Origin of the sequence: Streptomyces umbrinus, assembly GCF_030817415.1 — a bacterium.
GTDB lineage: Bacteria > Actinomycetota > Actinomycetes > Streptomycetales > Streptomycetaceae > Streptomyces > Streptomyces umbrinus_A.
The window spans coordinates 9,217,170-9,332,512 of record NZ_JAUSZI010000002.1 but is presented as its reverse complement, the minus strand read 5'-3'; the positions used below and the strand labels follow the sequence as shown (position 1 = coordinate 9,332,512).

The 115,343-nt window shown below is 70.7% G+C and carries 91 protein-coding genes and 1 tRNA gene (2 of these 92 cut by a window edge); 42 read left to right on the top strand and 50 right to left on the bottom strand.

Translation table 11 applies throughout. The features are described from left to right. Both QF035_RS41190 and QF035_RS41185 read right to left on the bottom strand, forming a co-directional pair. On the bottom strand, positions 1 to 22 hold the 5' portion of the coding sequence (locus QF035_RS41190; protein ID WP_307526433.1) for an ATP-binding cassette domain-containing protein. 1,010 nt of this gene lie to the left of the window's left edge; the window shows 22 of its 1,032 coding nt (coding positions 1-22); it begins with the start codon at positions 20 to 22; the stop codon falls past the left edge of the window. Positions 23 to 221: 199 nt separating this feature from the next. Further along, positions 222 to 872: a PadR family transcriptional regulator gene (locus tag QF035_RS41185; protein ID WP_307526431.1), complete on the bottom strand. Its 651-nt coding sequence runs from the start codon at positions 870 to 872 to the stop codon at positions 222 to 224. A 266-nt stretch (positions 873 to 1,138) separates the two neighbouring features. Here QF035_RS41185 and QF035_RS41180 point away from each other — a divergent pair, with 266 nt between their 5' ends. Next, positions 1,139 to 2,701, top strand: a complete 1,563-nt coding sequence (locus QF035_RS41180) for an amino acid permease (RefSeq protein WP_307526429.1) — start codon at positions 1,139 to 1,141, stop codon at positions 2,699 to 2,701. Between the two features lie 79 nt (positions 2,702 to 2,780). Here QF035_RS41180 and QF035_RS41175 read toward each other — a convergent pair whose 3' ends face one another. Beyond that, complete coding sequence (locus QF035_RS41175) at positions 2,781 to 4,124, bottom strand: cytochrome P450 (protein WP_307526427.1); 1,344 nt, start codon at positions 4,122 to 4,124, stop codon at positions 2,781 to 2,783. 129 nt (positions 4,125 to 4,253) lie between these two features. Then, positions 4,254 to 5,303 (bottom strand): terpene synthase family protein, encoded by a 1,050-nt coding sequence (locus tag QF035_RS41170; RefSeq protein WP_307526425.1) that lies wholly within the window; start codon positions 5,301 to 5,303, stop codon positions 4,254 to 4,256. A gap of 748 nt (positions 5,304 to 6,051) precedes the next feature. Here QF035_RS41170 and QF035_RS41160 point away from each other — a divergent pair. Continuing rightward, positions 6,052 to 6,996 (top strand): RluA family pseudouridine synthase, encoded by a 945-nt coding sequence (locus QF035_RS41160; RefSeq protein WP_307526423.1) that lies wholly within the window; start codon positions 6,052 to 6,054, stop codon positions 6,994 to 6,996. 18 nt (positions 6,997 to 7,014) lie between these two features. Here QF035_RS41160 and QF035_RS41155 read toward each other — a convergent pair whose 3' ends face one another. From QF035_RS41155 to QF035_RS41130, 6 genes are all read right to left on the bottom strand, one after another. Next, a complete protein-coding gene (locus tag QF035_RS41155) occupies positions 7,015 to 8,490 on the bottom strand; it encodes a cytochrome P450 (RefSeq protein WP_307526421.1) in 1,476 nt (491 codons plus the stop codon). Between the two features lie 144 nt (positions 8,491 to 8,634). Next, on the bottom strand, positions 8,635 to 9,255 hold the full coding sequence (locus tag QF035_RS41150; protein WP_307526419.1) for a GTP-binding protein: 621 nt from the start codon (positions 9,253 to 9,255) through the stop codon (positions 8,635 to 8,637). Continuing rightward, on the bottom strand, positions 9,236 to 9,646 hold the full coding sequence (locus QF035_RS41145; RefSeq protein ID WP_307526417.1) for a DUF742 domain-containing protein: 411 nt from the start codon (positions 9,644 to 9,646) through the stop codon (positions 9,236 to 9,238). The genes QF035_RS41150 and QF035_RS41145 overlap by 20 nt, the downstream gene beginning before the upstream one ends. Then, a complete protein-coding gene (locus QF035_RS41140) occupies positions 9,643 to 10,050 on the bottom strand; it encodes a roadblock/LC7 domain-containing protein (protein ID WP_269653247.1) in 408 nt (135 codons plus the stop codon). Before QF035_RS41140 ends, QF035_RS41145 begins: the two co-directional genes overlap by 4 nt. Continuing rightward, complete coding sequence (locus QF035_RS41135) at positions 10,047 to 11,684, bottom strand: sensor histidine kinase (RefSeq protein ID WP_307526415.1); 1,638 nt, start codon at positions 11,682 to 11,684, stop codon at positions 10,047 to 10,049. The genes QF035_RS41140 and QF035_RS41135 overlap by 4 nt, the downstream gene beginning before the upstream one ends. Before the next feature lie 317 nt (positions 11,685 to 12,001). Further along, positions 12,002 to 12,625, bottom strand: a complete 624-nt coding sequence (locus QF035_RS41130) for a TetR/AcrR family transcriptional regulator (protein ID WP_307526413.1) — start codon at positions 12,623 to 12,625, stop codon at positions 12,002 to 12,004. Between the two features lie 179 nt (positions 12,626 to 12,804). On the opposite strand from QF035_RS41130, the gene QF035_RS41125 reads away from it, so the two are divergent. The 6 genes from QF035_RS41125 (at position 12,805) to QF035_RS41100 (ending at position 22,982) form a co-directional block, all read left to right on the top strand. Further along, positions 12,805 to 13,629: an urea amidolyase associated protein UAAP1 gene (locus QF035_RS41125; RefSeq protein ID WP_307526411.1), complete on the top strand. Its 825-nt coding sequence runs from the start codon at positions 12,805 to 12,807 to the stop codon at positions 13,627 to 13,629. Next, positions 13,626 to 14,240, top strand: a complete 615-nt coding sequence (locus QF035_RS41120; protein WP_269646760.1) for an urea amidolyase associated protein UAAP2 — start codon at positions 13,626 to 13,628, stop codon at positions 14,238 to 14,240. The genes QF035_RS41125 and QF035_RS41120 overlap by 4 nt, the downstream gene beginning before the upstream one ends. Before the next feature lie 29 nt (positions 14,241 to 14,269). After that, complete coding sequence (uca, locus tag QF035_RS41115) at positions 14,270 to 17,902, top strand: urea carboxylase (RefSeq protein WP_307526408.1); 3,633 nt, start codon at positions 14,270 to 14,272, stop codon at positions 17,900 to 17,902. Positions 17,903 to 18,087: 185 nt separating this feature from the next. Beyond that, entirely contained in the window at positions 18,088 to 19,749 is a 1,662-nt protein-coding gene (atzF, locus tag QF035_RS41110; protein WP_307526406.1) for an allophanate hydrolase, read from the top strand. 219 nt (positions 19,750 to 19,968) lie between these two features. Then, positions 19,969 to 22,251, top strand: coding sequence for an MMPL family transporter (locus QF035_RS41105; RefSeq protein WP_307526404.1), 2,283 nt, complete (start codon positions 19,969 to 19,971; stop codon positions 22,249 to 22,251). A 122-nt stretch (positions 22,252 to 22,373) separates the two neighbouring features. Then, positions 22,374 to 22,982, top strand: coding sequence for a response regulator transcription factor (locus tag QF035_RS41100; RefSeq protein ID WP_307526402.1), 609 nt, complete (start codon positions 22,374 to 22,376; stop codon positions 22,980 to 22,982). A gap of 356 nt (positions 22,983 to 23,338) precedes the next feature. Here the strand turns inward: QF035_RS41100 and QF035_RS41095 are convergent, their stop codons facing one another. Continuing rightward, entirely contained in the window at positions 23,339 to 24,499 is a 1,161-nt protein-coding gene (locus QF035_RS41095; protein WP_307526399.1) for a sensor histidine kinase, read from the bottom strand. Positions 24,500 to 24,736: 237 nt separating this feature from the next. Between QF035_RS41095 and QF035_RS41090 the strand changes: the two genes are divergently transcribed. Both QF035_RS41090 and QF035_RS41085 read left to right on the top strand, forming a co-directional pair. Further along, complete coding sequence (locus QF035_RS41090) at positions 24,737 to 25,618, top strand: AfsR/SARP family transcriptional regulator (protein ID WP_373467017.1); 882 nt, start codon at positions 24,737 to 24,739, stop codon at positions 25,616 to 25,618. Beyond that, a complete protein-coding gene (locus QF035_RS41085) occupies positions 25,615 to 26,418 on the top strand; it encodes a thioesterase II family protein (RefSeq protein ID WP_307526396.1) in 804 nt (267 codons plus the stop codon). The genes QF035_RS41090 and QF035_RS41085 overlap by 4 nt, the downstream gene beginning before the upstream one ends. On the opposite strand, the gene QF035_RS41080 is transcribed toward QF035_RS41085, so the two are convergent. Both QF035_RS41080 and QF035_RS41075 read right to left on the bottom strand, forming a co-directional pair. Beyond that, on the bottom strand, positions 26,400 to 27,110 hold the full coding sequence (locus QF035_RS41080) for an MFS transporter (protein ID WP_307526395.1): 711 nt from the start codon (positions 27,108 to 27,110) through the stop codon (positions 26,400 to 26,402). The two genes, QF035_RS41085 and QF035_RS41080, sit on opposite strands and share 19 nt — an antisense overlap. Continuing rightward, a complete protein-coding gene (locus QF035_RS41075) occupies positions 27,097 to 28,332 on the bottom strand; it encodes an FAD-dependent oxidoreductase (protein WP_307526393.1) in 1,236 nt (411 codons plus the stop codon). The genes QF035_RS41080 and QF035_RS41075 overlap by 14 nt, the downstream gene beginning before the upstream one ends. 171 nt (positions 28,333 to 28,503) lie before the next feature. On the opposite strand from QF035_RS41075, the gene QF035_RS41070 reads away from it, so the two are divergent. From QF035_RS41070 to QF035_RS41040, 7 genes are all read left to right on the top strand, one after another. After that, positions 28,504 to 30,357: a fatty acyl-AMP ligase gene (locus QF035_RS41070; RefSeq protein ID WP_307526392.1), complete on the top strand. Its 1,854-nt coding sequence runs from the start codon at positions 28,504 to 28,506 to the stop codon at positions 30,355 to 30,357. Continuing rightward, positions 30,354 to 32,099: an acyl-CoA dehydrogenase family protein gene (locus tag QF035_RS41065; protein ID WP_307526390.1), complete on the top strand. Its 1,746-nt coding sequence runs from the start codon at positions 30,354 to 30,356 to the stop codon at positions 32,097 to 32,099. The genes QF035_RS41070 and QF035_RS41065 overlap by 4 nt, the downstream gene beginning before the upstream one ends. Continuing rightward, complete coding sequence (locus QF035_RS41060) at positions 32,100 to 33,779, top strand: acyl-CoA dehydrogenase family protein (RefSeq protein ID WP_307526388.1); 1,680 nt, start codon at positions 32,100 to 32,102, stop codon at positions 33,777 to 33,779. Between the two features lie 111 nt (positions 33,780 to 33,890). Next, a complete protein-coding gene (locus QF035_RS41055) occupies positions 33,891 to 34,157 on the top strand; it encodes an acyl carrier protein (protein ID WP_266741536.1) in 267 nt (88 codons plus the stop codon). Then, positions 34,154 to 37,339 carry a type I polyketide synthase gene (locus QF035_RS41050; RefSeq protein WP_307526385.1) on the top strand — a complete coding sequence of 1,062 codons (3,186 nt, stop codon included), beginning with the start codon at positions 34,154 to 34,156 and terminating at the stop codon, positions 37,337 to 37,339. Before QF035_RS41055 ends, QF035_RS41050 begins: the two co-directional genes overlap by 4 nt. Continuing rightward, complete coding sequence (locus tag QF035_RS41045) at positions 37,336 to 38,370, top strand: 3-oxoacyl-ACP synthase III family protein (protein ID WP_307526383.1); 1,035 nt, start codon at positions 37,336 to 37,338, stop codon at positions 38,368 to 38,370. The genes QF035_RS41050 and QF035_RS41045 overlap by 4 nt, the downstream gene beginning before the upstream one ends. Before the next feature lie 22 nt (positions 38,371 to 38,392). Beyond that, positions 38,393 to 39,547: an alpha/beta fold hydrolase gene (locus QF035_RS41040; RefSeq protein WP_307526381.1), complete on the top strand. Its 1,155-nt coding sequence runs from the start codon at positions 38,393 to 38,395 to the stop codon at positions 39,545 to 39,547. On the opposite strand, the gene QF035_RS41035 is transcribed toward QF035_RS41040, so the two are convergent. From QF035_RS41035 to QF035_RS40975, 13 genes are all read right to left on the bottom strand, one after another. Continuing rightward, positions 39,429 to 40,289 (bottom strand): AfsR/SARP family transcriptional regulator, encoded by an 861-nt coding sequence (locus QF035_RS41035; protein WP_307526379.1) that lies wholly within the window; start codon positions 40,287 to 40,289, stop codon positions 39,429 to 39,431. The genes QF035_RS41040 and QF035_RS41035 overlap by 119 nt on opposite strands. A gap of 672 nt (positions 40,290 to 40,961) precedes the next feature. Continuing rightward, complete coding sequence (locus tag QF035_RS41030) at positions 40,962 to 43,823, bottom strand: DEAD/DEAH box helicase (protein WP_307526377.1); 2,862 nt, start codon at positions 43,821 to 43,823, stop codon at positions 40,962 to 40,964. A 71-nt stretch (positions 43,824 to 43,894) separates the two neighbouring features. Continuing rightward, positions 43,895 to 44,785 (bottom strand): diacylglycerol kinase, encoded by an 891-nt coding sequence (locus QF035_RS41025; RefSeq protein ID WP_307526375.1) that lies wholly within the window; start codon positions 44,783 to 44,785, stop codon positions 43,895 to 43,897. Between the two features lie 45 nt (positions 44,786 to 44,830). Continuing rightward, positions 44,831 to 45,787: a twin-arginine translocase subunit TatC gene (gene tatC, locus QF035_RS41020; protein ID WP_143635622.1), complete on the bottom strand. Its 957-nt coding sequence runs from the start codon at positions 45,785 to 45,787 to the stop codon at positions 44,831 to 44,833. Positions 45,788 to 45,834: 47 nt separating this feature from the next. Then, a complete protein-coding gene (tatA, locus tag QF035_RS41015) occupies positions 45,835 to 46,122 on the bottom strand; it encodes a Sec-independent protein translocase subunit TatA (RefSeq protein ID WP_143635623.1) in 288 nt (95 codons plus the stop codon). A 237-nt stretch (positions 46,123 to 46,359) separates the two neighbouring features. Next, positions 46,360 to 46,554, bottom strand: coding sequence for a hypothetical protein (locus QF035_RS41010; RefSeq protein ID WP_269646754.1), 195 nt, complete (start codon positions 46,552 to 46,554; stop codon positions 46,360 to 46,362). Between the two features lie 9 nt (positions 46,555 to 46,563). Beyond that, positions 46,564 to 46,851: a hypothetical protein gene (locus QF035_RS41005; protein ID WP_307526372.1), complete on the bottom strand. Its 288-nt coding sequence runs from the start codon at positions 46,849 to 46,851 to the stop codon at positions 46,564 to 46,566. A gap of 11 nt (positions 46,852 to 46,862) precedes the next feature. Beyond that, a complete protein-coding gene (locus QF035_RS41000; RefSeq protein WP_307526370.1) occupies positions 46,863 to 47,996 on the bottom strand; it encodes a helix-turn-helix transcriptional regulator in 1,134 nt (377 codons plus the stop codon). A gap of 16 nt (positions 47,997 to 48,012) precedes the next feature. After that, positions 48,013 to 48,966, bottom strand: coding sequence for a helix-turn-helix transcriptional regulator (locus QF035_RS40995; RefSeq protein ID WP_307526368.1), 954 nt, complete (start codon positions 48,964 to 48,966; stop codon positions 48,013 to 48,015). A 265-nt stretch (positions 48,967 to 49,231) separates the two neighbouring features. Then, positions 49,232 to 49,606 carry an FKBP-type peptidyl-prolyl cis-trans isomerase gene (locus QF035_RS40990; protein WP_307526366.1) on the bottom strand — a complete coding sequence of 125 codons (375 nt, stop codon included), beginning with the start codon at positions 49,604 to 49,606 and terminating at the stop codon, positions 49,232 to 49,234. An 85-nt stretch (positions 49,607 to 49,691) separates the two neighbouring features. Next, positions 49,692 to 50,699: an FKBP-type peptidyl-prolyl cis-trans isomerase gene (locus QF035_RS40985; RefSeq protein WP_307526364.1), complete on the bottom strand. Its 1,008-nt coding sequence runs from the start codon at positions 50,697 to 50,699 to the stop codon at positions 49,692 to 49,694. 130 nt (positions 50,700 to 50,829) lie between these two features. Further along, positions 50,830 to 52,191, bottom strand: a complete 1,362-nt coding sequence (gene pafA / locus QF035_RS40980) for a Pup--protein ligase (RefSeq protein WP_143635636.1) — start codon at positions 52,189 to 52,191, stop codon at positions 50,830 to 50,832. 9 nt (positions 52,192 to 52,200) lie between these two features. Next, positions 52,201 to 53,460, bottom strand: coding sequence for an MFS transporter (locus tag QF035_RS40975; RefSeq protein WP_307526361.1), 1,260 nt, complete (start codon positions 53,458 to 53,460; stop codon positions 52,201 to 52,203). Positions 53,461 to 53,598: 138 nt separating this feature from the next. Here QF035_RS40975 and QF035_RS40970 point away from each other — a divergent pair, with 138 nt between their 5' ends. Continuing rightward, positions 53,599 to 54,615, top strand: a complete 1,017-nt coding sequence (locus QF035_RS40970) for a LacI family DNA-binding transcriptional regulator (protein ID WP_307526359.1) — start codon at positions 53,599 to 53,601, stop codon at positions 54,613 to 54,615. Positions 54,616 to 54,980: 365 nt separating this feature from the next. Beyond that, positions 54,981 to 56,108, top strand: a complete 1,128-nt coding sequence (locus QF035_RS40965; RefSeq protein WP_373466926.1) for an IS30 family transposase — start codon at positions 54,981 to 54,983, stop codon at positions 56,106 to 56,108. Positions 56,109 to 56,188: 80 nt separating this feature from the next. Here the strand turns inward: QF035_RS40965 and prcA are convergent, their stop codons facing one another. The 5 genes from prcA to arc all read right to left on the bottom strand — a co-directional run bounded on the left by prcA (position 56,189) and on the right by arc (position 61,883). After that, positions 56,189 to 56,935 carry a proteasome subunit alpha gene (gene prcA / locus QF035_RS40960; protein ID WP_269654244.1) on the bottom strand — a complete coding sequence of 249 codons (747 nt, stop codon included), beginning with the start codon at positions 56,933 to 56,935 and terminating at the stop codon, positions 56,189 to 56,191. Positions 56,936 to 56,992: 57 nt separating this feature from the next. Next, positions 56,993 to 57,838, bottom strand: a complete 846-nt coding sequence (prcB, locus tag QF035_RS40955; RefSeq protein ID WP_055618379.1) for a proteasome subunit beta — start codon at positions 57,836 to 57,838, stop codon at positions 56,993 to 56,995. Positions 57,839 to 57,986: 148 nt separating this feature from the next. Beyond that, positions 57,987 to 58,205 (bottom strand): ubiquitin-like protein Pup, encoded by a 219-nt coding sequence (locus QF035_RS40950; RefSeq protein WP_269654245.1) that lies wholly within the window; start codon positions 58,203 to 58,205, stop codon positions 57,987 to 57,989. A gap of 165 nt (positions 58,206 to 58,370) precedes the next feature. Further along, positions 58,371 to 59,882, bottom strand: coding sequence for a depupylase/deamidase Dop (dop, locus tag QF035_RS40945; RefSeq protein WP_373466810.1), 1,512 nt, complete (start codon positions 59,880 to 59,882; stop codon positions 58,371 to 58,373). A gap of 234 nt (positions 59,883 to 60,116) precedes the next feature. Continuing rightward, a complete protein-coding gene (arc, locus tag QF035_RS40940; RefSeq protein WP_307526354.1) occupies positions 60,117 to 61,883 on the bottom strand; it encodes a proteasome ATPase in 1,767 nt (588 codons plus the stop codon). Between the two features lie 259 nt (positions 61,884 to 62,142). Between arc and QF035_RS40935 the strand changes: the two genes are divergently transcribed. Continuing rightward, the gene (locus QF035_RS40935) at positions 62,143 to 62,442 is read left to right on the top strand and encodes a ferredoxin (protein WP_055618382.1); all 300 of its coding nucleotides are present in this window, start codon (positions 62,143 to 62,145) and stop codon (positions 62,440 to 62,442) included. Positions 62,443 to 62,496: 54 nt separating this feature from the next. Here QF035_RS40935 and QF035_RS40930 read toward each other — a convergent pair whose 3' ends face one another. From QF035_RS40930 to QF035_RS40920, 3 genes are all read right to left on the bottom strand, one after another. Next, positions 62,497 to 63,072 (bottom strand): hypothetical protein, encoded by a 576-nt coding sequence (locus QF035_RS40930; protein WP_307526352.1) that lies wholly within the window; start codon positions 63,070 to 63,072, stop codon positions 62,497 to 62,499. A gap of 214 nt (positions 63,073 to 63,286) precedes the next feature. Beyond that, positions 63,287 to 64,189: a tRNA (adenine-N1)-methyltransferase gene (locus QF035_RS40925; RefSeq protein ID WP_307526351.1), complete on the bottom strand. Its 903-nt coding sequence runs from the start codon at positions 64,187 to 64,189 to the stop codon at positions 63,287 to 63,289. A 61-nt stretch (positions 64,190 to 64,250) separates the two neighbouring features. Further along, complete coding sequence (locus QF035_RS40920) at positions 64,251 to 65,885, bottom strand: site-2 protease family protein (protein WP_307531797.1); 1,635 nt, start codon at positions 65,883 to 65,885, stop codon at positions 64,251 to 64,253. Between the two features lie 184 nt (positions 65,886 to 66,069). Here QF035_RS40920 and QF035_RS40915 point away from each other — a divergent pair, with 184 nt between their 5' ends. Both QF035_RS40915 and QF035_RS40910 read left to right on the top strand, forming a co-directional pair. Then, complete coding sequence (locus tag QF035_RS40915; protein WP_307526349.1) at positions 66,070 to 67,080, top strand: RecB family exonuclease; 1,011 nt, start codon at positions 66,070 to 66,072, stop codon at positions 67,078 to 67,080. Positions 67,081 to 67,094: 14 nt separating this feature from the next. Beyond that, positions 67,095 to 67,766, top strand: coding sequence for a response regulator (locus QF035_RS40910; RefSeq protein ID WP_055613352.1), 672 nt, complete (start codon positions 67,095 to 67,097; stop codon positions 67,764 to 67,766). A gap of 101 nt (positions 67,767 to 67,867) precedes the next feature. Here the strand turns inward: QF035_RS40910 and QF035_RS40905 are convergent, their stop codons facing one another. From QF035_RS40905 to metH, 4 genes are all read right to left on the bottom strand, one after another. After that, positions 67,868 to 69,451 (bottom strand): ABC transporter substrate-binding protein, encoded by a 1,584-nt coding sequence (locus QF035_RS40905; protein ID WP_307526347.1) that lies wholly within the window; start codon positions 69,449 to 69,451, stop codon positions 67,868 to 67,870. 96 nt (positions 69,452 to 69,547) lie between these two features. Beyond that, positions 69,548 to 71,152 (bottom strand): ABC transporter substrate-binding protein, encoded by a 1,605-nt coding sequence (locus tag QF035_RS40900; RefSeq protein ID WP_307526346.1) that lies wholly within the window; start codon positions 71,150 to 71,152, stop codon positions 69,548 to 69,550. A 430-nt stretch (positions 71,153 to 71,582) separates the two neighbouring features. Continuing rightward, a complete protein-coding gene (locus QF035_RS40895; protein ID WP_307526344.1) occupies positions 71,583 to 72,284 on the bottom strand; it encodes an HAD family hydrolase in 702 nt (233 codons plus the stop codon). A 235-nt stretch (positions 72,285 to 72,519) separates the two neighbouring features. After that, on the bottom strand, positions 72,520 to 76,047 hold the full coding sequence (gene metH / locus QF035_RS40890) for a methionine synthase (RefSeq protein ID WP_307526342.1): 3,528 nt from the start codon (positions 76,045 to 76,047) through the stop codon (positions 72,520 to 72,522). Positions 76,048 to 76,377: 330 nt separating this feature from the next. Here metH and QF035_RS40885 point away from each other — a divergent pair, with 330 nt between their 5' ends. From QF035_RS40885 to QF035_RS40850, 8 genes are all read left to right on the top strand, one after another. After that, positions 76,378 to 77,142, top strand: coding sequence for an IclR family transcriptional regulator (locus QF035_RS40885; RefSeq protein WP_269655046.1), 765 nt, complete (start codon positions 76,378 to 76,380; stop codon positions 77,140 to 77,142). Positions 77,143 to 77,493: 351 nt separating this feature from the next. Further along, positions 77,494 to 78,282: an MIP/aquaporin family protein gene (locus QF035_RS40880; RefSeq protein ID WP_055613346.1), complete on the top strand. Its 789-nt coding sequence runs from the start codon at positions 77,494 to 77,496 to the stop codon at positions 78,280 to 78,282. Between the two features lie 115 nt (positions 78,283 to 78,397). Continuing rightward, entirely contained in the window at positions 78,398 to 79,966 is a 1,569-nt protein-coding gene (gene glpK / locus QF035_RS40875; RefSeq protein WP_307526340.1) for a glycerol kinase GlpK, read from the top strand. A gap of 6 nt (positions 79,967 to 79,972) precedes the next feature. Next, the gene (locus QF035_RS40870; RefSeq protein ID WP_307526338.1) at positions 79,973 to 81,598 is read left to right on the top strand and encodes a glycerol-3-phosphate dehydrogenase/oxidase; all 1,626 of its coding nucleotides are present in this window, start codon (positions 79,973 to 79,975) and stop codon (positions 81,596 to 81,598) included. Positions 81,599 to 81,730: 132 nt separating this feature from the next. Then, on the top strand, positions 81,731 to 82,483 hold the full coding sequence (locus QF035_RS40865) for a nucleoside phosphorylase (protein WP_307526336.1): 753 nt from the start codon (positions 81,731 to 81,733) through the stop codon (positions 82,481 to 82,483). Then, the gene (locus QF035_RS40860) at positions 82,480 to 83,814 is read left to right on the top strand and encodes an amidohydrolase (protein WP_307526334.1); all 1,335 of its coding nucleotides are present in this window, start codon (positions 82,480 to 82,482) and stop codon (positions 83,812 to 83,814) included. Before QF035_RS40865 ends, QF035_RS40860 begins: the two co-directional genes overlap by 4 nt. Positions 83,815 to 83,911: 97 nt before the next feature. Continuing rightward, positions 83,912 to 84,583 carry a FadR/GntR family transcriptional regulator gene (locus QF035_RS40855; protein WP_269650917.1) on the top strand — a complete coding sequence of 224 codons (672 nt, stop codon included), beginning with the start codon at positions 83,912 to 83,914 and terminating at the stop codon, positions 84,581 to 84,583. Positions 84,584 to 84,871: 288 nt separating this feature from the next. Continuing rightward, complete coding sequence (locus QF035_RS40850) at positions 84,872 to 86,044, top strand: PAC2 family protein (RefSeq protein ID WP_307526331.1); 1,173 nt, start codon at positions 84,872 to 84,874, stop codon at positions 86,042 to 86,044. Positions 86,045 to 86,131: 87 nt separating this feature from the next. On the opposite strand, the gene QF035_RS40845 is transcribed toward QF035_RS40850, so the two are convergent. Continuing rightward, positions 86,132 to 87,109: an SMP-30/gluconolactonase/LRE family protein gene (locus QF035_RS40845; RefSeq protein ID WP_307526329.1), complete on the bottom strand. Its 978-nt coding sequence runs from the start codon at positions 87,107 to 87,109 to the stop codon at positions 86,132 to 86,134. 304 nt (positions 87,110 to 87,413) lie between these two features. Here QF035_RS40845 and QF035_RS40840 point away from each other — a divergent pair, with 304 nt between their 5' ends. Then, positions 87,414 to 89,162, top strand: a complete 1,749-nt coding sequence (locus tag QF035_RS40840; protein WP_307526327.1) for a S8 family peptidase — start codon at positions 87,414 to 87,416, stop codon at positions 89,160 to 89,162. On the opposite strand, the gene QF035_RS40835 is transcribed toward QF035_RS40840, so the two are convergent. Next, positions 89,152 to 89,607: a hypothetical protein gene (locus QF035_RS40835; protein ID WP_307526325.1), complete on the bottom strand. Its 456-nt coding sequence runs from the start codon at positions 89,605 to 89,607 to the stop codon at positions 89,152 to 89,154. The two genes, QF035_RS40840 and QF035_RS40835, sit on opposite strands and share 11 nt — an antisense overlap. A gap of 21 nt (positions 89,608 to 89,628) precedes the next feature. On the opposite strand from QF035_RS40835, the gene QF035_RS40830 reads away from it, so the two are divergent. After that, positions 89,629 to 89,883, top strand: a complete 255-nt coding sequence (locus tag QF035_RS40830; protein WP_307526323.1) for a hypothetical protein — start codon at positions 89,629 to 89,631, stop codon at positions 89,881 to 89,883. Between the two features lie 97 nt (positions 89,884 to 89,980). Here QF035_RS40830 and mshC read toward each other — a convergent pair whose 3' ends face one another. The 4 genes from mshC to QF035_RS40810 all read right to left on the bottom strand — a co-directional run bounded on the left by mshC (position 89,981) and on the right by QF035_RS40810 (position 93,470). Further along, positions 89,981 to 91,210 carry a cysteine--1-D-myo-inosityl 2-amino-2-deoxy-alpha-D-glucopyranoside ligase gene (mshC, locus tag QF035_RS40825; protein WP_307526321.1) on the bottom strand — a complete coding sequence of 410 codons (1,230 nt, stop codon included), beginning with the start codon at positions 91,208 to 91,210 and terminating at the stop codon, positions 89,981 to 89,983. A gap of 100 nt (positions 91,211 to 91,310) precedes the next feature. Continuing rightward, positions 91,311 to 92,126, bottom strand: a complete 816-nt coding sequence (locus QF035_RS40820; protein ID WP_307526320.1) for an SCO1664 family protein — start codon at positions 92,124 to 92,126, stop codon at positions 91,311 to 91,313. Beyond that, entirely contained in the window at positions 92,090 to 92,680 is a 591-nt protein-coding gene (locus QF035_RS40815) for a DUF3090 domain-containing protein (RefSeq protein ID WP_307526319.1), read from the bottom strand. Before QF035_RS40815 ends, QF035_RS40820 begins: the two co-directional genes overlap by 37 nt. A gap of 103 nt (positions 92,681 to 92,783) precedes the next feature. Further along, the gene (locus tag QF035_RS40810; RefSeq protein WP_307526318.1) at positions 92,784 to 93,470 is read right to left on the bottom strand and encodes a histidine phosphatase family protein; all 687 of its coding nucleotides are present in this window, start codon (positions 93,468 to 93,470) and stop codon (positions 92,784 to 92,786) included. A 62-nt stretch (positions 93,471 to 93,532) separates the two neighbouring features. Here QF035_RS40810 and corA point away from each other — a divergent pair, with 62 nt between their 5' ends. Continuing rightward, positions 93,533 to 94,531, top strand: coding sequence for a magnesium/cobalt transporter CorA (gene corA, locus QF035_RS40805; protein ID WP_307526317.1), 999 nt, complete (start codon positions 93,533 to 93,535; stop codon positions 94,529 to 94,531). A gap of 64 nt (positions 94,532 to 94,595) precedes the next feature. Here corA and QF035_RS40800 read toward each other — a convergent pair whose 3' ends face one another. Together QF035_RS40800 and QF035_RS40795 are read right to left on the bottom strand one after the other, a co-directional pair. Further along, a complete protein-coding gene (locus QF035_RS40800; protein ID WP_307526315.1) occupies positions 94,596 to 95,384 on the bottom strand; it encodes a ferritin-like domain-containing protein in 789 nt (262 codons plus the stop codon). A gap of 246 nt (positions 95,385 to 95,630) precedes the next feature. Then, positions 95,631 to 96,686 (bottom strand): LLM class F420-dependent oxidoreductase, encoded by a 1,056-nt coding sequence (locus QF035_RS40795; RefSeq protein ID WP_307526314.1) that lies wholly within the window; start codon positions 96,684 to 96,686, stop codon positions 95,631 to 95,633. A gap of 337 nt (positions 96,687 to 97,023) precedes the next feature. Between QF035_RS40795 and QF035_RS40790 the strand changes: the two genes are divergently transcribed. After that, positions 97,024 to 98,007 (top strand): aldo/keto reductase, encoded by a 984-nt coding sequence (locus QF035_RS40790; protein ID WP_269650906.1) that lies wholly within the window; start codon positions 97,024 to 97,026, stop codon positions 98,005 to 98,007. Next, entirely contained in the window at positions 98,004 to 100,334 is a 2,331-nt protein-coding gene (locus QF035_RS40785) for a helix-hairpin-helix domain-containing protein (RefSeq protein ID WP_307526311.1), read from the top strand. Before QF035_RS40790 ends, QF035_RS40785 begins: the two co-directional genes overlap by 4 nt. Before the next feature lie 129 nt (positions 100,335 to 100,463). On the opposite strand, the gene QF035_RS40780 is transcribed toward QF035_RS40785, so the two are convergent. Further along, entirely contained in the window at positions 100,464 to 101,168 is a 705-nt protein-coding gene (locus QF035_RS40780) for a hypothetical protein (RefSeq protein ID WP_307526310.1), read from the bottom strand. A 47-nt stretch (positions 101,169 to 101,215) separates the two neighbouring features. On the opposite strand from QF035_RS40780, the gene QF035_RS40775 reads away from it, so the two are divergent. Continuing rightward, on the top strand, positions 101,216 to 101,404 hold the full coding sequence (locus QF035_RS40775) for a DUF5703 family protein (RefSeq protein WP_033323315.1): 189 nt from the start codon (positions 101,216 to 101,218) through the stop codon (positions 101,402 to 101,404). A gap of 154 nt (positions 101,405 to 101,558) precedes the next feature. On the opposite strand, the gene QF035_RS40770 is transcribed toward QF035_RS40775, so the two are convergent. The 3 genes from QF035_RS40770 to QF035_RS40760 all read right to left on the bottom strand — a co-directional run bounded on the left by QF035_RS40770 (position 101,559) and on the right by QF035_RS40760 (position 104,359). Then, positions 101,559 to 102,368 carry a chaplin gene (locus QF035_RS40770; RefSeq protein WP_307526309.1) on the bottom strand — a complete coding sequence of 270 codons (810 nt, stop codon included), beginning with the start codon at positions 102,366 to 102,368 and terminating at the stop codon, positions 101,559 to 101,561. Positions 102,369 to 102,575: 207 nt separating this feature from the next. Next, positions 102,576 to 102,809 (bottom strand): chaplin ChpH, encoded by a 234-nt coding sequence (gene chpH, locus QF035_RS40765; RefSeq protein ID WP_307526307.1) that lies wholly within the window; start codon positions 102,807 to 102,809, stop codon positions 102,576 to 102,578. 170 nt (positions 102,810 to 102,979) lie between these two features. Continuing rightward, on the bottom strand, positions 102,980 to 104,359 hold the full coding sequence (locus QF035_RS40760) for a M20/M25/M40 family metallo-hydrolase (RefSeq protein WP_307526305.1): 1,380 nt from the start codon (positions 104,357 to 104,359) through the stop codon (positions 102,980 to 102,982). Between the two features lie 145 nt (positions 104,360 to 104,504). Between QF035_RS40760 and QF035_RS40755 the strand changes: the two genes are divergently transcribed. The 6 genes from QF035_RS40755 to QF035_RS40730 all read left to right on the top strand — a co-directional run. Further along, positions 104,505 to 104,589, top strand: a tRNA-Leu gene (locus QF035_RS40755). Between the two features lie 307 nt (positions 104,590 to 104,896). Then, positions 104,897 to 108,772 (top strand): Pls/PosA family non-ribosomal peptide synthetase, encoded by a 3,876-nt coding sequence (locus QF035_RS40750; RefSeq protein WP_307526303.1) that lies wholly within the window; start codon positions 104,897 to 104,899, stop codon positions 108,770 to 108,772. Continuing rightward, entirely contained in the window at positions 108,760 to 110,223 is a 1,464-nt protein-coding gene (locus QF035_RS40745) for a M1 family metallopeptidase (RefSeq protein ID WP_307526301.1), read from the top strand. Before QF035_RS40750 ends, QF035_RS40745 begins: the two co-directional genes overlap by 13 nt. Positions 110,224 to 110,363: 140 nt before the next feature. Further along, a complete protein-coding gene (locus QF035_RS40740; RefSeq protein ID WP_307526300.1) occupies positions 110,364 to 110,687 on the top strand; it encodes a trypco2 family protein in 324 nt (107 codons plus the stop codon). Between the two features lie 13 nt (positions 110,688 to 110,700). Continuing rightward, on the top strand, positions 110,701 to 114,354 hold the full coding sequence (locus tag QF035_RS40735; protein ID WP_307526298.1) for an NACHT domain-containing protein: 3,654 nt from the start codon (positions 110,701 to 110,703) through the stop codon (positions 114,352 to 114,354). Between the two features lie 192 nt (positions 114,355 to 114,546). Next, on the top strand, positions 114,547 to 115,343 hold the 5' portion of the coding sequence (locus QF035_RS40730; protein ID WP_307526296.1) for a hypothetical protein. Its footprint extends 610 nt past the window's final position; only the first 797 of its 1,407 coding nucleotides appear in the window; its start codon is at positions 114,547 to 114,549; the stop codon falls past the right edge of the window.

Below are 115,343 nucleotides of genomic sequence, written 5' to 3'. Positions count from 1 at the left end.
CTGCGGGCGCACGGGTGCTCATGACGACTGCTCTCCTGGGTGAGCGGATGACGGCTGATCCGCGTGAAGAGCGCCGGGCTATCCTGGGTGTGCCGCACCTCGATCGCCTGGCCTGCCTCACCGCGGAGTCGGCTCGGGGTTCGAGACCCTGGCGGAGCTGGTGCAACAGCTCTGCCGGGGTCTGTTCTTCTTGTTCCTGCCTCACTCCTTGTCGAAGTGATTCACTCCTTGTCGAAGTGGCGGGCCTCCAACTCCTCGAACTCCGGCGGCACTTCCCCGGTCTCGTGGAAGCTCCGCCACTCCTTGATCCCGTCGAGCGCGCCGGACCGGAGCTCCCGCAGAAATCCGCGGACCCACTCGGCCTGCGCCTCGACCATGTGCAGCTGGTACTCGCTCTCGACGAGGAAGATCCGCGGCAGCGTCTCGTACAGCTTCGTGAGGCCGCCGCGAGCACTGGCCGCCTGCACTTCCAGCACCTTGAGCCGCTCGGTCAGCAGACGCGCCACCTCGTCGGGGTGGATCACCGCCATCAGCGAGAGGGCGGCCTCGAAGATCGGGAACTCACGTGCCGGGACGGAGAGCAGGTCCGACAGCCACTCCGTCGCCTCCTCGCGCCCGGCGTCCGTGATGCCGTAGAGGGTGCGCTCGGGGCGGTTGCCCTGCCGCTGCACCTCGGCGACCTCGACGAATCCGTACTTCTCCAGGTTCTGCACGACCGTGTAGAGCGAGCCGTAGTTGATCTTCAGGCTCGTGTCCTTGCCGCGGCTGCGCAGGGTCTGGGCGATCTCGTACGGATGCATCGGCCGCTCGGTGAGAAGCACCATGACGGCCAGCGCCAGGGGGTTGCCGAGCTTGCGGCGTCTGGTCGCCACCGGGATCACCCACCAATATCCTCGTACCCGAATATCCGTGGCCGAACATATCGCGTCTCTACGGCGAACGTCAATACACACGATGTATCGCGATTCAGGGTGCGATGCAAGGGCGTGAGGACTTAGGCCCGGCCTCGACATGGCCGCGTCACGCGGGCGAAACAGGCTCTCCCTAATTTCTGTCACCCGACAGGAATTCCGCCGCGGAGTTCCGCAAGTCGCCGCCAGGATCCCGCTCCCCTGCGCCGAAGGCAGGTGCCGCCGCCGTGACCACCACCGCCCCCTCCGACGTACGCCCCGATCCGCCGGAGTCGTCCGGCGACCGCTCCCTCGCGGAGTTCGGCTACCGCCAGGAGCTGCACCGCAGCCTGGGCCGGTACGCCTCGTTCGCCGCCGGTTTCTCCTTCATCTCCGTCCTGACGACCGTCTTCCAGTTCTTCGCCTTCGGGTACGCGTTCGGCGGTCCCGTCTTCTTCTGGGCCTGGCCCGCCGTGCTGATCGGCCAGTTGCTGGTCGCCGCGTGTTTCGCCGAACTGGCCGCGCGTTACCCGATCTCCGGCGCCATCTACCAGTGGTCGTCCCGGCTCTCCAACCTCACCTTCGGCTGGTTCGCCGGCTGGATCATGGTGATCGGACAGATCGTGGTGGTCGCCGCCGCGGCGCTCGCGCTGCAGGTGGTCATGCCCGCGATCTGGTCCGGCTTCCAGCTGATCGGCGACGACCCGGCGCCCACATCGGCGAGCGGCGCGGCCAACGCGGCGGTCCTGGGCGTGCTCCTGCTGGTCCTGACGACGTTCGTGAACGTCATCGACAACCGGGTGATGTCCCTGATCAACCGCATCGGTGTGACCGCCGAGATCATCGGCGCCGCCCTGATCATCGTGCTCCTGTTCACCCACTCCGAGCGCACCCCGGGCATCACCTTCCACACCGGCACGGCCGCCGGGTCGGGCCTGGTCGGGGCACTCCTCGTGGGGTCGTTCACGGCGGCGTACGTGATGATCGGCTTCGACAGCGCGGGCGAGATGAGCGAGGAGACGCACCACCCCCGGCGCACCGCGCCCCGCACGATCCTCACCGCGCTCGGTGCCGCGGGCCTGCTCGGCGGCCTGATCATCCTCGGCGGTCTGCTCGCCGCGCCCAGCCTCACCGACGGCCGGCTCGGCGTCGAGGGCCTGAGTTACGTCCTCACCAGCAGCCTGGGCGACGGCGTGGGCCGGGCCCTGCTCGTGGACGTGGTCGTCGCCATCGCGGTCGCGACCCTCGCCATCCAGACGTCGGCCTGCCGGATGCTGTTCTCCATGGCCCGCGACGGCCAGATGCCCTTCTCCGGGCGCCTCGCGAAGGTCAACCCGCGCACCGGTATGCCGAGCGCCCCCGCCCTGGTCGTCGGTGTCCTCGCCGCGGCCCTGCTGCTCCTCAACTTCGCCTCGCCGGAGGCCTTCCTGGCCATCGGCACCACCTGCATCGTGATGCTCTACCTCGCGTACGCGATGGTCACCGGCCCCCTGTTGTGGCGACGGTTGCGCGGCGACTTCACGGTCGAGGGCACCGACGAGACGGGCCGCCCGCTCTTCTCCCTCGGCCGCTGGGGCATCCCCGTCAACGCGCTGGCCCTCCTCTACGGCCTGTTCATGACGGTCAACCTGGCCTGGCCCCGGGCCGAGGTGTACGACCCGGCGGGCGGGCACTGGTACTTCCAGTGGTTCACGGTCTTGTTCTTGCTGGTCACGGTGGGACTGGGCTGCCTGTACCGGTGGCTGGGGGCACATCGAGGGCACACTGCGAAGCAGGAAGTACCGCCGGCAGTGCCCGCAGAGTCCAACTGATCGCCGTCGTTTCCGGCCCGGAGCCCGCTTCTCCGGGCCGGCCGATCGAGCCAACCTGGCAGAGGCCGGTAATCCGCCGTCAGTCAGGCACTGTCTGCATGCACTCCGCCCGGACCTGGACCCCGTGAGGCGTCAGGGTCATACGCGGTTCGATGTGCGGCGGCTGATGGTCGACACTCGAGAGGCGCCACTGGGCCACGATCGTGGACAGGGCGAGCGTCGCCAAGGTCATCGCGTAGTTGTCACCGATGCACTTGCGCGCACCTCCGCCGAACGGAATGAATGCACCGCGCACGTGTTTCTGCTCAGGAAGCCACCGGTCGGGATCGAAATCGCTCGGGCGCGGATTGAATCGTGCATCGTGGTGGATGAGATACGGGCTGTAGATGAGGGTGGTCTCGGCGGGGATCAGGGCGTCCGCCAGCCGGGTCTCGGTGGCGGCCGTTCGAGTCAGAATCCAGCCGGGAGGGTAGATGCGCAGCGTCTCCGTGATGACCCGGCGTGCCAGATCGAGCTGGGGAAGATCGTCCCAGGTGGCGGTTCGGGTGCCGAGGACCTTGGCTGTCTCGGCGCGCAACCGCTCCTGCACATCGGGGTATTGGCACAGGAGATGCACAGCCCAGGTGAGAGCCACCGCGGTGGATTCGATGCCGGCGACGAGCAGGGTCATGATCTGAGCGTGGATCTCGGTGTCGCCGAGCCCGTTTCCTGCGTCGTCCTGCGTCTTGAGGAGCATCGACAGCACATCGCCGTGGTTCTCGTCGTCCTGCCGGTACGAGCTGATGGTCTTGCTGACCGCGGCCCATGCCCGGTTGCGAGCCCGCTCGTAGCGCACGTTCGAGGGGAGCGGCAGACGGTTCAGCAGAGGCGGGAAGACGGCCTGCTGGTAAATACCGCGGAAGATACCCGGCAGACATTCCTTGACGGTGTCTATGGCCGGTGCCGCGGATTCAGCCGTGAACAGTGTCCGAGCGATGGTGTCACTCGCGAACGTGTACATCTGCTCGGCCACATCGATGGGCTGGCCGTCGCCCCAGTCGATGGCCAGCGTGTCGATCTGCTGGGTCATGATGGCGGCGTATTCGCGCAGGCAGGAGCGGGAGAAGGCCGGCTGCAAGGTGCGTCGCTGCCGCCGATGGGCGCTGTGCGGGCACGCGGCAAGGCCGTCCCCGAGCGCGTTCCCGATCCGCTCGATGAGGGGTCCGCCCTTGTCGTACGTGCGGTCGTGCAGGAGAACTTCCTGGACGAGCTCGGGCCGGCAGACCACGACGGCCGTCTGCGGACCCAGCCGTATCTGTACCAGATCACCATACGAGGGAAGGGTTTTCAGGAAACGCAGTGGGTCACGGATCAGGGGAAACAGATGCCCGACGACCGGCAGTGCCCCCGGAGCCCGCGTGATTCCCTCAAGGTCCTTTGCCATGGCGTGTTGGCCCTTCTTGTCGATCCAGGATGTTGGCGAGCCGGTGCCCCGAGCCGCTGTTGGTCGCCTCGCCGGGGCGGGAGCATCATGCAGGCCGGCATCAGGAAGCCGGGGCGTATTCCTTGCCGATCACCCGTAACTGTGCCGGTACGCAAGATCCTGGCTCGGGAGCATCGCCTCCAGGTGGGCATGCTGTTGGTCCGACTCGTCCGAGGCGGTGGGGAGTGCATAGCGGGTGGTGTTCCCGTACCAATGCAGGCATCCATTCGTCCACTGCCGCATTCCGGCTGTGACCTTCAGGATCTCGTCACGGATGGCGGGCGGCACACCGCGGCTCTTCAGAAAGGGCCGGAGCTGCTCTTCGGCGGCCAGGAAGTCGGCGATTCGCCCCTGGACCTTGGCAACGGCCAAGCGGATGGCTTCCTGCAGCGAGATCCCGCTGGAATGCCGCATGACGATGACAACGTTGTGGAAGTCTCCACGTATGTCATCCAGACGAACCGAATGCAGGTCATTCTGCCAGGCGACCACATCGCTCGCAGCGTCGATGATCTCCCTGAACAAGGATGAATCGTAGACGCTTTCAGGCACCTCCGTGCCCTGGCTGAGTTCGACCAGATCGAATCCGAACTCCATTCCCACCGACAATCGCCTGGTCTGGGTGAAGCTTTCAATCCCGGGCGGAGTGCCGCGGAACCGGTTCCGGGATTCTTCGGTGAATCCCTGGAAGAATAGATCCAGATGCCGGTTCAGTCGTCCGCGAAGCGCCGGTGAGAGCCTTTGGCCGGTACGGATGGACAGATCCGTGAGCGCCTCGGTGAAAGGAGTTTGCTCCCGCACGGGGGCAGGGTCCTTCCCGGTGTCGATGATTCCCATCAGGCGTCGGTGGACCGGAGCCCAGGCCTCGGGATTGTCGTAGACCTTCAACGTGTGCAAGTCGTCCAGGATGAAGGTGACGAAAAGCCATTCCGCACAGAGGCAGAGATCCTCGAACGAGGCTTCCGGATAGGTCCAGGCAACAAATTTCCCGTAGCCTGCTTCCAGTCGCTCCCGACCGGCCCGTGTCTCTGCCAGTCCGAGGCGCTTTCCGAGTGAGCGGACATACTCCTCGATCCGCTCAGCGTATGGGCTTTCAGCCGGGGGGGTGGGCTCCGCGTACGTCGGGATCATGGCGAGCATTGAGTCCTCCATGTCTGTGGCGCCGGAGTTCGCCAAGGCGGGTGAGGCGTGGGACAGGCTGCCCGCTCGCGCAGCGAGAAGCCGAGGAGTCGGTGGCCGATCGGTGCTCACGAGGTCCTGGGAGGACATCTCCGTCTGCGCTGTTGGCGTGCCCACTCAGGGGCGTGCTCCAAGAGGGCCGAGGCAGTGGCGGCCGCGGCGGGAGGGGCCAGGACGGGTGGCGGCACGGGCTCCCCTTCCACGATGGCGCGAGCAGGACGTGCCGCCTTCGGCGGTACAGCATCTATCACATCGCAGTTGCGTCCAGACCGGAAGTGGCCGTCTTTGATCCAGACGTGAACATGTTGCACTCACATCTGGACGGTCGCCCGATCAGGATGCGCACGCCCCCTTCTGTTGACTCCGACTGTCATAACGCCGCTCGGGACGTCGGTGGAGGGCGAGTTGAGCGCATTTGGTGTCCTGTGCGGAACGAAGCCGGTCTTCGTGGCCACCCGGTAGGACGCCTCGCCGGGGACGGCGTGGAGTAGTCCGAGGCGGTGGAAGCCGATCTCGTCGAGGCACCGGCGAGTCAGGATCGCCGTCGCGCGCGGAGTGACGCCCCAGGCCACGGCGCGGGCCGGTAGGCGAGTTCGGCGCTGCCACCCGTCGGTCCACCGCGCGCCTCGCCCTCCGACTCGATCCGCGAGAACAGGGTCGGGACCGGCTCAGGCCCCGTTGTCGGCGCTCCCTCGTACGCTTGATCGTGATGAGACGCAGAAGCCCGGTCCCTCCCTCCCCCCTGCCACAGCGTGGCGGGGTCGATCCAGTGCGGGTGAAGCTGCCGCCGGGGGAGGCGTGGGCGACCGTGCGTGATCACCTGGTGGAGCGGCTCGCGGCCGAGGCGGGCGTGATCGACGCGATGCTGGACGCAGGGCTGATCGTGGACGCCGCCGGGCGTGCCGTGCCGCGCGACATGGCGTACGTGCCGGGCATGTTCGTGTGGTTCCACCGGGAGTTGCCGTACGAGGTGCCGGTGCCGTTCGCGCTGGACGTCCTGTACCGCGACGAGCACGTGGTCGTCGCCGACAAGCCGCATTTCCTGGCCACGACGCCGCGCGGCAGTCATGTCGCGGAGACCGCGCTCGCGCGGCTGCGCCGGGAGCTGGGCCTGCCCACGCTGGGCGCCGCCCACCGTCTGGACCGGCTGACCGCGGGTCTGGTGCTGTTCACCGTGCGCCCCGCGGAGCGCGGCGCGTACCAGTCGCTGTTCCGCGACCGGCTCGTCACCAAGGAGTACGAGGCCGTCGCCCCGTACGATCCGGCGCTCGCTCTGCCGCGCACCGTGCGCAGCCGGATCGTGAAGGAGCGTGGGGTCATGGCGGCGCGCGAGGTCGAGGGCGAGCCCAATGCCGTCAGCGCCGTGGAGTTGCTGGAACAGCGGGACGACGGTCTGGCCCGCTACCGGCTGAGACCCCGCACCGGGCAGACGCACCAACTCCGGGTGCACATGAGCGCGTTGGGGGTGCCGATCCTCGGCGATCCCCTCTATCCGGTGGTGACCGCCCCCGTGGCGGACGGTGACTTCCGGCGTCCGCTCCAACTGCTGGCGCGGGTACTGGAGTTCACCGATCCGGTCACGGGGCGCGAGCACCGGTTCGTCAGCCCGCGCGTGCTGCGGGCCTGGTCGTCGTACGACGAATGGGCCGGGTAGCCCCGGCGCCCGGTCGGCTCACATGCCGCGCCACCAGCGCTGGAGGCGCCGGAACACGCCCGGCCGGGGGGCCGGTTCGGGCGTTGGCGTCGGCGTCTGGGCAGTGGCCGGAGCCGCGGGCTCCGGAGCCGCCGTCTGCGGCCCTGGCCTGCCGACCTGCCAGTTGCTGGGATTCTGTGACGGCACGGCGTACGCGGGCCGCGCCATGACGTCCTGCTGGGGCTTGGGCGCGAACCTCACCGGCAGTTCCACCAGGTGCCGGTTCATGATGGACGCCCGCCAGCGCAACTCGTGCTCTTCGCAGTCGAGTTGGACGTCCGGAAGGCGGGTCAGCAACGCGTCGACGCCGACGTCGGCGATGGCCCGGCCGATGTCCTGGCCCGGGCACTCGTGGGGACCACCGCTGAAGGCGAGGTGGGAGCGGTTGCCCTGCATGTTGGCCTTGAGGTCGGGACGGACGCGCGGGTCGACGTTGCCCGGCTCCATACCGAGGATGAGGCCGTCGCCCTTGCGGATGCGCCGGCCACCCAGCTCCGTCTCCTGCTTGGCGACGTAGGGGAGGACGGCGCTGAACGGCGGCTCGTCCCACAGGGACTGCTCGACCGCCTGGGGCACCGTCATCTGGCCGCCGTTGAGCTGGGCGCGGAACCCCGGGTCGGTGAGCACGACCCGCAGTACGTTGGCGAGGAGGTTGGCGGTCGCCTCGTACGCGACGATCAGGACGACGCGCAGGTGCTGGGCGACCTCCTCGTCGTTGAGCTCCGCCGGGTCGTTGATCAGCCGGCTGGTGAAGTCCCCCTTGGGTTCGGCCCGGCGGCGGACGGTGAGCCGCGTCAGTACGTCCATGATGTACGCGTTGCTGGCGATGGCGGTCTCGGTGCCTTTGAGCATGTCGCGGGCGGCGTGCACGATCCGGTCGTTGTACTCGTCGGGCATGCCGAAGATCTCGCACATCACCGCCATCGGCAGGTGCTCGGCGAACTGGGCGACCAGGTCGGCCCTGCCCTCCTCGCAGAACTTGTTGACGAGGTGCTGGGTCGCGCGGTTGATGTGACGGCGGATGCCCCGGTGGTCGATGGTCGACATGGCGCTGGTGACCGCTCCGCGCAGCCGCAGGTGCTCGTCGCCCTCGGCGTGGCAGCAGATGGGCTGCCAGGCGATGATCGGCATGAGCGGGTGATCCGGCTTGACCGTGCCGTCCTGCAGGGCGGTCCACAACCGGGTGTCACGGCTGTACTGCGAAGGGGTGCGCACCATGTGCATGTTCTCGCCGTGGCCGAGCACCACCCAGATCGGCACGTCCTCGTGGAGCAACGCGGGGGCCACCGCGCCGTGTTCGGCGCGGAGTTTCTCGTACACGGCTCCCAGGTCCTCCGCCTCGGGGCCGTACAGCCGACGCAGGCCGCCGGGGCCCTTGCCGTGGGCGGGACAACCGGGGGGCGGACCGAGCGAGGGGTCGTCCGTACCGGTCAGGGAGTGGGATTCAGGCGTCACGATGGTCGCTCCGAGCTGAAGTGGATCCGGTGTCTGGGGAGTTGGTGAAAACCGGGAGGGGACTCCGTGCGGGACGACACGGCTCCCGGCCCTGGGGACTCGTACAGCGTGAGGTTCAGGGAACCGGTGGAACCGGTACCGGGCTCATGTCGACGCCCCCGTCATCGTCAGGGAGTGCAGGAAGCGCATGAGGGTCATCAGGACGTCCCGGCTGGAGGCCCGGCGCCGCACGTCACAGCGGATGATCGGGATCTCCTCGGCCAGGTCGAGCGCCTGGCGCAGCTCCTCGACGGCGTACCGGGGCGCGTCCGGGAAGTCGTTGACCGCGACGACGAACGGCACGCCGCGCTCCTCCAGGCGTCCCATGACGTCGAAGCTGACCTCCAGCCGGCGGGTGTCGATCAGGACGACCGCGCCGAGCGCGCCCTCGAACAGGCCGTTCCACAGGAACCAGAAGCGCTCCTGGCCGGGGGTGCCGAACAGGTAGAGCACCAGCTCGTCCGTGACGCTGATGCGGCCGAAGTCCATGGCCACGGTGGTGGCCGTCTTGGACTTGGAGCCGAAGTTGTCGTCGACTCCGATGCCGGCCTGCGTCATGGTCTCCTCGGTCGTCAGCGGCTTGATCTCGCTGACGGAGCCCACCATGGTCGTCTTGCCGACGCCGAAACCGCCCACGATCACGATCTTCACGGCGGCCTGCGCGGTGCGCGGCAGGTGGTCCTCGGCCCGTGGACCCGTGATGGTGTCAGAGTTTTTGAAGTCCATGCATCACCGCTTCGAGGAGGGAACGGTCGGCCCGCGCCTGCCTGACGACCGGTGCGCGCGCCTGTACGAGTTCGGCCGTCAGCAGCTCGGTGAGCAGGACGGTCACCACGCTGATCGGCAGGTTGAGATAAGCCGAGATCTCGGCCACGGACAGCGGGGCCTGGCAGATCCGGAGCAGCGCCGACTGCTCCGGTGCGGCGGAGTGCGGCGGATCGGCGCGCGCCACGATTAACGTGACGAGGTCGATGGGGGCCCGCTCGCAGTCCTCGCCGGTGAGGATGTAGAGCCGCTCGGGTGGGCGGTCCCCCGCACTCTCCTGGGGCCCTTCCACGGCCGGCGGGGGAGGTGGCTCCTGCTTGGGTTTGCGCCGCCGGCGTTGCGGAGGCGTCATACGGTCTGCCCGTTCCGCCGCGGCGGACTGGTGAGATGGGAGCCGATCCGGTCGACGAGGTCGCGCATGCGGTTGCTCATCAGCCCGGGCTCCGCGCTCTCGTTGGCGAGCACCGCGAGATAGGCGTTGGACCCCGCGGCCATCAGGTAGAAGTAGCCGCCGTTGATCTCGATGATGACCATCCGCATCTGGCCGTCGCTCTGCGGGATCTCGCCGGCGACGGCCCCGGCCAGGCTCTGCAGTCCCGCGCAGGCCGCGGCGACGCGGTCGGCGGTGTCCGGGTCGCCGCCGTAGCGGGCGATCCGCAGGCCGTCGGCGGAGAGCACGACGATCTGCTGGATGCCGGGTACGCCGTCGGCCAGATCCTTGAGCATCCAGTCGAAATTGGCTCGCTGCTGGATCACTTGAGATCTCCCTCGTCGTCGGCGTCGGTGCGGGCCGGCTCGTTGTTCACGGTGGAAGCGGTGGACGCCGTCGGGTCGTTCGGGTTCCGGGTGAAGGCGTTCGGGTCCGGGTCGCGCTTGAGGCCGGCCATGAACGCCTCGACCCACATGCCGGGCGGGGGCAGTTCCTTCGCCGGTTCGGGCTCGGGCTGCCACACGGGCGCGGCGGCCATGGCGGCCTCGGCCGCGGCCTCCGCGGCGGCGGCCTCGGCCATGCGCTGGCTGAGCGGGGTCTTCATCCGGCTGCGGCGCTGCGGCAGGCCGTTCGGCGTCCACTCGGTGACGACGGGGACGTCGTCCTCCATGCCCGGGTCCATCTCCTCCGCGGAGCTCGGGACCCGCGGTCCGGTGGTCGGGCGACGGCGTTTGGGCTTGCGGTTGGGACCCTCGACACCACCGGTGTCCATGGTGGGTACGGCGGCTGCGCCGATGCCGTGGGCCAGCCCGGGAGCGGGCTCGATGCTGAGCATGTCGCGCGGTACGACGATCACGGCGCGGACCCCGCCGTACGCGGACTGCCGGAGCGCGATGTGCATCTTGTACATCGTCGACAGACGGCCGACGACGGCGAGGCCGAGACGCGGACTGTCGCCGAGTTCCTGAAGGTCGACGCTTGCCTGGGCCTTGGCGAGCATGTCCTCGACCTTGGCGCGGGACTCCTCGCTGAGGCTGACGCCGCCGTCCTCGATCTCGATGGCGATGCCGGTCTGCACCTCGACGGCGGTGACGTGCACCTTGGTGTGCGGCGGCGAGTAGCGCGTCGCGTTGTCGAGGAGCTCGGCGCAGGCGTGGATGACCGGTTCGACGGAGACGCCGTTGACGTTGGCCTTGGCGATCGAGTGCAGCTCGATGCGTCGGTAGTCCAGGATGCGGGACATCGCGCCACGCAGCACGCTGTACAGCGGCACGGGCTTGGGCCACACACGTCCGGGGCGGCTGCCGCCGAGGACGGCGATGGAGTCGGCGAGGCGGCCGATCAGCGCGGTGCCGTGGTCGATGCGCAGGAGGTCGTCGAAGACCTCGGGGTTGCGCCCGTGGTCCTCCTCCATCTCCCGGAGTTCCTTGTTCTGCTGGTGGACGATCGCCTGGACACGCCGGGCGATGTTGACGAAGGACCGCTGCGAGGAGTCGCGCAGTGCCTCCTCGCGGTCGACGATGTCGAGCACCATGTGCACCAAGGCGCGCTGCGACTTGGGGAGTTCGCGCCGCTCGGGGTCACCGTCGATTTCGTTGCGAATCACCTCGTCGGGGGATTCTCCGCCGCGCAGGCGGTACAGCGCGGCGGGCAGGATCTCCGTGCCCAGCCGGGTGAACTCCTGGTCGTGGGCAGCGATCCGCTGCTCCAGGCAGGCGGTCCTCCGAGCGTGCTCGGCACGCAGGTCACGGACCATACGGCCGCGGCGCACCGCGACGGCCGCGACCGCGATCACCAGGAGCGTCGCGCCTGCTCCGCACAAGCCGACGGCGATCCGGGCCGACCCCGTCACCAGGGCGACACCGGTCCCGGTCACCGCGGCCATCAGTATCGCCGGCAGCAGCAGCACGCGCGCGTAGGGAAGTTCACGGCCACCGGGAGGCGATTGAACACTCACCATGTATGCCCTCTGAGACAAATCGGCTGAAGGTCGGGGAAGTTGCTGGGGGTTTATCTGCGAATCAAACTGGATCTTCGGTATCTTTTGGAACAAGCGCACGAATACACCCCAACTCGGTGCGCTGCGGGCGAGCTTAGTCCGACCGGATCATCGCCGTGTCATATTCAGCAAGCACCTGAAATCGCCCTCGCGACAGGAGTACGCTCTGCCCCATTTACACGCAGCGACGTCATTCGCACACGGTGCGTAACGACGTACGGGCATACGAAAACCCCTCATCAGAAGGGGTGAGACAGTGCCCGGAGCCGGCTTCCGGCTCAGATTCCGGCGATGCGCAGGGCCGCGTCCGCGGTGGCTTCCGCGAAGGCCGAGACGGGCCGCTCGGGATCGGAGCGGTGCACGAGGATCACCCCTTCGATGAGACCGAAGAGCAGATCGGTGCGAAGGTCGAGCTCGCTCTTGGCGAGCGCGCCGCCCGCCTCGGTCGCGGCGAGCAACTGCCGGTAGGCGTCCTTGAGTTCGGCCCGTACGGCATGGAAGCCGGCGAAGCGCTGCGAGTGGACCTCGGGCAGCAGATAGAGCCCGCCGAGGTTGTGCGAGCCGCCGCAGAGCAGCTCGACGTCGGTGCGGCACAGATCCCAGAGGCGGTCCGCGGCAGGGGCGTCGTGCTCGGCGAGGAGCTGCCGGGCGAAGGCCAGCGAGGGCGTGACGGTGGACTCCAGGAGCGCGGCGAGGAGCTCCTCCTTGCCGGACACGTAGTGGTACATGGACGCCTGGCGCATGCCCGCCCGCTCGGCGACGGCCCGGGTGGTCGTGGCCGCGTACCCCCGCGTCGTGAACAGCTCCGCGGCGGCGGCGAGCAGCTCGTCGCGCGGCGAGAGGCCGCTGTCCGGCCGCTGCTCGGCGCGCGGCCTGCCCACTGGTCGTCGACTGGAACCCATGCGTTCGATCCTCGCACACCGCCCCACCAGGCGATCTCGGTGAGGGATCGGTAACGGGGCCGCAACCCGCGGGCAATGGCGGCGACCCGCTCGGCTCCTAATTTCTGTCGGGCGACAGAAATACGAGCACCCGCTCGACCGCACCCATGACCGACCACTGCCGAGCCGGAGGTCCCGCGATGGCGACAGCGACCACTTACGGAGCCCGCGCGCACGCCCGCGCCCAGGAGGGCACCCGAGCCGAGGCCATGCCCGTCGTCCCGGCGAGTGCCTGGCCCGCGCCGCCGTGCGAGGCGGGCCACCTCGTGTGGGCGGAGACGGTGGCGGGCGGCAACTACACGCACAAGGTGCTGGCGCGCGGCACGGAGCTGCGGCTGACCGACCTGAAGGGCGACGCCTGCGCCCATCTGCTCCTCTTCGCCGCCGACCGGCCGTGGGAGCGCCTGAACGTGGCCGACACGGTGAAGGTGCAGTGGAACGCCTACCTCGGCGAGGGCCAGTTGCTCCTCTCCGAGCAGGGCCGCGTCCTCGCCTCGGTGATCACCGACACCTCCGGGCGGCACGACGCGCTGTGCGGCAGCTCCGGTCTCGTACGGAACACGGAGCGGTACGGGGACGGGACACCGCAGTCCGAATCGCCCGCCGGACGTGAGCTGTTCAAGCTGGCGGCGGCCAAGAACGGGCTGGCGCCGCGCGATCTGCCGCCGTCGCTGTCCTTCTTCCAGGGCGTGGAGGTACGCGAGGACGGCTCCCTGGACTTCACCGGTTCGGCCGGTCCCGGGGTGAGCGTGACGCTGCGCACCGAGCAGGACGTCACGGTGCTGCTGGCCAATGTGCCCCACCCGGCCGACCCCCGCGAGGCCTACACGAGCACGCCGCTGGAGGTACTGGCCTGGCGCGCCGAGGCCACCCGGTCCGGCGATCCGCTGTGGGACGCCACGCCCGAGGGCCACCGCGCCTTCCTCAACACCGCCGAGTTCCTTGCCGCGAGGGGGATCGCATGAGCGAGCAGTCCGTCCAGAGGACCACCGTCGCGGCCCGGGCCGCCTGGTCGGCCGTCGTCCGCGCGGGCGCCACGCTCACCATCACCGACCTGCACGGCAACCAGGCCGTCGACTTCCTCGTGTACGACGCCGGGGACACGAGCGTGCGGTACAGCGCGCCCGACACGATCCAGGCGCAGGGGAACATCTTCCTGACCACGGGCAGTGTGCTCATGTCGAACGAACACACGCCGCTGATGACGGTCGTCGCGGACGACGTCGGCCGGCACGACACGGTCGGCGGCGCCTGCTCCAAGGAGTCGAACACGCTGCGATACGGGCACCACACCTGGTCCCAGCACGCCTGCGTGGACAACTTCCTTGCGGAGGGCGCCCGTTACGGCCTCGGCAAGCGCGACCTGGTCTCCAACATCAACTGGTACATGAACGTGCCGGTCGAGAAGGACGGCACCCTCGGCATCGTCGACGGCATCTCGGCGCCGGGACTCTCCCTGACCCTGCGTGCCGAGCGCGACGTGCTCGTGCTGGTCTCCAACTGCCCCCAGATCAACAACCCTTGCAACGGCTTCGAGCCGACCGCGGTGGAGATGACGATCGGGGCTCCCGAATGAGCGGCGGAGGAGCGAGTGTCGGCGGAGGGATGAGCGGCGGCGGAGGGACCGACTTCGACACACTCCTCGTCGCCAACCGGGGCGAGATCGCGGTCCGGATCATCCGTACGGCAAGGGAGTTGGGCCTGCGCACGGTCGCGGTGTACTCCGACGCCGACCGCTCGGCACCCCATGTGCGGCTCGCCGACGAGGCCGTACGGCTCGGGCCCGCGCCCGCCAAGGAGTCGTATCTCGACGCGGATCTCGTCCTGCGGGCGGCGAAGGACACCGGGGCCGGGGCGATCCACCCGGGCTACGGCTTCCTCTCCGAGGACGCGGCGTTCGCTCGCCGCTGTCAGGACGCGGGCATCGTGTTCGTGGGGCCCACGCCGGAGCAGTTGGAGCTGTTCGGGGCGAAGCACACGGCACGGGCGGCCGCGGAGGCGGCCGGAGTACCGCTGGCGCCGGGGACGGGCCTGCTCGCGGACGTCGACGAGGCGCTGCGCCGGGCCGAGTCCATCGGCTACCCGGTGATGCTCAAGGCGACCGGCGGCGGAGGCGGCATCGGCATGTCCGCCTGCCGCTCGGCGGAGGAACTCCATGACGCGTGGGAGCGCGTGCAGCGCGTCGCCGCGGCCTCCTTCTCCTCTGCCGGGGTCTTCCTGGAGCGCCTCGTCGAGCACGCCCGCCACGTCGAGGTGCAGGTGTTCGGCGACGGCGAGGGCCGTGTCGTCACCTTCGGCGACCGCGACTGCTCGCTCCAGCGCCGCAACCAGAAGGTCGTGGAGGAGGCTCCGGCTCCCGGCCTGCCTTCCCACGTGCGCGAACAACTGGCCACCTCAGCACGGGACTTGTGCGCGAGTGTCGGCTACCGTTCCGCCGGCACGGTCGAGTTCGTCTACGACGCGGCCCGCGAGGAGGCGTACTTCCTGGAGGTCAACACCCGGCTCCAGGTGGAACATCCGGTCACCGAGGAGATCTACGGCGTCGACCTCGTCGCGTGGATGCTGCGGCTGGCCCGCGGCGACTCCGATGTCATACGCGATCCCGGGGCACCGCGCGGTCACGCCGTCGAGGCGCGGGTGTACGCCGAGGACCCGACGCGCGAACACCGGCCCAGCGCGGGCCTGTTGACCCGGGTCGAGTTCCCGCGGGGCGTCCGGGTGGACGGCTGGATCGAGACGGGGACGGAAGTCACGACAGCGTACGACCCGATGCTCGCGAAGGTCGTCGCGTACGGCTCCGACCGGGCGCACGCGCTGGAGCGGCTGGACGAGGCGCTGGCCAGGACCCGGGTGGACGGTATCGAGACGAACCTCGGCCTGGTACGGGCCGCGCTGTCGGACCCGGCCTTCCGGGCGGCCACGCACTCCACGGCCACCCTCGCCGCGGTGAGTGACCCGACGCCGCGGATCGAGGTCGTCTCCGGCGGGACGCTGACCACTGTCCAGGACTGGCCGGGCCGGACCGGTTACTGGCAGGTGGGCGTGCCTCCGTGCGGGCCGATGGACGACCTGTCGTTCCGGCTCGGCAACCGGGCGCTGGGCAACGACGAGGGCGCTCCCGGGCTCGAATGCACCTTGCAGGGACCGGCGTTGAGGTTCACGCATCCGACGACCGTGTGCGTCACGGGTGCTCCGGCGCCGGTGACGGTCGACGGGACTGCGGTCCCCCAGTGGGAACCGGTGACGGTACCCGCGGGCGGCCTGCTGGAGGTGGGCGCACCCTCGGAGCACGGGCTGCGGACGTACGTACTCCTCTCCGGCGGCGGCCTGGACGTGCCTGCCTTCCTGGGCAGCGCGTCGACGTTCACGCTGGGCCGCTTCGGCGGGCACGGAGGGCGGGCGTTGCGGACGGGGGATGTGCTGCACGGGGGCGCCGCGGTGACCGGCGGCGCCGAGGTGTCTTCGTCCGGCGAGCAGGCCCCGGTTGCTCTTCCTGATCCGATTCCCGTTCCCGTTCCGGTCGGCGAGCGGCCGGTGTTCGCTTCCGAGTGGCGGGTCGGTGCGCTCGAAGGGCCGCACGCCGCACCGGAGTTCTTCACCGAGGAGGACATCCGCGACTTCTACGCGGCCGAGTGGAAGGTGCACTTCAACTCGGCGCGTACGGGCGTACGGCTGGTCGGGCCCAAGCCCCGCTGGGCGCGTACCGACGGCGGAGAGGCGGGACTGCACCCCTCCAACATCCATGACACGCCCTACTCGGTCGGCGCGGTCGACTACACCGGCGACATGCCGGTGCTGCTCGGCCCGGACGGGCCCTCGCTCGGCGGGTTCGTGTGCCCGGCGACCATCGCGAAGGGGCAGCGCTGGAAACTGGGGCAGCTGCGGCCCGGGGACACGGTGCGGTTCGTGCCGGTGACCGTGCCGGAGGCCGCGCGGCTGCGGCGTACCCCGGCTGCCGCACCGGTCGCGGACCGTGCGGAGATCGCCGACGGCGGCGTACTGGCCCGGGACGCCGACGTGACGTACCGGCGCAGCGGTGACGACAACCTGCTCGTCGAGTTCGGGCCCATGCAGCTCGACCTGGCGCTGCGGATGCGGGTGCACGCGCTGATGGAGGCGGTGTCGGCGGCCGGGCTGCCCGGGATCACGGACATCACACCCGGCATCCGTTCGCTCCAGATCCAGACGGACCCGGACGAGCTTCCGCAGCCCGAACTCCTGTCCCTGGTAAGGGAGATCGTCACCTCGCTCCCACCCGCCGACCAGCTCGTCGTGCCGTCGCGCACCGTGCACCTCCCGCTCTCCTGGGACGATCCGGCGACCCGCGAGGCCATCGCCCGCTACATGGCGGGCGTGCGCGACGACGCGCCCTGGTGCCCGTGGAACATCGAGTTCATCCGCCGCGTCAACGGTCTCGACTCGGTCGAGGACGTGTACCGGACGGTCTTCGACGCCGAGTACCTGGTCCTGGGCCTCGGAGACGTCTATCTGGGGGCGCCGGTGGCCACGCCGCTCGACCCCCGGCACCGGCTCGTCACCACGAAGTACAACCCGGCGCGCACCTGGACGGCCGAGAACTCGGTGGGCATCGGCGGGGCGTACCTGTGCATCTACGGGATGGAGGGGCCGGGCGGCTACCAGTTCGTCGGCCGTACGACGCAGGTGTGGTCCGGGTGGCAGCAGCGGGGTGCGTTCGAGCCGGGCTCGCCGTGGCTGCTGCGCTTCTTCGACCGCATCAAGTGGTACCCGGTGGACGCGGACGAACTGCTGGACCTGCGCTCCGACATCACCTCGGGCCGTTTCGTCCCGAGGATCGAGGAGGACACGTTCTCCCTCGCCTCGTACGAGGCCTTCCTCGCCGAGAACGCCGACGCGATCGAGGAGTTCCGCACCCGACAGGGCACGGCCTTCTCCGCGGAGCGCGACGCCTGGGAGGCGGCGGGCGAGTTCACCCGCGCGGAGGCGGTGTCGGCTCCGGTGGCCGCCGCCGTGCAGGTGACAGTGCCCCCGGGCGCCCGCCTGGTGGAGGCCGAGTTCGCCGCCTCGGTATGGCAGCTGAACGTCAAGCCGGGCGACACGGTCATCCAGGGCCAGCCCCTGCTGGCCCTGGAGGCCATGAAGATGGAGTCCCGAGTCCCGTCCCCCATGAACGGAGTGGTCCTGGACCTCCTGGCCAAACCGGGCGACCAGGTGGAAGCGGGCACGGCGTTGGCGGTGGTGGGCCCACCACCGCCCTGAGCCCCTGCGCCGCACCGTGGGTCTGCCTGCAGGCGCCCCGCCCGCCCGCCTGTGCGCAGGCACCCCGCCCGTCTGTGGGCGCCCAGCCCGCCCGTCTGTGGGCAGGCGTTCCGCAGGGCGGAACGGGTGGGCACGGACGACCACCGGCCCGCAGCCGACGACGAAACCCCAGCAAAGGAACACGGATGTCGACGCTCACCAGAGTTCGCAGGGCCTACGCCCGCATCGAGGCCACAGCCCGCCCCGAGGTCTGGATCGACCTACGCCCCCAGGCAGAGGTGGAAGAGGAAGCCCGGGCCATCGACACCCGCCTCGCCGCAGGCGAACACCTCCCCCTCGCGGGCAAGCTCTTCGCCGCGAAGGGCAACATCGACGTGGCAGGCCTCCCCACCACCGCAGCCTGCCCGGCCTACGCCTACCACCCCGAGGCGGACGCCCCGGTGGTCGCCCGCCTCCGCGCGGCAGGCGCGATCCCCCTGGGCACCACCAACCTGGACCAGTTCGCCACAGGCCTGGTCGGCATCCGCTCCCCCCACGGCCCCGTCCGCAACGCCATCGCCCCCGAAAGAATCAGCGGCGGCTCCAGCTCAGGAAGCGCGGTAGCGGTGGCCCTCGGCATCGTGGACCTCGCCCTGGGAACGGACACCGCGGGCAGCGGCCGCATCCCCGCGGCCTTCAACGGCATCGTCGGCCTCAAGCCGACCCGAGGCCTCGTCCCCACGGACGGCGTGGTCCCGGCCTGCGCCACCCTCGACTGCGTGACGGTCTTCGCCCGCACCCTCCAGGAGGCGGAACAGGCCCTCGCGTACATGGCCTCCCCACCCGCCCGCGACCTCCCCGCACTCCCCCAGCGCACCCCGGGCCCATGGCGCATCGCCGTCCCGCCCCGCGAGCAGCTCGGCGAGCTGGACGAGGGCTGGGCGGAGGCGTACGAGGAAGCCGCCGCCCAACTCCGCGCGGCGGGAGCCGAGTTGCGTCCCCTCGACCTCGCCCCCTTCACCGAGGCCGCCGCGATGCTCTACGAGGGCGCCTTCGTGGCCGAGCGCTACACCGCCGTGGGCAGCTTTGTCGACAAGTTGCTCTCCGAGGGCGGCGCGGGCCTCGACCCGACGGTCGCCGGCATCATCACCCGCGCCCGCGACATCCCGGCCCACCAGCTCTTCGCAGACCAGGAACGTCTGGCGGCCCTGCGCACCCGCGCGCTGGCGGAACTCGGCGACGCCGACGCCCTGCTCCTCCCGACGGCCCCCGGCCACCCCACGCTTGCCGAGGTCGCCGCCGACCCGCTCGGCTCCAACGCCAGGCTCGGCCGCTTCACCAACTCCACGAACCTCTTCGACCTGGCGGCCGTGGCCGTCCCGGCGGGCGAGGTGGCGGGCCTCCCGTTCGGCATGATGCTGATCGGCCCGGCCTTCACCGACGAACGCCTCGCCCGGATCGCCCGGACCCTGGAGGCACCGACCACCCGGATCGCCGTGGTCGGCGCCCACCTGTCGGACCAGCCGCTCAACGGCCAGCTCCTCTCCCTGGGCGCCCGGTTGGAACGTACGACCAGGACCGCGCCCGTCTACCGGCTGCACGCCCTGTCGACCGAACCGCCCAAGCCCGGTCTCGTCCACGTGGGCGAGGTCGGCGCCGCGATCGAGGCCGAGGTGTGGCGGGTGCCCGCCGAGGGACTCGGCCGCCTGCTCGCCGCACTGCCCCGGCCGATGGCCCTGGGCCGGGTCGAACTGGCCGACGGCGACGAGGCACCCGGCTTCCTGTGCGAGCCTGGCGCGCTCGACGGCGCGCGGGACATCACGGCGTACGGAGGATGGCGTGCGTATCTGAACTCCCCCGACGAGTGACAGGCCCTGCCCCGGACCGGCCGCAGCCTGACCCGACCCTTGTGCTCAACCGGCCGCCGCTTCAGCCGACCCCTCCACCCAACCGGCTGGCGCGCAACGCGACCCCTTACCCAGCCCGCCAACGCACGCCCCGCCCCCTGCCCCCGACCCAGCCGACCCTTTAGCCCCTCACCGGACGATCGTCTTTCGCGAGAGCGACCGTCCAGGAGGGCAGGGCCGATGACACCGCAGACATCGCCGGCTTCGCAGACATCGCCGAGTTCGCCGACCTCTTCGTCACCACAGTCCGCAGCCGGGCCGCGGGGCCGGGTCGCCCGCGCGGTGACCACCCGGCCGCGTCTGCTGCTCCTCCTGATACTGCTGCTCACCGCGGGCGCGGTGGTGGTCGGCGGTGGGGTCGCCGAGCACATGAGCAGCGGCGGCTCGCAGATCCCGGGTTCCGAATCCTCGTACGCGACCGCCGAGTTGGAGCGCCGCTGGCCCGCCTCGCAGCCCAATCTGCTGCTGCTCGTGTCCCCGCGCGACGGGTCACGGGACGTCGACGACCCGGCCGTCGCCTCCGCGGCGCGCGACCTCGCCCGCCAACTCGCGGACGAGAAAACCGTGTTGGGCGTGGTCTCGTACTGGCAGACCGAGGACGCCGCGCTGCGCGCCCGGGACGGCGGCGAGGCGCTGATCACCGCCCGTGTCAAGGGGGACGAGGACGCGGTCGACGACGCGCTGGAGGCTCTGGAGCCACGCTACCGGGGCGCCCGGGGCGCGGTCGATGTCCGGCTCGGCGGCCCGGCGGCGGTGCGGCACGCCTCCCAGGAGGTGATCGCCGACGACCTCGTACGGGCCGAAGTCATCGCACTGCCGGTCACGTTGGTGCTGCTCGTCGTGGTGTTCGGCAGCGCGGTCGCGGCCGCGCTGCCCCTCCTGGTGGGGATCGTGTCGGTGCTCGGCACGAACGCCGTACTGCGGGTGATCACCGAGTTCACGGATGTCTCGGTGTACGCGCAGAACCTGACGACGGCCCTCGGTCTCGGACTCGCCATCGACTACGCGCTGTTCCTGGTACGACGTCATCGCGAGGAGCTGGCGGCCGGCCGCGATCCACGGGACGCGGTGGCCGTGACACTGCGGACCGCCGGACGCACGGTGCTGTACTCGGCGCTGACCGTCGCGGTCTGCCTCGCCTCGATGCTGGTCTTCGAGCAGTACTTCCTGCGCTCGCTCGCGTACGCCGGAATCGCGGTCGTCCTCATCTCCGCCGCGGCCTCGCTCGTCGCGCTGCCCGCGGCCCTCGTGCTGCTCGGACACCGGGTCAACGCCCTGCGGCTGCCGGTCGGCAGGCGCGGCGGGAATCCGGGAGCGGGCTGGGCGCGTCTCGCCCGTCTGGTGATGCGACGTGCCCCACTGTTCGCGGTCGGCACGGTGGCCGTGCTGCTCGCGCTCGGACTGCCGTTCAAGGACGTGCGGTTCGGCACGGCCGACGACCGTCAACTCCCGTCGAGCACCGAAGCCCGGTCCGTACAGCAGCAGTTGAGGGACGAGTTCCCCGGCAGCCCGGGCAGCGCACTGGCCGTACTCGTCGAGGGCAAGCCGGGTGCCAAGGCGCTCGCGCAGTTCAGCGGCGAGGTGTCACGACTGCCGTATGTCGTCCAAGTCGCGGGACCCGCAGGGCGATTCGTGGACGGGAAGCGTGTGGACGACGCGCCTCCGGCCGTCGGACACGTCTCCGTACTGCACTCGGCGGAAAGCGCTTCACCGCAGAGTGTGAGTCTCGTAAAGAAGATCCGTGCCGTTCCGGCCTCCTTCGAGACCTCGGTGACCGGACCGGCCGCCGTGCTCGCCGACACCCAGCACGGGACGGCCGAGCGGCTGCCGTGGGCGCTCGCCGTCATCGCCGTCACGACACTGGTCCTGGTCTTCCTGCTCACCGGAAGCGTGCTGCTGCCACTGCTCACCGTCCTCGTCAACGGGCTCAGTCTGACCGCGATGTTCGGAGCCGTGGTCTGGGTCTTCCAGGACGGCCACCTGTCCGGCGCGCTCGGCTTCACACCCACGGGGGACATCGAGACGGCGCTGCCCGTGCTGATGTTCTGCGTGGCGTTCGGACTGTCCATGGACTACGGGGTCTTCCTGGTCTCACGCATCAAGGAGGAGTACGAGATCGGCGGCGACCACCGTGAGGCGGTGGTCCTCGGCATCCGGCGCACCGGCGGGCTCATCACGGCGGCGGCGCTGATCCTGGCCGTGGTGATGGTGGCGATCGGCACCTCTCGAGTGACCAACATCAAGATGCTGGGCCTGGGCGTGGGGCTGGCCGTACTGATGGACGCGATGGTCGTACGGGCCCTGCTGGTGCCCGCCGTGCTCCGGCTCACCGGGCGGGCCACCTGGTGGGCCCCGGCACCCCTGCGGCGGCTGCAGCGGCGGGCGGGGCTCGAGGAGGAGGCGCGTACGACGTATCCGGACATCCCCACGCGCACCGAGCGCCCCGTGAGTGGCCGGACCTGACCCCGGTACGCCCCTACAACGGACCCCTGCGCACAAGTCCTGCACAACTCGGCCATATGACCCAACTAGACTTCCGCACACGGGGGTTGCGGAGTCGCGTCCGCGGGAGAGCTGGGGGCGGGTTGATACGGATTCTGCTGGCCGAGGACGTCTCGATGGTGCGCGGTGCGTTGGTGGCACTGCTCAATCTCGAACCCGACCTGGAGGTCGTGGCCGAGGTGGACCGGGGCGACACGATCCTCTCGGCGGCACTTGCCGTACGGCCGGATGTGGCTGTCATCGACTACGACCTTCCGCACACGGACGGGATCACCGCGGCGGGGCAGTTGCACGAGCGGCTGCCCGGTTGCCGCACGGTGATCATCACCAGCCTCGGCAAGCCGGGGACGCTGCGGCGGGCGCTGGCCCAGCAGGTGGCCGGGTTCGTCCTCAAGGACTCACCGGCCTCCTATCTCGCCGAGGTGGTCCGCAAGGCGGCGGCCGGTGAGCGTGTCATCGACCAGCAGCTCGCGCTCTCCGCGTTCTCGGACGGCGAGTCGCCTCTCACAGGGCGCGAGACGGAGATCCTCCGGCTCGCGTCGCAGGGCGCGGACGCGACGGAGATCGCCGAGGCGCTCCATCTCTCCGTGGGCACGGTGCGGAACTATCTGACCTCGGTCGTGACCAAGCTCAACGCCCGCAATCGCGTGGATGCGGTTCGGATTGCTGCGGAGTCCGGGTGGCTGATGTGAGGTTCGTTCGCGGGTGCGGGCCGGTGGGGGTTGCTCGCTCAGTTCCCCGCGCCCCTGGGTGGGTGGGGGTTGATGCTGTGACTTGGGTGCCGGTTCGTTCGGGCTGAGCGCGCAGTTCCCCGCGCCCCTGGGTGAGTAGGGGTTGATGCTGTGACTTGGGTGCCGGTTCGTTCGGGCTGAGCGCGCAGTTCCCCGCGCCCCTGGGTGAGTAGGGGTTGATGCTGTGACTTGGGTGCCGGTTCGTTCGGGCTGAGCGCGCAGTGCCCCGCGCCCCTAAAAGAACGGGGCTGCGCCCCTGTTCTTTTGTCTGCCAGGGGCGCGGGGAACTGCACGACCAGCCCCCACCGGCCCGCAACTCACACCCCACCGCAAGGCGCCTCCGCGACCACCGAATACCAGCCCCTCTCATCCGTACCGGCGGTCAACCGCCCCCCAACGGCCTCCATCCGCTCCGCCAGATTGTCGAGCCCGCCTCGACGAGCCCCGCACCCGCGAAGCGCCCCCGCATCGGCCCGCACCCCGTCATTGGACAGAGTGAGTCGCACGAACTCCCCCTCGACGTCCCGGATCTCGATCCGGCACTCCGTCGCCTTGCTGTGCCGGATGAGGTTGGTGACCCCTTCACGCAGCACGGTCGCGAGGACGGTCCCGACAGGCCCGTCACACCCGCAGCGCACATCGAGGCCGGCCCGGATTCCCGCCGCGGCGAGCAACGAGCGCGCGGACTCGGCCTCGACGGCCAGGGACAGCTCCCGGTAGCCGCGCGCGACGGCGCGTACGTCGGCGAGCGCCTCGCGGGCGACGCCGAGTATCCCGTCGAGCTCCTCACGGGTGCGTTCGGGCTGCAGCAACACCAGCCGCAGCGCGAGATCACCCTTGAGGGTGATGGCGGAGAGGCTGTAGCCGAGCAGGTCGTGCAGATCGCGCGCATACCGCCGGCGCTCCTGCTCGACGGCCCGCCAGGCGAGTGTCTCGCGCTCGTGGTGGGCAGCGGTCACGAGATCCACGAACCGGGCCGCGCCGAGGAGGACGAGTGCAGTGCCCCCGGTGACGGCCCCCGCGTACAGCCCGTCCGCCCAGTCCGCGCCCTCCGCGCGCCCCGCGGCGCAGGTCGCGGCGACCGCGAGCGCGGCGAGCCAACGGCCGCAGGGACCGCCGAAGTTGACCAGGAGCGCGCCGGCGAAGTACCCCGCCGTGCCGGGCCAGACGGCCACGGGAGTCAGGGCGGGCAGGAAGCCCAGTAAGCCCTGTGCCGCGATCGTCAGGGCACGCCAGCGCTCCCGCACCCGGCCCGTCACCAGATGCAGGACGTACGTCCCCAGCAGGGCACCCACGGCTGCCGCCGCCGCGCCCCGCCCGGGGTGTGTCGTGGCGATCGCGGCCGCGCCCAGCGGAACGAATCCCGCCGTGATCGCGAACGCGGTCCTGAACGCATGCCGAGTGACCGGCACACCGGCGGTCCTGCCGTCGAACTCCCCCACCCATGTGCTGGTCAGCTGCTCAGCCGCACCGGACATCGACTCCCCCTCAGAAGTCCCCCCAGAGCGCCCTCTGTGCTGATGCGGGGATGCTAAGGGCAAGCGCCTGGTCACGGACAGTGGGCCTTGGAGGGGGCGCATTCGCCGGGGCGTCCCGAAAGCGCCGCGCATGAGGGATTCATGCTGTTTTCGTGGGCAGGTCACTGGCGACCGCGGCGCGCCGACTGCCAAGGTCTGGGAGGCAGTTGAACGCCGCACTCTCTGGGGGGACGAGTGATCGAGATCGCCGTGCTCGGACCGCTGAACGCACGGGTGGGGCCGGCGTCAGTGGTACCGAGCGCACCGAAGCCACGGCAGGTCCTGGCTCTGCTGGCCCTCAACCGCGGGAATCCGGTGGGGGTTTCGGCCCTGGTCGACGAGTTGTGGGGAGACCGCCCGCCCCGCTCGGCCGAGGCCACGCTGCACACGTACGTGAAGCAGCTGCGCAGAATGATCGGCTCGGCGCTCGGTCCCGATCACGTACTCGGCCCGAAGGACGTGCTGCGCCGCGTTCCCGTCGGCTACCGCCTGGACGTCCCTCCGGACGCCATGGACGTCTCCCGTTTCGAACGGCTCGCCTCTGCAGGACGTGCCGCACTGGAGGCGGGCGCCGACGCCGAGGGTTCGGAGCTCCTGGTGGGGGCGCTGCGGCTGTGGCGGGGGCCCGCACTGGCCGATGTCTCGCCAGGACCCGTACTGCGTGCGGAGGTTCTGCGTCTGGAGGAGCTACGGCTGACCGCCCTGGAGGAGCGCTTCGGCGCGGAGCTCCGGCTGGGCCGCCACCGAGCGCTCCTCGGTGAACTCACCGCCCTGGCCTCCCGCTACCCCCTGCACGAGAGCCTCCACGCGCAGCTGATGATCGCCCTCCACCGCAGTGGACGCTCCTGGCAGTCGCTGGAGCTGTTCCGGGGACTGCGCCGCGTCCTGTCGGACGAGCTGGGACTCGAACCATCCGTACGCGTACGGCAGTTGCACGAGGCGATCCTGCGGGGCGACACGTCCCTGGACGCCGTCCGCGACCACTCTGATGGGGGGTGGAGCGGCGCCGCGCAGGGGCACCCCGACCGGGCATCGGGGTGGCGCGGCGCCGCTACGGGGACCCACGTGGTGACGCCATGACGACGACGGAGTACTTGGCACGGGCACCCCAACCTCACGCGCCGGTCCGGCTGTTGTGCTTCCCCTTCGCGGGAGGCGGGGCCTCGGCGTACGGCCGCTGGCAGCGCGAGCTCGACGCGCGGGGCGCCTCGGTGGACGTCCTGCCGGTACGGCTGCCGGGCCGCGAGGGGCGGTCCGGCGAGCCCCGATTCACCGAACTCGCCTCCCTGGTGGCGGAGTTGGATGAGGAACTCGACGAGGTACTGGCCTCACCGCATCTGCTGTACGGGCACAGCATGGGCTCCCTCATCGCGTACGCCTTGATCCGGCGGCGTCAGGAGCGGGGCGCGCCCCTTCCGTGCGCGGCCCTGCTCGCCGCGTACCGCGCCCCGCATCTGCCGCCGCCGCGCCTCGACTCCGACGCCGGTACTGGTGCCGGCTCCGGCTCCGATGCCGACTCCGACCTGGCCCGCGCGCTCGTCGCACTCGGCGGCCTGCCCGAGGCCCTGCTCGGGCACCCGGAGTGGCTGCGGGCGCTGCTGCCCGTGGTGCGGGACGACCTGGCACTGTGCGCGAGCGCGGGCCCGACCGGCGGGCCCGTACGTGTACCGCTCCATCTGTTCGCCGGGGCCGACGACCCCCTCGTACGGCTGCCCGAGGTGACCGCCTGGCGCCGGTACGCCGCGCGCGGCTCCGAGGTGCGGATCCTGCCGGGCGGCCACTTCTTCCTGCGGACGCACGAGGGGTGGCTGCTGGACGAGGTGGCGCCCCTGGTCCGCCGCCATGGCGGCCGGCGGGCGGTTCACGCGGCGGCGTCCTGAGCACCGTCGCCCACACCGTCGCCGTCTCCCCGGCCGACACCTACACCGCCACCATCGCCCAGACCGTCACCAGCGTCTGCCCGCCCGCCAACTGCCTTGTTCCGCCGCCGAGTCGACCGCAACAGCCGCACCAGCGGGATACCGGCGGCCGCCGTCAGCGGCACGTTCGCCCACAGCGCCCACCTCCACTCGGCACCGACGACCGTACCCGCCGCGAGGCCCGTACCGAGACCGGCGACGACCACGGCGCTCCACGCCAGGAGGAGCCGATCCGGGCGCTGCCCGTCGAGATCGAGGGTGAGCGTGAGGGCGGTGGCCGTGAGCGCCGCCGCGCCCGCCCCCTGGACCGCCCGGAAGGCGAGGAACGCCGGCGCGCCGGACACCAGCGTCAACGCCACCGACGACTGGACGAAGAGCCACAGCCCGAGGATCAGCACCGGAAGCGCCCGGGTGCGCCGGATCAGCAGGCGCAGTGGCAGTACCAGCAGGCCCAGCGCGAGGACGTACACGAGGACCGCCCACGGCAGCCAGCTCGCGCGCAGCCCGTTCGCCTCGCGCAGTGCCGGGCCCGTCGTGACCACCACGAAGACCCCGCCGGCGACGAGGAACTGGCTCAGCGCGCAGGCCGCGTACAGGACCCGGCCCCCGCCACCAAAACCGTTCCCGACCGGCGGCCGCTCAGCGCCCGGCATCGTGCACCTTCGCGACCCGCTCCCCCGGCTCCTGGAGCTGGAAGTACGCCCCGGCCAGCACCCGGCGGGTGAGCAACTCGCTGCGGTTCACGCCCCGGTAGAGCGTGCGCCGCCAGGCGCCGCCGACGCGGCCGTGCAGCGTGAAGAGGCGTTCCTGGCGGAGCTGGAGGGCCCGGGAGCGGGCCACGGACGCCTCGCGGGTGCGCTGGAAGGTGTCGGTCGCGGCATTCAGCGCCTGTGGCCCGCTGTCCAGGGCGTCCGCCACCAGGGGCGCCAGTGTGACCGCGTCGATGATGGCGTGGTTGACGCCCTGCCCGAGGATCGGGGTCAGCGTGTGGGCGGCGTCTCCGACGAGGACGATGCCGGGCGCGGACCAGCGCGGCACGACCGTGGTGAAGATGTCCAGCATGGATGTGTCCGACCAGGACCGCACCTGCTCGCGCACCGCGCCGGACAGTTCGGGGGCGAGCGCGTCGAGCCGTTCGTACAGGCGTGGCAGCCCCTGCCCCCGCATCTCCTTGAGGCCCCCCTTGGGAATGTTGAAGCCGACCCGGACGCTGTCGGGCCGGGTCGGGATGAACAGCCCGTGCTGGTCTCCCCGGATGCGGACGCGATACGTACGGTCGTCCCAATCTCCGTACGGAAACGGCAACTTGAGCCAGATGACGTCCCGCTCCAGCGGCATCGTCCGGTGCGCGAGGCCGGACATCTCGCGCACCTTGCTGAACCGTCCGTCCGCCGCGACGGTCAGCGTCGCCCGGATCTCCCGCTCGCCCTCGGCGGTGCGCACCTGGACCCCCGTGACGGTGCCGTCGTCGTCGCGCAGCAGTCCGGTGGCGGTCGCGCCCTGGAGGAGCGTGAAGCCGGGGTGGGCTGCGCCGGTCTCGGCGAGCGCGGACAGCAGGGCGGGCTGCGGGAGTTCGACGGGGAAGGGATGCGGATAGCGGAAGCGCTCGAAGTCCGCGGCTAACACGGTGTGCCCGGAGTCCTGGATCCGCATGTGGTGCATCTGGACGTACTCGCCGTCGAGCCGATCGAGCAGGCCGAGGCGGTCGAGCAGCCAGACGGAGTCGGGCGAGACGGACTCGCCGCGGAAGGACCGGTTGAAGTGCCGGCTCGCCTCCACCACCACCACAGGCACGGAACGCCGGGCGAGTTCCACGGCGAGCGTCAGCCCGGCGGGCCCACCGCCCACCACGCACACCTGCGTCGGTACGTCCATCAGCTGCCTCCTGGGAGTCCGTGCGGGTCGGTGCCGGAGCCGTTTCAGCGAACGACGCTTCGGTGACCTCCCCTCGCTGAACTCCACCCTCCGCAACGGTTCTTGTAGTCCCCTTGCGCGAACGCCCCTGCCACAAGGCCGCGTTAAGGCCGCTCTCCCACGCTCCCTGGCATGACCACCGCATCCATCACCCCGCGGACTCCCGCGCAGGGCACGCCCCGGACGTTCACCGACGTCGTGCGGGAGCGCACGGACGCGCTCGCCGAACGCGACGCGTTCGTCTTCCTCCCGGACGACGGGCAGGGATCGGTACCCGAGCACCTGACGTACGCCGGTCTGGACCGGCGGGCCCGCGGCATCGCCTCGTGGCTGCGCGAGCACCGGGCCGTCGGGCGGCCGGTGCTGCTGCTCCACCCACCGGGCACGGCGTTCGTCGCCGCCTTCGTGGGCTGCCTGTACGCGGGATCGGTGGCGGTGCCCGCGCCGCTGCCGACCGACCAGGGGCAGCAACTCGCCCGGGTGGCAGGCATTTTGAGGGACTCGGGCGCGTCCGCGGTGCTCTCCACGGGCGCGTACGTGCCGTTGCTGGAGGCGTGGCTGGACTCGCTGGCCCTGCCGCGGGTGCGCTGCCTCGCCACCGACCGGGAGGACATCGGTGACCCCTCGTCGTGGCGGGCGCCGGACACCTCTCCCGACGACCTGGCGTTCCTCCAGTACACGTCGGGCTCCACCAGCGAGCCCAAGGGCGTCATGGTCACGCACTCCAACCTGCTCGCCAACGAGGCGGCGATCGGCCGCTGGGCGGGCACCCACGAGGGCATGGTGGTCGGCGGCTGGCTGCCGCACTACCACGACCTGGGCCTCATCGGGCATCTCCTCCACTCCCTGTACGTGGGCGGTCTTTCGGTGCAGATGTCACCGCTGTCGTTCCTCAAACGGCCGCGCCGCTGGCTGGAGATGATCGGCGACTACCGCGTCGAGGGCTCCGGTGCACCGGACTTCGCGTACGACCTGTGTCTACGCCGGGTCACGGACGAGCAGTTGGCGCGGATCGACCTGTCGAGCTGGCGGTGCGCGCCCAACGGCGCCGAACCGGTACGCGCCGACACCCTGCGCGCCTTCGTGGAGCGCTTCTCCCCCGCCGGACTGCGCCGCGAGGTCTTCGCACCCTGCTACGGCCTCGCCGAGACCACGCTCCTGGTCACGGGCGCGGACCCGGCCACCGAACCGACGATCCGCACGGTCGACGCGGCCGCCCTCGAACAGGGCGTCCTGGCCGTCGGCGAGGGGCGCACACTCGCGGGCAGCGGGAGCGCCCGCGACTGTGAGGTGCGGATCGTCGCCCCCGGCACGGATACGCCTCTCGCGGACGGCCTCGTCGGCGAGATCTGGGTGCGCGGGCCGAGCGTGACCGCGGGCTACTTCGGCAACGACACGGCCACGGCCGGCTGCTTCCGGGCCGACGGCTGGCTCCGTACGGGCGATCTGGGAGTCCTGGACGCGGGCGAACTCTTCGTCACCGGACGCCTGAAGGAGGTCATCGTCCTCGCCGGGCGGAACCTCTATCCGCATGACATCGAGCGGGCCGCCCAGTCGGCGGCCCCGTCGCTCACGCGGGGAGCGGGGGCGGCCTTCGCGGTACGGTCCGGACGCTCCGCCGGAGCCACGACCTCCACCGAATTCGCCGGATCCACCGGTTCCATCGCAACGGGCGGCTCGGCCGGCTCCGAGCGCGAGCATCTCGTCCTCGTCCAGGAGGTGCGGCTCGCCGCGGTCCGCGACGGGGACCTGCGTGGGGTGGCGACGGCCGCGCAGAGCGCGATCGGGCGGGAGTTCGCCGTACCCGCCGGGAACGTGGTCCTGGTCAAACCCGGCACCGTACGCCGCACCACCAGCGGCAAGGTCCGCCGCACCACCATGCGCGACCTGTTCCTCGACGGCTCGCTGACCCCGCTGTACGAGGTCCTGGAACCGGCCGTACGGGACCTCGTGGGCGACGCGCCGGACGCGGTGGTGTCCTCGTGAACGGCGAGCACTCCCCGTACCGCCTGGCCGAGGAGCTGGAGCACGCGCTCGGGGACCCGGCGGACGCCCGCACCCCGTTCTCGTACGCGGCCTGCCTGGACCTGGACGCCCGCGAGGAGTTCCCGGCGGGGATCTGCCGGCTCCTGGACGACTGGGGCCTGCCCGACTATTACGTGCCGGTACGCCACGGCGGACGGCTCCGGGACTACGAGCACGCGCTGCATCTGGTCCGTACGGTGGCGCGCCGCGATCTGACGGTCGCGGTCGCGCACGGGAAGACATATCTGGGCGGGGTGTGCGTATGGGTCGCGGGCGGCGAGGAGCAGGCGGCGCGGCTCGGGAGCGACATCCGGGCGGGGGTTCCCGTGTCGCTGGCGCTCACCGAACGGGCCCACGGGAGCGACCTGTTGGCGGGGGAGGTCGAAGCCGTCACGGACGGCGAGGGGTTCGTCCTGCGCGGAGAGAAGTGGCTCATCAACAACGCGACCCGCGGCTCGGTCCTCTGCGTCCTCGCGCGCACCACCGCCGAGGGCGGCCCACGCGGCTTCAGCGTGCTGCTCGTCGACAAGAGGACTCTGAAGCCCGGAAGTTGGCGTCCACTGCCGAAGGTGCCGACGCACGGCATCCGGGGCGCGGACATCTCCGGGATCGTCCTCGACGGGGCGTACGTGGACCGGGAGGCTCTGATCGGTCCGGAGGGCGGCGGCATCGAGACCGTCCTCAAGTCCCTCCAGCTGACCCGCACGATGTGTGCGTCACTGTCCCTCGGCGCCGCCGACCACGGACTGCGCATCGCCCTGGACTTCGCCCGCGAACGACGCCTGTACGGACGCCCGCTGGCCGAACTCCTTCAGGCACGCGCCCTGTTGGCGGCCTCGGTGGCGGACGTCCTGACCCATGAGGCACTGGCCCTGGTCGCGTCCCGCATGGTGCACACCACGGCCGGCGAACTCTCCGTCGTCGCGGCCGTCACCAAGTACCTGCTGCCGACCGGCACGGAGGACATCCTGACCGCCCTCGGAGAGCTGCTGGGCGCCCGCGCCTTCCTGGTGTCGGGCCCCGGCACGGGTTCGTACGGCATGTTCCAGAAGGTCGAACGGGACCACCGCATCGTGGGCCTCTTCGACGGAAACACCCTCGTCAACCTCACCTCGCTGATCCTGCAGTTCCGTTCGCTCGTACGTCACTGGCGGCGCGGGACGCCACCCGCGGACGGCGTGCACACGGCGTGCGATCTCGCGGCGCCGCTCCCGGACTTCGACCCGGCGGAGCTGGAGTTGGCCGCACGGCGAGGCGCGGCTCCGGTGGCCGCACTCCAGGCCTGGACGGCGGCCCTGCGTGAACGGGCCACCGAGGAGCCCGCGTTGAAGGACGCGGTCGAGCTGGCCGAGCGCCTGCTGGCCGTGGCCGACCGCGTGCACGAGGAGATGGCCGCCTACGCGGATGTGGTGACCGACGTCCCTGAAGAGGCCTTCGCCGTGGCGCGGCGGTACTGCCTGTGCTTCGCCGGGGCGGCGTGCCTGGGGCTGTGGGTGGAGTCGGGCTCCGGGGTGCCGGGCGGTAAGGGCGTCTGGCGGGACGCGCTGTGGCTGCGGGCCGCGCTGGAGCGGTTGCTCGCGCGGCTGGGCGAACAGTCGTCGTCCGACGCGCAGGAGGAGCTGCTGGAAGAGGCGTTCGCGCTGCACGGGCACGGGCGGCTGGTCTCGCTGCTGCGGCTCCAACTCCGGCGGGAGGTGGCGTAGATGCCGTACACGACCCTCACCGCCGCCGATCGGGGGGCCGAACTCGCCAGGTCCTTCGGGGACTTCTGGGACCCCGGGAACCCGCTCGGCTCGTCCGCGTTCCTCGCCGCCGATGAGCAGGGCGTGCTGAGCGCTGATGGGGAGGCGCTGCTCGACCGGTTCGGGCTGGCCGCCGAGTACGTACCGGCGGAGCTCGGCGGACGGCTCACCCACCTGGACGGGCTGGTCCGGGTGATGCGCGAGGTGTTCCGGCGGGACGTCGGACTCGGTCTGGGGCACGGCATCACGTCGTTCATGGCGGCCGTCAACGTCTGGACGGCGGGCTCGCCGGAGCAGCAACGGCACCTGGCCGGCCTCCTGTTGGACGGCGGCCGGGCCTCGGTCGCGTACCACGAACTGGCCCACGGCAACGACTTCCTGCGCAACGAGTTCGCGGCCCGCCCGGCGGTCGGCGGCTATCTGCTGGAGGGCGTGAAGCAGGTCATCAACAACGCCGACCGGGCCGGTGCGTGGGTGCTGTTCGCGCGCACCGGCGACGGCCCGGGCAGCCGCAGCCACTCGGTGCTGCTCGCCGGCCCGGACGACGTGCCCGCCGACCGTGTGCAGCGTCTCGCCCGCTATCGCACCGCGGGCGTCCGTGGCTGCCGGCTCACCGGACTGGCCTTCCACGGCTGCCCGTTGCCCGCCTCCGCGCTCGTCGGCGCCGAGGGCCGGGGCGGCGAGGTGGCGCTGCGCTCCTTCCAGGTGACGCGCAGCGCTCTGCCGGGCATGGCGATCGGCACGGTGGACACCTGCCTGCGCTCGGTACTCCGCTTCGCCCTGGACCGGCGCCTGTACCGCCGCCGTGTCTTCGAACTCCCGCACGCGGCGGGGGTGTTGACCGCCGCGTTCGCTGACCTCCTCCTGTGCGACAGCCTGTCGCTGGCCGCCGCCCGTACGGTCCAACTGCGCCCGGAGCAGGCGAGCGTGACCGCCGCCGCCGTCAAATACCTCGTGCCCCGCCTGCTGAGCCGCACGGTACGAGATCTGTCGGTGGTGCTGGGGGCCCGCTTCTACCTGCGCGAGGGCGAGCACGCCGTGTTCGGCAAGCACGCACGGGACCTCCCGGTACTGAGCCTCGGCCACGCCGGCCCCACGGCATGCCTGGCCACGCTGATCCCCCAACAACGAAGGCTGGCCACAGCACCTCAACTGGAGCCCCTGGAGGCCCTGTTCACCCCGGCGGACGCCACAGTGCCGACACCTGGCATACCTTTCAGCCGCCTCACGCTCTCCGCGACGGGCGACTCACTGACCGCGGCCCTGACGCCAGAGGGCGCCCCCGCCCCCGTACGCCCCCTCCTGGCCGATCTCGCCGCCGACCTGTCGGCCGTACGCGACCGGGCCCGCGCCCTGCCCCCGGCCGACCGCACGCCACTCGCCTCCCCGCAGGCATTCGCCCTGGCCGCGCGCTACGCGGAACTGCTCGGCGCGGCTGCCGCCACAGGCGTGGCACGGTCCGCGCGGTCCGGCTTCCTGTCCGAACCCCCCTGGCTGGGCGCCGCCCTGCACCGCACGGCGTGCCGACTGGGCCTGCGCACGGGCCCGGTGCCGGACAGGTGGGCGAGACCCCTACGGCACGAACTCCTCTCCCGCTACGAGGAGTCACGCACGTTCGACCTGTACAACAGCGCCATCTAGGGGCGCGGAGAACTCCGCCCTTCAGGAGCGCGGGGAACTGCGCGACCAGCCACAACGCACCCGCAGCCGAAACACATCACCCCCCCAAAAAAAAGAAAAGGACCACCGGTCATGCCCGTACCGACGGCGCACACCGAGCAGACACTGACCACCTGGATCACCACCCGCGTGGCCGAGTACCTCCGACGGCCCCCCACCGAGATCGACCCGACGACCCCGCTCGCCGAATACGGCCTTGACTCCGTGGCCGCACTGAGCCTGTGCGGCGACGTCGAGGACCACTACGAGGTGACCATCGACCCGACGGCTGCCTGGGACTACCCGACCGTACGGGCGCTGGCCGGGCACCTGCTGACCGAGTTGGAGGGCCAGGGATGAACGCGGTGGCCGTCACCGGCATCGACTGCCGGTTCCCGGGCGCTGAAGACCCCGGCGCCTTCTGGGAGTTGCTGATGCGCTCGGGCGACGGGACAGGCCCCGTCCCGTCGCCGCGCTGGGACCCGTCGCTCACGGGCGGCCCGACGGAGGGCGGATTCCTCGCGGACGCGGACGCCTTCGACCACGAGTTCTTCAGGATCCCACCCCGCGACGCCGCCGCGATGGACCCGCAGCAGCGGCTGATGCTCCAGTGCGCGTGGCGGGCCGTCGAGGACTCGGGGGTGGCGCCCGGGCGGCTCGCCGGATCGCCGACCGGGGTGTTCGTCGGGGTCATGGGCAGCGAGTGGGCACAGCTCACGCTCACGGACCTGCCGCGCATCACCCCTCAGATCGGCTCGGGCAACGGCTACTGCATGATCGCGAACCGGATCTCGTACCACCTCGACCTGCGCGGCCCCTGCATGGCCGTCGACACGGCGTGCTCGTCCTCGCTGGTGGCGGTGCATCTCGCGGTGAACGCGCTGCTGACCGAGGAGTGCGACCGGGCGATCGCGGGCGGTGTGAACCTCGCCCTGACTCCGGCGCTCGGCCTCTTCTACGAGAAGGCGGGCCTCGCCGCGCCGGACGGGCGCTGCAAGCCGTTCAGCGCTGGGGCGGACGGGGTCGGGCGCGGCGAGGGCGTGGGCGCGGTGGTGCTGCGCCGCCTCGCGGACGCCCTCGCGGACGGCGATCCGGTGTACGCGGTGATCCGGGGCACCGCCGTGAACCAGGACGGCCGCAGCAACGGCATCACCGCACCCTCCCGCTGGTCGCAGCAGGAGGTCCTGGCGGCAGCCTGCCGCCGGGCGGGCGCCGACCCGCACGAGGTGTCGTTCCTGGAGGCCCACGGCACCGGTACGGCCCTGGGCGACATGATCGAGGCAAGGGCGCTGGGCCACCTGCACGCCGACCGGCCCCGTCGGCGCCCTCTCGCTCTGGGCTCGGTCAAGGGCAACCTCGGCCACACGGAGGGCGCCGCCGGCATCGCGGGCCTCATCAAAACGTGCCTGTCCCTCCACCACCGCACGGTTCCGGTGAGCCGGTACGCGGCCCGCGAGAACCCTCAACTACGGCTCGCCGAGCAGGGTTTGCGGCTCCTGAAGGCTCCCCTTCGGTTGCCCTCCGGAGAGCCGGTGCTGGCGGGTCTGAGCAGCTTCGGCATGGGCGGTACGAACGCGCACGCGGTACTGGAGTCGGCGCCGACGTCGAGCCGGGCGGAGGCGGGAATGCGGCGCTCAGCCACCCCGTCGGACCGCTCCGGCGTCAGCCTGCCGGAGCCGACAGGGTCCGGCCTGTCGGACCATTCGGGAACCGCTCGCCCAGGCCCCGTCACCAGCCTGCCGGAGCCGACAGGCAGCCGCCTCGGCGCCGAGGTGTTCGTCCTCACAGCGCCCACCGAGCGGGCCCTCCGCCGCAATCTGCTGGCGCAGTCCGACGTCATCGGCCGGCGCCGCACCCCGATCGGGCCGCTGTGCCGGGCGTCGCAGCGGGTGAAGACAGGGCACGGCCGGCACTACGCGGTCGTGGCCGGGGACAGCGCCGAGTTGGCGGTACGACTCCGGGAGGCGGCCGGGGCCCTGGGCCCGACAGGCTTGAACAGCTCGACCCGCCCTGCCACCTCGGTCGCTCCGACCGCTCCGACCAGGTCAACGAGCCCCACCAACCGCAACGACGCCACCAGCGAACCGCCCCTCACCGCCTGGCTGTTCACCGGCCAAGGCGCCCAGTACCCAGGCATGGGAGCCCGCCTCTACCGCGAGTCCGCCCTGTTCCGACGGCACCTCGACGGCGTCGACGCCGCGCTCCTCCCCCACACCGGCCGCTCCATCCGCGACCTGCTCCTCACCGGCGACGCGGCGGTGCACAGGACCGGTTGGGCCCAGCCAGCCCTGTTCGCGGTCGGCCACGCACTCGGCGCGACCCTCACCGAAGTCGGCGTACGTCCCGCCCTGCTGCTCGGCCACAGCGTGGGCGAGTTCGCGGCCGCCGTTCACGCCGGTGCGCTGCCTCTCGAAGGCGCGGCGCGACTCGTCGCCGTACGAGGTGCCCTGATGGAGCAACTCCCCGACGGCGGAGGCATGCTGGCAGTGCACGCCTCCGCGGACCGGCTGCGTGACCTGGTCGAGCGCGAGCCGCTGGTCGGTTTCGCCGCACTCAACGGCCCCCGCTCGACCGTGATTTCGGGCGACCTGGCCGCACTGGACCGCATCGCGGAGTCACGCGAGCTGGACGGCGTACGACTCCGCCGCCTTGACGTCTCGCACGCCTTCCACTCCCCGCTGATGCGCCCGGCGCTGGAAGCGTTCCGCCGGGTGGCCGAGCAAGTCACGGGCGGGACACCCCGGTTGCCGTTCTACTCGACGCTGCGCGGCAAGCGCCTGGAGTCCGAGCAACTGGACGCCTCGTACTGGACCGAACACATCGAGGCTCCGGTGCTGTTCGCCGACGCCGCGGCCCAGCTCCTGGACGAACGGCCGACGCACCTCCTGGAGCTCGGCCCCCGTCCGGTCCTCACCACCCTCGCCCGCCGACTGGACGACCGGTCCGCCGACCCGGAAGCCCTCGACCGGTCCACCGAGCCGGTCACCCTGCACCCGCTCCCCGCTCCCGAATCTGGCGGCCGCGCCCTCGCCGAAACCGTGGCCGCGCTCTACCGGGCAGGCATCGACATCGACTGGACGGCGGCGGCCCACCCCGGCCGGGACCAGACCCCGGCCCGCCTGACCCCGTACGCCTTCGCCACGGACAGCCGCTTCTGGCACACGGGAGGGCCGACGCGTACGGCGGCACCGGGCGCCCCCGTCGCCGTACAGGAGGAGCCGCAGGCACCGGAGGCGGACCCGCCGCCCACAGAAGCCGTGACAGCGACAGCAACCACACCAGCGACTCCGCCCCAGGACCCCGTAGCCACCGCCGTGTACGAAACCGTCGCCGCACTCGGCGGCTACGACCCCACCGCCCTCTCCCCCGGCTCCCGCTTCCACGACGACCTGGGCCTCGACTCCGTCGCCCTGGTCGAACTCAAGGAGCGTCTGACCGAGCGCCTGCCCGCGGTGGGCGCGCTCCCGGTCCAGGACCTGCTCCCCCGGCTCACCTCCCTCGGCGAGCTCATCGGCTATCTGCGGCAGGAGACGTCCGCATGACCCCTCCCGGCCCTTCCCCTTCCGTCCACGTCAGGTCCGCCGGTTCGGCGCTGCCCGGCGAGCCCGTCGACAACACCGCGCTCGCCGCCGCCCTGGGGGTCAACGAGGAGTGGATCGACGTCTTCATCGGCACCCGCACCCGGCATTTCGCCCGCGATCTGACGAGCGGCGACATCCGGTGGACCCTGGCTGACCTGTGCGCAGACGCGGCGGCGAACGCGCTGGAGAACTCCGGAACGGACCCGGCGGAGGTGGAGTTCCTGGTCCTGGGCACCGCGACGCCGGACCATCTGATGCCGGCCACGGTCAACCAGGTGGCCGACCAGCTCGGCCTCGACCAACTGCCCACCTACCAGTTGCAGTCGGGCTGCGCGGGGGCGGTCCAGGCGCTGTCCGTCGCCCAGTACCTCATAGGCAGCGGCGAGTTCACGACCGGTCTCGCGATCGGCGGCGACGTCTGCACCAAGCATCTGGACCTGCGCCGCGACCTCTCCGAGGCGGCTCCGGGCGACCTCGTGAACTGCGTGCTGTTCGGCGACGGCGCGGGGGCAGCCGTCCTCGGTTCGCGGCCGGGCGACAGGGCCGTGGCGCTTCGCCGGGTCCTCAACCGCTGTACGGGCCTGGGGCGCGAGCCGGGCCAGATCATCGACTGGTTCGGCCTCGCCGACCGCGACGAACCGCGTCAGGCGCTCATCGAGGACTACAAGGCCATCGAGGAGTCCGTACCGACGATGGCTGTCGAGATCCTCTGGGAGCTGCTCGACAGCCTGGGCTGGGCGGCCGGGGACCTCGACTTCCTGCTGCCCCCGCAGCTGTCCGGACGGATGACCCGGCTGATCACCGAGCAACTGGGAGTGCCCGAGGCCCGCGAGATCTCCTGCGTGGCCGACACCGGCAACAACGGCAACGCCCTCCCGTTCCTCCAACTGGAACGCCTGCTGCGGGAGATGACGAGCGGTCAGAAGGCCCTGGCCGTGGCCGTCGAGTCGAGCAAGTGGATCAAAGCCGGCTTCGCGCTGGAACACCTCTGAACCCTCGCCGGAAGGACATCGCATGCCCGAGCGCCATCCCACGGACCACATCACGCCTGCCGACCCCTTCGACCACCTCGACCACCTCGACCGGCCGCCCGAACAGCAGGGTGCTGTCCGGGCCCCGCTCGACCACCTGGGCGAGCTGAAGGAATTCGCCCGCATCCACGCCCGCAACCAGGGCATGGGCGCCCGCGGAACGGCCCGCATCCTCGCCCGCATCGGCACGGACGCCCCCGACGCGGCCGACTCCTGGACCCGCGTCTGGCGGCTGCGCGGCGACGAACTGGAAGACCGGGGACGCCTGTTGGCGGCCTGCCGCCACTACACCCTGGCCCGTTTCCCCTACCCGTACGACGATCCCCGACGCCACGCACAGCAGACGGCCGTCGCCACCTTCGACACCTGGCGGCGGACGCACGGAGGCATCGAGCGTCTCGAACTCCCGTACCCGGACGGCACGTTGCACGCATGGGCGTCGGGCCTGGACACGCACCGCCGTTCCCACCGCCCCCTTCTCCTCATGATGGGCGGCATCGTCAGCGTCAAGGAGCAGTGGGCACCCCTGCTGCCCCGGCTCACCAAACTCGGCTACGCGGCCGTGGTCGCCGAACTCCCCGGCGTGGGCGAGAACACCCAGCGCTACACGGCCGACTCCTGGCGGCTGATCCCCTGGCTCCTGGACCACCTGTCGCCCCGGGCCAGCACCGACGCCGCCACACTCCTCTTCCTCAGCTTCGGCGGACACATGGCCCTGCGGGCCGCCGCCGAGGACCCGCGCGTCGGCCGGATCCTGACGGTCGGCCCGCCGGTCGCCGGCTTCTTCACCGACCCGACGTGGTGGGAGCGGGTCCCGCGCATCACCAAGGACACCCTGAGCCGACTGACCGGAGCCCGGGACGAGCCAGAACTCCGTTCAAAGCTGCAGGAGTTCGCCCTCACCGAGGAGCAACTGCGTTCGGTCGGCGCGGCGGTCCGCTGCGTGGCGAGCGCCCGGGACGAGATCATCCCGCCCCGCGACGCGCACCTCCTGCGCACCGCCGTGCCCGACGTACGCGTCAAGGTGATCGACGATGTGCACGGCTCGCCCGGACATCCGGGAGCGGTCCGCCGCTGGCTCGCCTGGAACCTGCGCGGGGCCGGCCGGCAGGGGCGGCGGCAACAGCGGCGGCGGTGACCGGCTCGGACGCGTGCGAGCTGAGCACACGCGCGTGCAGTCGCACCAGGGCGGGCCCGGGCGTGACGCCCAACTCGTCGTGCAGCGACCGGTGTACGGCACGGTAGGCGCGCAGCGCGTCCGTGGTCCGGCCCGCCCGGCGCAGCGCCTCCATCAGCTGGCAGTGCAACTGCTCGCGCAGCGGATGGGCGCGGGCCAGCTCCATCAGCTCGCCCGTCACCTCGTGGTGGCGGCCGAGCCGCAGGTCCGCCTCGATCCGCAACTCCAGCGCTTCGAGCCGCAGTTCGTCGAGGCGTACGGCCGCCGCCATCAGCACCTCACCCTGCGGGACGCCGGACAGCGCGGGCCCGCTCCACAGCGCGAGGGCGTCCCCCAACGCCCCTGAGGCGGCCGCGAAATCGCAGGCCCCGAAGGCGGCCCGGCCGCGCGAGAACAACTCCTCGAACCGTCGCAGATCCAGTTCGCCGGGCTCGACCCGCAGCAGATATCCGGGTGGCCGGGTCTCCAACGGCCCCCGGCCATGGGCCCCTTGAATGAGGGCCTTGCGCAGATGGGACACGTACACCTGCAGGGTCGTCGCGGCGGTGCGGGGCGGCCCGTCCGGCCACAGTTCGTCGAAGAGGGCGCCGGCGGGCACCACGGCTCCGGCACGCACCAGCAGGGTCGCGAGCACCGCCCTCTGTTTGGGCGCGGACGGTGTGCGGGGTTCGAGGCAGACAGGACCCAGTACTCGGAAGCGCATGGCAACTCCTCAGCCGTTCCTGAGCCAAGCCTGCCCCGACACCGGGTAGCGCCCCGGGAGATCCACTGGAGCCCCGCGGGAGAAGCACGGGAGGCCCTGTGCCGGGCCGCCCTGACAGATCCCGCCGCCGCGCCACTCCGGCGAGTCCCGAGCCGGGCCACTCCCGCAAATCCCGGCACCGCGCCACTCCCGCGGACCCCAAGCCGGGCCACCCCCGACCCCGGCACCACGCCACTCCCACAGACCCCAAGCCGCACCACCCCCGACCCCGGCACCACGCCACTCCCACAGACCCCAAGCCGCACCACCCCCGCAAGTCCCGATGCGCGCCCGCTCCGGCACGCCCCGGAGCCGCTGTGTGGCCTGTCGGACCCTGGCACCGCCCAAGGCCACCGGCCCGCCGCCCACGGGCACTCCCCCGCCCAGCACAAACGGCTGGGCCAGGCCGGGACACCTACAGAGCCGCCTGCCGAGGCGATCCCGTCCGCCTCCGCCCCGCCGGACCTACCGTCCCCGAAAGCCCCGCCGAGGCATCATCAGGCCCCACGCAGGCACCGGCAGGCCCCGCCGAGGCCAGCGCCGTCGGCCCCCGGCCAAACCCCGGAGGGGGAAGCAGCCGACACCCACCAGCGCCTCCCCGGCCGAAGCCGCATCCAGACCCGCCCCGTCAACTCACCCCACCGACGAGTAAGCCACCACTCCCCGCAGCAACTGATCAACCGCCTTGCGCGCGTTCTTCGCCACCGTCGAACTCGCGCCGGACGAGACCGGCGCCGCGGCCGAGATCTGTCCCAGCACGTCGATGACCTGCTTGCACCAGCGGACGAAGTCACCGGCGGGCATCTCCGCCTCGCGCAGCACCTCGTCGAGGCCCTTGCCGGAGGCCCACTCGTAGGCGGCCCAGGCGAAGCCGAGGTCGGGCTCGCGCTGGCCGACGCCCTCGGTCTGTGTGATGCGGAAGTCCTCCTCCAGGGCGTCGAGCCGGCCCCAGATGCGGACCATCTCGCCGAGCGCGGCCTTCGCCTTGCCCGACGGCAGCTTCGGCGCCATCGCGTCGTCGCCGACCCTGGACTCGTACACCAACGCCGAGACGCACGCGGCCAGCTCGGCCGGGCCGAGGCCCTCCCAGACCCCTTCGCGCAGGCATTCGCTGGAGAGCAGGTCCATCTCGCCGTACAACCGGGCGAGCCGCTTGCCGTGTTCGGTGACCTCGTCCCCGCGCAGATAGTCCAGCTCGGTCAGGAGCGCGACGATGCGGTCGAAGGTGCGGGCGATGGTGTTCGTCCGGCCCTCGATGCGGTTCTCCAACTGGGCGGTGTCGCGCCGCAGTCGGTGGTAACGCTCGGCCCAGCGGGCGTGGTCCTCGCGGTCGGTGCATCCGTGGCAGGGATGGGCCCGGATCGCCGTGCGCAGCTGGGCGATCTCGCGATCGTCGGCGGCCTCGGCGCGGCGCTTGCGGTGCCGCTCGGGCACGATGTGTCCGGCCTTGGTGCGCAGCGCCGAGGCGAGGTCGCGGCGCGACTGCGGAGAGCGCGCGTTGAACGACTTCGGGATGCGCATCCGCTCCAGCGCCTCGACGGGCACCGGGAAGTCGGTCGTGTTGAGCCGCTTGACCTGGCGCTCGGCGGTGAGGACGAGCGGCCGCGGCCCGTCGTGGTGCTCGAAGCCCCGGTGGCCGTTGGACCGCCCGGCGGGCAGCCCCGGGTCGAGGACGAGCGCGAGTCCCGCGAACTTGCCGGTCGGGACATGGATGACGTCACCCGGCTTGAGCTTCTCCAGGGAGACGGCCGCCTCCGCGCGCCGCTGCGAGGCGCCCTGCTTGGCCAGCTCGGTCTCGCGGTCCTTGAGGTCACGGCGCAGCCGCGCGTACTCCTCGAAGTCCCCGAGGTGGCAGGTCATGGACTCCTTGTAGCCCTCGAGACCCTCCTCGTTGCGCTGCACCTGGCGGGAGATCCCGACGACCGACTTGTCGGCCTGGAACTGCGCGAAGGACGTCTCAAGGAGTTCGCGCGAGCGGTGCCGCCCGAACTGCTCGACGAGGTTCACCGCCATGTTGTACGACGGCTTGAAGCTGGAGCGCAGCGGGTACGTGCGCGTGCCGGCGAGTCCCGCGAGGTGGTCGGGGTTGATGCCGCGCTGCCAGAGCACGACGGCGTGGCCCTCGACGTCGATGCCGCGGCGGCCGGCCCGGCCGGTGAGCTGGGTGTACTCGCCGGGGGTGATGTCGGCGTGCTGCTCGCCGTTCCACTTGACGAGCTTCTCCAACACCACCGAGCGGGCGGGCATGTTGATGCCGAGCGCGAGGGTCTCGGTGGCGAACACGGCCTTCACCAGGCCGCGTACGAACAGTTCCTCGACGACCTCCTTGAACGTCGGCAGCATGCCCGCGTGGTGGGCCGCGATGCCGCGCTCCAGGCCTTCCAGCCACTCGTAGTAGCCGAGGACGTGGAGGTCCTCGGTGGGGATGGAGGCCGTGCGCTCCTCGACGAGGGCGCGGACCTTCTCCCGGGCCTCCTCGTCGTTCAGCCGCAGCCCCGCGTACATGCACTGCTGGACGGCGGCCTCGCAGGCGGCGCGGCTGAAGATGAACGTGATGGCGGGCAGCAGCCCTTCGGAGTCGAGCCGCTCGATGACCTCGGGCCGCCCCGGCGTCCACACCCGGGACCGCTGTCGCCGCTCGCGCTCGCGGTCGGCGTCGCGCATGGCGCGGCCCCGCTTGCGGTCCTGGTACGACGGACGGCTGGCCTCCATGCGCGCCAGGCGTGTGAGGTCGGGGTTGACGGCCTTCTTGTGGCCCTCGCCCTCCTCGAAGAGGTCGTACATCCGGCGCCCGGCGAGTACGTGCTGGAAGAGCGGCACGGGCCGGTGCTCGGAGACGATCACCTCGGTGTCGCCGCGCACGGTGTCGAGCCAGTCGCCGAACTCCTCCGCGTTCGACACCGTCGCCGACAGTGACACCAGGGTCACCGACTCGGGGAGGTGGATGATCACTTCCTCCCAGACGGCGCCGCGGAAGCGGTCCGAGAGGTAGTGCACCTCGTCCATGACGACGTAGCCGAGGCCGAGGAGGGTCTGCGAGCCCGCGTACAGCATGTTCCGGAGGACCTCGGTGGTCATCACGACCACCGGTGCCTCGGAGTTGACGCTGTTGTCGCCGGTGAGCAGGCCGACCTTGTCCGCGCCGTAACGACGGCACAGGTCGGCGTACTTCTGGTTCGACAGTGCCTTGATGGGCGTGGTGTAGAAGCATTTCTTGCCCTGCTGGAGGGCGAGATGGACGGCGAACTCGCCGACGATCGTCTTGCCCGAGCCGGTGGGCGCGGCCACGAGAACACCCTTGCCCGCTTCGAGGGCCCGACAGGCCTCGATCTGGAAGGGGTCGAGGCCGAAGTCGTACATCTCGCGGAAGTCCGCGAGCGCGGTGGCCTGCTCGACAGCACGCTTACGGGCTGCCGCGTACCGCTCGGCCGGTGAGAGATCCTCTGTCATCGTGCATTCGAGACTACCGGCCACCACTGACAACAGGACGATCATTATCCGATCGGAGCCTGTGGATCCGGCGTCCGACCAGCTCAGGAAGTCCCCCCGGGACCGCGTTCCGCTGCTCAGGGGCCCGCGACCCGCACCGCGCCACGTACGCACTCCGCGGTCAGCGGCAGCGGCCCGAGCGGCTCCCCGTCGGCGTATCCGGTGATCCCTTCGGCAGCCAGTTCGATCTTCGCGGCGCGGTGCACGGTGATCTTGGGGTGGCCGAGATGCGTCCCCTTGTAGACCTGCGGAAAGACCCGGAGCAACGACCTTCGGCTGCAGTCCCCGACCACGGTGATGTCGAAGAGCCCGTCCGTGAGATCGGCGCCCGCGCAGATCTTCATCCCGCCCCCGTACGAGGAACCGTTGCCGACGGCCACCAGCGTCGCCTCGATATCGCGGACCTCTCCGTCGTCCAGCGTGATCCGGAACGGGAAGGGCTTGAAGGCGGCGAGTTCGGCGAGCATCGCGAGGTCGTACTTGAAGCGGCCGGTGGGCCATCTCATGCGGTTGCCGCGGTCGTTGACCCTCGAGTCGAAGCCGGAGGCGAGGACGGTGCCGAACCAGGTGCCGCCGACGCGCCCCAGGTCGATGTCGCGCAGCCGTGCCCCCTTGAGGGCCTCGGCGACCACCCGTCCCGCGGCGGCCGGGTCGCGCACCGGCAGTCCGAGGGCCCGCGCGAAGTCGTTCCCGGTGCCGACTGCGACCAGGCCCAGCGGTGTACGGGTCCCGGCGACGGCCTGGAGCGCGAGGTTGGCCATGCCGTCGCCGCCGACGGCCACCAGGGCGCCCGTGCCGGCCTCGACGGCGGCACGCGCGCGCGTGAGGGCGTCCTCGGCGTTCTGCCCGAGCACCGTGCGTACGGAGAAGCCGGCCGCCCGCAACGCGGAAGCGGCCGGCTGCGCCGCGTGGGCGCCCCGGCCGCGTCCCGCGGTGGGGTTGACGAAGAGGGTGATCTCGCTGGTCACGGCCACGGACCCTACAACGTCGTCCGGCAAGGTCGTCCGGCGACGTCAGGTCACGTCGTCGTAGCCGTTGATCCGGTCGTGCTCGGAGTCCGCCTGTGCCGGGAGCGCGCGGTTCGCCGACACGGACTCGATCTCGCCGATGTCCTCGGGCGTGAGGTCGAGCTCGGAGGCCTCGTCGTCGTCCGGGCCCTCGGCCTCGCGACGGGCCCTGCGGCGGTCGTTCAGCAGCGAGAAGCCGGTGGCCGCGAAGTAGAGGATCCAGATCGGCCCGGCGAGCGCCATCATCGTCAGCGGGTCGGTGCTGGGCGTGGCGACCGCGGCGAACACGGTGATGCCCATGATCATGCCGCGCCACCAGCCGGCCATGCGCTTGCCGGAGATGATCCCGGTCATGTTGAGCATCACCAGAAGCAGCGGCAGCTCGAACGAGAGGCCGAAGACGATCACCATGCGCGTGACGAGGTCGAGCAGGTCGTCCAGGGGCAGCAGGTTGTCCACGCCGAACGGTGTGAACTCGATCAGGACCTTCGCCGTGGTGGGCAGCACCTTGTACGCGAAGAATCCGCCGCCGAGGAAGAGCGGGACGCCCGTCGCGACGAACGCGTAGGCGTACTTCTTCTCGCTCTTGTGCAGGCCGGGCGCAACGAAGGCCCAGAGCTGGTAGAGCCAGATCGGCGAGGCGAAGACGACGCCCGCCATCAGGGACACCTTCAACGCCAGGGTGAACGGCGTGAGCAGACCATTGATCGTGATCTGCGCGCAGGTGGTGTCCTTGGGCTCACTCGCCAACTGCTCGAACGACTTCGCACAGCCCACCGAGTCGAGGATCGGCTCGGTGAAGAAGTTGATGATGTCGTTGTAGAAGAAGGCGGCGACGACCGTGACGAGGACGATGGCCAGCATCGCCTTCGCGAGCCGGTTGCGGAGCTCACGAAGGTGCTCCGCGAGGGGCATCCGCCCCTCCGGATCCTTCTCTTCGTTCTTGCGGGCAGACTTGAGCAACCCACGTTCCCATCTCGTGCAGGGGGCCGGCGGTCACCGGCCCTGCGTCAGCGCTTGGTCGTGTCCGTCGGCTCGGTGACCGGGCGCGAGCTGGTCACGTCACCGGGTGCGGCCTGGATGGTGCGCTGGACCTGGGACTGGTCGTCCTGCGGCGGGGCTGCCGGGGTGGCACTGTCGTCCTTGCCCTCGGTCTTCATCGCCTTGGCCTCGCTCTTGAGAATGCGGGCGGACTTGCCCAGCGAGCGGGCCATGTCCGGAAGCTTCTTCGCGCCGAACAGCAGGATGATGACGACGAGGATGAGAATGATCTCGGGAGCGCCGAGCCTTCCGAACATAAGCTTTTACCTTCTCACCGAGGCGGCGTGGTTGGGTTGCTGCCCGACCGGTCGGACGTCTGTCCGACAGTCGTGCTGGCAGCGATCGTAACGCTCAGGGGTAAACGCGGGGCAATCCCTGTGCGTACTCCCAGTTCGCGGTCCGCGCCTCGCTCTCCGGGCCGCGACCAGCAGCGTACCCGCCGATCCTGCGAAGCTGACAGGTCGGAGTGACTCAAAGCGCACGGACAGCAGGGCTCAGAGGGCGTCCGCGGCGCGGGCCGCACCGGCGGACGCGTGCTCCAGATCCTCGGCGGCGCGATTGATCCTGCGTGCGGACTCGGTGACCTGCCTGCCCAGACGCTCCGCCTCCAGAAAGACACGGACGGCGAGCACGCCGAGGACGGAGATTCCCAGGAAACCCACAGCGATCGCGAACATCGGCCAGAACATGGCTCGACCCTAAGCCCCGTGAGCCGTCGCGTGGAGCCGCAGGGCCCGGACCCCTCCGCCGGTGAGGAGTTCGACGATGCGCTCCCCGGCCGGCTTACGAACCGCGGCGCCGCACTCCGGGCAGGTGAAGGAGTAGAAAGTGGTCCGATGTGTGGCGCCGACGACCAGGCGCAGGGCGTTCGCTGAGAGTTCGAAGCCGCCCCGGCAGTCGGGGCACGCGGCCTTGAACACCACGGGGTCCACCCGTGTCATCCCCGAGAACGCGGACGCAACGGACATTTCACTGATACCCGACATCGCCGACCCGCTCAAAGCCCTTGCTCCTGCCTGCCGTACAGCCCGTCATGAACTCCGTGCGGCCCGTCGTCCGGGCGCCGCGCTCCCCCGCCGCCGTCGAGCGGAGCACCTGGGGCACCGTCGCGAGGCGCATCGGGCACGTCCTGCGGCCGGTCCCCGGAGTCGCCTGCGCCCTGCGGTCCGTCGTACGCCGCGAGAGCCTCACGGGCCGCCTGCCGGGCGCTGTCCGCGACCTCCGCCGGCGACACGATCCGGCCCTCCCGGCCGAGCCGCAGCGCGAGCCGGCGCAGCGACGCCGGGTCTGGGGCGCGCAGGGTGATCCGCAGGCCGCCGTCGGGGAGCTCCTCGGCGCTGTCGTGCGGGTAGTACTCGGCCACCCAGCGCCCGCCGGGGCCGACCTCCACGACCACCTCGGGATCCTCGGCGGCCGGCTGCACCAGCCCCTCGGAGAGGTCACGCAGCTCGACCTCGGGCGGTGCGGACGCCTCGTCGAGGATCTTGATCTCGGCCACCCGGTCGAGCCGGAAGGTGCGCCGCGCCTCGGACCGGCGGCACCACGCCTCCACGTACGTGTGTCCGACGCTGACCAGGCGGATCGGGTCGATCTCCCGCTCGGTCAGCTCGTCGCGCGAGGGCGAGTAGTAGCGGATCCACAGCCTGCGCCGCTCGGAGATCGCCCGGTCGACGTCGGCAAAGACCCCGCCCTCGGACTCGAAGGTGACCGACAGCCGGGCACTGGCCCCCGCGGCCTCGCCCGAGGCGGCCTCCACCTTCGCGGTGGCCCGCAGCAGAGCCTGCCGGTCGCCCTCACGCAGTCCGGGCAGGGTCGACACGGCCCGGGCGGCCACCAGCAGCGCGGTGGCCTCGTCGGCGGCGATCCGCAGCGGCTCGGCGACATCGTCCGGGTTGTGCCACCAGATCCGGTCGCCGTCGGTGTCGATGTCGAGCAGATCGCCCCCGCGGAAGCTGGTCCCGCACAGCGGCAGCACGTCGAGGTCGGAGATCAGCTCGTCCTCGGTGATCCCGAAGGCCCGCGCGACATCCTCGACCCGGGCGCCAGGCCGTTCCCGCAGATACGTCACCAGGGAGAGCATCCGCCGGGTCTGGTCGAGCGCGTTCGTGGGCTTGGCCGGTTTTCCTGCCACTTTCTTACGTTCCCCCTCAGCCCTTGGCCACGGCGCGCAGCCGGTCGACGACGTCGGCCCGCAGCTCGGCCGGTTCCAGGACGACCACGTCCGGCCCGAACTCGACGAGCCAGGCGTCCAGGCCGTGCCCGTACGGAATCTCCAACTCGTCCCACCCGTCACCGAGTTCCCGTACGGAGGCGGCCTTCGCGCGCAGCGGGTAGCCCGAGCCCGACCGCAGCCGGATCCGCGCGGAGCGGTCGGCGATGTCCCCCGCCCAGCTCGCGACGGTCTCACGCACGGTGACGACGTCGGGCACCTGGGCCGTGTACTTTCCGCCGCGTGTACGGACCTTGCCGGTGATCCTGGACAGCCGGAAGACCCGCTCGGCGCCCCGGTCGCGGTCCCAGCCGGCCAGGTACCAGTGGCCGCGCCAGCACTCCAGGGCCCATGGCTCGACGAGGCGGGGCTCGGGGCGGGCCGCGGTGGCCTTGCGGTAGTCGAAGGCGACGGGCCGCCGGTCGCGGCAGGCGAGCATCAGCGGCTCGAAGGCGGCCTCGTGCACGGGGATGCGGGGTTCCAGGGCGCCATGGGCCTCATACGGATCGACGTCCTCGGGGAGGCCTGCGGCGCGCAGCTTCTGCAGGGCGCCGCTCGCCGCGCCCGCGAGGCGGGCCTGCTGCCAGACCTTGGCGGCGAGGCCGAGGGCCGCGGCCTCCTCGGCGTCGAGGGTGATGGGAGGCAGCCGGTTGCTGTCGCGGCGGGCCAGATAGCCGACTTCGCCGTCGAGGTTCTCCACCGTCTCGATGACCAGGCCGAGTTCGCGCAGATCGTCCTTGTCGCGCTCGAACATCCGGTTGAAGGAGTCGTCCGAGCTCGCTTCCAGATAGGCCTCGATGGACTCGCGGAGCTCGCGCTTGCTGAGCGGCCGCCGGGTCCCGAGCAGACACAGCGCCAGGTTCATCAGCCGCTCTGCCTTGGCAATGGCCATCGATGCCCTTCCCTATGGTGCTTCCGACCGATGACCGTACCGCCCCGGGGTGTCGTGGCAAAAGCCGAGGGCCCATGCCCGGACTGGCATGGGCCCCAAGTGATCGGGTCCGGTCGGACCTCGGTCACACGGCGTACGAAGATCGGACCATGATCAGAACTTCGTGATCACCGGGCCGGGTTCCGGCCCTCGTGGTGATCGGGTCGTGCTCGGGCTCTCGTGGTGACCGGACCGCGGGTCTCCCCGGCCGGTCCTCCGCGAGGGCTCAGACGGCGACCAGGTCGCAGACGAAGATCAGCGTCTCGCCGGGCGCGATACGGCCGCCACCGGCGCCACGCTCGCCGTAGGCGAGGTGCGAGGGGATGGTCAGCTGACGGCGTCCGCCGACCTTCATGCCCTGTACGCCCTGGTCCCAGCCCGCGATGACCTGGCCGGCACCGAGCTGGAATTGGAGCGGCGTACCGCGGTTCCAGGACGCGTCGAACTCCTCGCCGGAGGAGAAGGCCACGCCGACGTAGTGGACGGAGACGGTGTCGCCCGCCTTGGCCACCTCGCCGTCGCCCTCCCAGATGTCCTTGATCTCGAGGTCCGCCGGGGGCTCGCCGCCCGGGAAGTCGATCTCGGGCTTCTCGATGCTCACGTTTCTGGCTCCTGCTTGTTTGCGGCACGTGTTTGCGACGCCTCTGTGACAAGGCAACGCGGACAGTCTTGCATTCCCGAAGGGGTCACATCTTCGCGAGGATGTCGACGGAGAAGACGAGCACCGAGTCCTTCTTGATGCTGCTGCCCTGCGGCGGGTTGTCTCCGTAGCCGAGCGCCGGCGGAATCACGATGAGGACCCGGCTGCCGACCTTCTTGCCGGTCAGGCCCTGCGCCCAGCCCTTCACGACCTGTGCGAGCGGGAACGAGGTGAGCTGCCCGCGGCTGTACGAGGAGTCGAACTCCTTGCCGTCCGCCCACAGCACGCCCTTGTACTGCACGAGGAGGCTGTCGCTCTCGGCGACCTCGTCCCCGTCACCCTCCAGGATGTAGTTGGCGACGAGCTTCTTCGGCGCGGCCTTCTTCGGCACCTCGATGGAGGGGGCCTTGCCGTCGGTGTTGGTGCCGACCTTCGGCAGGTCGATGTTGTCCTGCGCGACGGCGGTGCCCTTGGCGGAGCTCTTGCCGTTGAACGCCTGCTGGATGTCGACCACGAAGACCAGCGTGTCGGTGCCCTTGATGCCCGCCTGGGCGTTGCCCGACGTGCCGTAGCCCCAGGTCGGGGGCACGGCCATCTCGACGCGGCTGCCGACCTTCTTGCCCGCGAGGGCGTAGCGCCAGCCGTCGATGATCTGACCCTGGGCGAGCTGGATGACCAGCGGCGTCTTGCGGTCGAAGGAGTTGTCGAAGACCTTCGCCGAGGACCAGATCTGGCCCAGGTAGTGGGCCTGGACGAAGTCGTTCTCCGCGACCGTCCGGCCGGTGCCCACGATGACCGTCTCGACCGCGAGGTCCTTCGAGGGGTCACCGCTGCCCTTGGCGACGGTGGGCTTCTCACCGAACTTCTCACCGCCGGTGATGCCCGGCAGCGGTCCGTCGACGATCTTCGGCGGCGGGGGCGCCGAGGCCGAGGGCGAAGCCGATGGGGACGGGCTGTCACTGGACTTGGCCTTGTCCGACTTGTCGTCGTCACCGCATCCGGCGAGAGTGACCAGTCCAGCGGGGACAGCGATGAGAAGTGAGCGTCGGCGCACGGTGGGGGCCTCGTATCGGTCGATCTTGGTTGATGGCGTGCGCGCAACTCTACGACGTGAGAAGGGCGCCGTACGGAAAACGTACGGCGCCCCGCGTTGCGTTCCGGAATCACACCGGACGCGTCCTGACTCACATTCCGGCGATGAGCTTCTCCACCCGGTCGTCGACGGAACGGAACGGGTCCTTGCACAACACGGTGCGCTGTGCCTGGTCGTTGAGCTTCAGGTGGACCCAGTCGACGGTGAAATCACGACGCTGTTCCTGGGCGCGCCGGATGAAGTCGCCGCGCAGCCGGGCCCGAGTGGTCTGCGGCGGTACGGACTTGCCCTCGAAGATCTTCAAGTCGTTGCAGATCCGGGCGGCTTGGCCCCGCTTCTCCAGCAGGTAGTAGAGACCCCGGCGACGGTGGATGTCGTGGTAGGCGAGGTCTATCTGAGCGACACGCGGGTGCGACATCGTCATGTTGTGCTTGGCGCGGTACCGCTCGATGAGCTTGTACTTCATCACCCAGTCGATTTCGGTACCGATCCGGTCGAGGTCCTCTGACTCGATCGAGTCGAGCGTGCGGCCCCACAGCTCCAGAACCTGGTCGACGACGCCGGTACGGATACCGCGGCGCTCGACGAAGTCCACTGCCTTCTCGTAGTACTCGCGCTGCACCTCAAGAGCCGAGGCCTCGCGGCCGCTGGCCAGGCGCACCTTGCGCCGGCCCGTGATGTCGTGGCTGACCTCGCGGATGGCCCGGATCGGGTTCTCCAGGGTCAGGTCCCGCATCACCGTGCCCGCCTCGATCATGCGCAGCACGAGGTCGGTGGCGCCGACCTTGAGGAGCATGGTCGTCTCGGACATGTTCGAGTCGCCGACGATGACGTGCAGTCGGCGGTAGCGCTCGGCGTCCGCGTGCGGCTCGTCCCGGGTGTTGATGATCGGCCGGGAGCGGGTCGTCGCCGAGGAGACGCCCTCCCAGATGTGCTCGGCCCGCTGGCTGACGCAGTACACGGCACCACGCGGGGTCTGCAGCACCTTGCCGGCACCGCAGAGAAGCTGCCTCGTGACGAGGAACGGAATGAGGATGTCCGCGAGCCGGGAGAACTCCCCGTGACGGGCCACCAGATAGTTCTCGTGGCAGCCGTAGGAGTTGCCCGCCGAGTCGGTGTTGTTCTTGAAGAGGTAGACGTCGCCCGCGATTCCTTCCTCGTGCAGGCGTCGTTCGGCGTCTACCAGGAGTCCTTCCAGAATGCGCTCGCCGGCCTTGTCGTGGGTGACCAGTTCCGTCACGTTGTCACATTCGGGTGTCGCGTATTCCGGATGTGATCCCACGTCGAGATAGAGGCGGGCGCCGTTTCGCAGAAAGACATTGCTGCTGCGGCCCCATGACACGACACGGCGGAAGAGGTACCGCGCCACCTCGTCGGGAGACAGGCGTCGCTGTCCCCTGAACGTACACGTGACGCCGTACTCGTTCTCCAGCCCGAAAATGCGGCGGTCCATGACTGAACATTACGCCTGATGGCCTGTGCTGAAACGGGGTTCGGGGGCACCGTTTCGATCATTTTCCGAACCGCCCTCGACCACCGTGCCCCCGCCCGTAGCTGCGAGGACCCGCCCCGTGGCCAGCAGAACGAGCAGCGCGGCGCCTCCGGCGACAGCCGATACGGCGAAGCCCCGGACGGCTCCGCCCCACTCGATGACCGGTCCCGCGAGGCCCGTCCCGACGGACGCTCCCACGGTGAACGTCGTCACGAGCCAGGAGAACGCCTCGGTGACCGTGCCCCTCGGCGCGTGCCGGTCGACGAGGATGAACGCGCAGGCGATACAGGGTGCGAGGAAGACGCCGGCAAGGGCCATCAGCGCCGTCATGGCGACCGCGTCCGGCATGATCATCAGCGGCAGATAACAGACCGCCAGAAGAGCGACGAGCGCGCGCAGTCGCCGCTCCGGCGCGCCGCCCCACTGCCGCGCCCCGTAGACCGTGCCGCCGACGAGCGCGCCGAGCCCGATGGCGGACATCAGCCAGCCGTAGGTCGCGTCGCCGCCGTGGTCGTCCGCGTACGACACGCTCGCGACCGTGATGGAACCGAGCGCCATTCCGACAAAAAGGAACGCGCCGAGCAGGGCGATGAGCCCGGGCGAGCGCAGCGCGCCGAGCCAGTGCGCCTCGCGCGGCGCCGAACGCCACGCGCGCGAGGGCCGCGAGACGACCACGGAGAGCGCGCCCAGCACCCCGATGACGTTGAGGATGATCAGCGCGGCCTGCGCGGACCACAGGGCCACGCACAGCGTCACGAGCAACGGCCCGACGGTGAACATGACTTCCTGGGCCACCGCGTCCATCGCGTACGCCGTGTGCACCTGGTCCTCCTTACGGAGGACGGAGGGCCACAGCGCCCGCAGACCGCCTTCCAGGGGCGGCGTGAAGAGTCCGGCGACGGCTATGAGGGCGTACGCGAGCGGAAGCACCTCAGTGCCGGTGAGGGCGAACACGGTGGTGGCGAGGGCGGAGACGAGCGCGGCGGGCAACTGGATCCGCGGCTGCCCGTAGAGGTCCACCAGACGGCCGAGCAGCGGCTGGCCCACGGCGTTGGCCACTCCGTAGACCGCGGCAAGCGCTCCGGCGAGGCTGTAGCTGCCGCCCTCGGCACGGATGAACAGCACGATGGCGATCGCGGAGGTCGCGTTCGGCAGCCGGCCCACCAGGGTGCCGACGAGCAGCCGCATGGCGTGTTTCGCCCGGAGGATCTCCAGATAACCGGTGGCCATGCCCCGCCCCTTTCGGCTCCAGAATGCCCGAGTTCTCCCGTCCGCGCCGCCGGAGACCTCGTAAGTGTTACGTATAACTTCGCTCGTCATACGTACCATGTGCGCTGTCCGCGAGTCCAGCAGAAAGACAGGTCACCGGTGGCAGCAGGCAGCCCCCGCCCCACGAGCCGTGACGTCGCCCAGGCCGCGGGAGTGTCGCAGGCGGCCGTTTCGCTGGTGCTCGGCGACAAGTGGCGCGGGCGGGTCTCCGAACGGACGGCGGAGCGCGTACGGGAGGCCGCGCGGGAGCTCGGCTACCGGCCGAACCTGGCGGCCCGCAATCTGCGCCTGGGCAGCACGCGTACGGTCCTGCTGGTGGTCCCCGCCCTGACGACCGAGTTCTTCGCCGGCGTCTACACGGGTGCGGCCCGAGTGGCGGCCGAGCACGGCTTCGGAGTGGTGCTCTACCCCTCCCCCGAGGGCATCGGTCCGGCCCGGGATCCCTTCGCATCCGCACAGGCCGCCCTGGACGGTGTCATCGCCTCCTCCATGGCCGCCGACGCCCTCACGGCGATCCGCGGCGACCAGTTGCCCCTGGTGATGCTCGACAGCGATCCGGCGGGCAGCACGGGCGCGGCAACGGTCAACCTCGACATCCGCGACGGCGTACGGCAGGTCGCGGAGCACCTGCTGGGCCTGGGGCACCGCCGTTTCCTGCACCTGGCGGCGGACATCCCGTCCTGGACCTTCGAGATTCGCGCCCGCGAACTCGCCGAGCGCCTGGCCGCGGTCCCGGGCACGGAACTCCGCACGGCCCCCGCCCCGATCTCCATCGACGGCGCCCTGGCCGCCGCCGAGACCGCCCTGGCCGCCCCCGGCTCCCGCCCCACCGCCGTGGTCTGCGACGACGACAAACTGGCCGCCGGCGCCTACAAGGCCGCCCGCCGCCTTGGCCTGCGCATCCCCGACGACCTCTCCGTCACCGGCCTCGACGACCTGGCCCTCGCCACGGCCCTGGACCCGGAACTCACGACGGTCCGCCTCGACGCCGACCTCTTCGGCGAACGCGGCATGGAAGCCCTCCTGGCCGTCCTGAACGCCCGCGAGCCCACCGCCGAGGACATCCCGGTACACCTGGTGGTCCGAGGCTCCACAGCCCCACCAGCAGCCCCGTAAGGGGCGCGGGGAACGGCGCGCTCAACCCACCACAGCCCGCACACGGCCCACCGGCCTTACACCATCAGGGGCGCGGGGAACTGCGCGCTCAGCCCAGAACCACCCGCACACGACCACCGGCCTCTGCCCCTCAAGGGGCGCGGGGAACTGCGCGACAAGCCCCCACGGACCCGCACACAGAACACCTTCCCGCAGCCCCGAAACACCGTGTGCCCCCGGCCTGCAAACTTGAGTTCTAGTGGTCGTCGCAACACCCCCAGTCAGGGGATGCGATGGACTTCGAAGTACGCAAGGAACGCCAGCGGCAGGGGCCGAAGAAGCTGGACCGGGAACGGGCCGCATACTTCCAGCTCATGCAGCAAGGCGTGAGCAGTCAGGAAGCCTGCCGAATCGTCGGCATCAACCTGCGGACCGGCAAAAGATGGCGTAACGGTTCACACGCGAACGTCGGCCGGAAGAAGGCGGCGCCTCCGATCTACCAGGAGGCGCCGCCTCCTTCTGGCCCTTCCCGCTACCTGCGCGAGGCTGACCGCATCCACATAGCCGACCGGCTCCGCGAGAGAACCACCATCCGCGCGATCGCCGCCGAGCTGGGCCGCAGCCCCTCGACCATCAGCAGGGAGATCCGCCGCAACCGGCATCCCACCAACGGCCAGTACCGGCCCCACGCCGCCCAGGCCCGCGCCGACGCCCGCCGGCCCCGCCCCAAGCCGGGGAAGATCGGCCAGAGCGCCGAACTGCGGGACTTCGTCCAGGACCACCTGACCCTGCGGTGGAGCCCGGAACAGATCTGCCACGCTCTGCGCATACGGTTCCCCAGCCGGCCGGAGATGCACGTGACCCACGAGACGATCTACCAGGCCCTCTACGTCCAGGGACGGGGCGAACTGCGCCGGGAACTGGCCCGCGCCCTGCGCAGCGGACGCGCCCGCCGACGTCCTCACCGGCAGGCATACAAGCGCCAGCCCCGATCGATCCCGAACATGGTCATGGTCAGCGACCGCCCGGCAGAAGCCGACGACCGGGCCGTCCCAGGACACTGGGAAGGCGACCTCATCATCGGCAAGGACCACAAATCGGCGATCGGCACACTCGTCGAACGCACCACCCGTTACGTGATGCTGGTCCACCTGCCCATCGACCACAGCGCGGCCAGCACCCGCGACGCTCTCGTGGAAACCGTCCAAACCCTGCCGCCCCACCTGCGGCGTTCCCTCACCTGGGACCAGGGCTCGGAGATGGCCGCCCACCAGGCATTCACCATCGCCACCGACATCCCGGTCTACTTCTGCAACCCGGCCAGTCCCTGGCAGCGCGGCTCGAACGAGAACACCAACGGCCTGCTGCGGCAGTACTTCCCCAAGGGCACCGACCTGTCCGTCCACACCCGCAAGCACCTGGACGCAGCCGCCGCCGAACTCAACAGCCGCCCACGCAAAACGCTCGGCTGGGAAACCCCAGCCGAGCGCCTGTCTAAACTACTCGCGGCCTGAACAACCGACCACGTGTTGCAACGACCCCTCGAATTCGCCAAAAGGCCGGGGGCACACAAGGTTCAATCAGGTCGAGGAGGTCAGTCCTCGTCCTCCGGGTCCTCGGCCTCCGCAGCGGTGGAAGCCCCGCCCTCCTCCAGCAACCGACCGAGCTGCCGCCCGGTGATCCGCTTGAACTTGCGCTGCTGCGGCCGCGTACGGTCCAGCACCGCGACCTCCAGCCGCTCCGCGGGAATCTCCCGCTCAGTGCCGTTCGTGTCGCGCGACAGCGCCTGAACGGCCAGCTTGAGCGCCTCGGCGAGCGACATCCCCTCCTGGTGCTGCTGGTCCAGGTAGGTGCTGATCTGCTCGGCGTTGCCGCCGACCGCGACCGAGCCGTGCTCGTCCACGATCGACCCGTCGTGCGGAAGGCGGTAGATCTGGTCGCCCTCGGGGGTCTCCCCCACCTCGGCGACGACCAGCTCCACCTCGTACGGCTTCTCCGCCGCGGAGGAGAAGATCGTGCCGAGCGTCTGGGCGTAGACATTGGCAAGACCGCGGGCGGTCACGTCGTCACGGTCGTAGGTGTAGCCCCGGAGATCGGCGTAACGGACGCCGCCGATCCGGAGGTTCTCGTATTCGTTGTATTTGCCTGCGGCAGCGAAACCGATCCGGTCATAGATCTCGCTGAACTTGTGCAGCGCACGGGACGGGTTCTCGCCGACGAACACGATGCCGTCGGCGAACTGCAGCACGACGAGGCTGCGGCCACGGGCGATGCCCTTGCGGGCGTATTCCGCCCGGTCGGCCATGGCCTGCTGGGGTGATACATAGAACGGCGTCGACACCGGCTATCCGTCCCTTTCTGTGGAAGTCACTCGATCACCTTGACAAGAGGTCCGCTGTCAGAGCAGCGCGGCCCGTGGGCCGTCGGGCTGCTCAAGGCGCCGCTCCAGGATCGAGCGGGCGATCTCGGAGGACTCGTCGTCGGTGAGGCGACGGAATCCGTCTGCGGTGATCACGGTGACGATCGGGTAGATCCGGCGGGCGACATCGGGACCACCGGTCGCCGAGTCGTCGTCGGCCGCGTCGTACAGCGCCTGTACGACGAGCGTCGTGGCCTGGTCTTCGGTCAGGTCCTTGCTATAGAGCTTCTTCATGGCGCCGCGGGCGAAGATCGAGCCGGAGCCCGTGGCCGCGAAGCCGTGTTCCTCGGAGCGGCCGCCCGTCACGTCGTACGAGAAGATGCGGCCCTTCTCGCGGTCCACGTCGTACCCCGCGAAGAGCGGGACCACGGCTAGGCCCTGCATGGCCATGCCGAGGTTGGACCGGATCATCGTGGAGAGGCGGTTCGCCTTGCCCTCCAGGGAGAGCGTGGCGCCCTCCACCTTCTCGAAGTGCTCCAGTTCCAGCTGGAACAGCTTCACCATCTCCACGGCCAGACCGGCCGTACCGGCGATGCCCACCGCCGAGTACTCGTCGGCCGGGAAGACCTTCTCGATGTCACGCTGGGCGATCATGTTGCCCATGGTGGCCCGACGGTCACCCGCGAGCACGACACCGCCGGGGAACGTGGCGGCCACGATCGTGGTCCCGTGCGGTGCCTCGATGACGCCCTTCATGGGCGGCAACTGCCGGTTGCCCGGGAGAATGGCCGGCTGGTGTTCGGACAGGAAGTCCATGAACGAGGACGAGCCGGGCGTCAGGAAGGCAGCCGGCAGACGCCCGGTACTACGAGGGTTGGCTTCCACGCGATGTCCTTCCACGTAGGCGGCGGCCCGCCGGGGACGGCCGAGCCGATCATCAAATCTGTGCACGGACCATACCCGTACCTACGCCAGTCATCCGTCCCGGCGCCGACCCGATGGAACGGGCCGACTCCGGGGCGGACAACCGGGGTTACTCTCCGCCCTTCTGGACGAAGGAACGCACGAAGTCCTCTGCGTTCTCCTCGAGGACGTCGTCGATCTCGTCCAGTACGGAGTCGACATCGTCCGACAGCTTCTCCTGGCGCTCCTTGAGGTCTTCGGATCCCTGCGCGTCCTGCGCGGTCTCCTCGACCTCCTCGGTGTTGCGTGTCGCCTTCTGCTGTCCGCCGCCGGTGTCCTTGGTCGCCATAACCCTCACCCCGCTCGGTTCGACGTTCTTGATCAGACCCTACAAGCAGGGTCCGACATCGGCCCCGCAGTTGCTACAACGTCCGGGGGCCACCTCGATGATTCCCGGACGCCGCCTCTTTCCACCTCGCCCCGCCGTATCGGTCCGAGGGCCGCGGCGGTCCGATCAGCCGCCCGAAAGGACCCTGACCAGGTCTTCCGCCGTACGGCAGCGGTCGAGGAGCTCCTTGACGTGATTACGCGTTCCGCGAAGCGGCTCGAGGGTTGGGACCCGCTGGAGCGAGTCCCGGCCCGGCAGATCGAAGATCACCGAGTCCCAGGAGGCCGCCGCGACGTCGTCCGCGTACTGCTCCAGACAGCGCCCGCGGAAGTACGCGCGCGTGTCCTCCGGCGGCTTCGTCTCGGCCCGCTCCACGTCCGTCTCGTCCAGCAGCCGCTTCATCCTGCCACGGGCCACGAGACGGTTGTAGAGGCCCTTCTCCGAGCGCACGTCGGCGTACTGGAGGTCGACCAGGTGCAGCCGTGCAGCATCCCATTCGAGGCTGTCACGGCGCCGGTAGCCCTCCATGAGCTCCCGCTTGGCCACCCAGTCCAGCTCGCCCGCCAGACTCATGGGATCGCTCTCCAGGCGCCCCAGGACGTCCTCCCAACGAGTGAGCACGTCCTTGGTCTGCTCGTCCGCGTCCGCGCCGAACCGCTCCTCGACGTACTTGCGCGCCAGTTCGAAGTACTCCATCTGCAGCTGGACCGCGGTGAGCGTCCGGCCGCTACGGAGAGTGATCAGGCGCTTGAGGGTCGGGTCGTGCGAGACCTGGTGCAGCGTGCGCACCGGCTGGTCCACGGCGAGGTCCACGGCGATGAAGCCCTCCTCGATCATCGACAGGACGAGGGCGGTCGTGCCGAGCTTGAGATAGGTCGAGATCTCCGAGAGGTTCGCGTCGCCGATGATCACGTGCAGGCGGCGGTACTTCTCGGCGTCCGCGTGCGGCTCGTCACGCGTGTTGATGATCGGGCGCTTGAGAGTGGTTTCGAGGCCCACCTCGACCTCGAAGTAGTCGGCGCGCTGACTGAGCTGGAAGCCGTGCTCGTGCCCGTCCTGGCCGATACCGACGCGGCCCGCTCCGGTGACGACCTGGCGTGAGACGAAGAACGGCGTGAGGTGGCGCACGATGTCCGAGAAGGGGGTCTCCCGCTTCATCAGGTAGTTCTCGTGCGTGCCGTACGAGGCGCCCTTGTTGTCAGTGTTGTTCTTGTAGAGGTGGATCGGCTGGGCGCCGGGCAGCTGGGCCGCGCGCTCCGCGGCCTCCGCCATGATGCGCTCGCCGGCCTTGTCCCACAGAACGGCGTCCATCGGGTTGGTCACCTCGGGAGAGCTGTACTCCGGGTGTGCGTGGTCCACGTACAGCCGCGCCCCGTTGGTGAGGATGACATTGGCGAGGCCGATGTCCTCGTCGGTGAGCTGACTGGAGTCGGCGGCCTCGCGGGCGAGGTCGAAGCCCCGCGCGTCCCGCAGCGGGTTCTCCTCCTCGAAGTCCCAGCGGGCCCGCCGGGCCCGGTGCATCGCCGCCGCGTAGGCGTTGACGATCTGGGACGAGGTGAGCATGGCATTGGCGTTGGGGTGGCCGGGGACGGAGATCCCGTACTCCGTCTCGATGCCCATTACTCGCCGTACGGTCATGCGGCCCTCCTTGCCCGGCTGCGTCCTCGGTCGGGGACGCAGCTCAAGTACCGCTGGCGCTCCGGTGCGTGTGCGGTGCCCGTCCCCGCACTGCGCGACTCGGCGGTACCGAAGAGCCTAGAGCGCCTTTGCGCTGGTGGGGAGATCATTTGCGTCATTGCTCAGCTCCAGCTGTGCCCTGGAAAACAGTCGGCTGCGGGTACCCAGTGAGGGCACCCGCAGCCACCCTGTCTTTTACAGGTACTGACCGGTGTTCGCCACCGTGTCGATGGAGCGTCCGGTGTCCGCGCCCTGCTTTCCGGTGATGAGCGTCCGGATGTAAACGATCCGTTCGCCCTTCTTTCCGGAGATACGGGCCCAGTCGTCCGGGTTGGTGGTGTTCGGCAGGTCCTCGTTCTCCTTGAACTCGTCCACGCAGGCCTGGAGCAGGTGGGAGACCCGCAGACCCTTCTGGCTGTGCTCGAGGAAGTCCTTGATCGCCATCTTCTTGGCGCGGCCGACGATGTTCTCGATCATGGCGCCGGAGTTGAAGTCCTTGAAGTACAGGACTTCCTTGTCGCCGTTGGCGTACGTGACCTCGAGGAAGCGGTTCTCCTCGGACTCGGTGTACATGTGCTCGACGGCGGTCTGGATCATGCTCTGGACCGTGGTGGTCTTGCTGCCGCCGTGCTCGCCGACGTCGTCGGAGTGCAGCGGGAGGCGCTCGGTGAGGTACTTGGCGAAGATGTCCTTGGCCGCCTCGGCGTCCGGACGCTCGATCTTGATCTTCACGTCGAGACGGCCGGGACGCAGGATCGCGGGGTCGATCATGTCCTCACGGTTCGAGGCGCCGATCACCACCACGTTCTGCAGGCCCTCCACGCCGTCGATCTCGGCGAGCAGCTGCGGGACGATGGTGTTCTCCACGTCCGAGCTGACGCCCGATCCACGGGTGCGGAAGAGGGACTCCATCTCGTCGAAGAAGACGATGACGGGGGTGCCCTCGCTGGCCTTCTCACGAGCACGCTGGAAGACGAGGCGGATCTGCCGCTCGGTCTCACCGACGTACTTGTTGAGGAGCTCGGGGCCCTTGATGTTGAGGAAGAAGCTCTTGCCCGTGGCCTGTCCGGTCACCTCGGCGACCTTCTTGGCCAGCGAGTTGGCGACGGCCTTGGCGATGAGCGTCTTACCGCATCCGGGGGGCCCGTACAGCAGTACGCCCTTGGGCGGCCGCAGTTCGTGCTCCTTGAACAGATCGGGGTAGAGGTACGGGAGCTCGACCGCGTCGCGGATCATCTCGATCTGGCCGCCCAGACCGCCGATCTGCTCGTAGCCGATGTCGGGGACCTCTTCGAGGACGAGCTCCTCGACCTCGCTCTTGGGAACGACCTCGTAGACATAGCCGGAGCGGGGTTCGAGCAGCAGGGCGTCGCCGGGGCGGATGGTGACGTCCATCAGCGGCTCGGCGAGCCGCACCACCCTTTCCTCGTCGGTGTGCCCCACCACGAGGGCGCGCTCGCCGTCCTCGAGGATCTCCTTGAGGGTGACGATGTCGCCGACGCTCTCGTACTCCATGGCCTCGACCACGTTGAGGGCTTCGTTGAGCATCACTTCCTGGCCGCGCCTGAGCTCTTCGAGCTCGACGCTGGGGCTGACGTTCACCCGGAGCTTGCGGCCCCCGGTGAAGATGTCGGCCGTACCGTCCTCGTTCGCCACGAGGAAGACACCGAAGCCGGCCGGCGGCTGTGCGAGCCGGTCGACCTCCTCCTTGAGTGCCACGATCTGGTCGCGGGCCTCTCGGAGGGTGTTGGCGAGCCGCTCGTTCTGCGCGGACACGCCGGCCAGGTTTGTCTGCAGCTCGACGATCCGCTCTTCGAGAATCCTCGTGTGTCGCGGAGAGTCGGCGAGCTTGCGTCGCAGGACGGCGATCTCCTGCTCAAGGTAGGCAATCTGCCCGGACGGGTCGTCGGACCCTCGTCCCGGGCGGATGCCGCGGTTCATGTCGTCGTCGTGGGCTGCCACGGTCCTCACCTCCTCCAAGGGGAGCTGGACGCTTCCAGACCCTACCTGGGTGGGTGTCGATTGAAACCCCTAGATCACAAAGACGGTCGAGGTGTGTCCGATCTTCACCCTTGCGCTCTCCCTCACGCCAGTGGAATACCCACACAACATGGTTGGGAAGCCGACGGAGGTAGGGTCGAAGTGTTCAACACCCGCCAGAGCTGGCCCGATTCCCAAGTCTTCGGATCGCTCGGCGCAGGAAACGGCAGGAGAAAAGACCGTGCAGCAGGAGGCCGGAGTCGACGGCGAGGGGCTTGAGGTCTGGATCGACCAGGACCTCTGTACCGGCGACGGAATCTGCGCCCAGTACGCCCCCGAGGTCTTCGAGCTGGACATCGACGGCCTGGCCTACGTGAAGAGTTCCCAGGACGAACTCCTGCAGGCCCCGGGCGCCACAACGCCCGTACCGCTGACGCTTCTGCGTGATGTCGCCGACTCCGCGAAGGAGTGCCCGGGCGACTGCATCCACGTGCGTCGGGTTTCGGACAGGGTCGAGGTCTACGGCCCCGACGCGGAGTGACCAAAAGGCCACTCCGCGTAACAGCTTGTCTGATTTCTCACGCCCTGCCCTCCGTCACACGCTGTGGGCCTCGGACGGTGTCGAGCGTACGAACGCGCCGTTCTTCCACTGCCACTTGGCGCGCTCGGTCACGTCCGGACAGCAACTCGGTACGTCGCGCGACGAGTAGCCGAGGAGGGTCGCGGTGATCGTCGCGTCACGGACGGCGAATCCCTCGACGCTCAGACGCTCCTTCGGGTCGACCAGGGTGGCGACGACGCGGGGTTTCGGGTCGTCCGCGGACCGCGTGACGACGTAGACACCGCTGGGCGGAGTGCCGGAGCCGGCCTCGCAGCGGACCACCGCGACCGTCTCGGGGCGGCCGTCGCCGTCGAGGTCGCCGGAGGCCTGTTTCTGGACAGCGGCCTCGGTGGGACCGCACTCGATCGGGAATTCGACGCCGGCCGGGTCGGGGGCCGCCACAGCGGCCGGGGCGGTCTTCGACTCGGGGCCGTGCTGGGCGGCGGTGGCCCGGTCGGGCTGCAGGAAGCCGGAGACCGCGACCACCCCGGCGAGGGCGGTCGCCGTGGCCAGCCAGTGGATCGGACGGGTGTGCGTGTGTGCCAGTTCCGGAACGGCGGATTGCTGCACTAGGAAGTGTCTCCTGTGAGGGCTGTGCCGGTGGGGGTGGCCAGCATGGTGCCACACGTCACACCTTGAGGGAACGGCGGGGTCCCGAGTTACTGCCGGGGCGTCAAGGGAAAAGCGTCGTGGCCGAGTTCCCGAGGTGCTCCCGGGAACTCGGCCACGACGCTTGAGCGTTGTACGCGGCACCGGGCCGCCACGGCGGCCGGGCCTTCGTCGGTCAGCGGCCGGCGCCCCCGTCGGCGTTCGGACCGGTGTAGTCGTCGCCGTACGCGCCCTTGGAGGGACGGCGGCGGCGCATGGGCGGCTCGACGCCGTCCGCGAGGCGGCGGGCGGTGAGCAGGAAGCCGGTGTGCCCGATCATCCGGTGGTCGGGGCGGACGGCCAGGCCCTCGATGTGCCAGTTGCGGACCATCGACTCCCAGGCGCTCGGCTCGTTGAAGCAGCCGATCTCACGGATGGACTCGACGGTCCGGGCGAGCTGGGTGGTGGTCGCCACGTAGCAGCAGACGATGCCGCCGGGGACGAGGGCCTTGGAGACGGCCTCCAGGCACTCCCACGGGGCGAGCATGTCGAGGATGACGCGGTCGACCTCGGTGTCGCTGAGGTTGTCCTGGAGGTCCCCGACGGTGAGCTGCCAGGCGGGGTGCGGGCCGCCGAAGTAGCGCTCCACGTTCTGCTGGGCGATCTCGGCGAAGTCCTCGCGGCGCTCGTACGAGTGCAGCATGCCCTGGTCACCGATGGCGCGCAGCAGGAAACTGCTGAGCGAGCCGGAGCCCACGCCCGCTTCCACGACGCGTGCGCCGGGGAAGATGTCGGCGAAGGCCAGGATCTGCCCCGCGTCCTTGGGGTAGACCACGGCGGCGCCGCGGGGCATGGACAGGACGTAGTCGGGGAGCAGGGGGCGCAGTGCCAGATAGGCCACGTTCCCCGTGGTGCGGACAACGCTGCCCTCGGGAGAGCCGATCAGCTCGTCGTGCGGGAAGGAACCCTTGTGGGTGTGGAAGTTCTTCCCCGCTTCGAGCGTGAACGTGTAGTGGCGGCCCTTGGGGTCGGTCAGCTGTACCTGGTCCCCGACCTTGAAGGGCCCACGTCGGCGGGCGGCACCGGTCGGTTCGGACATGTGAACAGCCTACCGGTCCTACCGGAGGCCGCCGACCACCAGGAGGGCCTCGCCGCCGCCTTCAGGAGGGCCTGGCCATTGCCTTCACGAACGCCTTCTCCACGTCCGCCGCCGAGAGGACTCCGTAGATCTCGCCGGAGTCCTCCACCACCAGGTACTCGGTCGCGGGAGCCGCCCGCAGGGCCTCCAGGAGGTCCTCTCCGGCCAGTTCGGCGGAGACCCGCATACCGTCCGTCAGGTCCTGGGCGAGGCCGCTGACGGCGACCCAGGGGCGGCGGTGTTCCGGTACGCCGACGATGGCGGCCTCGCGGACCAGGGAGAGGGGTTCGCCGTCGGGGTCGACCACGACCAGGGCGCGGGCGCCCGCGTCGTTGGCCCGGCGCAACGCCTCGGAGAGCGGGGTGTTGGTCTCCACGGGCACCGCGCGGCGGGTGAGGGCCCGGGCCCTCAGCTCGGGCAGGTGTTCGCGCAGGCGGGCCATGCGCAGGCTGTTCCCGGCGCCGGTCCAGATGATCGCGGCCAGGATCGCGGCGAGCAGGGCGTCCATGACGGTGTCCATGCCGCCGATGTCCGCGGCGTCGGTCCCGAGCGCCCCGGACTGGGTGAGCAGGGGCAGTCCGATGAGTACGGAGATCGCGAGGGCGCGGCCGACCCAGGCGGCGGCGATCGTGCCGCTCATCGGCTTGCCGGTGATCTTCCAGACGACGGCCCGGAGCATCCTGCCGCCGTCGAGGGGCAGGCCGGGGAGCAGGTTGAACGCGGCGACGATCAGGTTCGAGATCATCAGGCCGGCCAGCAGGACGCCCGGGACGGTGCCCGGTTCCACGGCCTGCAGGGCGAGGTAGAAGAGGCCGCCGAGGATCAGCGAGAGCAGGGGGCCGACGAAGGCGAGGACGAACTCGCGGCCGGGGGTCTCGGACTCCTTCTCGATCTCCGAGACACCGCCGAAGAACTGCAGCTGGATGCGGCGCACCGGCAGTCCGAAGCGCAGGGCGGCGACCGTGTGGGCCAGCTCGTGGACGAGTACGGAGGCGTAGAAGGCGATCGCGAAGAAGAGCGAGACGAGGTAGCGGGTCATGCCGAGTTCGGGCAGGACGCGGTCGAGCTGGCCGCCGAAGACCCAGGTGATGAGTGCGGCGACGAGGAACCAGCTGGGCGCCACGTACACGGGGACGCCGAAGGGGCGTCCCATGAGCAGGCCGCCGCCCGGTTCCTTGCCTCGCCGGGCGGACGCGCCCCGCTTCCGCCCGGACTTGGGCTTGGTGGGCGGGGTGTGTGCCTCGGTGCGGTGGGTGTCGTGGGGGTGTGCGGGCGTGCGGTCGTCGGAGCGCGGGTCGGGCGCGGACGATGAGGTGGGCGCCTTCCGCAGGTCGGCCGGCGGCGCGTCCACCCGCTCCTCTCCTGCTTCTCCTGCTTCTCCGGCTCCAGCGGCTCCAGCGGCTTCAGCGGCCTGGTCGTCCGCCGGGCCCTCCGGGTCCTCCGGGGTTCCCTGGGTTTGGTCCGGGTGCCCCGCTGCCGCTGCCGTGTCTGCCTCCGGTTCGGGTTTCGCCTGGGCGTCGGTGTCGTGCGGCTCCTCGTCGGAGTGCGGCCGGGCCGTCGAGGTGGCCGGATCGCCGGGGCGCGGCCGACCCGTACGGCGCTCGTCCGCCTCGTCCGTGCCGGATCGCGGCTGCCCGCTCCCGCCGCTCTCGTCCACGATGTCCCCTCGTTCGACGCGTCTCCCGCTCGCGATCATGCACGGCGAGAGGTCCTGTGGTCGATGGTATGCGGCCGTCGTGTCACGTTCGGCCCCGGCACCCCCTCTGTTTCCCACTCCGTGGCGTGCGCGCGCAGGTCACCGTGTGTCGCGCTGTCAGTGGCGGGCCGTAAGGTCTGTCGTCATGGAAACCAGCGCCGACGGCATGACTCAGGCGGGCCCGCAACCCGAGCCGACGGGCCCCTCGGCCGAGCCCGCGGACGTGCCGGTCCAAGCCCCGTCCGCCCCCGCGGCCGACCCGGCCGTGGTCGCCGAGCCCGCTCGTGCGACCGTCGCCGTGCCGCCGGCCTCGTTGTCGCCCTCGCGGGCCGGGGACTTCATGCAGTGCCCGTTGCTGTACCGCTTCCGGGTGATCGACAAGCTGCCCGAGAAGCCGAGCGAGGCGGCCACGCGGGGCACGCTGGTGCACGCGGTGCTGGAGCGGCTCTTCGACGCCCCGGCCACCGAGCGGACCGCACCGCGCGCGAAGTCGCTGATCCCCGGTCAGTGGGACCGGCTGCGCGAGGCGAAGCCGGAGCTCGCCGAGCTGTTCGCGGACGCCGACGAGAAGGCGGCGGGCGAGCGGCTGGCCCGCTGGCTGACCGAGGCGGAGCAGTTGGTGGAGCGCTGGTTCACCCTGGAGGACCCGACCCGTCTCGAACCGGCCGAGCGCGAGCTGTTCGTGGAGGCCCAGCTCGACTCGGGCCTGAAACTGCGCGGCATCATCGACCGCGTCGACGTGGCCCCGTCCGGCGACGTGCGGATCGTCGACTACAAGACGGGCAAGGCCCCGCGCCCGGAGTACGCGGAGGGTGCCCTGTTCCAGATGAAGTTCTACGCCCTCGTGGTCTGGCGGCTGAAGCAGGTCGTCCCGCGCCGCCTCCAGCTCGTCTATCTGGGCAGTGGTGACGTCCTGACGTACGACCCGGTCCCCGCCGACCTGGAGCGCGTCGAGCGGAAGCTGCACGCGCTGTGGGAGGCGATCCGGCTGGCCACCGAGACCGGTGAATGGCGGCCGCGCCCCACGAAGCTCTGCGGCTGGTGCGACCACCAGTCCGTGTGTCCGGAGTTCGGCGGCACTCCCCCGCCGTATCCACTGCCTGTGAGGGCGCCCGAGTCCGGCGGTGCCGAGCAGGGCAGAATGGGGCCGGACTAACGAAGGAGACTTACGTGGCCATCCGCGTCCTATTGGTCGACGACCAGCCGCTGCTGCGCACCGGCTTCCGGATGATCCTGGAGGCCGAGCAGGACATCGCGGTCGTCGGCGAGGCCGGTGACGGTCTCCAGGCACTGGATCAGGTACGGGCACTGCAGCCCGATGTGGTTCTGATGGACATCCGTATGCCGCGGATGGACGGGGTCGAGGCGACCCGTCAGATCACCGGCCCCGGCCGGGACGGTCCGGCGAAGGTGCTGGTCCTGACGACCTTCGACCTCGACGAGTACGTGGTGGAGGCACTGCGCGCCGGCGCCAGCGGCTTCCTCCTGAAGGACGCCCCCGCCAACGAACTGGTGCAGGCGATCCGGGTGGTGGCCTCCGGTGAGGCCATGCTCGCGCCCAGCATCACCCGTCGGCTCCTCGACAAGTACGCCAGCCATCTGCCCTCGGGCGACGAGCCGGTGCCGGACACCCTGCACACGCTCACTGAGCGCGAGGTCGAGGTGCTGAAGCTGGTGGCCCGCGGTCTGTCGAACGCGGAGATCGCCGCCGACCTGTTCGTCAGCGAGACGACGGTCAAGACGCACGTGGGCCACGTCCTCACCAAGCTGGGGCTGCGCGACCGCGTGCAGGCCGCGGTGTACGCGTACGAGAGCGGTCTGGTGCGCCCCGGCGCGCAGTGAGCGCCCCCGTCCCCGCCACGGACCTCCGACAGGAGAACGGCCGCCCCCTTGGAAAAGGGAGCGGCCGTTCTGCGTATGCGCGGGGTGGTGCGCGGACGGGCTCAGTCCTTGCTGATCTCCCAGAAGCGGAACACCGTCGAGGCGTCGAGGCAGTTCTCCAGGCCGTACACGTTGTCGCGGACGACCGCGTACTGCTTGGCCTGCCAGACCGGGATGATCGGGATCTGGTCGGCGACGATGTCCTGGAGCTCGCCGTACTGCGGCTCGGTCGAGGCGCGGTCGCTCTGGGCGGCGGTCTCGGGGATGAGCCGCCCGGTGACCGTGCCGTTCGTGTAGTTGTTGCCCAGCACGTTGCCCTCGCCGAAGAACGGGGCCGTGAAGTTGTCCGGGTCCGGGTAGTCCGGCACCCAGCCCTTCACGTACACGCCGTACTTGCCCGCCTCGATGTCCTTCTCGTACTTGTCGTACGCGACGGACTTCACGGTCGCGTCGAACAGGCCGCTCGCGTTGAGCTGCTTGGCGATCGCCTTGAACTCCTGGTCGGTGGACGGCCCGTAGCGGGTCGGCGTCGACCAGAGGGTCAGCTTCACTTTGTCGGTGATGCCGTCCTCCAGCAGCGCGGCCTCGGCCTTGGCGCGCGAGGGACGGGCGCCGTAGGTGTCGAAGAAGGCCGTGTTGTGGCCCGTGATACCGGCCGGGATGATCGAGTACAGCGGGGTCGCCGTGTTCTCGTAGACCTCTTTGATGAGGGCGTCGCGGTCGAGCAGACGGGCGATGGCCTTGCGGACGCCCGCCTTGCCCGCCACCGGGTCCTTCATGTTGAAGACCAGGTGCTGGACCTCGGCGCTGGAGCCCTCGACGACGTCGATCTCCTGGCTGCCGGTGGTGTCCGCCTCGATCTCCGCGATGTCCTTGGCGGCGAGGCCCCGGTAGGCGACATCGACCTTGCCGTCGAGGATGGCCTTCTTCAGGCCGGCCTGGTCGCCGTGGAACAGCTTGAGGGTCACGCCGTTGTTCTGGGTCTCGGCGTTGCCCTCGTAGTTCTCGTTGACCGTGAAGACGGCCTCGTCCTTGCTGAACGACTCGAGCTTGTACGGGCCCGAGCCGACGGCCTTGCCGTCCTCGCGCAGCCCGTCCGCCGAGTACTCCCGGCGGTTGACGATCGAACCGGCGCCGGAGGCGATCTTGCTCGGGAAGGTGGCGTCGGAGACCTTGAGCCGGAAGACGACGGTCTTGGCGTTCGGCGCCTCCACCTTGTCCAGCATGGGGAACATGATCGCGGGCCCGGCGTCGTCGTCGATCTTCATCATGCGGTCGAAGGAGAACTTGACGTCCTGCGAGGTGAGATCGTCACCGTTGCTGAACTTCAGCCCGTCGCGCAGGGTGCACCGGTAGATCTTGGCCTGCGTGTCCGTGAACCCGCACTCTCTGGCGGCCTCCGGCTCCGGCTCGGTGCCGCCCTTGGGGAAGCTGAGCAGGGACTGGAAGACGTTGTTGAAGAGGAGCCAGGAGCCGGGGTCGTAGCCGGAGGCGGGATCCGTGGCCAGGACGTCGTCCGTCATCCCCATGACGACGTCCGAGCCGCTGCCCCCGGAACCCCCCGACTCCGAGCCGCATCCCGTCAGCAGGCCTGCGGACAGTCCCGCCACGACGGGCAGGACCGGCCACTTGGTGCGCATGTTCACGAGCGTGTGCCTTGTCGTTGATCTCTCTTGGGTCCGGTCTGTCGCCGTAGCTTCCGGCTCAGCCGCCCGGTCCGGTCGGGCGCCGTCGCCTGCGGCTCAGCTGCCGACTCCGCGGCCGAGCTCCCACAGCTGAAGCGTCGCGGAGGAGTTGAGCGCGTACTCGGCACCGGTGATGTCGTCCCGGGTGGCGATGTACTGCTTGCCCTGCCACAGCGGCAGAACCGGGACGTCGTCGGCGACGATGCTCTGGATCTCCTCGATGCTCTTCGAGGCGGAGAGCCGGTCGGCCTCGCGGCGGGACTCGGGGATCAGCTTGCTGCGGATCTCCGGGTTCGCGTACGGCGAGCCGATGGTGTTGTCCTTGTCGAGGAACGGCGCGAGGTAGTTGTCGGCGTCGGGGAAGTCCGGGAACCAGCCCATGCCGTAGACCTCGTAGTCGCCCTTCTGCTCGTTCGGACGGAACGTCGACCAGTTCTCGCCCTTGATGCTCACCTTGAACAGGCCGCTGTCGTTCAGCTGCTTCTGCAGCAGCTCGAACTCCTCCTTGGTGGCCGGTCCGTAGTGGTCGTCCGTGTAGTGCAGCGTCAGCTTCACCGGCGTGGTGATGTTCGCCGCGGCCAGCAGGTCCTTGGCCTTGGGGATGCTCGGGTCGCCGTACTTGTTGAAGAACGAGTTGGCGTGACCGGTGACGGTGGCCGGGACCATCGAGTAAAGCGGGTCGGCGCCGGAGCCGTACACCTGCGAGGTGAGCTCGCCGCGGTTGATGACCTGGGCCATCGCCTGACGGACCGCCTTCGTCTTCACCGACGGGTCGTTGGTGTTGAAGCCGAGGTAGCGGATCTCCAGACCGGGCTGCTCGATCAGGTCGACGTCGGTGCCCTTGTCGTTCTGGAGCTTCTTGATCTGCGCGGGCGACATGGTGCGGGTCATCATGTCGATGTCGCCCTTGTCGAGCGCGGTGCCCATGGCGTCGGCGCTCTCGAAGGAGCGCAGTTCGACCTTGTCGTTCTTCAGCTTAGAAGTCCCCTGGTAATTGGGGTTCTTGGTGAAGACGGCCTTGACGATCACGTCGTCCTTGACCTCGGCCTTGAGGGTGTACGCCCCGGAGCCGTTCACCTCGAAGCCGTCCCGCAGCTTGTTCTTGTCGTAGTCGTCGGGGTTGACGATGCCCGCGACCGGCGTGGACAGCTTGAACGGGAAGGTGGCGTCCGCGCTGTTGAGGTGGAAGATCACCTCTCGGTCGCCCTTGGTCTCCACGGTGTCGACGGTGGACAGCAGGGCGAAGACACCGCTGTCCGCCTTGATCTGCATCGCGCGGTCGATGGAGAACTTCACGTCCTCGGCGGTGATCGGGTCACCGTTGGAGAACTTGAGGTCCTTGCGCAGGGTGCAGGCGTACCGCTCGTTGCCCGAGTCGGTGAAGCCGCACTCCTCGGCCGCCTCCGGAGCCGGGTCGCCGCCGCCGTTGGGCATGACCATCAGCGTCTGGACGGTCTGGCGAAGGATGTTCCAGGTGCCCACGTCGTACGCGGAGGCCGGGTCGAGCGGCGCCGGGTCCTCCTTCGAGGCGGTGAACCGGTCGGTAGTGCCGACGACGATGGCGTCGCCGCCGTTGTCCCCGCTGTCGGAACCGCCGCACGCGGCGAGGACCGGGGCGAGCAGACCGATCACGGCCGGCAGCACCAAAGTCTTACGGTTCATGCTCGAAGTTCTCCAGAGCTGTCGTCCCGCTAACCCGGCAGGCCGGGTTGCGGCGGTGGGGTCACGGGGGTTACGGCGATGTCTCGATGAGATTAGTCCGCACCAGCAGGACCGTTCGCAGGTACTGGAGTTGAGCTCCCATCACGCTGCGAAACCGGCTGTGGACGCACCGAAAACCCGACAGCGGAAGGATTGGTGCAGCGTTCCATGAATCAGGACACAAGGACGCACCGAACCGCACCGAAAGGGCTTCCGACACACAGGCGAGGCGGCTTGTCGACGGCCTGCGGCGTGTCGAACGTCACATCCTCAACTACGTGAGGAAACGCTCGAATTCGGCCACCCGGACACGCGGAAGAGGATCGAATTACTCCGGTGTCATGACCACCGTAGTTTTTCCGGCATTCAATCATTCACCCTGGGTGAAGGATTAGCGCTTTTCCGTCATCAGACCTCGTAGAAAAGACAGGTCGACCTGTTCGAGGGACGGAACAACGGTGCGCCGGAACGCCGGAGCGATGGGCGCCACGGACGGTACGGCGACCACGTGGCAGCCCGCCGCCTCGGCCGCGGCGACGCCCGTCGCCGTGTCCTCGATGACCGCGCATCTGGCCGGATCCGCGCCCAGGCCGGCGGCCGCCAGCAGGTACGGGTCGGGAAACGGCTTGGTGCGCTCGACCTCGTCGCCCGCGATCGTCAGGGCGAAGTTCTGGGGGCCGAGCGAGGTCACGACGCGGTCGATGATGCGCCGGTGCGAGGCGGAGACCAGGGCCGTGGGGATCCTGTGCGCGGACAGCTCGGCGAGGAGCCTCGCGGCGCCCGGCATCAGCGGCAGGGCGCGGCCGATCCGGTCCTCGAACCCGTCGTTCAGCAGCACCGTGAGTTCGGCGAGGGTGACGTCCGCGCCGGTGGCCTCGATTAGGAAGCCCGCGCTGCGGGTCATGGGGCCGCCGACCACCACGTGGCGCCAGGAGTCGTCGAGGGTGTGGCCGAGGCCGGCGAACACCTCGACCTCGGCGTCCCACCAGAAGCCCTCGGTGTCGACCAGGGTGCCGTCCATGTCCAGGAGTACGGCCTGGAGGGCGGAGCCCTCGGCCGTCTGGGTACCTAGTGCGGGGACCGTACTGGTCATAGGCGCACCTCCGTGTAGGGACGAGAAGGCCGGTTCCCTCCCGGGGAACCGGCCTGCACTGGACCGACAAGTGTACGTCGCCGTCCGAGGAAGCGCCTCCTGGAAAGGGGGGTTCCCTGCCGGGGGCTGGGAGGGGGTTGGCTGGGTGCGGGCCCGCCGTGGTTGCTCGCGCAGCTCCCCGCGCCCCTGCAGGGGCGCCCGTGCGGGCGCCCCCAGGAACCGCAGGGGTCCCCGCTCACCTGGCGTTGAAGTACTTCGCCTCCGGGTGGTGGATCACGATCGCGTCCGTGGACTGTTCCGGGTGGAGCTGGAACTCCTCGGAGAGCTGGACGCCGATCCGCTCGGGCTCCAGGAGCTCGGCGATCTTGGCGCGGTCCTCCAGGTCCGGGCAGGCGCCGTAGCCGAGGGAGAAGCGGGCGCCGCGGTACTTGAGCGCGAACATGTCCTCGACGTCGGCCGGGTCCTCCCCCGCGAAGCCGAGCTCGGAACGCACGCGCGCGTGCCAGTACTCGGCGAGGGCCTCGGCCAACTGCACGGACAGGCCGTGCAGTTCGAGGTAGTCGCGGTAGGCGTTCGCCTCGAAGAGCTTGGCCGTCTCCTCGCCGATCCGGGAGCCGACGGTGACGACCTGGAGCCCGACGACGTCCGTCTCGCCGGACTCCTCCGGCCGGAAGAAGTCGGCCAGACACAGCCGGCGGCCGCGGCGCTGGCGCGGGAAGGTGAAGCGGGTGCGCTCGTTGCCCTGCTCGTCCAGGAGGATCAGGTCGTCGTCCTTGGACACGCACGGGAAGTAGCCGTAGACGACGGCCGCCTCCAGCAGGTTCCCGGTCTGCAGCTGGTCCAGGAGCCCGCGCAGCCGCGGCCGGCCCTCGGTCTCCACCAGCTCCTCGTACGTCGGCCCGTCGCCCGTACGCGCCTGCTTGAGGCCCCACTGGCCCTTGAACAGCGCGCCCTCGTCGAGCCAGGAGGCGTACTCCTTGAGCTGGATGCCCTTGATGACGCGGGTGCCCCAGAAGGGCGGCTCGGGGACCGGGTTGTCGATGGAGACGTCGGAGCGGACCGAGCCCTCCTCGGGGCGCTCCTCGACGACCGTCTGGGCGGTGGCCCTGACCCGGCGCTGCTTCAGCTCGGGCAGGCTCGCGCCGGGCACGCCGCGCTTGACCCCGATCAGCGCGTCCATCAGGCGCAGGCCCTCGAACGCGTCGCGGGCGTAACGCACTTCGCCCTCGTAGATCTCGTGCAGGTCCTGCTCGACGTACGCCCTGGTGAGGGCCGCGCCGCCGAGGATCACGGGGTAGTCGGCGGCCAGCTTGCGCTGGTTGAGCTCCTCCAGGTTCTCCTTCATGATCACCGTGGACTTGACCAGCAGTCCCGACATGCCGATGACGTCGGCGCGGTGCTCCTCGGCGGCCTCCAGGATCGCGGAGACGGGCTGCTTGATGCCGAGGTTGACGACGGTGTAGCCGTTGTTGGACAGGATGATGTCGACGAGGTTCTTGCCGATGTCGTGGACATCGCCGCGGACGGTGGCCAGCACGATGGTGCCCTTGCCCTCGTCGTCGGTCTTCTCCATGTGCGGTTCGAGATGGGCCACGGCGGTCTTCATGACCTCGGCGGACTGGAGCACGAACGGCAGCTGCATCTGGCCGGAACCGAACAGCTCACCGACGACCTTCATGCCGTCGAGGAGCGTCTCGTTGACGATGTCGAGGGCCGGGCGGGTCTGGAGTGCCTCGTCGAGGTCGGCTTCCAGGCCGTTCTTCTCGCCGTCGATGATGCGCCGCTTGAGCCGCTCGTCCAGGGGCAGCGCGGCCAGTTCCTCGGCCCGGCCGGCCTTGAGGGACTTGGTGGTGGCGCCCTCGAACAGCGCCATCAGCTTCTGCAGCGGGTCGTAGCCCTCGGCACGACGGTCGTAGATCAGGTCGAGGGCCGTGCCGACCTGCTCGTCGTCGAAGCGGGCGATCGGCAGGATCTTCGACGCGTGGACGATCGCGGAGTCGAGGCCCGCCTTGACGCACTCGTCGAGGAAGACCGAGTTGAGCAGGACACGGGCGGCCGGGTTGAGGCCGAAGGAGATGTTGGACAGACCGAGGGTGGTCTGCACGTCCGGGTGACGCCGCTTCAGTTCGCGGATCGCCCCGATCGTGGCGATGCCGTCGCCCCGGGACTCCTCCTGGCCCGTGCAGATCGTGAAGGTCAGGGTGTCGATGAGGATGTCCGACTCGTGGATGCCCCAGTTCTCCGTGAGGTCCTCGATCAGCCGCTCGGCGATGGCGACCTTGTGCTCGACGGTGCGGGCCTGGCCCTCCTCGTCGATGGTCAGCGCGATCAGGGCGGCGCCGTGCTCCTGCGCCAGCTTGGTGACCTTCGCGAAGCGCGACTCGGGGCCGTCGCCGTCCTCGTAGTTGACGGAGTTGATGACCGCGCGGCCGCCGAGCTTCTCCAGGCCGGCCCGGATGACGGGGACCTCGGTGGAGTCGAGCACGATCGGCAGCGTGGACGCGGTGGCGAAGCGGCCGGCCAGTTCCTCCATGTCGGCGACGCCGTCGCGGCCCACGTAGTCGACGCACAGGTCGAGCATGTGCGCGCCCTCGCGGATCTGGTCGCGGGCCATCTCCACGCAGTCGTCCCAGCGGCCGTCCAGCATGGCCTCGCGGAACTTCTTCGAGCCGTTGGCGTTCGTCCGCTCGCCGATCGCCATGTACGCGGTGTCCTGGCGGAACGGCACGGTCTGGTAGAGCGAGGCGGCGCCGGGCTCGGGACGCGGGTCGCGCGCGGCCGGGGTCAGGTCCCGTACGCGCTCGACGACCTGGCGCAGGTGCTCGGGGGTCGAGCCGCAGCAGCCGCCGACCAGGGAGAGGCCGTAGTCGCGTACGAAGTTCTCCTGGGCGTCGGCCATCTCGGGCGCCGTCAGCGGGAAGTACGCGCCGTCCTTGGTCAGCACGGGCAGGCCCGCGTTCGGCATGCACATCAGCGGCGTACGCGAGTGGCGGGCCAGGTAGCGCAGGTGCTCGCTCATCTCGGCCGGGCCCGTCGAGCAGTTCAGGCCGATCAGGTCGATGCCGAGCGGCTCCAGCGCGGTCAGTGCGGCACCGATCTCCGAGCCGAGCAGCATGACGCCCGTGGTCTCGAAGGCGAGCGAGCAGATAAGCGGCACGTCGACGCCCAGGGCGTCCATCGCACGGCGCGCGCCGATCAGGCTGGACTTGGTCTGGAGCAGGTCCTGCGTGGTCTCCACGATCAGGGCGTCCGCTCCACCGGCGAGCAGCCCCTCGGCGTTCCGCTGGTAGCCGTCGCGCAGTACGTCGTACGCGATGTGGCCGAGCGACGGCAGCTTCGTGCCCGGACCGATCGAGCCGAGGACCCAGCGCTGGCGACCGTCCTTGGCTCCGAACTCGTCGGCGACTTCGCGAGCGATCCGGGCGCCCGCCTCGGACAGCTCGAAGATGCGGTCGGCGATCTCGTACTCGTTCGCCGCCGAGTGGTTCGCACCGAAGGTGTTCGTCTCGACGCAGTCGACGCCGACGGCGAAGTACTCCTCGTGGACGGAACGGACGATGTCCGGCCGAGTGATGTTCAGGATCTCGTTGCAGCCTTCGAGATTCTCGAAGTCCTCCATCGTCGGGTCCTGTGCCTGCAGCATCGTGCCCATCGCACCGTCGGCCACCACCACGCGGGTGGCGAGGGCCTCGCGGAGGGCATCGGTTCGGGTCCTGCTGTAGGCGGAGGTGGACGAGAGGGACGGGTTAGGCGACGAGGCCATGGAAGATGCTCCCTGAAGTGCGACGGCTGTCGGCTTTGCGCTTCTCATGGAAGGCGCACGCCGCAAGGGTAGCCCGCGGCGGCGCGCCGGGTCAGGTGAGTCCACGGGGCGGACGGGCGACACACACGCGACCTGCGGTGGGGATCACGTGGTTTGTGGTGGGGATGCGGCCGGTCGGCACCGGGGGTGTTGCGGCCGCAACACACCACTGCAACTCATCCCGCCCACCCATTAGCCGGACGTCGACGACGACCGGTAGTGTTCGACATTGCCGAACGGTGGCAGCGAAGCGCCGACCGACGGTCCAAGGGGACGGAGGGCAGGACGGCGATGGCACGGAACATCCAGTCGCTCGAACGGGCGGCCGCGATGCTGCGGCTGCTCGCGGGCGGCGAGCGACGGCTCGGCCTGTCGGACATCGCCTCGTCGCTCGGCCTGGCCAAGGGTACGGCCCATGGCATTCTGCGCACGCTGCAGCAGGAGGGCTTCGTCGAGCAGGACGCGGCGTCCGGGCGCTACCAGCTGGGCGCCGAACTGCTGCGCCTGGGCACCACGTATCTCGACGTGCACGAGCTGCGGGCGCGCGCCCTGGTGTGGACGGACGACCTGGCCCGGTCGAGCGGCGAGAGCGTCTATCTGGGGGTCCTGCACCAGCAGGGCGTACTGATCGTGCACCACGTGTTCCGGCCCGACGACAGCCGGCAGGTGCTGGAGGTCGGGGCCATGCAGCCGCTGCACTCCACGGCGCTGGGCAAGGTCCTGTCGGCCTACGACCCGGTGGCGCACAGCGAGGTCCTGGAGGCCGAGCGCAAGGAGTTCACGGTCCGCACGGTAAGCGCGGCGGACGCGTTCGAGACCGTCCTCGACCTCACACGCGCGCGCGGGTACGCGGCCGATGTCGAGGAGACCTGGACGGGCGTGGCCTCGGTGGCCGCGCCCATTCACAACCAGCGGCGGATGCCGGTCGGCGCGGTGGGCGTCACGGGGGCGGTGGAGCGCGTCTGCAAGGACGGCGAGCTGCGCCCCGAGCTGATCGCGGCGGTCCGGGACTGCGCCCGCGCCGTGTCCCGGGATCTGGGTGCCGGGCGGTTCTGAGGTTCGCGGGCACTTCGGACGGAAACAAGGCCGGTACGTCGACGACGTACCGGCCCTTTGCCATGCCCTCGCGACCACGGAACGTGCCAGCTCGCACGCGGTACGCGGCCTTCCCAAGATCGATGTTTCACAGCAATGAATAACGATCGCGTTTTCGACAACGGAAGCCTTGACGGGGTGGTAACGGGAGAGCGAGACTCGCGTCCATCGGTCGGCATTGTCGAACACCTACCGGCAATAAGCGTTAGAGTGTGACAACGCCAAGGGCCGCAACGACCTCACCTGAGGTCGCGAACCACCGGAGGGACCCGGGGTTCGGCTTCCCCTGGACGAAGGACAAAGGAGTCGCGGGTGTCCAGCTCCGACATCTTCATCGGCGAGACCATCGGTACCGCCATACTCATCCTGCTCGGCGGCGGTGTCTGTGCCGCCGTCACGCTGAAGGCCTCCAAGGCACGCAACGCCGGGTGGCTCGCCATCACCTTCGGGTGGGGCTTCGCGGTACTGACCGCCGTGTACACCTCGGCGCCTCTCTCCGGTGCTCATCTGAACCCGGCCGTGACCCTCGCGATCGCCATCAAGGACGACGCCTGGAGCAATGTCCTGACCTACTGGTCGGGCCAGCTCCTCGGCGCCATGATCGGCGCGGCGCTGGTATGGGTCGCCTACTACGGGCAGTTCCACGCGCACCTCACCGACCGCGAGATCGTGGGCGGTCCCGGCGCACAGGACACCAAGTCCGTGGAGGCCCGGGAGGCCAAGGCCGGCCCGGTGCTCGGCATCTTCTCCACCGGCCCGGAGGTCCGGGTCGCGTGGCAGAACCTCGCCACGGAGATCATCGGCACGGTCGTGCTGGTGCTCGCGATCCTCACGCAGGGGCTCAACGACAGCGGCAAGGGTCTCGGCACCCTGGGCGCGCTGATCACCGCCCTCGTGGTCGTCAGCATCGGCCTCTCCCTCGGTGGTCCGACGGGGTACGCCATCAACCCGGCCCGTGACCTCGGCCCGCGTATCGTGCACGCCCTCCTGCCCCTGCCCAACAAGGGCGGGTCCGACTGGAGCTATGCCTGGATCCCGGTCGTCGGTCCGCTGATCGGCGGAGCGATCGCCGCAGGCCTCTACAACGTCGCTTTTGCTTAGAGCCGTACGACCGCTCGGAGTCGGCGTACGTCTGGTACGGGACGTACGCCGGCTCGGAGCCGAGAGCAATACGCCGTAAGCCAGCCCCTTATCCACGGACTTTCAGGAGCACACCGTGACCGACGCGCACACCGCCGCCACGCATTCCCACGGCGCAGGGCCCTTCATCGCCGCCATCGACCAGGGCACCACCTCGTCCCGCTGCATCGTCTTCGACCGCGACGGACGCATCGTCTCCGTCGACCAGAAGGAGCACGAGCAGATCTTCCCGAAGCCGGGCTGGGTCGAGCACAACGCCACCGAGATCTGGACGAACGTCGAGGAGGTCGTCGCCTCGGCCATCGCGAAGGCCGGCATCACCCGCGACGACATCAAGGCCATCGGCATCACCAACCAGCGCGAGACGACGCTGCTGTGGGACAAGAACACCGGTGAGCCCGTCCACAACGCGCTCGTCTGGCAGGACACCCGCACCGACGCGCTCTGCAAGGAGCTCGGCCGCAACGTCGGCCAGGACCGCTTCCGCCGCGAGACCGGTCTTCCCCTCGCCTCGTACTTCGCCGGTCCGAAGGCCCGCTGGCTGCTCGACAACGTCGAGGGCCTGCGTGAGCGCGCCGAGGCCGGCGACATCCTCTTCGGCACCATGGACAGCTGGGTCATCTGGAACCTGACGGGTGGTGTGAACGGCGGCCGGCACGTCACCGACGTCACCAACGCCTCCCGCACCATGCTGATGAACCTGCACACCATGCAGTGGGACCCGAAGATCGCCGAGTCCATCGGTGTCCCGCTGGCGATGCTGCCCGAGATCCGCTCCTCCGCCGAGGTCTACGGCGAGATCACCGGCGGCAAGCTGGGCGACCTGCTCGGCGGCATCCCGGTCGCCTCGGCGCTCGGCGACCAGCAGGCGGCCCTCTTCGGCCAGACCTGTTTCGCCGAGGGCGAGGCCAAGTCCACGTACGGCACCGGCACGTTCATGCTGATGAACACCGGTGACAAGCTCATCAACTCCTACAGCGGGCTGCTGACCACCGTCGGCTACCAGATCGGCGACCAGAAGCCGGTCTACGCCCTCGAGGGTTCGATCGCCGTCACCGGCTCGCTCGTCCAGTGGATGCGCGACCAGATGGGCCTGATCAAGTCCGCCGCCGAGATCGAGACGCTCGCCCTGTCGGTCGAGGACAACGGCGGCGCGTACTTCGTGCCGGCCTTCTCCGGTCTGTTCGCCCCGTACTGGCGTCCCGACGCCCGCGGTGTGATCGCCGGTCTGACCCGGTACGTCACCAAGGCGCACATCGCGCGCGCCGTCCTGGAGGCCACGGCCTGGCAGACCCGTGAGATCAGCGACGCCATGACGAAGGACTCCGGCGTCGAGCTCACGGCCCTCAAGGTCGACGGCGGCATGACCTCCAACAACCTGCTGATGCAGACCCTGGCCGACGTCCTGGACGCCCCCGTGGTGCGCCCGATGGTCGCCGAGACCACCTGCCTCGGCGCCGCCTACGCCGCCGGTCTCGCCGTCGGCTTCTGGACCAACACCGAGGACCTGCGCGCCAACTGGCGCAGGGCCGCCGAGTGGACCCCGAACATGGCCGCGGAGACCCGCGACCGTGAGTACAAGAGCTGGCTCAAGGCCGTCGAGCGGACCATGGGCTGGCTCGAAGACGACGCTGACGAGGAGTAATTCGCAATGACCACCCTGCAGAGTGTCCCGGCTCTTGGGACGCACCCGGCCAACGGCTCCGCCGCCTACGGTTTCAAGGCAGTGAGCCGTGCCGAGACCCGGGAGCAGTTGTCCAAGGCGACATACGACCTCCTGGTGATCGGTGGCGGGATTCTGGGCATCTCCACCGCCTGGCATGCCGCACAGTCGGGCCTGCGGGTGGCCCTGGTCGACGCCGGCGACTTCGCCGGCGCGACCTCCTCCGCCTCCTCCAAGCTGCTCCACGGCGGTCTGCGCTATCTGCAGACCGGCGCGGTGAAGCTGGTGGCGGAGAACCACTTCGAGCGCCGTGCGGTCTCCCGTCAGGTGGCCCCCCACCTGGCGAATCCGCTCACGTTCTACCTCCCCGTGTACAAGGGCGGGCCGCACGGCGCGGCGAAGCTGGGCGCGGGTGTCTTCGCGTACTCGGCCCTGTCGGCCTTCGGTGACGGCGTGGGGCATCTGCTCTCGCCGTCGAAGGCCGCGCAGGACGTGCCCGAGCTGCGTACGGACAACCTCAAGGCCGTGGCCGTGTACGGCGACGACCAGATGAACGACTCCCGGATGGCGTTGATGACGGTCCGCGGGGCCGTCGAGTCCGGTGCCACCGTGCTCAACCACGCCGAGGTCACGGGCCTGCGCTTCACCCGGGGCCGGGTCACCGGCGCGGAGCTCAGGGACCGGCTCTCCGGCGAGGAGTTCGGCGTGTCGGCCCGTCTCGTGCTGAACGCGACCGGGCCGTGGGTCGACCACCTGCGGAAGATGGAGGACGAGCACGCGGCGCCGTCCATCCGGCTGTCGAAGGGCGCGCACCTGGTCCTCAAGCGCACCTCCCCCTGGAAGGCCGCGCTGGCCACGCCGATCGACAAGTACCGCATCACCTTCGCCCTCCCCTGGGAGGACATGCTGCTGCTCGGCACGACCGACGAGGCGTACGAGGGCGACCCGGCGGACGTCTCGGTCAACGAGAAGGACATATCCCAGATCCTCGACGAGGCCGCGTTCTCCATCCGCGACCAGCAGTTGTCCCGTGACCTGATCACGTACTCCTTCGCGGGTCTGCGGGTGCTGCCGGGCGGTCCCGGCGACACCTCGAAGGCCAAGCGGGAGACGGTCGTCACCGAGGGCCGGGGCGGCATGCTGTCCGTCGCGGGCGGCAAGTGGACGACCTTCCGGCACATCGGCCGGACCGTCATGAAGAAGCTGGAGTCGCTGCCGGGCCGTCCGCTCGGCGAGGACTTCGAGCCGATCTCCGAGCTGCCGAAGAAGCTGCCGCTGCCAGGTGTCGCCAACCCGCGCGCGGTCGCGCACCGGCTCCTGGTCGACGGTCCGGCCCCCGGCCCGCGCATGGGCGCCGACACCGCCAGGCACCTCTCCACGCACTACGGCTCGCTGGCCTTCGACATCGCGCGGCTGGCCAACGACAACCCGGAGCTGGCCGAGCGCGTCCACCCGGACGCCCCCGAGATCTGGGCGCAGGTCGTGTACGCGCGTGACAACGAGTGGGCCGAGACCGCGGACGACGTACTGCGCCGCCGTACGACGCTGACGATCCGCGGCCTCGCGACGGACGAGGTACGGGGCAAGGTGCAGGACCTGCTCGACAACAAGTAGACGTTCGCGTCGAGTTGAGGGGCGGCTGCCGCAAGGCGGCCGCCCTTCGGCATGCGTGCCGGGCCTCCCGCTTCGTACGATCTTCAGTATGCACAGCATTATTGACGAACCGTCAGCAACTGGAGTTGCTTCATGACGCGGGACCTGACACCCGTCGCACGCGTGCCCCGCACCGGGCTGCCCCCGCACGCCGTGGTGGTCGGTGACCCGGCGCGGGCCGCGGCCGTCGCCGCGCTGCTCGAGAGTGCGCAGGAGGTCTCGTACCACCGTGAATACCGTGTGTTCAGCGGGAGTTGGAAGGGGCTGCCGGTCGTCGTCGCCTCACACGGTGTCGGCGGGCCCGGCGCCATCCTGCTCTTCCAGGAGCTGGCCGACGCGGGGGTGCGCACGATCCTGCGGTTCGGCACGGCAGGTGCGATGCGGCCCGGGATCCGTGACGGCGATCTGGTGATAGCGGAGGCGGCCGTACGCGACGACGGAGTGACCCAGCAGCTGCTGCCGCCCGAGTATCCGGCGGTGGCCGCGCCCGAGGCGGTGCTCGCGCTCCAGCGGGCGGCGCGAAAGCAGGGCGCCCCGCACCACCGGGGCTTCGTCTGGACGCGGGCCGCCTTCCAGCCGGGGCTGATACCTCTGACCTCGTACGACGGGGCGGGGCTCGCCGCCATCGAGATGGAGCTGTCGGCGCTGCTCGTCACGGCCTCCCTGCGCGGGCTGACCGCGGGTGGCGTGCTTGTCATCGACGGCGTGAACGCGGACGAACTCGTCGACCGAACAACCACCGGCGGCTACGACCCGCATCGCGAGGTCGTCGCGGCGGGCGTGGAGCGCGGCAGTGTGGTCTCCCTCGAAGCCCTGCGCCTGCTCGCGGAAGGGGAAGCGCTGTGAGCGTTCCCGCTCAACGGACCGCCCGCGCCGACCTGTTGGTCCATGGCGGCGACGTTCTCACCGTCGACGGGGCCGGCACGGTCGTAGCCGACGGAGCCGTGGCCGTCCGTGACGGCGAGATCCTCGCGGTCGGACCGGCCGCGGAGCTGCGGGCGCGCCACCGGGCCGCCGACGACCTCGACGCGACCGGCTGTCTGGTGCTCCCGGGACTGGTCAACGCACACACCCACCTGGCGATGACACTGCTGCGCGGCCGCGCCGACGACGTGACGCTGCAGGGTTTCCTGGAGCGGGTGATCCGCTGGGAGAGCGAGCTGCTGTCGGCGGAGAACGTCGCGGCGGCGGTCCGGGTCGCGATCGCCGAGAGCGTACGGGCCGGGGTGACCTCGGCGCTCGACATGTACTGGTTCCACGAGGCGGCCGAGCGGGTCGCGCGCGAGGCGGGCTGGCGGCTGCACACGGGGCCGACCTTCATGGACGTACCGGCCCCGCCCGACGGCATCGCGTACGGGGACCGGCTGGAGTGGGCGCGCCAGGACCTGGCCGGCCGAGCGCGGCGGCCCGGTACGCGTCCCGTGCTCTTCGCGCACTCCACCTACACCCTCTCCCCCGCCCAGCTGACCGAAATCGCCGCGCTGGCAAGGGAGTTCGGCGCGCTGCTGCACATCCACGCGGCGGAGAACGCCACTGAGGTCGCGACCGTCGCGGAGCGTTACGGCAGGCGTCCGGTGGAACTGCTCGACTCGCTCGGGCTGCTCGGCCCCGATCTGCTGCTGGCCCACACCGTGGACCTGACCGGCCCCGAGATCGCGGCGCTCGCCCGGACCGGCACCTCGGTCGCCCACTGCCCGGTGTCGAACCTCAAGCTGGGCTGCGGCATCGCCCCGGTGCCCCGGCTGCTGGACGCGGGGGTGACCGTCGGCCTCGGCACGGACGGCGCGGTCAGCTCCAACACGCTGGACGTCCTGCGGGCGCTGGGCACGGCCGCCCTGGTGCACAAGGCGGCCGGCGACCCGACCGCGGTCGGCGCCGAGCAGGCGGTGCGCATGGCCACCATCGAGGGCGCCCGCGCGCTGGGCCTCGACGCCCACCTGGGTTCGCTGGAGGCGGGCAAGCGGGCCGACCTTCTCGTCCTGGACCTGGGCGGTCCGCATCTGGCTCCCCGCCACGATCCGTGGTCGACGCTGGCGTACTCGGCGCGCGCCTCGGACGTACGGGACACGGTCGTCGGCGGGCGGATCCTGATGCGCGGCCGTACGCTCACGACGCTCGACGAGGCCGCCGCGCTTGCGGATCTGGCGGCCCTCGTGTCACCGTCCGACCTTGTGTGATCGTGATCGTCACTGACGGGCTCTCCGGGGCGACGGAAGCCGCATAATGAGACATCGGATGTCTGAGCGACATATCTGATCGACAGGGAGGCCCGCCATGGCAGTCACCGATGAGGCGATCGAGAAGATCAAGGGAATGATCGTCTCCGGCGCGCTGCGCCCCGGCGACCGCCTTCCGAAGGAGAGCGAGCTCGCCGCCGATCTGGGCCTGTCCCGCAACTCCCTGCGGGAGGCGGTGCGGGCACTGTCCCTGATCCGCATCCTGGATGTGCGGCAGGGCGACGGCACGTACGTCACGAGCCTTGATCCGCAGCTCCTCCTCGAAGCGCTGAGTTTCGTCGTGGACTTCCACCGCGACGACACGGTCCTGGAGTTCCTCGCGGTACGCCGCATCCTGGAGCCGGCCGCGACGGCGATGGCGGCGCTGCGGATCAGCGAGCAGCAACTGGACGCGCTCACCGCCCAGCTGGACGCGCTCGGCGGTGCGCCCTCGGTGGAGGAACTCGTCGCCTGCGACCTGGAGTTCCACCGGGGCATCGTCCAGTCCTCGGGCAACTCGGTGCTCTGCTCCCTCCTCGACGGCCTGTCCGGTCCCACGACCCGCGCCCGTATCTGGCGCGGCCTGACACAGGAGGACGCGGTCAGCCGCACCCTCCATGAGCACCGCGCGATCCTCAGCGCCCTGCGCGACCGCGACGCGGAGGCCGCCCGCTCCTGGGCGACCGTGCACATCGCGAGCGTGGAACAGTGGCTGCGCTCCACGTTGTGACCGGCCGGTCGGCGACGGCGCCCGGCTCCTCCGCTCCGGCTCACCGGGCCTGGGGACGGTTCGGACATCCGACCTCTGTCGATCGTCCGGCGCGGGGCGCCACCTCGAAACAACGTCCGGACCCATGGTGGAAGTTGGCCGGGGACAGCTCGGACGGCTGCGGGGTGTTCGGGAGTGACGAACGGGGCAGTGATGCGGTCACTCCCCCACACAAGGGGGCTGCGGGCGGTCCCCACGCAAGCCGTAAGGTTGGGGCGTACGCGAGGGCACGTCGGAAGGAGGCACTGGGTGATCGAGCTCGAGGGGGTTCCCGAGCTGGTCGACCCGGTCATGGTGGCCGCGTTCGAGGGCTGGAACGACGCCGGCGACGCCGCCTCCACCGCGGTCGCGCATCTGGACAGGGAGTGGAAGGGCGAGGTGTTCGCGGCGCTCGACGCCGAGGACTACTACGACTTCCAGGTGAACCGCCCGACCGTGTGGCTGGACGGCGGAGTCCGCAAGATCACCTGGCCGACGACAAGGTTGTCGGTGGTCCGGGTCGGCGGCGAGAAGCCGCGTGACCTGGTGCTGGTGAGGGGCATCGAGCCGTCGATGCGCTGGCGCTCGTTCTGCAACGAACTGCTCGGTTTCGCCCATGAGCTGGGCGTCGAGCTGGTCGTCATCCTGGGCGCCCTGCTCGGCGACACCCCGCACACCCGTCCGGTCCCGGTCAGCGGCGTCACGTCCGACCCGGACCTGGCCCGCACGATGGACCTGGAGGAGACCAAGTACGAGGGCCCCACGGGCATCGTCGGCATCCTCCAGGAGGCGTGCACGCACGCGGGCGTACCGGCGGTCTCGCTGTGGGCCGCCGTGCCGCACTACGTCTCGCAGCCGCCGAACCCGAAGGCCACGCTGGCCCTCCTCAACCGCCTCGAGGACCTCATCGACATGCGCATCCCGCTGGGCGAACTGCCCGAGGACGCGCGGGCCTGGCAGCTGGGCGTGGACCAACTGGCCGCCGAGGACAGCGAGGTCGCGGAGTACGTACAGACGCTGGAGGAGGCCCGGGACACCGCCGAGCTTCCGGAGGCGTCGGGCGAGGCGATTGCCCGCGAGTTCGAGCGGTATCTGCGCAGACGGGACGGGGGCGGTCCGGCTTCGCCGCCCGGCAGCCACGCCACGGAGAGCGGCGATCCCGCCACGTACCTCAGGGACGGCCCGGGTGGCCGCGTTCGGCCGCCGAAGCCGCAGCGGCCGGAGGCCACGGACGGGGCGGCCGAGGACGACACATCCGACTCCTCGGACTCCTCCGAGGGCGACGCGTCGGGGGCGTCCGGCACGAAGGGGACGTCCGGCTCCTCGGAAACTGAGGACGCTTCGGACGCCGAGTCCTCGGGCTCCGAATCCTCCGGCTCATCAGGTTCCGGCTCAGGCTCCGGATCCTCGGAATCCGGTTCTTCCGATTCCTCGGAGGACTGACCCAGCAAGACCGACGGAGCGAGACTGCCCGGGCGATATCGACCGGGCGAAGGGGCGGCGCGCGTCGGGCGCGCCACCCCTCGCGCGTCAGACCTGACGCACCGCCACCGCGTCGTACTCCGTGTCGGGCGTCGGCTCGACGTCGAAGCGCGCGTTCGGCAGGTAGAGACGGTCGCCCCACGCCGCGGCCGTCGTCGGGATCCGGAAGCGGGGGTCGGTGATCCGGGTGATCACCGTGCCCCTGGTGCCGGCGGAGTTCAGCCGGAACACGTCGATCGCGTTCTGCTGTTGCTGGACGACGTAGAGAGTCCGGCCGAGGAGCAACAGCCCGTCGCCGTTGGGGATCCTGGCTCCGCCGAGGTCGACCGCGGCGGCGGTTCCGGTGCGTCCGTCGACTCGCATCAGCGTGCCGCCGTCGGCGAAGGCGTTCACCACCAGGAGCGCGCTGCCGTCCGGTGTGCGCTCGATCCCGTTGGCGGTGAAGTCCGTGCCCTGCTGCCAGTCGCCGCCGAGCGGCACGGTCCTGACGGCCCCGGGCCTGCCGTGCCGGTCGAGCGCGAGCCGGTAGAGCCGGGGCGCGAAGGAGTCGGTGAACCAGGCGGCGCCCGGCGTGAGGATCACGTCGTTCACGAACGTGCCGCCGACGGCGTACGACTTCTCGATCTCTCCCGTACGGACGTCGACGGTACGCAGATCGCCACCGGCCCCGCCGCTGACGAACAGGCGGCCGTGCCGGTCGATCTTCAGTCCCACGCTGGGGTGTCCGGCGCCGGGGCCCTTGCTGATGACGGAGCCGCGCCCGGTGGCGAGGCTCGCGCGGTAGATGTCGCCGTTGGCCAGCGACCCGAAGTACGCGAACGGGGCGGAGCCGATGGCTATGCCCTCCGGCTGGAAGCCGTTGGGCAGCGGGAACCGGTCCGGCCAGTTCTTCCGCGATCCCTTCCGCGGTCCCTTCTCCGGCGATTCGGCCGCGTGCGCCGTGCCGCCCAGGAGTGCCGCTCCTCCCAGGGCGGCGGCCGTGGTGAGGAGTCTTCGACGTGCGAAGGAACGGTCTGCGAGTGCCACTGTGCGTCCTTCCACGAGAGGGCCGGCGCGGGGCCGGCCCGACGGTCAACAGACGCTGTCACCCCATCACATGACAACCGTCTCCGCTGCCTTTGGCCGGATTGTGACGTGACATCTGTTTCAGGACGGATTGCGCACGGTACCCAATTCAACTTGTTTTCAAACGCAGTTGGCGAACTCGGGGGTGGACGAGTCGGTCCGGGAGGAGCAAGGTGTGCCCCGGAGGACACCGACCGGAGGCACGACTCTCGACAACTCCAGCACCCGCACAAGCACTTGCACGGACCGAAGGGAGCGGCACGCGATGACCGACCAGGCACAGCCCGCGCAGGGCCCGGGAGCGTCCGGGCCAGGGCCCGACGGAGCGGGATTCACCTACCGAGGAGCCGAGCAGGAACTGATCGTCGTCGCACGGCCCGAGGCCCGGCTGCGCGCCGGGGCCGAAGGGGTCCGTTCGGCGGCCGGCGCCGACGTGTCGGCACTGAACATGTTCCTCAGCGACGAACAGCTCGCCCTGCAACCGCTGTTCGGCAGCGAGGAGCGGCTGCAGTCGGCGGCCCAGCCCTCGGCCCCGGGCGCCGAGACACTGCCCGACCTCGGGCTCTTCTACCGCGTACGCGGCGTCGAGAGCCGGGCCCAGGAGCTGCGTTCGCGGATCGCGGCACTGCCCGAGATCGCCACGGCGTATGTGAAGCCCGGTGCCGTACCGGCTTCGGTGGGGTCCGTGGGACACAGCACCGACGAGAGCCGACGGCGCAAGGAAGGCGCCCCCGTCACACCCGACTTCACCAGCCGCCAGGGCTATCTGCGCCCCGCGCCCGAGGGCGTGGACGCGCACTGGGCCTGGCAGCGGCCCGGCGGTTCGGGCCAGGGCGTCACCGTGATCGACGTGGAGGGCGCCTGGCAGCTCGGCCACGAGGACCTGGCCGCGAAGCTCGCGGGTGTCGTGGTCGGCACCCCGATCCAGGACCTGGCCTGGCGCAACCACGGCACCGCCGTCATCGGTGTGATCGGCGGCGACCGCAACGAGTACGGGATCACCGGCATCGTGCCGGACACGGTGACAGCCGCCGCGTCGTTCCACGGCATCGGCTCCGCGGCCGCGATCCACGCGGCGGCCGACCGGCTGAACGCCGGGGACATCATCCTGATCGAACTGCACAGCCCCGGACCGCGGTTCGAGTTCGCTGTGCGCGACGACCAGCGCGGCTACATCGCGCTGGAATGGTGGCCGGACGACTTCGCGGCCATCCGGTACGCGACCGCCAAGGGCATCCTGGTGGTGGAGGCCGCGGGCAACGGCGGGGAGTCCCTGGACGACGCGGTGTACGAGCGCCGGCCCGACGAGTTCCCGGAGTGGTGGCGCAACCCCTTCAACCCGTCCAACCAGTCCTCCGGTGCGATCGTGGTCGGCGCGGGCGCTCCGCCGCCCGGTACCCACGGCCGCGACCACGGCCCGGACCGCTCGCGTCTGGCGTTCTCCAACTACGGGGCGCGGGTGGACGCGCAGGGCTGGGGCCGTGAGGTCACCACGACCGGCGGCTTCTGGGACAAGCCCGGTGATCTGCAGGGCGGCGCCGAGGAGATCGCCTGGTTCACCGACACGTTCTCCGGGACCTCCTCCGCCTCCCCGGTGGTGGTCGGCGCCCTGGCCGCGCTGCAGGGCATGCTCAGGGCGGCCGGCCAGGAACCGATGGACCCGGAGCGGGCACGCAGGCTGCTGCGGGCCACCGGCTCCCCGCAGCAGGACGCGCCGGGCCGGCCCGCGTCACAGCGGATCGGCAACCGGCCCGACATCAAGGCGGCGGTCGCCCATCTGCTGCCTGAGGCGGTCGGCTCGGGCCAGGCCGAACGGTACTGGGACGAGTTGCTGCCGTATCCCCGTGAACTCCCGCCCAGGCTCCGGCTGTTCGTGGCCGGTGGCTGGCGGAGCCTGAACAACCCGTCCGCCGAGATCCGCCAGGCGGTGCACTCCGCCTTCGCGGGCGGACGGCCCGACGTACGCGTCTGGTTCTCGGACGACGAGATCGTCGGCCTGGTCGTCACGGGCTGACGCGACCGGCCGTCCCCCGGACCGGTCGTCCCACACAGACCGGCCATCGCTCAACGACCCAACCATCGCTCGACAATTGAGGGAAGGTGGCACCCGCATGAGCACCACCCCGCAGATGAGCCAACAGAGCCAGCAGGGCCAACTCCAGGGCCGGCAAGGTCAGCAGCAGGGCCCGAGCACCGCTCCCCCGCAGCAGCAGGGGCAGCAGGGCCAACAGCAGGGCTACGGCCAGCAGATGCCGTTCGGGCAGCAGCAACAGCAGCCCTTCGGACAGCAGATGCAGCAGCCGTTCGGCCCCCAGGGCATGGGTCAGCAGCAGATCCCCCAGCACCCTCAGCACCAGCTTCCGCAGCACCTGCAGCAGCAGCTCCAGCAGCTCGGCCAGCAGCAGCCGTTCCAGCAGCTGCTTCACCAGCTCGGCGGGCAGCAGCAGGGACAGGAGCAAGGTCAGGGCCAGGGCCAGCCGTTGATCGTGCGCAGCGCGGTCGAGGCCGCGGCACTGACGAGCGGTGTGGCCGAGCACTTCTGGGACGTCGTCACGCCGCTGCCGGGCCAGCCGTCGATCCTCTACCTGTACATCGACCAGGGCTGGCGTCCGCTGGTCAACCCGAACCAGGTGACGCATGACGAGGTCCAGGAGGCCTTCGCCTTCGGCCAGCAGGTCATCGGCGTCTACGACTCCACGAGCAACACGATCCAGGCCGTCATCGTGAACAAGTAGGCCGTCGTCGTGGGCAAGTAGCACCGAGCGGCAAGACGAACGACCCACCGCAGAGAGGGCGCCGGACGGGCAACGACCCGTCCGGCGCCCGGCGTTGCTAGAGGGCCACGCCCAACAGGGCGTCCACGGCACGGGAGACGACGCCGGGGGCGCCCTCGTCCGTGCCGCCGCGCTCGGCTTGGAGCACGGCCCAGCGGTCGACGGCCGCGAGCGCGGCCGGCGCGTCCAGGTCGTTCGCGAGGGCCTCGCGGATCTCCTCGACGACTGCGTCGGCGGACGGGCCGTCGGGCCGCGAAACGGCGGCCCGCCAGCGCTCCAGGCGCGCGAGGGCGTCCTGGAGCACCTGGTCGGTCCACTCCCAGTCGGCCCGGTAGTGGTGCGAGAGCAGGGCGAGCCGGATGGCCGCCGGGTCGACGCCGTCACGCCGGAGCGTCGACACGAAGACCAGATTGCCCTTGGACTTGGACATCTTCTCGCCGTCGAGCGCGACCATGCCGGCGTGCACGTACGCCTTGGCCATCGGGAACTCGCCGGTCAGCGCCTGCGCGTGGGAGGCGCCCATCTCGTGGTGCGGGAAGGCGAGGTCGGAGCCGCCGCCCTGCACGTCGAAGCCCATGCCCAGGTGGTCGAGGGCGATCGCGACGCACTCGATGTGCCAGCCGGGCCGGCCCTGCCCGAGCGAGGCGCCGTCCCAGCTCGGCTCGCCCTCGCGGGCGGCCATCCACAGCATCGGGTCGAGGGGGTTCTTCTTGCCCGGACGGTCCGGGTCGCCGCCGCGCTCGGCGGACAGCAGCCGCATCGCCGCCGCGTCCAGGTTGGACACCTGGCCGAAGTGCGGGTCGGACTCGACGGAGAAGTAGACGTCCCCTTCGAGTTCGTACGCCGCACCCGCGTCCCGCAGTCGCTCGACCAGCGGGACGATCCCGGGTATGGCCTCGACGGCGCCGATGTAGTGCTTCGGGGGCAGCATCCGCAGGGCGGTCATGTCCTCGCGGAAGAGGGTGGTCTCCTTCTCGGCGAGAGAGACCCAGTCGACGTTGTCCCGCGCGGCGCGCTCCAGCAGCGGATCGTCGACGTCCGTCACGTTCTGGACGTAGTGAACCTGCCGCTTGGTGTCGAGCCACACGCGCTGAACGAGGTCGAACGCGTTGTAGGTCGCCGCGTGACCCAGATGGGTCGCGTCGTACGGAGTGATGCCGCAGACGTAGATACGGGCGACGGGACCGGGGTCGAGGGTCACGGGACCACCGGTCGCGGTGTCGTGGATCCGGAGGTCGCGGCCCTTGCCGGGCAGGGCAGGGACGTCGGAAGCGGGCCAGGCATGCATGTCTTGAGCCTAACCGGACGGATGTTCCGTATACGAACCGGACCAGGCCAGATGGCCGGGAAGGCCCTCTTGCGTACGGATCCGGGGTGTGCGGCCCCGACTAGACGGGCGGCCACGGGATCGCGGGCCAGTCCCCCGAGGGCTCCGGATGCCGGCCCGAGTCGAGCAGACCGGCCACACGCGCGCGCGTGGCGCCCAGTTCGGCCGCGGTGATCAGCTCCCCCAGGCGCACGCCCAGCGCCCCGTCCAGGGCGCCCCTGAGCCGCTCCAGGACCTCGACGGCCTCGGGGGTGAGCCTCTCCCCCGCCCAGCCCCACAGCAGCGTCCGCAGCTTGTTCTCGGCGTTGAAGGTGACCCCGTGGTCGATCCCGAACAGCCGGCCCTCGGGCGCGGGCAGCAGATGCCCGCCCTTGCGGTCACCGTTGTTGATCACCACGTCGAGGACGGCCAGCCTGCGCAGCCGCTCGTCGTCGGCGTGCACGAGCAGCGCGGTGCGCCCCTCGCCGACCTCGGCGAATCCGACGGCCTTCCAGCCCGCGCCGGGCTCCTCGCCGTCGACCAGCGCGAGCAGCTCCGAGCCCTCGGACACCGGGTCGATCCAGAGCTGGCACATGCCCTCGCCGTACGGCCCGTCGCGAAGGATCGTGGTCGGGACGAGCCCCCAGCCGGTCGCCTCGGACACCTCGTAGGCCGCGACCTCCCGCTGGGCGAGGTTCCCGTCGGGGAAGTCCCACAGCGGGCGCTCGCCGGCCACCGGCTTGTAGACGCAGGAAGCTTTCCGTCCCTCGTACGTCACTTCGCACAGCAGCACCGCGTTGGAGGCCTCACGGATGCGTCCGCGCACGGAAAGCTCACCCTCGGCGAGCAGCTCGGCCGTGGTCACGCTTCGCGGCGGTATCCGTTCTGGCGCGGACATACGTGTCCTTCCGGGTCTAGCGGGAGACTGCACAGCGGGCAGGGCGGCCGGCCGGCGTTGACGACGTCGAGGGCGCGCTTGGCGAAGGCACGGGCCTGGGCTCCGGTGAGGCGGACCCGCAGCATCGGCGGACCGTTCTCCTCGTCCTGCAGGAGCTTTTCCTCGGCCTCGGCGAGGTCCTCCTCGGAATCGGCGTCCAGCTCCACGAGCGCCTGGGCCTCGACGATCATGCGCTGGTCGTCACCGTCCCAGGCCAGCGCCATGGTGCCGACCCGGAACTCCTCCTCGACGGGAGCTTCGAGCGGGGCGGTGTCAGAGACCTCCGTCGGGGCCATCGCCGGGACGGGAGCGCTGCCCCCGGTACGCCGTACGACCTCGTCGAGAAGCTCGTCCATCCGTTCGGCGAGCGCCGCGACCTGCGTCTTCTCCAGGGCCACACTGGTCACCCGGGGTCCTGAGGAGGCCTGCAGGAAGAAGGTACGGCGCCCTGGCAGCCCGACCGTGCCGGCCACGAAACGGTCCGGCGGGTCGTAGAGGAACACCTGACGGGACACGTCCTGTCTCCATTGGATCGATCGACTGCTTCTGCCGTCGACTGCGTCTGCTGCTGACAACTGCTGCGCTTCTTCGACCGCTTCACCCTACTGCGGCCGACGATCACGGTGCGCCCGCACCGCCCCCGACCGTGGCGTCACCTGCCGGGGGTTCCTCGCGCGGCGCGAGCGACGTGAAATCGCCGGTGTCGCCGAGGCGAACGAGAAATGGCCGCAGTCGTGTGTAACGGATCGCGGTGATGGAACACGGTTCTACGGAGATCCGTTGGAAGAGGTCGAGATGAAGACCGAGGGCGTCCGCGACAAGAGACTTGATGATGTCGCCGTGCGAGCACATGAGGTATACCGCGTCACCGCCGTGATCGCGCTCCACACGCGCGTTCCACTCGCGTACCGCCTCGGCGGCCCGGGTCTGCATGGCGCGCATGGACTCGCCGCCCGGGAACGCGGCGGCGGAGGGGTGCGTCTGCACGACCTCCATCAGCGGCTCGCCCGACAGTTCGGCGAGCTTGCGCCCGGACCAGTCGCCGTAGTGGGCCTCCCCGATTCGGTCGTCGGAGTGGACCCGCAGTTCGGGCCGGGCGTCGAGGAGCGGCCGAATCGTTTCCTGGCAGCGTTGCAGGGGGCTGCTGACGACCTCGGCGATCGGCAGTTCCGCCAGGCGCCCGGGCAGCGCGGCGGCCTGCGCGGCCCCTCGCTCGTCGAGGGCCACGCCGGGCGTCCACCCGGCGAGCAGTCCCGCGGTGTTGGCGGTGGAACGTCCGTGCCGGACGAGGATCAAGGTGGGCATGCGGCCCAGCCTAGGCGGCCGCCCGAGTGCGCCGGGTCCCTGGCGACGGGAGAATACGCTCCGTGATCGTCGACTGTGCCATCTACCGCGACGGGCACCGGACGGAGGGTCCGGAGGACCTCTCGGACGCCCTGGACGCCGCGCGTGCCTCGGGAAACGCGTTCGTGTGGATCGGGCTGTACGAGCCGACGGAGCGGGAGTTCGATCTCGTCACCGAGGAGTTCGGACTGCATCCGCTGGCGGTCGAGGACGCCCTGAAGGCGCACCAGCGGCCCAAGCTGGAGGTGTACGACGACTCCCTGTTCGTGGTGTTGAAGCCGGTCACGTACGAGCCGGACAGCGACGCCGTGTCCTCCGGGGAGCTCATGCTCTTCCTGGGCGACTCCTTCGTGGTGACCGTGCGGCACGGCGAGGGCTCGCCGCTCAAGGCCGTACGACGCCGTCTGGATCAGGACCCGGACATGATGCGCCTCGGCCCGACGGCGGTGCTCTACTCGATCGCCGACGACACCGTCGACCACTATCTGGAGGTGGCGACCGAGCTGCAGACCGACCTGGAGGAGGTCGAGGCGGAGGTGTTCTCGCCGAACGACGGCGGCTCCCGGCACACCGCGTCCCGGATCTACACCTTCAAGCGGCAGATCCTGGAGTTCCGCAGGGCCACCGGACCGCTGGCCCTGCCGCTGACCCGCCTCGCGGGCTCGGGCGTCTCCGGCCCGGGGGTGCCGTTCGTCCACGACAAGGCGCAGCCCTTCTTCCGTGACGTCAGCGACCATCTGACCCGGGTGAACGAGTCCGTGGAGGGCCTGGACCGGCTGGTCTCGGACGTCCTGTCGGCGCATCTCGCGCAGATGAGCGTGCGGCAGAACGACGACATGCGGAAGATCTCCGCGTGGGCGGCCATGGCCGCGGTCCCCACGATGATCGCGGGGATCTACGGCATGAACTTCGACCACATGCCGGAGCTGCACTGGGTGTGGGCCTATCCGGCGGTCATCCTGCTGATGGCCGCGCTGGAGGTGCTCCTGTTCCGGCTGTTCAAGCGGCGCGGCTGGCTGTAGTCGCGCCCGTCGGGCTCCACGCGCGCGTGCCGCGTACGAGGCAGCACGCGCGCGTGGGCCACGTTCAGGCGAACTCGGGTGCCGTCGAGGCCGGGCCGCCCAGGGCGTCGCGCCGCTCCGGCACGGCCAGCGAGACCATGCGCCGCCAGCCGAGGACCCGCTCGTACAGGTACATGGCGTGGATGCCGGCGGCGAGCGCCGACGCCTTGGGCTTCGGCCAGCCGAGGATGCGCCCCATGTGGCCCATCACGGCGAGGCTGACGTCCCGGTAGATGCCGATCTCGGCGAGCGCGCACTCGCGCAGGGTCCGCTGGATGGCCCGGCCGTGCCCCGCGGCCGCGAAGCGCAGCAGTTCCTCGTGGCAGTACGCGAGATGGTTGTCCTCGTCGTTGGAGATCATCCGCACGGCCTTGCCGATCTCCGGGTGGTCCCCGAAGTCCTTGCGCAGCATCACCATCTGGTCCGCGGCGCGCTGCTCGGTGACCCTGCTGTGGGAGAGGTAGGTGACGATGTCCTGGACGGTGAGCGGCTCGTCGCGTTTGAGCTTGTCGTGCGCGAGGCCGATGCCGTTCTTCTCCAGGAGCAACGTGTAGTCGGTCTCGGGCGGGATCTCGACGGGGGTGACGCCCCGCTTCCTCATCAGCGCGTTGAAGATCCGCCCGTGCTTGTCCTCGTCGGCGCCGTGCCGGGTGATCTTGGGCGCGAGGGCGCGTTCGCTCTCCGGGACGAGGGCCGCGATCCGCGCGTTCTCCCAGCCTCCCTGGGTCTCTCCGCTGGCGGCGATGGAACAGAAGAGCCGGAACGACTCGTCGTTGTCGACGATCTCCTGGAAAAGACTCTTGGCCGAAAGCATGTGTGCCACCTCCATGCGGGACTCCCGCCTCCGTGCGGGACTCCGCAAAGAACGAGTCAAATGGGCAGCCAGGGGCGCGGCAACACCTGTGTCGGACAATTCCGCCGAACGGTGGACGCGGGGGGTATGAGAGGCGCGTAACCGAGCGGGCCGTGGCGCGTTGTTCTCCATGACGGCCGTGGCGGGGAAGACCCCCCGAGCCCCCACCACGGCCGCAGAACCTCTCCCGTCCCGCTGTGGGCGGTGTTATGCGAGTCCGGCCCGCTCCAGGGCGTCTGTCCCGGCCCGGAGCGAGGCGATCCGGTCGTCCAGCGTGAAGCCCGCGGGGGCCAGCGTGAGCGTGGTGACCCCGGCGGCCGCGTAGGCCTTCATCCGGTCCGCGATGCGGTCCACGGAGCCGAGCAGCGTGGTCTGGTCGATGAGCTGCTGCGGAATGGCGGCGGCCGCGCCCTCCTTGTCGCCGGCCAGGTACTTGTCCTGGATCTCGGCGGCCTCCTTCTCGTAGCCCATGCGCTGCGCGAGCTGGTTGTAGAAGTTCTGCTTGCGGCTGCCCATGCCGCCCACGTAGAGCGCGGTGTACGGGCGGAACATGTCGGCCAGGGCCGGTACGTCCTTGTCCTCGCCGAGTGCCAGCGGCAGCGTCGGGCAGACGTCGAAGCCGTCCATGGTCAGCCCGGCCCTCTCGCGGCCCGCGCGCAGGTGCTTGATCGCGGTGTCCTCCAGGTGGTCGGCGGACGGGAAGATCAGCAGGGCGCCGTCGGCGATCTCGCCGGTCTGCTCCAGGTTCTTCGGGCCGATCGCGGCGATGTAGAGCGGGATGTGCTCGCGCTCCGGGTGCACGGTCAGCTTGAGCGGCTTGCCGGGGCCGCCCGGCAGCGGGAGGGTCCAGTGCGTGCCCTCGTACGACAGGCGCTCGCGGGTCATGGCCTTGCGGATGATCTCGACGTACTCGCGGGTGCGGGCCAGCGGCTTGTCGAACTTGACGCCGTACCAGCCCTCGGAGACCTGCGGCCCGGAGACGCCGAGGCCCAGGCGGAAGCGGCCGCCGGAGAGCGAGTCGAGGGTGGCGGCGGTCATCGCGGTCATCGCGGGCTGGCGGGCCGGGATCTGGAAGATGGCCGAGCCGACGTCGATGCGCTCGGTCTGGGCGGCGACCCAGGTGAGCACGGTGGCCGCGTCCGATCCGTACGCCTCGGCGGCCCAGCAGACCGCGTAGCCCAGCCGGTCGGCCTCCTTGGCCACGGCGAGGTTGTCCGCGTCCATTCCGGCACCCCAGTAGCCGAGGTTGATCCCGAGCTGCATGGCCGATTCCCCTTACTGATCAGTAACGTCCCTTGTGCGGCACCCTAGCGCGCCGGTGGGTCCAGGGTCTGTCCGGCGGATCAGGTCGGAGGAAAATCACGGCGCCTGGTGGGCACGGCTGAGCGGGGTCTGGTGCGTGCAGTTGCAAGGCGGAGGAGGGAGGCGACGCGGAGCGTCGTCGACTGACGACAACGCCGCAGATGTGCGTGCCGGCCCCCGCGTCTCCGGCATGATCCGCCGGGCGGACCCTTGTGGCAGGGACCGGGTTGGGGATCACGGGATCCTGGTTGTCCACAGGGCCCCACACACCGACTTCTGGCCAGTAATCTCAGCCCACATGGAGCAGAGGCATCTCGGCCGTACCGGCCTTCGCGTGTCCCGCATCGGACTCGGCACCCTCACCTGGGGCAGGGACACCGACGAGCATGACGCCGCGGACCTGTTGAAGGGGTTCTGGGAAGCGGGCGGGACGCTCGTCGACACGGCCGATGTGTACGGGGACGGGGAGGCCGAGTACCTCCTCGGGCAGCTCATGGAGGGTCTGGTGCCGCGCCGGGATCTGGTGATCTCGACGAAGGCGGGGAGCGTGCCCGATCCGGACCGGCGCTTCGACGGATCGCGGGGGCATCTGCTGTCCGCGCTCGACGCCTCGCTGGCGCGGCTCGGCACGGACTACGTGGACCTGTGGCAGATCCACGCCTTCGACCCCGAGGCGCCGCTGGAGGAGACTCTGCAGGCTCTCGACATCGCTGTCAGCAGCGGCCGCGCGCGGTATGCCGGGGTCTCCAACTTCTGCGGCTGGCAGCTCGCGAAGGCGGCGACCTGGCAGCTCGCGGCGCCCGGGATACGCACGCGCCTGGCCAGTACGCAGATGGAGTACTCACTGCTGCAGCGCGGTGTCGAGCGCGAGGTGCTGCCCGCGGCGCTGGACCTGGGCATCGGTCTGCTGCCGTCCTCGCCCCTGGGCCGGGGTGTCCTGACGGGCAAGTACCGGCACGCGACGCCCGCGGACTCGCGGGGCGCGTCGGAACAGCTGGCGCCGTTCGTCGCACCGTACCTGGACGACGCGGCGAGCAGCATCGTGGACGCGGTGGCGACGGCCGCGGACGGCCTCGCCGTGACGCCGCTCCAGGTGGCCCTCGCGTGGGTCCGCGACCGGCCCGGCGTGGCCGCCCCGATCGTCGGCGCGCGCAACGCGCTGCAGCTCACGGCCGCGTTGTCAGTGGAGACCCTTAGTCTTCCTGACGAGATCTGCCGAGCGCTCGACGATGTGTCAGCGCCGGTGCACCACTATCCCGATCACGACTGGAGCACGCTGTGACCACGGATCCCGCTGCCGCGGAGGAAACCGAGCCGGTGACCGGCGCGGAGCCCGGGGGGCCCGGGGCCGACGACGACGGGGGTTCCGCGGACGGAAGCCACGCGCCTGCCGGCCCCGGCGACGAAACCGCCGCAGTCACGACGGACGCGACGGACACAGACAGCGGTGAAGGCGGGATGTCGGAGCCGGGAGGTCCCACCGCGGACGGCGGATCCGGCGACGGCACCGCCGCCGACACCGCGGCCCAGTTGTCCGAGGCCGAGGCCGAGTTGGCCGCGCAGCGGGAGTTGCGGGAGCGGATCGAGCGGCGGAAGGCGGAGAAGGAGGGGCCCGTCCAGGCCGGGGCCCGCCTGAGCGGCAAGGCCGCCGATCTGCTCGCCGCCGTCCGGGCGGTGGAGAGCGGGGAGAAGCCCCCGGCGAGCGTCTTCACCGAGCCGGAGCCCGCGCCGCGCAGGTCCGCGCCGGAGCCGGTGCGCCAACCCCGGGCCATGCCCTCCGCCACACCCGCACCGGTGGCCTCCGAGGCCGTCGACACCGTACGGGCCGTGCTCGTCGAGGGCGGCGCCCCGGAAGCGCTGGCTGCGCAGGTCGCCGCTGTGCTCGGCGAAGGGGCGGACACGCAACTTCGCGAGGACCCCTGGCAGTTGCTGCGCGTGGCCGGGGTCAGGCCCGAGCAGGCCGACGGGTTCGCCCGGGCGCTGCTCGGCGCGGAGTGCGGTCCCGACGACGAGCGACGGGGCCGGGCGGTCACGGTATGGCTCCTGGAGCAGGCGGCCCTCGCCGGGCACACGGCCCTGGAGGCGCAGGCGCTTCACGCGGCACTCGCCCAGCGCTCGGTGCCGGATCCCGATGCCGCCGTGCAGAGCGCCCTCGCCGAGGGCGACGCCCTGGTCTTCCAGGACGCGCTGGACGAGCCCGGCGCACCGCCGGCTCCCGCGCCCTCCGAGGACGAGGGTGAGGGCGAAGAGGGCGAGGCGGAGCGCCCGGTCCGGGTCCTCATCGGTCTGGAGCGGTACGCGCTCGCCGAGGAGAGCCTCGCCGACGGTCTCGCCCGGGTGGTCAACTCCCTGCCCAAGGAGGACGGTTCGGCCGCGGACTGGGAGTCGTCCGCGACCGGCTCCGCCGCCGAGCTGATCCGTGCGGTCGCGGGCCACGGCCTCGTCCTGCACACCGGCGGCGAGGCGTCCCGCGCGGAACCGGCGGCCCTGGCCGCGGCCGCCCGGTCCCTCGGCCTGAGGGTGTGCGCCGCCGCCCACACCCCGGACGGCCGCCGCCGGTTCGCCGCACTGCTAGCCACGGTGGAGGAAGCCCGAGGCACGGACGAGCCGCACGACAGCACGGTCGGGGCGCCCAGCGGTGACGAACCCCACGAGGCCGTGACCACGGTCGCCGGACTGCTCTCCGGGGCCGAGGGCCCGGGGCGGGACACGGACGGCCTGCTGCGGACCGACCTCCTGATCGTGCTCGACGCGCCGCAGCTCGACGTGGAGAGCGCGGCGATGCTCGCGGAGTCGCTGCCCGACGGGGCCCGGCTCGTGCTGACCGGTGACCCCGGGGTGCTGTGGTCGGCGGGCCCCGGACGGGTCTTCGCGGATCTGCTCGCCGCACGCGCGTGCCCGCAGGTCGCCTCGCGGACCCCCGACCCCGGCCCCGTCGGCGAGCTGGTCTCGGGCATCGGCATCGGCGAGCTGAACCAGGTGGCGGCCCCCGGCAAGGAGGTCGTGATCGTCCCGGTGCGCGACGCCCGAGAGGCGGTCCACCGGACCGTGCAGCTGATCGCGGACTCGGTGCCGCGGGCCATCGGGATCCCGGCCGAGCAGACCCAGGTGATCACCCCGGGCCACGGCGGCGCGGCGGGCACCCGCGCGCTCAACACCGCGCTGAAGGAGCGGCTCAACCCCGGCCCGGGCCGCTTCGGCGGCTTCGACCCGGGTGACCGGATCGCGTACTCCCCGGCGCCGGGCCGCACGGTCCCGGGCCAGGTGGTGAAGGCCGACGCCGACGGGCTGCACCTGGAGTGCGCGGGCGACCCCGTCGTCGTACCGAAGGAGCGCGTGGAGCAGACCGTGCGGCACGGCTGGGCGCTCACCGCGCACCAGGCGGTCGGCGCCCGGTGGCCCGCCGCGGTCGTGGTCCTGCCCGGGGACGCCGCCCAGGCGCTCACCCGGCCCTGGATCTACACCGCCTTCGGCCGCGCCGAGCAGCACCTCTCCGTGGTCCACGGGGTGGATCAGGCACTGCCGCGCGCGGTGGCCGAGATCGCCGCGAAGCCGCGTACGACCCGGCTGCCGGCCCTGCTCAAGGCCCAGGTCCCGGCAGCCGGCTGACGCCCGACCCGGGGCCCGGCTCTCCGGGCCCCGGCTCCCGGCCTTCGGCCCCGGACACGCCGGTGGCGGTCACCGGGCTCCACGCCCGACGACCGCCACCGTACGAACCGGTACGAACCGGCGGGACCCTCAGCGATCCGCGTCCAGCGGCTCCAGGTCCTCGTCCTCGTCGAGCTCCGACTCGACGGCGTCCTCGATGTCGTCGTCGAGGTCCGCCCCGGCCTCCTCGTCGAAGACGGCGCTGACGTCGAAGCGGCACACCACCTGATGCGGATCGGCGTGGTCGAACGGCGCCTCCAGCCACTCGCCCGGCTCGGCGGGCTCGTCCGCGGCGGTGACCCACAGCGTGGAGTCGCCCTCCTCCAGACCGAACTCCTTGTGCCGGGAGGCGATCTCGTCGGGCTCGAACTCCCCGAAGAGGACGCCCAGGGCGCCGTGCACAGTCCCGGACGCGGCGTCGAAGCCCGCGGCCGCGGCCCCGGACTCCTCCACGGCCTCCACCCGCTGCGCCTGCGCCAGCAGCCGCTGCGGCTCCACCACCGTGTAGTCCCGGCGGATCAGCACGCTCAGCGCGTTGGGCTCCTCCGGCCCGGTGTACGGCAGCGCGTCCTCGGTGCCGGGGATCTCGAAGGGAGTGACCTCGTCGTAGCGGTCGTAGAGGAGCTCGTCGTACTCCTCGGCGGCCGCGGCCAGCTCGTTGAACGCCTCGTAGACGGCCGGGTCGTCCTCACCCGTCCTGCGCTCGACCGCCGCCAGGTGACGGTCGAGCGCGGCCTTGACCGCCTCGGCGGCGGCGCGTACCTCGGCAGCGGTGGGCTGCGCAGCATCAGACATAGTGCAGACGCTATCCGTACACGGCCTCCACACGCACAATAGATGCGATGCCGGAATACGAATTTGTCGACGTGTACGTGCCGCGCGGGGTCTCCCGCAAGGAAACGACACGACTGCTGACGGACCATGCCGAGTACGGACACTGGGAGTTGGACCGCCTCAGCCTCCACCCGGACGGCAGCCGCAGGGTGCGGTTGCGCCGGCGGATCATCCGCCAGGTGCGTGCCACGTGGTGACGAGGGACGGCTGAAACGGAGCGGGGCCCGCGCATGCGGGGCCCGCTCCGTCGACCCCCGCGGGGGCGTGTTCGCCTGCCCTTGGGGGCTTTTATGGTGCCATGACACTGTTTGTCCGGTGCCGTGGCACCGTTTGTCGTGTCATGGCGTCGCTTCACACGGAGGCGCGAGCCTTGCGGTAGAGCACGGCGCCCACCAGCAGCGCGCCCGCGCCCACCGGCAGCGCGAGACCGAGCGGCAGCTCACTGCCGGTCTGCGCCAGCTGCTCGGAGCCCTTGGGCTGCGAGACGGCCTGGGCTCCCGGGTCGTTCGGGTTCGAGGAGCCCAGGTCCACGCCACCGTCCCGGCCCGGTCCACCGTCGCCGCCGGGTCCACCGGGCCGGCCCGGGTCACCAGGGTTGCCCGGGTCCCCGGGCTGTCCCGGCTTACCGGGCTGGCCCGGCCGGCCCGGGTCCCCGGGGTCACCCGGCTGACCAGGCTTTCCCGGAGGGTTGTGCTCGCCGTACCCGGGCGGCGTCGACCCGTGCCCGCCACCGCTGTTCGAGCAGTCGTTGCCCGTGGCCGCGTTGCCCACACCACCGACGGAGACGCTGTTGCCGCAGACGTTGACCGGCACGTCCACCGGAACCTGGACGTGGTTGCCCGAGCCCACGCCGGGTGAGTTGCTCGTGTGCCCCCCGGCGTGCGATCCGCCGCCGGAGTGGTGGTGACCGGAGCCGCCGCCCTTGTTGGCGCACTTGTTGCCCACCGCCGGGTTGAGCACCCCGACCACGTTCACGGTGTTGCCGCAGACGTTGACCGGCGCGTGCACCGGCGCCTGCACCGAGTTGCCCGAGAGCACGCCCGGGGAGTCCGAGGCGCTGCCGTGCGCCCCCGAGTCGGCCTGCGCGTAACCGCCGGTGGCGGCGAGGACGCCGGTCGCGGCCGCCACCGTCATCAGGCCTTTGCGGGTGACCTGTCGCATAGCTTTTCCCTGCCTTGTGATCCTCGTAAGCCGTGCGGCTTCAGGAACGCGCTCGCGCCGGGATGCGCGGGCGCGGAATTCTCGGAATGCTGAACACGGAATGTCGGCGGCCCCGGAGCGCATGGCGTGCGCTCCGGGGCCGCGGACTCAGACCCTCATGGGTTCAGACCTTCATGAGGTGCAAACCCTCATGAGGCGAGCGCAACGTCACGCGTTGATGCAGGTATTGCCGAAGGCAGGGTTCAGCAGCCCGATCACGGAGACCGTGTTGCCGCAGACGTTCACCGGCACGTGAACCGGCGCCTGAACGACGTTGCCCGAAAGTACGCCGGGCGAGTGCACGGCAGCACCCTGAGCACCGGCGTCGGCAGCAGCAATCCCCGCACCAGCGAGAACGAGGCCACCAGTGGCAGCCGCAGCAGCGACGACCTTCTTGATCATTATTCCTCCTTGTTGGCAATGCGATCCCAGCCGCGGATCACATCACCTGTAACGAGGATGGAGTAATAGGGCTACGAGCCGATGAGCGCATTCACTCTTCTCAGTCGGCCCCGTACGCGCTGGCGATTATTGGAGTGTCGTTTCAGCGGGTTAATCCAGGCAATGCGCGTTCAGGACGCCTCGATGAAGCGGTCCAGCACCCGCACGCCGAACTTGAGGGCGTCAACCGGCACCCGCTCGTCGACACCGTGGAACATCCCGGCGAAGTCCAGCTCCGGCGGCAGTTTCAGCGGCGCGAAGCCGAAGCAGCGGATGCCGAGGTCGTCGAAGGACTTGGCGTCGGTGCCTGCGGAGAGCATGTACGGCACGGCCCGCGCGATCGGGTCCTCGGCGGACAGCGCGGTCTGCATGGCGTCCACGAGCGCCCCGTCGAAGGTGGTCTCCAGCGCCTTGTCGGCGTGCACGTCCTCGCGCTTCACGTTCGGGCCGAGGATCCGGTCCAGGTCGGCGAGGAACTCCTCCTCGTAGCCCGGCAGATAGCGGGCGTCGACGTGCGCGGTCGCCTGGCCCGGGATCACGTTCACCTTGTAACCGGCGCCCAGCTGGGTCGGGTTGGCGGTGTTCTGGAGCGAGGCGCCGATGAGCTTGGCGATACCGCCGAGCTTGGCCAGCGTCGCGTCCATGTTCTCCGGATCGAGCTCGGTGCCCAGCGCGTCGCCGAGTTCGTCCAGGAAGTGCCGCAGCGTCTTCGTCACCCGCACCGGGAACTTGTGCCGGCCGAGCCGGCCGACGGCCTCCGACAGTTCGGTGATCGCGTTGTCCTTGTGGATCATCGAACCGTGTCCGGCGGTGCCGTCCACGGTCAGTTTCATCCAGTGCATGCCCTTCTGGGCGGTCTCGACGAGATACAGCCGCAGCTTCTCGTTGACCGTGAAGGAGAACCCGCCGACCTCGCCGATCGCCTCGGTCACCCCCTCGAAGAGATCGGGGTGCTTGTTGACGAGGTGCTTGGCGCCGAACTTGCCGCCCGCCTCCTCGTCCGCCAGGAAGGCCAGCACGAGGTCCCGGGGCGGCTTGCGGCCGCTGCGCATCCGGTCGCGGACGACCGCGAGGGTCATCGCGTCCATGTCCTTCATGTCGACCGCGCCGCGGCCCCACACACAGCCGTCGGCGATCTCGCCGGAGAACGGGTGGTGCGTCCAGTCCGCCGCGTTGGCCGGTACGACGTCGGTGTGGCCGTGGATGAGCAGCCCGGGCCGCGAGCGGTCCTCCCCCTCGATCCTGACCACCGTGGAGGCGCGGCCCTGGTGCGACTCGAAGATCTGCGGTTCGAGTCCCACCTCGGCGAGCTTCTCCGCGACGTACTCCGCGGCCTTGCGCTCACCCGGGCCCGAGTGGTCGCCGTAGTTGCTGGTGTCGATCTGGATCAGCTCGCGGCAGAGGTCGACGACCTCGTCCTCACCCGTGACGCTCCTGGTCCTGTCCGGCTCACTCACGCTGCTTCCTCCCACGCTGCCTGCCGGCGGTGTTCCCGTCGGCGGTCTCTCCATCCTCCCTCCCCGACCCTGCCCACCCCAAGGGCGGACCAGGCCCGTCACACGTCGTTCACGCCCGCCCACCCGTGATCGGGGGCCCTCGAAAGCCTGGTAATGTTTCCTCCGTCGCCGCGAGGGAAACCCGCGCGACAGACACCTTGTCCGGGTGGCGGAATGGCAGACGCGCTAGCTTGAGGTGCTAGTGCCCTTTATCGGGCGTGGGGGTTCAAGTCCCCCCTCGGACACACGAGATGAGTGAGGGCCGCGACCAACTGGTCGCGGCCCTCACTCGTTGTCTACGCCCCCTGGCTCGACGGTGTTACGGCCATGTGTGGGGCAGATCTCGTCAGGATGACATACCCCCACGTCAGAGCGTTGGAGCAAGCGCTCTCCAACCCCTCCTGGGGCCTCCTCACATGGCTGAGCCGCAGGTCCGGGGCTAGCGTCGTACTAAAATTACACGCTTGTTCGGAGCTGACCGGAATATCCCCAGGCATACCTGCGGGCCCGACGGCTCCCCCGGACGTTCCGGGAACGACACGTGAGGACCCGATGGCAGCCCTCGAGCAAGGACCCGCACTCGCGCTGTTCGACGAAGAGGTGCGCGCGGAGTTCGGTGACCCGGCCCGCTTCACCGCCGCTTCCGCCGCCTCGCCCCGGACCCTCGTCGACATCCTCGACGCGTCCGTACGGGCCTACCCCGACGAGCCCGCGCTGGACGACGGTCACCGCTGCCTGAGCTACCGCGCCCTGGCCGTCGAGGTCGAGGCCCTGAGGCGGCGGCTGAGCGCCGCCGGGGTGGGCCTCGGGGACCGCGTGGGCGTCCGGGTCCCGTCGGGGACCAACGAGCTGTACGTGGCGATCCTGGCCGTCCTCGCGGCGGGCGCCGCCTATGTACCGGTGGACGCCGAGGACCCGGACGAGCGGGCCGAGCTGGTCTTCGGCGAGGCCGGGGTGCGGGCCGTCGTCGGCGCCGGGCACGAGCTGACCGTCGACGGGCGCAGCGAGACGCCGGCCGCGCGGCCCGGGGTCGAGCACGACGCCTGGATCATCTTCACCTCCGGTTCGACCGGGAAGCCCAAGGGCGTGGCCGTCAGCCACCGCAGCGCCGCCGCCTTCGTGGACGCCGAGGCCGAGCTGCTCCTGACCGACGACCCGATCGGTCCGGGTGACAGGGTCATGGCGGGCCTCTCCGTCGCCTTCGACGCGTCCTGCGAGGAGATGTGGCTGGCCTGGCGGTACGGGGCCTGTCTGGTGCCCGTGCCGCGCTCCCAGGTGCGCAGCGGCGCCGATCTGGGGTCCTGGCTGGTCGAGCAGGAGATCACCGTCGTCTCCACCGTGCCGACACTGGCCTCCCTGTGGGAGCCGGAGGCTCTCAACGAGGTCCGGCTGCTGATCTTCGGCGGCGAGGCCTGCCCGCCCGAGCTGGTGCAGCGGCTGGTCACCGAGGGCCGCGAAGTCTGGAACACGTACGGGCCGACCGAGGCCACCGTCGTCGCCTGCGCCTCCCTGATGACCGGCGAGGAGCCGATCCGTATCGGGCTGCCGCTCAACGGCTGGGAGCTGGCCGTCGTCGACGAGTCCGGCGAGCCGGTGCCGATGGGCGGCAGCGGTCAGCTCGTGATCGGCGGGGTGGGCCTGGCCCGGTATCTCGACCCCGAGAAGGACGCCGAGAAGTACGCCCCGCTGGAGTCGCTCGGCTGGGAGCGCGCCTACCGCAGCGGTGACCTGGTCAAGGCCGAGCCTCAGGGGCTGGTCTTCCTCGGGCGGGCCGACGAGCAGATCAAGCTCGGCGGGCGCCGCATCGAACTCGGCGAGGTGGACGCCGCGCTCCAGGCGCTGCCCGGTGTCGCGGGTGCCGCGGCCGCGGTCCGTACCGCCCGCAGCGGCAACCAGTTGCTCGTCGGCTATGTGGTCACCCAGGACGGCTGGGACCACGCGACGGCCGTCGAGAAGCTGCGCGCCGAACTGCCCGCCGCCCTGGTCCCGCTGCTCGCACCGGTCGCCGACCTGCCGACCCGGACCTCGGGCAAGGTCGACCGCAACGCCCTCCCCTGGCCCCTGGAGGGCCTGGAGACCGGCGGGCCCACCGAGCAGCTGTACGGCACCGAGGCATGGCTCGCCGAGCAGTGGAGCGAGGTGCTCGGCATCCCGGTCGGCTCGGCACGGGACGACTTCTTCGCGATCGGCGGCAGCAGTCTCGCCGCCGCCCAGCTCACCACCCGGCTGCGCACCCGCTACCCGAGCGCGGCCGTGGTCGACATCTACCAGCAGCCCGTGCTGCGCAAGCTGGCCCGGCATCTGGAGAAGTCCGCGCAGGGCGACAGCGCCGCCCGCGTGATCGCGCCCGTGCCCCTGCGCGCCAAGGTCGTCCAACTGCTGGTGCTCGTCCCGCTGTTCACCCTGCTCGGGCTGCGCTGGACCGTGGCGCTGGCCGCGCTGGGCAACGTACTGCACTGGTTCGGTCCGTATCCGTGGGTGCCGACCGCGTCGTGGTGGGTCGTCGCGGCGGGGGTCGGGCTGCTCTTCAGTCCGCCGGGGCGGCTCGCGATCGCGGCCGGCGGTGCGCGGCTGCTGCTGCGCGGTCTGAAGCCCGGGCGGTATCCGCGGGGCGGGAGCGTGCATCTGCGGCTGTGGACGGCCGAGCGGCTGGCCGAGTTCAGCGGGGCGACCTCGCTGACGGGGTCGTGGCTGGAGCGGTACGCGCGGGCGCTCGGTGCCAAAGTCGGGTCCGACGTGGATCTGCACTCGCTGCCGCCGGTGACCGGCATGCTCAAGCTCGGCCGCGGTGCCGCCGTGGAGTCCGAGGTGGACCTGTCGGGGCACTGGCTGGACGGCGACCGGCTGGAGATCGGCCCGGTCAAGGTCGGCGCGCACGCCGTGGTCGGCACCCGCAGCATCCTCTTCCCGGGCGCCCGGGTGGGCAAGCGGTCCGAGGTGGCCCCCGGTTCGGCCGTGGCCGGACACATCCCCACCAGTCAGCGGTGGGCCGGAGCTCCCGCGGCCAAGCTCGGCAAGGCCAAGCGGGACTGGCCCAAGGAGCGCCCGCAGAAGGGCACGTACTGGCGCGTCATGTACGGCGCCACCGGCTTCGCGCTCTCCGCGTTGCCGCTGGTCGCGGGTCTTGCCGCGCTGCTCGTGGCGAGTGTCTTCGTCTCGCCGGACGCCGGGCTCGGCGAGGCGCTGCGGGGTGCCGCGGTCGCGCTGGTACCGGCGACGCTGGCCTTCGGTCTCACGTACGCGCTGATTCTGCTGGTCAACGTGCGACTGCTCAGTCTTGGACTGCGGCCCGGTACGCATCCGACGCACAGCAGGATCGGCTGGCAGGCCTGGACGGTCACGCAGTTGATGGACCGCTCCCGCGACACGCTGTTCCCGCTGTACGCCGGGCTGGCCACGCCGGTGTGGCTGCGGCTGCTTGGCATGCGGATCGGGCGGGGCGCGGAGGTGTCGACGGTGCTCGCGCTGCCGAGCCTGACGACGGTCGGCGAGGGCGCGTTCCTGGCCGACGACACCCTGACCGCTCCGTACGAGCTCGGGGGCGGCTGGATGCGGATCGGGCGGGCGGAGATCGGGCGCCGGGCCTTCCTCGGAAACTCCGGGATGACCGCGCCGGGCCGTTCCGTGCCGGACGGCGGTCTGGTCGGCGTGCTGTCCGCGACGCCGAAGAAGGCCAAGAAGGGCAGCTCCTACCTGGGGCTGCCGCCGGTCAAGCTGCCGCGCTCGACGCAGGGCGGCGACCAGAGCCGTACGTACGACCCGCCCGCGCGGCTGCTGTGGGCGCGCGGTCTTGTCGAGCTGTGCCGGATCGTGCCCGTCTTCTGCTCGGCCGCGCTGGCCGTGCTGACGATCGCCGCGCTCAGCGCGCTCGGGGCCTGGGCCTGGGCGCTCGCCGGGATCGTGCTGCTGGGCGCCGGAGCGGCCGCCGGGCTGCTGTCCGTGATCGCCAAGTGGCTGCTCGTGGGGCGGCACCGGACCGGTGAGCACCCGCTGTGGAGCGGTTTCGTGTGGCGCAACGAGCTGGCGGACACCTTCGTCGAGGTCGTCGCCGTGCCGTGGTTGGCCGGGTCCGTGCCGGGTACTCCCGTCATGAACCTGTGGCTCCGCGGCCTCGGCGCCCATATCGGCAAGGGTGTCTGGGTGGAGAGCTACTGGCTGCCCGAGACGGATCTGGTGACGCTTCAGGACGCGGCGACGGTGAACCGTGGCTGTGTGCTGCAGACCCACCTCTTCCACGACCGGATCTTGCGGACGGATACTGTGGTCCTCCGTGAGGGCGCCACCCTGGGCCCGGGCGGAATCGTTCTGCCCGGCAGCACCGTCGGGGCGCGCAGCACACTGGGACCCGCGTCCCTCGTCATGGCGGCGGAATCCGTTCCCGACGACACCCGTTGGCTGGGCAACCCGATCGAGGCATGGCGTCCCTAGGCGCGGCCCGTACGGCGCCCGGGGAGGGAACACCGGCACGCCGTACGAGCACAGCGCAGGGAGCAGACACTTCAGTGGTTCAGCAGACAGCGGGAGCGGATCCGTACTTCCCGGCGAACGGTGATCCCCGTTACCGGGTGCATCGGTACGAACTCGCCCTGGACTACCGTCCGGGACCCAACCGGCTGTCCGGCACCGCGCGCCTGAACGCCATAGCGGGGCGGTCGCCGGTCGCCGAATTCCAGCTGAACCTGGCCGACTTCCGGATCGGCCGGGTAAGGGTCGACGGGCGGGCGACGCACTACACGCACCGCGGCGGCAGGCTGCGGATCCGCCCGGCGAAGCCGATCCGGGCCGGGGCCGCGTTCACCGTGGAGGTGCACTGGTCGGGAAACCCGAAGCCGGTGCGCAGCCCGTGGGGCGGGCTCGGCTGGGAGGAGCTGGAGGACGGGGCGCTGGTGGCCAGCCAGCCGGTGGGGGCGCCGTCCTGGTACCCGTGCAACGACCGCCCGGCGGACAAGGCCTCGTACCAGATCTCGATCACCACGCCGTCGGCGTACTCGGTGGTGGCGGGCGGCCGGCTGCTGACCCGTACGACGAAGGCGTCCACGACGACATGGGTGTACGAGCAGTCGGCGCCCACGTCCAGCTATCTGGTCGGGCTGTCGATCGGGAAGTACCAGACCGTGCTGCTCGGTGATCCGGGTCTCGGCGGTGTCCCGCAGGCCGGGCACATTCCGGCGCACCTGCTCACCGAGTTCTCCCGGGACTTCGCACGGCAGCCGTCGATGATGCAGCTCTTCGAGGAGCTCTTCGGCCCGTATCCGTTCGGCGAGTACGCGGTGGTCGTCACCGAGGAGGAGCTGGACGTCCCGGTGGAGGCACAGGGGCTCTCCCTGTTCGGCGCCAACCACGTGGACGGGGCGCGGAGTTCGGAGCGGCTGGTGGCCCACGAGCTGGCCCACCAGTGGTTCGGCAACAGTGTGAGCATCGCCGACTGGCGGCACATCTGGCTGAACGAGGGGTTCGCGAAGTACGCGGAGTGGCTGTGGTCGGAGCGGTCCGGCGGGCGCAAAGCCCAGGCGCTCGCGGGCCTCGCGCACCGCAAGCTGTCCGCGCTGCCGCAGGACCTGAGGCTGTCCGACCCGGGCCGCAAGCTGATGTTCGACGACCGGCTCTACGAGCGCGGCGGGCTGCTGCTGCACGCGGTGCGGTGTGCGCTGGGGGACGACGCGTTCTTCCGGATGCTGCGTGGGTGGGCGTCGGTGCACCGGGGCGGCACGGTCACCACGGCGGCCTTCACCACGCATGTGGCTCGGTATGCGACCGAGCCGTTGGACGACCTGTTCCGGTCGTGGCTGCACGAGACGGCGTTGCCGCCGCTGCCGTCCCCCTCGGCGGCGATTCCGGCGCGGCCGCCGTATCCGCCCTCGAACGCCGACTCCGCGTAGCGCCCGGCGGGGTCCGACTCGCCGCCCGGGCGCCGCGACGCCGCGGAGATCCATCAGAAGGGCCCTAGGGGTGCCGGGAGACGCGGGTGTCATCATGGACGGTGTTCACGGTGCCGCAGCGAAGTCACGGGGGTCGTGCGATGGGCAGTGAGAGCGGGGCTGTTGCCGGTGGTCTTGCCGAGACGATCGAGGCGTTGCGTGCCGAGTTGACGGCCGCGATGGCGCGCGGCAGCGGTGAGCCCCTGCAGTTCGAACTCGGGCAGGTGGACGTCGAGTTGGCGCTCGCCATCACGCGCGAGGGTTCGGGTAGCGGCGGACTGAGCTTCGGAGTGGTGTCGTTCGGGGCGGCGGGAAAGGCCGCGTCGGAGACGACGCACCGGCTGTCCCTCACGCTCAACCCGGTGGCGGCGGGCGGGGAAGGTCCCGTGCGGGTGACCGCGGACGTCGACGGCGAGCCGCGCTGAGGAGGACCTGGACGTGCCGTTGACCGCTCAGCGTGTCGCGGAGGTGTTCAACCCCCGGGCCGGCGTGGTGGGTTCGGGGTGGTTCATCACGCCGCAGCTCGTACTCACGGTGTGGCACGCGGCCGCGGGCACGGCACCTGTCGGCGAGACCGCTCCCGGTGCCCCACCGCCTCGCCGCTCCCTGTCCCCGGCGGCGCTGGACGAGCTGTCCGAAGGCCGCGACCCGTGCCGGGTAAGGGCGTTGGCGGACGCCTCCGCGGGGCGGCCGTTCCGGAACGCGGTGACGGTGTGGTGGCGGCCCGAGTGCGATGTGGCGCTGCTGCTGGTCACCGAGGACGCCCACCAGGCGACGCCGACGGCAGGGTGGGCGACGACGTACTGGGCCGATCTCGTCTCCGCCGACCCGGTCGAGGTCACCGCCGTCGGCTTCCCCGACCACGATGTGGTGGACAGGGTGCGTGAGTCCCGGCAGTTCGGCGGGGTGGTGCACCCGCTGTCGGGGGTGCGGTCCGGGCACTGGGTCATCACGACCGGCGCGCTCGCGCGGCCGATGCCCGGCAGCGGCTGGGCGGGGATGTCGGGGGCCGCGCTGTTCGCCGGGGACCGGCTGGTGGGACTTGTCACCGCCGACGCCGGTGGCGGTTCCGGACCCGTCGCCGAGCTGCGGGCCGTGCCCGCGCGGACGTTCGCGGACGATCCGCTGCTGGCGGAGTGGATCCGGTGGGCCGGCGGAGCGGGCGCCTGGGCGCACGGGCGGATCGAGCGGCCGGAGCGGGATCCGGGGCGGGCCGACTCCGGTGACGGCACGCGGCTCCAGGGCACGGACGGTCGCCGGAGCACCTCGCCGAGGCCGCCGGGCACCAAGGGACGGTTCTGGCGCCGGGGCCACCGTCCGCTGCTGCCGCCCGAGTTGCTCGCCGCCGCTCCCGCACCCGACGCGGTACGGGACCGGGGCGGTCTCACCTACCGGGCCGCCGAGCCCGGCGAACTCGCGCGCGTCTACACCCAGCAGCGGCTCGACACCACCGCCGACCGGGACGCCCAGGCCCCGGCCGGGCCTCTCCGGGTCACCGGGCAGCCGGTGTCCGTCAAGCGGCTCCTCACCGATCCGACCGTCCGCCACATCGTCGTCACCGGGGAGGCGGGGGTCGGCAAGTCCAGCCTGCTGGAGTACGTGGAGGCCACGGCCTGGCAGTGGTGGCGGGGCGCGACACGGGCGGACGGACCGGACGGGGCGCCGTTCGGCCCGCTGCTCCCGCTGCGGATCGCCGCGCGCGAGCTCGTGGGGCACGACTCGATCGCGTCGGCCGCGGGGCCGGCGGCACGGGCACTGCTGGACGCGGAGCCACCGGTGCCGGGCGCGCGGGTGCTGGTGATGGTGGACGCGCTCGACGAGGTGACCGGGCCCGAGGACTGGCGGCAGGTCATGGAGGTTCTGCTCGCCGCGGCCCGGGAGAGCGCGAGCGGGCCCGGCATGGAGCGCCGTCTGCTGCTGTCCGCGCGCAGCCTGCACGACAGCGCCTGGCGCGGCCTGGCCGGCGCCGGAGCCACGGAGTTCCGGTTGCAGCCGTTCACCGTCGAGCAGCTGCGCCGATTCGTGATGGCCCATCAGACGGGCGGCACCGAACGACTGTTGGACCCCGAGGTCCACGAGCGGGCCGCGGCGCGGGCGGCGGAGTTCCTGGCGTACGTACGGGGCAACGGCATGCTCGACCTGGTGCGGCTGCCCCTGCTCGCGCATCTCGCGGTCGGCCAGTACTTCGACCCGGGCGGCGAACCGCGCGTGCAGACCCGCAGGGTCGATCTGTACGCCCGCGCGGTGGCGGAGTTCCTCGGCCGCTTCCCGCAGCGGCAGAGCCCGTACGAACCCCATCTGCGGGACCGGATCGAGGAGTTGCTGGGCAGGCTGCGCGAGCGGCACGCGCGGGAGGCCCCGCGGCACGCCGCCGTCACCGTCGCGCTGCGCGGCTTCCTCGGCGACCTCGCCGACACGTATCTGCGGCACGGCACACCGATCGTCGGCGCCGCCACGGGACTGCTGGCCGACCCGGCCGACCCCATCGAACCCGCCGACGGCGACCCGTACCGGCGCCGGGCGGTGACCGCGCTGCTCGAAGCCACCGGGGTGGTCGTCGACGTCCATACGGCTCATCCCCGTTTCCTGCACCGCACGTTCGCCGAGTACCTGGCCGCGGAGCACCTCCGGGACCGCTACGGCACCGATCCCGCCACCTGGGGCGACGCCCTCTCCGACGCCGACACCCGGGTCGCCGCGCTGTTCGCCTTCGACCGACATCCGCCCGACGTGCGGCGCGGGATCACCAGCGAGCTGGCCGCCGATCCCGAACGGGTCGAGCAGGCGGCGTCGCTGCTGGCGGAGGGCATGTGCGACGAGGACACCCGCGGCCGGATCCTCGAACTCCTGTGGCGCCGCACCGACGAGCAGGAGCGCGATACGGCCCCGGTCGTCCGGAACTGGCGCGGGACCCACTCCTCGCTCGCGCATCTGCCGCAGCAGCAGCGCCGGCTGCACGACATGGCGACCGATCCCCGATCGGTGCCCGTGGACCGGATCAACGCCGCCGGAGCCCTGGCCGGTCACGACCCGCGCGGCACGGACCTGCTGAGGACCTTCGCGCACGACGGCTCGTATCCACTCGACCTGCGGATCGCCGCGGCGTGGTACCTGGCCCACATCGACCGGGAGGAGGGCACGGAGCTGCTCGCCCGGTTCGCGGACGACGCTCCGTCCCGCCAATGCGCCGTGGCCGCCGCCCGGCTGGCCGACCACGACACCTCCGCGGGTACGTCCCGGCTGCGCGCCCTGGTCGCCGACCCGCGCTGCCCCGACGTGGCCAAGGTCGACGCGGCCATCGCGCTGTGCGCCCACGACCCGACGGCCGGGACCGACTGGCTACGGCGGTTCGCCGCCGACGAGCGGTTCTTCGCGGACAGCCGGGTGTACGCGGCCGACGCGCTCGCCTCGTCGGCCGAGGACGACGGCCGGCCCCGGACCGAGGCGACGCTGCTCCTGGAGCGCATCGCCCGCGACGAACGGGTCGACGCCGGCTACCGCGTCGAAGCCGCGCACCGCCTCGCCCGCTACCGGGCCGACGCGGGCACGCTCCTCCTGCGCGACTTCGCCGACGGCGCCCTGCACGGCCGCTACGGCTGCGACGCCGCGGTGCTGCTCGCGCAGCACGACCAAGCGGAAGGGGCTCGTGCACTGGACGCCATCGCCCGCTCCGCCGGCCAGGAACCCCAGCACCGGCTGCGCGCGGCACTTGAGCTCGCCCACTACGAACCGGCCGACGGGGAGGCCCGGTTGGCCGCGCTGTCCCGGGAGCCGGGCTGGGACGACGGCCCGCGCATCCGGGCCGCCGCGCTGCTCGCCGGACGCAACCGGGAGGCGGGGCTGCCTCTTCTGCGGTCGTACGCCGTCGAGTCGACCGACGAGGTCCGTGTGGTCGCCGCGCACGCCCTCGCGGACGTGGACCGTGAGGAGGGGCTGCGGCTGCTGCGGGAACTGGCCGAGTCACCGGAGGCCGGCCGCTCCGTACAGGTCCGTGCGGCCAACGCCATGGGCGACTTCGACCCGCGGTTGAAGGACGCGACGCTGCGCAGGCTCGGGGTGGACATCAAGCCGGGCGGCTGGTTCTCCACCTGACAGCCTGTCGGTTCTCCACCTGACAACCTGTTCGTTCTCCACGTGACAACGTGCTGGTTCTCCACGTGACAACGTGCTGGTTCTCCACGTTCCCCACGTGACAACACGCTGGCTCTCGCCGTGACACCTGCGACAAAATATGTCCGGACGGTGACCAGGGGTGGAAGCTCACCAACGGGGAGGCGGCACACAGTGATCCCGCGCATCGACGGCGGTACGGATCCGATCGGCATGGCGCGCAAGGTGGCGCGCAAGGGCGACTGGCGCACCCTGTGGTGGCTGATCCTCTCCCTGCCACTGCCCCAGGCCGCGGGCGCGGCGGCCCATCTGAAACGCCGCAAGTGGGACCCGCCGTCCGACGCCGACGCCCGGTTGGCGGACGTGCTCACCGGGCTCCCGCCCAGGGAGGCGACCAGGCTCGGGGCGGAGTTGTTCGACCGTACGACCCACAGGCTGTCCGACACGCTGGGCTTCGCCAGCCCGGTGGGCTTCTCCGTGCGTCATCCGGTCGTGGCGCTCGACCTCAGGGGCCGCGACGCGCACACCTCGCGCGTCGTCACCGTCGACCGGACGGGCGTGCGGTCGACGCTGTACGAGGGGCCCGCGCAGCACTGGTCGCTGTGCGCCATCGACAGCGAAACGGTCGTGGCCCGGCGGGAGTTCGACAGCGGGGGCTACCGCGGCGACACGGAGGTCGTCGAGTACACACCCGGCCGGGAGGCCGTACTGGCCCAGGGCAGCGGCCTGTTGGACGCGGTGGTGGAGGCGACCGCGACGGGTTTCGTGATGGGCACGAAGCTGAACGGCGTCGCCTTCGCCCTCGCGGACGGCGAGCAGGAACAGCTCAATCTGCGGGAGTTCGGCCTCCGGCGTGCCGACCTGTTCGCCGTCGACGCCACCGGCACCCGGATCGCCTTCGCGGACGACACCCGGATCCTCGTCACCGACAGCAGACTGCAGCCGATGCACGACATCGTCGTGGAGTCCCT

Coding starts and splice junctions, on each gene's coding strand:
- QF035_RS41175 (WP_307526427.1), bottom strand. CDS start 4,124: ATGGCAAAGGACCTTGAGGGAATCACGCGGGCTCCGGGGGCACTGCCG.
- QF035_RS41170 (WP_307526425.1), bottom strand. CDS start 5,303: ATGCTCGCCATGATCCCGACGTACGCGGAGCCCACCCCCCCGGCTGAA.
- QF035_RS41160 (WP_307526423.1), top strand. CDS start 6,052: ATGAGACGCAGAAGCCCGGTCCCTCCCTCCCCCCTGCCACAGCGTGGC.
- QF035_RS41150 (WP_307526419.1), bottom strand. CDS start 9,255: ATGGACTTCAAAAACTCTGACACCATCACGGGTCCACGGGCCGAGGAC.
- QF035_RS41145 (WP_307526417.1), bottom strand. CDS start 9,646: ATGACGCCTCCGCAACGCCGGCGGCGCAAACCCAAGCAGGAGCCACCT.
- QF035_RS41135 (WP_307526415.1), bottom strand. CDS start 11,684: ATGGTGAGTGTTCAATCGCCTCCCGGTGGCCGTGAACTTCCCTACGCG.
- QF035_RS41130 (WP_307526413.1), bottom strand. CDS start 12,625: ATGGGTTCCAGTCGACGACCAGTGGGCAGGCCGCGCGCCGAGCAGCGG.
- QF035_RS41125 (WP_307526411.1), top strand. CDS start 12,805: ATGGCGACAGCGACCACTTACGGAGCCCGCGCGCACGCCCGCGCCCAG.
- QF035_RS41120 (WP_269646760.1), top strand. CDS start 13,626: ATGAGCGAGCAGTCCGTCCAGAGGACCACCGTCGCGGCCCGGGCCGCC.
- uca (WP_307526408.1), top strand. CDS start 14,270: ATGAGCGGCGGCGGAGGGACCGACTTCGACACACTCCTCGTCGCCAAC.
- atzF (WP_307526406.1), top strand. CDS start 18,088: ATGTCGACGCTCACCAGAGTTCGCAGGGCCTACGCCCGCATCGAGGCC.
- QF035_RS41105 (WP_307526404.1), top strand. CDS start 19,969: ATGACACCGCAGACATCGCCGGCTTCGCAGACATCGCCGAGTTCGCCG.
- QF035_RS41095 (WP_307526399.1), bottom strand. CDS start 24,499: ATGTCCGGTGCGGCTGAGCAGCTGACCAGCACATGGGTGGGGGAGTTC.
- QF035_RS41085 (WP_307526396.1), top strand. CDS start 25,615: ATGACGACGACGGAGTACTTGGCACGGGCACCCCAACCTCACGCGCCG.
- QF035_RS41080 (WP_307526395.1), bottom strand. CDS start 27,110: ATGCCGGGCGCTGAGCGGCCGCCGGTCGGGAACGGTTTTGGTGGCGGG.
- QF035_RS41075 (WP_307526393.1), bottom strand. CDS start 28,332: ATGGACGTACCGACGCAGGTGTGCGTGGTGGGCGGTGGGCCCGCCGGG.
- QF035_RS41070 (WP_307526392.1), top strand. CDS start 28,504: ATGACCACCGCATCCATCACCCCGCGGACTCCCGCGCAGGGCACGCCC.
- QF035_RS41060 (WP_307526388.1), top strand. CDS start 32,100: ATGCCGTACACGACCCTCACCGCCGCCGATCGGGGGGCCGAACTCGCC.
- QF035_RS41055 (WP_266741536.1), top strand. CDS start 33,891: ATGCCCGTACCGACGGCGCACACCGAGCAGACACTGACCACCTGGATC.
- QF035_RS41050 (WP_307526385.1), top strand. CDS start 34,154: ATGAACGCGGTGGCCGTCACCGGCATCGACTGCCGGTTCCCGGGCGCT.
- QF035_RS41045 (WP_307526383.1), top strand. CDS start 37,336: ATGACCCCTCCCGGCCCTTCCCCTTCCGTCCACGTCAGGTCCGCCGGT.
- QF035_RS41040 (WP_307526381.1), top strand. CDS start 38,393: ATGCCCGAGCGCCATCCCACGGACCACATCACGCCTGCCGACCCCTTC.
- QF035_RS41035 (WP_307526379.1), bottom strand. CDS start 40,289: ATGCGCTTCCGAGTACTGGGTCCTGTCTGCCTCGAACCCCGCACACCG.
- QF035_RS41030 (WP_307526377.1), bottom strand. CDS start 43,823: ATGATCGTCCTGTTGTCAGTGGTGGCCGGTAGTCTCGAATGCACGATG.
- tatA (WP_143635623.1), bottom strand. CDS start 46,122: ATGTTCGGAAGGCTCGGCGCTCCCGAGATCATTCTCATCCTCGTCGTC.
- QF035_RS41010 (WP_269646754.1), bottom strand. CDS start 46,554: ATGTTCTGGCCGATGTTCGCGATCGCTGTGGGTTTCCTGGGAATCTCC.
- QF035_RS41005 (WP_307526372.1), bottom strand. CDS start 46,851: ATGTCGGGTATCAGTGAAATGTCCGTTGCGTCCGCGTTCTCGGGGATG.
- QF035_RS40995 (WP_307526368.1), bottom strand. CDS start 48,966: ATGGCCATTGCCAAGGCAGAGCGGCTGATGAACCTGGCGCTGTGTCTG.
- pafA (WP_143635636.1), bottom strand. CDS start 52,191: ATGGACCGCCGCATTTTCGGGCTGGAGAACGAGTACGGCGTCACGTGT.
- QF035_RS40975 (WP_307526361.1), bottom strand. CDS start 53,460: ATGGCCACCGGTTATCTGGAGATCCTCCGGGCGAAACACGCCATGCGG.
- QF035_RS40950 (WP_269654245.1), bottom strand. CDS start 58,205: ATGGCGACCAAGGACACCGGCGGCGGACAGCAGAAGGCGACACGCAAC.
- dop (WP_373466810.1), bottom strand. CDS start 59,882: ATGACCGTACGGCGAGTAATGGGCATCGAGACGGAGTACGGGATCTCC.
- QF035_RS40925 (WP_307526351.1), bottom strand. CDS start 64,189: ATGTCCGAACCGACCGGTGCCGCCCGCCGACGTGGGCCCTTCAAGGTC.
- QF035_RS40915 (WP_307526349.1), top strand. CDS start 66,070: ATGGAAACCAGCGCCGACGGCATGACTCAGGCGGGCCCGCAACCCGAG.
- QF035_RS40900 (WP_307526346.1), bottom strand. CDS start 71,152: ATGAACCGTAAGACTTTGGTGCTGCCGGCCGTGATCGGTCTGCTCGCC.
- QF035_RS40895 (WP_307526344.1), bottom strand. CDS start 72,284: ATGACCAGTACGGTCCCCGCACTAGGTACCCAGACGGCCGAGGGCTCC.
- metH (WP_307526342.1), bottom strand. CDS start 76,047: ATGGCCTCGTCGCCTAACCCGTCCCTCTCGTCCACCTCCGCCTACAGC.
- QF035_RS40885 (WP_269655046.1), top strand. CDS start 76,378: ATGGCACGGAACATCCAGTCGCTCGAACGGGCGGCCGCGATGCTGCGG.
- QF035_RS40870 (WP_307526338.1), top strand. CDS start 79,973: ATGACCACCCTGCAGAGTGTCCCGGCTCTTGGGACGCACCCGGCCAAC.
- QF035_RS40865 (WP_307526336.1), top strand. CDS start 81,731: ATGACGCGGGACCTGACACCCGTCGCACGCGTGCCCCGCACCGGGCTG.
- QF035_RS40855 (WP_269650917.1), top strand. CDS start 83,912: ATGGCAGTCACCGATGAGGCGATCGAGAAGATCAAGGGAATGATCGTC.
- QF035_RS40840 (WP_307526327.1), top strand. CDS start 87,414: ATGACCGACCAGGCACAGCCCGCGCAGGGCCCGGGAGCGTCCGGGCCA.
- mshC (WP_307526321.1), bottom strand. CDS start 91,210: ATGCATGCCTGGCCCGCTTCCGACGTCCCTGCCCTGCCCGGCAAGGGC.
- QF035_RS40820 (WP_307526320.1), bottom strand. CDS start 92,126: ATGTCCGCGCCAGAACGGATACCGCCGCGAAGCGTGACCACGGCCGAG.
- QF035_RS40810 (WP_307526318.1), bottom strand. CDS start 93,470: ATGCCCACCTTGATCCTCGTCCGGCACGGACGTTCCACCGCCAACACC.
- QF035_RS40800 (WP_307526315.1), bottom strand. CDS start 95,384: ATGCTTTCGGCCAAGAGTCTTTTCCAGGAGATCGTCGACAACGACGAG.
- QF035_RS40795 (WP_307526314.1), bottom strand. CDS start 96,686: ATGCAGCTCGGGATCAACCTCGGCTACTGGGGTGCCGGAATGGACGCG.
- QF035_RS40790 (WP_269650906.1), top strand. CDS start 97,024: ATGGAGCAGAGGCATCTCGGCCGTACCGGCCTTCGCGTGTCCCGCATC.
- QF035_RS40780 (WP_307526310.1), bottom strand. CDS start 101,168: ATGTCTGATGCTGCGCAGCCCACCGCTGCCGAGGTACGCGCCGCCGCC.
- QF035_RS40775 (WP_033323315.1), top strand. CDS start 101,216: ATGCCGGAATACGAATTTGTCGACGTGTACGTGCCGCGCGGGGTCTCC.
- QF035_RS40770 (WP_307526309.1), bottom strand. CDS start 102,368: ATGCGACAGGTCACCCGCAAAGGCCTGATGACGGTGGCGGCCGCGACC.
- chpH (WP_307526307.1), bottom strand. CDS start 102,809: ATGATCAAGAAGGTCGTCGCTGCTGCGGCTGCCACTGGTGGCCTCGTT.
- QF035_RS40760 (WP_307526305.1), bottom strand. CDS start 104,359: ATGGAGAGACCGCCGACGGGAACACCGCCGGCAGGCAGCGTGGGAGGA.
- QF035_RS40750 (WP_307526303.1), top strand. CDS start 104,897: ATGGCAGCCCTCGAGCAAGGACCCGCACTCGCGCTGTTCGACGAAGAG.
- QF035_RS40745 (WP_307526301.1), top strand. CDS start 108,760: ATGGCGTCCCTAGGCGCGGCCCGTACGGCGCCCGGGGAGGGAACACCG.
- QF035_RS40740 (WP_307526300.1), top strand. CDS start 110,364: ATGGGCAGTGAGAGCGGGGCTGTTGCCGGTGGTCTTGCCGAGACGATC.